At 68.3% G+C, this 109,757-nt stretch carries 108 protein-coding genes, 17 pseudogenes and 1 riboswitch (2 of these 126 only partly in view); of the genes and pseudogenes, 59 read left to right on the forward strand and 66 right to left on the reverse strand.

Annotation, left to right across the window (positions count from 1 at the left end; translation table 11 throughout):
• Together C7T91_RS15220 and C7T91_RS15225 are read left to right on the forward strand one after the other, a co-directional pair.
• Positions 1-2,910, forward strand: the 3' portion of a protein-coding gene (locus tag C7T91_RS15220) for an ExeM/NucH family extracellular endonuclease (protein WP_108259976.1). Its footprint begins 2,883 nt before the window's first position; only the last 2,910 of its 5,793 coding nucleotides appear in the window; its start codon lies off the left edge, out of view; it ends in the stop codon at positions 2,908-2,910.
• A 178-nt stretch (positions 2,911-3,088) separates the two neighbouring features.
• Positions 3,089-3,556, forward strand: a complete 468-nt coding sequence (locus C7T91_RS15225) for a MarR family winged helix-turn-helix transcriptional regulator (protein WP_236638252.1) — start codon at positions 3,089-3,091, stop codon at positions 3,554-3,556.
• Positions 3,557-3,558: 2 nt separating this feature from the next.
• Here C7T91_RS15225 and C7T91_RS15230 read toward each other — a convergent pair whose 3' ends face one another.
• Genes C7T91_RS15230 through C7T91_RS38500 form a run of 8 tightly spaced genes read right to left on the reverse strand, consistent with a single transcriptional unit; the run spans position 3,559 to position 10,194 of the window.
• Positions 3,559-4,047: a flavin reductase gene (locus C7T91_RS15230; protein ID WP_108259977.1), complete on the reverse strand. Its 489-nt coding sequence runs from the start codon at positions 4,045-4,047 to the stop codon at positions 3,559-3,561.
• The gene (locus C7T91_RS15235) at positions 4,044-4,994 is read right to left on the reverse strand and encodes a PDR/VanB family oxidoreductase (protein WP_236638253.1); all 951 of its coding nucleotides are present in this window, start codon (positions 4,992-4,994) and stop codon (positions 4,044-4,046) included. The genes C7T91_RS15230 and C7T91_RS15235 overlap by 4 nt, the downstream gene beginning before the upstream one ends.
• An 8-nt stretch (positions 4,995-5,002) precedes the next feature.
• On the reverse strand, positions 5,003-5,752 hold the full coding sequence (locus C7T91_RS15240) for an SDR family NAD(P)-dependent oxidoreductase (protein ID WP_236638254.1): 750 nt from the start codon (positions 5,750-5,752) through the stop codon (positions 5,003-5,005).
• An 11-nt stretch (positions 5,753-5,763) separates the two neighbouring features.
• A complete protein-coding gene (locus tag C7T91_RS15245) occupies positions 5,764-6,279 on the reverse strand; it encodes an aromatic-ring-hydroxylating dioxygenase subunit beta (RefSeq protein WP_108259980.1) in 516 nt (171 codons plus the stop codon).
• A complete protein-coding gene (locus C7T91_RS15250) occupies positions 6,276-7,550 on the reverse strand; it encodes an aromatic ring-hydroxylating oxygenase subunit alpha (protein ID WP_108259981.1) in 1,275 nt (424 codons plus the stop codon). Before C7T91_RS15250 ends, C7T91_RS15245 begins: the two co-directional genes overlap by 4 nt.
• Positions 7,551-7,565: 15 nt before the next feature.
• Positions 7,566-7,931 carry a hypothetical protein gene (locus C7T91_RS15255; RefSeq protein ID WP_108259982.1) on the reverse strand — a complete coding sequence of 122 codons (366 nt, stop codon included), beginning with the start codon at positions 7,929-7,931 and terminating at the stop codon, positions 7,566-7,568.
• Between the two features lie 11 nt (positions 7,932-7,942).
• Positions 7,943-9,091: an acyl-CoA dehydrogenase family protein gene (locus C7T91_RS15260; protein ID WP_108259983.1), complete on the reverse strand. Its 1,149-nt coding sequence runs from the start codon at positions 9,089-9,091 to the stop codon at positions 7,943-7,945.
• Complete coding sequence (locus C7T91_RS38500; protein WP_108259984.1) at positions 9,088-10,194, reverse strand: amidase; 1,107 nt, start codon at positions 10,192-10,194, stop codon at positions 9,088-9,090. Before C7T91_RS38500 ends, C7T91_RS15260 begins: the two co-directional genes overlap by 4 nt.
• Before the next feature lie 337 nt (positions 10,195-10,531).
• Between C7T91_RS38500 and C7T91_RS15270 the strand changes: the two genes are divergently transcribed.
• The gene (locus C7T91_RS15270) at positions 10,532-11,116 is read left to right on the forward strand and encodes a nuclear transport factor 2 family protein (protein ID WP_108259985.1); all 585 of its coding nucleotides are present in this window, start codon (positions 10,532-10,534) and stop codon (positions 11,114-11,116) included.
• 29 nt (positions 11,117-11,145) lie between these two features.
• Here the strand turns inward: C7T91_RS15270 and C7T91_RS15275 are convergent, their stop codons facing one another.
• A complete protein-coding gene (locus tag C7T91_RS15275; protein ID WP_108259986.1) occupies positions 11,146-11,751 on the reverse strand; it encodes a riboflavin synthase in 606 nt (201 codons plus the stop codon).
• 107 nt (positions 11,752-11,858) lie between these two features.
• On the opposite strand from C7T91_RS15275, the gene C7T91_RS15280 reads away from it, so the two are divergent.
• From C7T91_RS15280 to C7T91_RS39530, 5 genes are all read left to right on the forward strand, one after another.
• Positions 11,859-12,131: a hypothetical protein gene (locus tag C7T91_RS15280; RefSeq protein ID WP_145962896.1), complete on the forward strand. Its 273-nt coding sequence runs from the start codon at positions 11,859-11,861 to the stop codon at positions 12,129-12,131.
• Positions 12,103-12,828, forward strand: a complete 726-nt coding sequence (locus C7T91_RS15285; RefSeq protein ID WP_161555925.1) for a sulfotransferase family protein — start codon at positions 12,103-12,105, stop codon at positions 12,826-12,828. Before C7T91_RS15280 ends, C7T91_RS15285 begins: the two co-directional genes overlap by 29 nt.
• 311 nt (positions 12,829-13,139) lie before the next feature.
• Positions 13,140-13,400 (forward strand): hypothetical protein, encoded by a 261-nt coding sequence (locus tag C7T91_RS15290; RefSeq protein WP_108259989.1) that lies wholly within the window; start codon positions 13,140-13,142, stop codon positions 13,398-13,400.
• Between the two features lie 9 nt (positions 13,401-13,409).
• Positions 13,410-13,655, forward strand: a complete 246-nt coding sequence (locus C7T91_RS15295; RefSeq protein ID WP_108259990.1) for a hypothetical protein — start codon at positions 13,410-13,412, stop codon at positions 13,653-13,655.
• A gap of 989 nt (positions 13,656-14,644) precedes the next feature.
• Positions 14,645-14,779 (forward strand): transposase, encoded by a 135-nt coding sequence (locus C7T91_RS39530; protein ID WP_145962897.1) that lies wholly within the window; start codon positions 14,645-14,647, stop codon positions 14,777-14,779.
• 605 nt (positions 14,780-15,384) lie between these two features.
• Here C7T91_RS39530 and C7T91_RS15300 read toward each other — a convergent pair.
• On the reverse strand, positions 15,385-16,476 hold the full coding sequence (locus tag C7T91_RS15300) for an ABC transporter ATP-binding protein (protein WP_108259991.1): 1,092 nt from the start codon (positions 16,474-16,476) through the stop codon (positions 15,385-15,387).
• Positions 16,477-16,604: 128 nt separating this feature from the next.
• On the opposite strand from C7T91_RS15300, the gene C7T91_RS15305 reads away from it, so the two are divergent.
• The gene (locus tag C7T91_RS15305) at positions 16,605-16,841 is read left to right on the forward strand and encodes a hypothetical protein (protein ID WP_108259992.1); all 237 of its coding nucleotides are present in this window, start codon (positions 16,605-16,607) and stop codon (positions 16,839-16,841) included.
• Positions 16,842-17,003: 162 nt separating this feature from the next.
• Here C7T91_RS15305 and C7T91_RS39535 read toward each other — a convergent pair.
• The 5 genes and pseudogenes from C7T91_RS39535 to C7T91_RS15330 form a co-directional block, all read right to left on the reverse strand.
• Positions 17,004-17,568: pseudogene (locus tag C7T91_RS39535) on the reverse strand (hypothetical protein); the annotation flags it as partial.
• Between the two features lie 80 nt (positions 17,569-17,648).
• Positions 17,649-18,001 (reverse strand): annotated as a pseudogene (locus C7T91_RS39540) (transposase); the annotation flags it as partial.
• A gap of 151 nt (positions 18,002-18,152) precedes the next feature.
• Positions 18,153-18,389, reverse strand: a complete 237-nt coding sequence (locus tag C7T91_RS39545; protein WP_407943300.1) for a transposase — start codon at positions 18,387-18,389, stop codon at positions 18,153-18,155.
• Between the two features lie 90 nt (positions 18,390-18,479).
• Positions 18,480-18,983: an HlyD family secretion protein gene (locus C7T91_RS15325; RefSeq protein ID WP_108259994.1), complete on the reverse strand. Its 504-nt coding sequence runs from the start codon at positions 18,981-18,983 to the stop codon at positions 18,480-18,482.
• On the reverse strand, positions 18,976-19,362 hold the full coding sequence (locus C7T91_RS15330) for a hypothetical protein (RefSeq protein WP_236638255.1): 387 nt from the start codon (positions 19,360-19,362) through the stop codon (positions 18,976-18,978). The genes C7T91_RS15325 and C7T91_RS15330 overlap by 8 nt, the downstream gene beginning before the upstream one ends.
• A gap of 1,048 nt (positions 19,363-20,410) precedes the next feature.
• On the opposite strand from C7T91_RS15330, the gene C7T91_RS15335 reads away from it, so the two are divergent.
• Positions 20,411-21,061, forward strand: a complete 651-nt coding sequence (locus tag C7T91_RS15335; RefSeq protein ID WP_108259996.1) for an SdiA-regulated/phytase-like domain-containing protein — start codon at positions 20,411-20,413, stop codon at positions 21,059-21,061.
• On the opposite strand, the gene C7T91_RS15340 is transcribed toward C7T91_RS15335, so the two are convergent.
• Entirely contained in the window at positions 21,058-21,660 is a 603-nt protein-coding gene (locus C7T91_RS15340; protein WP_108259997.1) for a YdcF family protein, read from the reverse strand. The two genes, C7T91_RS15335 and C7T91_RS15340, sit on opposite strands and share 4 nt — an antisense overlap.
• A 274-nt stretch (positions 21,661-21,934) precedes the next feature.
• Here C7T91_RS15340 and C7T91_RS15345 point away from each other — a divergent pair, with 274 nt between their 5' ends.
• The 3 genes from C7T91_RS15345 to C7T91_RS15355 all read left to right on the forward strand — a co-directional run bounded on the left by C7T91_RS15345 (position 21,935) and on the right by C7T91_RS15355 (position 24,541).
• A complete protein-coding gene (locus C7T91_RS15345; RefSeq protein ID WP_108259998.1) occupies positions 21,935-23,485 on the forward strand; it encodes a 2-isopropylmalate synthase in 1,551 nt (516 codons plus the stop codon).
• A gap of 169 nt (positions 23,486-23,654) precedes the next feature.
• Positions 23,655-24,014 (forward strand): DUF6880 family protein, encoded by a 360-nt coding sequence (locus C7T91_RS15350; RefSeq protein ID WP_330848850.1) that lies wholly within the window; start codon positions 23,655-23,657, stop codon positions 24,012-24,014.
• A 119-nt stretch (positions 24,015-24,133) separates the two neighbouring features.
• The gene (locus C7T91_RS15355) at positions 24,134-24,541 is read left to right on the forward strand and encodes a DoxX family protein (RefSeq protein WP_108260000.1); all 408 of its coding nucleotides are present in this window, start codon (positions 24,134-24,136) and stop codon (positions 24,539-24,541) included.
• A gap of 42 nt (positions 24,542-24,583) precedes the next feature.
• Here C7T91_RS15355 and C7T91_RS15360 read toward each other — a convergent pair whose 3' ends face one another.
• The 7 genes and pseudogenes from C7T91_RS15360 to iolG all read right to left on the reverse strand — a co-directional run bounded on the left by C7T91_RS15360 (position 24,584) and on the right by iolG (position 31,534).
• Entirely contained in the window at positions 24,584-25,363 is a 780-nt protein-coding gene (locus tag C7T91_RS15360; protein WP_108260001.1) for a TIM barrel protein, read from the reverse strand.
• Positions 25,364-25,365: 2 nt separating this feature from the next.
• Positions 25,366-26,283, reverse strand: coding sequence for a myo-inosose-2 dehydratase (gene iolE / locus C7T91_RS15365; RefSeq protein WP_108260002.1), 918 nt, complete (start codon positions 26,281-26,283; stop codon positions 25,366-25,368).
• An 11-nt stretch (positions 26,284-26,294) separates the two neighbouring features.
• Positions 26,295-27,410 carry a Gfo/Idh/MocA family protein gene (locus tag C7T91_RS15370; protein WP_108260003.1) on the reverse strand — a complete coding sequence of 372 codons (1,116 nt, stop codon included), beginning with the start codon at positions 27,408-27,410 and terminating at the stop codon, positions 26,295-26,297.
• Positions 27,411-27,469: 59 nt separating this feature from the next.
• Positions 27,470-28,287, reverse strand: a pseudogene (locus tag C7T91_RS15375) (ATP-binding cassette domain-containing protein).
• Positions 28,287-29,396 (reverse strand): ABC transporter permease, encoded by a 1,110-nt coding sequence (locus C7T91_RS15380; protein WP_108260004.1) that lies wholly within the window; start codon positions 29,394-29,396, stop codon positions 28,287-28,289. The pseudogene C7T91_RS15375 and the gene C7T91_RS15380 overlap by 1 nt, the downstream one beginning before the upstream one ends.
• Before the next feature lie 61 nt (positions 29,397-29,457).
• Positions 29,458-30,381 (reverse strand): sugar ABC transporter substrate-binding protein, encoded by a 924-nt coding sequence (locus C7T91_RS15385; RefSeq protein WP_108260005.1) that lies wholly within the window; start codon positions 30,379-30,381, stop codon positions 29,458-29,460.
• 130 nt (positions 30,382-30,511) lie between these two features.
• Positions 30,512-31,534: an inositol 2-dehydrogenase gene (gene iolG, locus C7T91_RS15390; RefSeq protein ID WP_108260006.1), complete on the reverse strand. Its 1,023-nt coding sequence runs from the start codon at positions 31,532-31,534 to the stop codon at positions 30,512-30,514.
• 191 nt (positions 31,535-31,725) lie between these two features.
• On the opposite strand from iolG, the gene C7T91_RS15395 reads away from it, so the two are divergent.
• Positions 31,726-32,751, forward strand: coding sequence for a LacI family DNA-binding transcriptional regulator (locus tag C7T91_RS15395; protein ID WP_108260007.1), 1,026 nt, complete (start codon positions 31,726-31,728; stop codon positions 32,749-32,751).
• Between the two features lie 375 nt (positions 32,752-33,126).
• Here the strand turns inward: C7T91_RS15395 and C7T91_RS15400 are convergent, their stop codons facing one another.
• The 3 genes from C7T91_RS15400 to C7T91_RS15415 all read right to left on the reverse strand — a co-directional run bounded on the left by C7T91_RS15400 (position 33,127) and on the right by C7T91_RS15415 (position 34,927).
• Positions 33,127-33,546: a hypothetical protein gene (locus C7T91_RS15400; protein WP_108260008.1), complete on the reverse strand. Its 420-nt coding sequence runs from the start codon at positions 33,544-33,546 to the stop codon at positions 33,127-33,129.
• 1 nt (position 33,547) lies between these two features.
• Positions 33,548-34,045, reverse strand: coding sequence for a multicopper oxidase domain-containing protein (locus C7T91_RS15405; RefSeq protein WP_108260009.1), 498 nt, complete (start codon positions 34,043-34,045; stop codon positions 33,548-33,550).
• 219 nt (positions 34,046-34,264) lie between these two features.
• Complete coding sequence (locus C7T91_RS15415) at positions 34,265-34,927, reverse strand: Tim44/TimA family putative adaptor protein (RefSeq protein WP_108260010.1); 663 nt, start codon at positions 34,925-34,927, stop codon at positions 34,265-34,267.
• A gap of 94 nt (positions 34,928-35,021) precedes the next feature.
• Here C7T91_RS15415 and C7T91_RS15420 point away from each other — a divergent pair, with 94 nt between their 5' ends.
• Positions 35,022-35,537, forward strand: coding sequence for an FxsA family protein (locus C7T91_RS15420; protein ID WP_108260011.1), 516 nt, complete (start codon positions 35,022-35,024; stop codon positions 35,535-35,537).
• A gap of 158 nt (positions 35,538-35,695) precedes the next feature.
• Positions 35,696-36,190: a protein-export chaperone SecB gene (secB, locus tag C7T91_RS15425; RefSeq protein WP_108260012.1), complete on the forward strand. Its 495-nt coding sequence runs from the start codon at positions 35,696-35,698 to the stop codon at positions 36,188-36,190.
• A 56-nt stretch (positions 36,191-36,246) separates the two neighbouring features.
• Here the strand turns inward: secB and C7T91_RS15430 are convergent, their stop codons facing one another.
• From C7T91_RS15430 to C7T91_RS15450, 5 genes are all read right to left on the reverse strand, one after another.
• Positions 36,247-37,764 (reverse strand): acetyl-CoA hydrolase/transferase family protein, encoded by a 1,518-nt coding sequence (locus tag C7T91_RS15430; RefSeq protein ID WP_108260013.1) that lies wholly within the window; start codon positions 37,762-37,764, stop codon positions 36,247-36,249.
• Between the two features lie 160 nt (positions 37,765-37,924).
• Positions 37,925-38,662 carry a DNA polymerase III subunit epsilon gene (dnaQ, locus tag C7T91_RS15435; RefSeq protein ID WP_108260014.1) on the reverse strand — a complete coding sequence of 246 codons (738 nt, stop codon included), beginning with the start codon at positions 38,660-38,662 and terminating at the stop codon, positions 37,925-37,927.
• The gene (coaE, locus tag C7T91_RS15440; protein ID WP_269101633.1) at positions 38,655-39,248 is read right to left on the reverse strand and encodes a dephospho-CoA kinase; all 594 of its coding nucleotides are present in this window, start codon (positions 39,246-39,248) and stop codon (positions 38,655-38,657) included. Before coaE ends, dnaQ begins: the two co-directional genes overlap by 8 nt.
• Positions 39,245-40,702 carry a hypothetical protein gene (locus C7T91_RS33595; protein WP_201742115.1) on the reverse strand — a complete coding sequence of 486 codons (1,458 nt, stop codon included), beginning with the start codon at positions 40,700-40,702 and terminating at the stop codon, positions 39,245-39,247. The genes coaE and C7T91_RS33595 overlap by 4 nt, the downstream gene beginning before the upstream one ends.
• 47 nt (positions 40,703-40,749) lie before the next feature.
• Entirely contained in the window at positions 40,750-41,316 is a 567-nt protein-coding gene (locus C7T91_RS15450; RefSeq protein WP_108260015.1) for a peptidylprolyl isomerase, read from the reverse strand.
• On the opposite strand from C7T91_RS15450, the gene C7T91_RS37905 reads away from it, so the two are divergent.
• Positions 41,315-41,446: a hypothetical protein gene (locus tag C7T91_RS37905; RefSeq protein WP_269101636.1), complete on the forward strand. Its 132-nt coding sequence runs from the start codon at positions 41,315-41,317 to the stop codon at positions 41,444-41,446. The genes C7T91_RS15450 and C7T91_RS37905 overlap by 2 nt on opposite strands.
• Positions 41,447-41,685: 239 nt before the next feature.
• Positions 41,686-42,034 (forward strand): annotated as a pseudogene (locus tag C7T91_RS15455) (hypothetical protein); the annotation flags it as partial.
• A 577-nt stretch (positions 42,035-42,611) separates the two neighbouring features.
• On the opposite strand, the gene C7T91_RS15460 reads toward C7T91_RS15455, so the two are convergent.
• From C7T91_RS15460 to C7T91_RS15475, 4 genes are all read right to left on the reverse strand, one after another.
• Positions 42,612-42,959, reverse strand: coding sequence for a transposase (locus C7T91_RS15460; RefSeq protein WP_108260016.1), 348 nt, complete (start codon positions 42,957-42,959; stop codon positions 42,612-42,614).
• Between the two features lie 1,569 nt (positions 42,960-44,528).
• A complete protein-coding gene (locus tag C7T91_RS15465) occupies positions 44,529-44,798 on the reverse strand; it encodes a hypothetical protein (protein ID WP_108260017.1) in 270 nt (89 codons plus the stop codon).
• On the reverse strand, positions 44,789-46,684 hold the full coding sequence (locus tag C7T91_RS15470) for a Na/Pi cotransporter family protein (RefSeq protein ID WP_108260018.1): 1,896 nt from the start codon (positions 46,682-46,684) through the stop codon (positions 44,789-44,791). The genes C7T91_RS15465 and C7T91_RS15470 overlap by 10 nt, the downstream gene beginning before the upstream one ends.
• 359 nt (positions 46,685-47,043) lie before the next feature.
• Positions 47,044-47,547 carry a hypothetical protein gene (locus C7T91_RS15475; protein ID WP_145962898.1) on the reverse strand — a complete coding sequence of 168 codons (504 nt, stop codon included), beginning with the start codon at positions 47,545-47,547 and terminating at the stop codon, positions 47,044-47,046.
• 443 nt (positions 47,548-47,990) lie between these two features.
• Here C7T91_RS15475 and C7T91_RS15480 point away from each other — a divergent pair, with 443 nt between their 5' ends.
• A complete protein-coding gene (locus C7T91_RS15480) occupies positions 47,991-48,800 on the forward strand; it encodes a class I SAM-dependent methyltransferase (RefSeq protein WP_108260020.1) in 810 nt (269 codons plus the stop codon).
• Between the two features lie 589 nt (positions 48,801-49,389).
• Here C7T91_RS15480 and C7T91_RS15490 read toward each other — a convergent pair.
• From C7T91_RS15490 to C7T91_RS15505, 4 genes are all read right to left on the reverse strand, one after another.
• Positions 49,390-49,827: a cyclophilin-like fold protein gene (locus C7T91_RS15490; protein WP_108260022.1), complete on the reverse strand. Its 438-nt coding sequence runs from the start codon at positions 49,825-49,827 to the stop codon at positions 49,390-49,392.
• 3 nt (positions 49,828-49,830) lie between these two features.
• Complete coding sequence (locus C7T91_RS15495) at positions 49,831-51,027, reverse strand: MFS transporter (RefSeq protein WP_108260023.1); 1,197 nt, start codon at positions 51,025-51,027, stop codon at positions 49,831-49,833.
• A gap of 157 nt (positions 51,028-51,184) precedes the next feature.
• Complete coding sequence (locus C7T91_RS38505; protein WP_330848847.1) at positions 51,185-52,186, reverse strand: hypothetical protein; 1,002 nt, start codon at positions 52,184-52,186, stop codon at positions 51,185-51,187.
• Entirely contained in the window at positions 52,165-52,962 is a 798-nt protein-coding gene (locus tag C7T91_RS15505) for an alpha/beta hydrolase (RefSeq protein WP_236638258.1), read from the reverse strand. The genes C7T91_RS38505 and C7T91_RS15505 overlap by 22 nt, the downstream gene beginning before the upstream one ends.
• Before the next feature lie 104 nt (positions 52,963-53,066).
• Here C7T91_RS15505 and C7T91_RS15510 point away from each other — a divergent pair.
• The 6 genes and pseudogenes from C7T91_RS15510 to C7T91_RS15525 all read left to right on the forward strand — a co-directional run.
• Positions 53,067-53,408, forward strand: a pseudogene (locus tag C7T91_RS15510) (SAM-dependent methyltransferase); the annotation flags it as partial.
• The gene (locus tag C7T91_RS32630) at positions 53,401-53,565 is read left to right on the forward strand and encodes a hypothetical protein (RefSeq protein WP_161555927.1); all 165 of its coding nucleotides are present in this window, start codon (positions 53,401-53,403) and stop codon (positions 53,563-53,565) included. The pseudogene C7T91_RS15510 and the gene C7T91_RS32630, both read left to right, overlap by 8 nt.
• A gap of 23 nt (positions 53,566-53,588) precedes the next feature.
• Positions 53,589-54,842: a glycosyltransferase family 2 protein gene (locus tag C7T91_RS15515; protein WP_108260024.1), complete on the forward strand. Its 1,254-nt coding sequence runs from the start codon at positions 53,589-53,591 to the stop codon at positions 54,840-54,842.
• A 157-nt stretch (positions 54,843-54,999) separates the two neighbouring features.
• Complete coding sequence (locus C7T91_RS15520) at positions 55,000-55,509, forward strand: sigma-70 family RNA polymerase sigma factor (protein WP_201742116.1); 510 nt, start codon at positions 55,000-55,002, stop codon at positions 55,507-55,509.
• A complete protein-coding gene (locus C7T91_RS32635; protein WP_161555928.1) occupies positions 55,506-55,664 on the forward strand; it encodes a hypothetical protein in 159 nt (52 codons plus the stop codon). The genes C7T91_RS15520 and C7T91_RS32635 overlap by 4 nt, the downstream gene beginning before the upstream one ends.
• Positions 55,661-56,314 (forward strand): SDR family NAD(P)-dependent oxidoreductase, encoded by a 654-nt coding sequence (locus C7T91_RS15525; RefSeq protein ID WP_201742117.1) that lies wholly within the window; start codon positions 55,661-55,663, stop codon positions 56,312-56,314. Before C7T91_RS32635 ends, C7T91_RS15525 begins: the two co-directional genes overlap by 4 nt.
• A gap of 45 nt (positions 56,315-56,359) precedes the next feature.
• Here the strand turns inward: C7T91_RS15525 and C7T91_RS15530 are convergent, their stop codons facing one another.
• Both C7T91_RS15530 and C7T91_RS15535 read right to left on the reverse strand, forming a co-directional pair.
• Positions 56,360-56,947 carry a TetR/AcrR family transcriptional regulator gene (locus C7T91_RS15530; protein ID WP_108260026.1) on the reverse strand — a complete coding sequence of 196 codons (588 nt, stop codon included), beginning with the start codon at positions 56,945-56,947 and terminating at the stop codon, positions 56,360-56,362.
• Positions 56,944-57,465 carry a DMT family transporter gene (locus C7T91_RS15535; protein WP_236638260.1) on the reverse strand — a complete coding sequence of 174 codons (522 nt, stop codon included), beginning with the start codon at positions 57,463-57,465 and terminating at the stop codon, positions 56,944-56,946. Before C7T91_RS15535 ends, C7T91_RS15530 begins: the two co-directional genes overlap by 4 nt.
• A 250-nt stretch (positions 57,466-57,715) precedes the next feature.
• Between C7T91_RS15535 and C7T91_RS15540 the strand changes: the two genes are divergently transcribed.
• From C7T91_RS15540 to C7T91_RS15550, 3 genes are read left to right on the forward strand one after another with little or no spacing between them, the layout of a single operon-like run.
• Entirely contained in the window at positions 57,716-58,153 is a 438-nt protein-coding gene (locus tag C7T91_RS15540) for a MarR family winged helix-turn-helix transcriptional regulator (protein WP_108260028.1), read from the forward strand.
• On the forward strand, positions 58,153-59,775 hold the full coding sequence (locus tag C7T91_RS15545) for an MFS transporter (RefSeq protein WP_108260029.1): 1,623 nt from the start codon (positions 58,153-58,155) through the stop codon (positions 59,773-59,775). Before C7T91_RS15540 ends, C7T91_RS15545 begins: the two co-directional genes overlap by 1 nt.
• A 4-nt stretch (positions 59,776-59,779) precedes the next feature.
• Positions 59,780-60,820 carry an HlyD family secretion protein gene (locus C7T91_RS15550; protein WP_108260107.1) on the forward strand — a complete coding sequence of 347 codons (1,041 nt, stop codon included), beginning with the start codon at positions 59,780-59,782 and terminating at the stop codon, positions 60,818-60,820.
• A 40-nt stretch (positions 60,821-60,860) separates the two neighbouring features.
• On the opposite strand, the gene C7T91_RS15555 is transcribed toward C7T91_RS15550, so the two are convergent.
• Positions 60,861-61,370: a MarR family winged helix-turn-helix transcriptional regulator gene (locus C7T91_RS15555; RefSeq protein ID WP_108260108.1), complete on the reverse strand. Its 510-nt coding sequence runs from the start codon at positions 61,368-61,370 to the stop codon at positions 60,861-60,863.
• A 226-nt stretch (positions 61,371-61,596) separates the two neighbouring features.
• On the opposite strand from C7T91_RS15555, the gene ectA reads away from it, so the two are divergent.
• The 4 genes from ectA to C7T91_RS15575 are packed head-to-tail and all read left to right on the forward strand — an operon-like array spanning position 61,597 to position 65,341.
• The gene (ectA, locus tag C7T91_RS15560; RefSeq protein ID WP_108260030.1) at positions 61,597-62,154 is read left to right on the forward strand and encodes a diaminobutyrate acetyltransferase; all 558 of its coding nucleotides are present in this window, start codon (positions 61,597-61,599) and stop codon (positions 62,152-62,154) included.
• Positions 62,155-62,210: 56 nt separating this feature from the next.
• On the forward strand, positions 62,211-63,497 hold the full coding sequence (gene ectB, locus C7T91_RS15565; RefSeq protein WP_108260031.1) for a diaminobutyrate--2-oxoglutarate transaminase: 1,287 nt from the start codon (positions 62,211-62,213) through the stop codon (positions 63,495-63,497).
• A 12-nt stretch (positions 63,498-63,509) separates the two neighbouring features.
• Entirely contained in the window at positions 63,510-63,905 is a 396-nt protein-coding gene (locus C7T91_RS15570) for an ectoine synthase (RefSeq protein ID WP_108260032.1), read from the forward strand.
• Between the two features lie 2 nt (positions 63,906-63,907).
• On the forward strand, positions 63,908-65,341 hold the full coding sequence (locus C7T91_RS15575) for an aspartate kinase (protein WP_108260033.1): 1,434 nt from the start codon (positions 63,908-63,910) through the stop codon (positions 65,339-65,341).
• Positions 65,342-65,415: 74 nt separating this feature from the next.
• Here the strand turns inward: C7T91_RS15575 and C7T91_RS15580 are convergent, their stop codons facing one another.
• Positions 65,416-65,865 (reverse strand): NAD-dependent epimerase/dehydratase family protein, encoded by a 450-nt coding sequence (locus C7T91_RS15580; protein ID WP_108260034.1) that lies wholly within the window; start codon positions 65,863-65,865, stop codon positions 65,416-65,418.
• Here C7T91_RS15580 and C7T91_RS15585 point away from each other — a divergent pair.
• The 3 genes from C7T91_RS15585 (at position 65,807) to C7T91_RS15595 (ending at position 68,548) form a co-directional block, all read left to right on the forward strand.
• Complete coding sequence (locus C7T91_RS15585) at positions 65,807-65,989, forward strand: NAD-dependent epimerase/dehydratase family protein (protein WP_236638261.1); 183 nt, start codon at positions 65,807-65,809, stop codon at positions 65,987-65,989. The genes C7T91_RS15580 and C7T91_RS15585 overlap by 59 nt on opposite strands.
• A gap of 798 nt (positions 65,990-66,787) precedes the next feature.
• Positions 66,788-67,000, forward strand: a riboswitch (cobalamin riboswitch).
• Between the two features lie 58 nt (positions 67,001-67,058).
• On the forward strand, positions 67,059-68,093 hold the full coding sequence (locus C7T91_RS15590; protein WP_108260036.1) for an ABC transporter substrate-binding protein: 1,035 nt from the start codon (positions 67,059-67,061) through the stop codon (positions 68,091-68,093).
• A 38-nt stretch (positions 68,094-68,131) separates the two neighbouring features.
• A complete protein-coding gene (locus tag C7T91_RS15595; protein WP_236638262.1) occupies positions 68,132-68,548 on the forward strand; it encodes an iron chelate uptake ABC transporter family permease subunit in 417 nt (138 codons plus the stop codon).
• Between the two features lie 20 nt (positions 68,549-68,568).
• On the opposite strand, the pseudogene C7T91_RS15600 reads toward C7T91_RS15595, so the two are convergent.
• From C7T91_RS15600 to C7T91_RS35890, 5 genes and pseudogenes are all read right to left on the reverse strand, one after another.
• Positions 68,569-68,787: pseudogene (locus tag C7T91_RS15600) on the reverse strand (response regulator); the annotation flags it as partial.
• Positions 68,682-70,211 carry a tripartite tricarboxylate transporter permease gene (locus C7T91_RS15605; RefSeq protein ID WP_236638263.1) on the reverse strand — a complete coding sequence of 510 codons (1,530 nt, stop codon included), beginning with the start codon at positions 70,209-70,211 and terminating at the stop codon, positions 68,682-68,684. The pseudogene C7T91_RS15600 and the gene C7T91_RS15605, both read right to left, overlap by 106 nt.
• Before the next feature lie 10 nt (positions 70,212-70,221).
• Positions 70,222-70,655, reverse strand: a pseudogene (locus C7T91_RS15610) (tripartite tricarboxylate transporter TctB family protein).
• A gap of 94 nt (positions 70,656-70,749) precedes the next feature.
• A pseudogene (locus tag C7T91_RS15615) lies at positions 70,750-71,743 on the reverse strand (Bug family tripartite tricarboxylate transporter substrate binding protein).
• 223 nt (positions 71,744-71,966) lie between these two features.
• Positions 71,967-72,068 (reverse strand): annotated as a pseudogene (locus tag C7T91_RS35890) (SDR family oxidoreductase); the annotation flags it as partial.
• A gap of 1,043 nt (positions 72,069-73,111) precedes the next feature.
• On the opposite strand from C7T91_RS35890, the pseudogene C7T91_RS15625 reads away from it, so the two are divergent.
• Positions 73,112-73,501, forward strand: a pseudogene (locus C7T91_RS15625) (Holliday junction DNA helicase RuvB C-terminal domain-containing protein); the annotation flags it as partial.
• A gap of 512 nt (positions 73,502-74,013) precedes the next feature.
• Positions 74,014-74,784: an N-acetylmuramidase domain-containing protein gene (locus C7T91_RS32640; RefSeq protein ID WP_236638264.1), complete on the forward strand. Its 771-nt coding sequence runs from the start codon at positions 74,014-74,016 to the stop codon at positions 74,782-74,784.
• 46 nt (positions 74,785-74,830) lie between these two features.
• On the opposite strand, the pseudogene C7T91_RS39550 reads toward C7T91_RS32640, so the two are convergent.
• The 6 genes and pseudogenes from C7T91_RS39550 to C7T91_RS15655 all read right to left on the reverse strand — a co-directional run.
• A pseudogene (locus tag C7T91_RS39550) lies at positions 74,831-75,511 on the reverse strand (glutamine synthetase); the annotation flags it as partial.
• Positions 75,512-75,533: 22 nt separating this feature from the next.
• Positions 75,534-76,115: pseudogene (locus C7T91_RS39555) on the reverse strand (efflux RND transporter permease subunit); the annotation flags it as partial.
• 3 nt (positions 76,116-76,118) lie between these two features.
• Positions 76,119-76,241 carry a hypothetical protein gene (locus C7T91_RS37910; protein ID WP_269101666.1) on the reverse strand — a complete coding sequence of 41 codons (123 nt, stop codon included), beginning with the start codon at positions 76,239-76,241 and terminating at the stop codon, positions 76,119-76,121.
• 1,005 nt (positions 76,242-77,246) lie between these two features.
• On the reverse strand, positions 77,247-77,645 hold the full coding sequence (locus tag C7T91_RS35895; protein ID WP_236638266.1) for a hypothetical protein: 399 nt from the start codon (positions 77,643-77,645) through the stop codon (positions 77,247-77,249).
• A gap of 47 nt (positions 77,646-77,692) precedes the next feature.
• Positions 77,693-78,313, reverse strand: a complete 621-nt coding sequence (locus C7T91_RS15650) for a hypothetical protein (protein WP_108260040.1) — start codon at positions 78,311-78,313, stop codon at positions 77,693-77,695.
• A gap of 159 nt (positions 78,314-78,472) precedes the next feature.
• A complete protein-coding gene (locus C7T91_RS15655; protein ID WP_201742118.1) occupies positions 78,473-79,192 on the reverse strand; it encodes an amidohydrolase family protein in 720 nt (239 codons plus the stop codon).
• Between the two features lies 1 nt (position 79,193).
• Here C7T91_RS15655 and C7T91_RS15660 point away from each other — a divergent pair, with 1 nt between their 5' ends.
• From C7T91_RS15660 to C7T91_RS33600, 8 genes are all read left to right on the forward strand, one after another.
• On the forward strand, positions 79,194-79,448 hold the full coding sequence (locus C7T91_RS15660; RefSeq protein WP_108260042.1) for a hypothetical protein: 255 nt from the start codon (positions 79,194-79,196) through the stop codon (positions 79,446-79,448).
• A gap of 113 nt (positions 79,449-79,561) precedes the next feature.
• Positions 79,562-80,482: a manganese-dependent inorganic pyrophosphatase gene (locus C7T91_RS15665; protein WP_108260043.1), complete on the forward strand. Its 921-nt coding sequence runs from the start codon at positions 79,562-79,564 to the stop codon at positions 80,480-80,482.
• A 241-nt stretch (positions 80,483-80,723) separates the two neighbouring features.
• Positions 80,724-81,350, forward strand: coding sequence for a hypothetical protein (locus C7T91_RS15670; protein WP_108260044.1), 627 nt, complete (start codon positions 80,724-80,726; stop codon positions 81,348-81,350).
• A 94-nt stretch (positions 81,351-81,444) separates the two neighbouring features.
• A complete protein-coding gene (locus tag C7T91_RS15675; RefSeq protein ID WP_108260045.1) occupies positions 81,445-82,320 on the forward strand; it encodes a TIGR01459 family HAD-type hydrolase in 876 nt (291 codons plus the stop codon).
• Between the two features lie 51 nt (positions 82,321-82,371).
• On the forward strand, positions 82,372-82,815 hold the full coding sequence (locus C7T91_RS15680; protein ID WP_236638267.1) for a MaoC family dehydratase: 444 nt from the start codon (positions 82,372-82,374) through the stop codon (positions 82,813-82,815).
• 85 nt (positions 82,816-82,900) lie between these two features.
• Positions 82,901-83,839 (forward strand): bifunctional riboflavin kinase/FAD synthetase, encoded by a 939-nt coding sequence (locus C7T91_RS15685; protein WP_108260046.1) that lies wholly within the window; start codon positions 82,901-82,903, stop codon positions 83,837-83,839.
• Positions 83,840-83,868: 29 nt separating this feature from the next.
• Positions 83,869-84,309, forward strand: a complete 441-nt coding sequence (locus C7T91_RS15690) for a YcgN family cysteine cluster protein (RefSeq protein ID WP_108260047.1) — start codon at positions 83,869-83,871, stop codon at positions 84,307-84,309.
• A gap of 1 nt (position 84,310) precedes the next feature.
• A complete protein-coding gene (locus C7T91_RS33600; protein ID WP_201742120.1) occupies positions 84,311-85,552 on the forward strand; it encodes a beta-eliminating lyase-related protein in 1,242 nt (413 codons plus the stop codon).
• Positions 85,553-85,804: 252 nt separating this feature from the next.
• Here C7T91_RS33600 and argE read toward each other — a convergent pair whose 3' ends face one another.
• Entirely contained in the window at positions 85,805-86,950 is a 1,146-nt protein-coding gene (argE, locus tag C7T91_RS15700; RefSeq protein WP_108260048.1) for an acetylornithine deacetylase, read from the reverse strand.
• A 3-nt stretch (positions 86,951-86,953) separates the two neighbouring features.
• A pseudogene (locus C7T91_RS15705) lies at positions 86,954-87,382 on the reverse strand (M24 family metallopeptidase); the annotation flags it as partial.
• Here C7T91_RS15705 and C7T91_RS39560 point away from each other — a divergent pair.
• The 6 genes and pseudogenes from C7T91_RS39560 to C7T91_RS37920 form a co-directional block, all read left to right on the forward strand.
• Positions 87,382-88,443 (forward strand): annotated as a pseudogene (locus tag C7T91_RS39560) (GMC oxidoreductase); the annotation flags it as partial. The pseudogenes C7T91_RS15705 and C7T91_RS39560 sit on opposite strands and share 1 nt — an antisense overlap.
• Positions 88,444-88,517: 74 nt before the next feature.
• Positions 88,518-89,603 carry a substrate-binding domain-containing protein gene (locus C7T91_RS15715; RefSeq protein ID WP_108260049.1) on the forward strand — a complete coding sequence of 362 codons (1,086 nt, stop codon included), beginning with the start codon at positions 88,518-88,520 and terminating at the stop codon, positions 89,601-89,603.
• Between the two features lie 74 nt (positions 89,604-89,677).
• Positions 89,678-91,198, forward strand: a complete 1,521-nt coding sequence (locus C7T91_RS15720; RefSeq protein ID WP_108260050.1) for an aldehyde dehydrogenase family protein — start codon at positions 89,678-89,680, stop codon at positions 91,196-91,198.
• 30 nt (positions 91,199-91,228) lie between these two features.
• A complete protein-coding gene (locus C7T91_RS40405) occupies positions 91,229-92,587 on the forward strand; it encodes a sulfite exporter TauE/SafE family protein (protein WP_108260051.1) in 1,359 nt (452 codons plus the stop codon).
• A gap of 1,483 nt (positions 92,588-94,070) precedes the next feature.
• A pseudogene (locus tag C7T91_RS37915) lies at positions 94,071-94,274 on the forward strand (DJ-1/PfpI family protein); the annotation flags it as partial.
• On the forward strand, positions 94,269-94,724 hold the full coding sequence (locus C7T91_RS37920; protein ID WP_407943304.1) for a GlxA family transcriptional regulator: 456 nt from the start codon (positions 94,269-94,271) through the stop codon (positions 94,722-94,724). The pseudogene C7T91_RS37915 and the gene C7T91_RS37920, both read left to right, overlap by 6 nt.
• Positions 94,725-94,728: 4 nt before the next feature.
• Here C7T91_RS37920 and C7T91_RS15740 read toward each other — a convergent pair whose 3' ends face one another.
• From C7T91_RS15740 to C7T91_RS35905, 5 genes are read right to left on the reverse strand one after another with little or no spacing between them, the layout of a single operon-like run.
• Positions 94,729-96,168: a trehalase family glycosidase gene (locus tag C7T91_RS15740; protein ID WP_108260054.1), complete on the reverse strand. Its 1,440-nt coding sequence runs from the start codon at positions 96,166-96,168 to the stop codon at positions 94,729-94,731.
• A 35-nt stretch (positions 96,169-96,203) separates the two neighbouring features.
• Positions 96,204-97,226, reverse strand: coding sequence for an ABC transporter ATP-binding protein (locus C7T91_RS15745; RefSeq protein ID WP_108260110.1), 1,023 nt, complete (start codon positions 97,224-97,226; stop codon positions 96,204-96,206).
• Positions 97,226-98,506 carry an MGH1-like glycoside hydrolase domain-containing protein gene (locus C7T91_RS15750; RefSeq protein ID WP_108260055.1) on the reverse strand — a complete coding sequence of 427 codons (1,281 nt, stop codon included), beginning with the start codon at positions 98,504-98,506 and terminating at the stop codon, positions 97,226-97,228. Before C7T91_RS15750 ends, C7T91_RS15745 begins: the two co-directional genes overlap by 1 nt.
• Positions 98,497-98,955 carry a hypothetical protein gene (locus tag C7T91_RS15755; RefSeq protein ID WP_108260056.1) on the reverse strand — a complete coding sequence of 153 codons (459 nt, stop codon included), beginning with the start codon at positions 98,953-98,955 and terminating at the stop codon, positions 98,497-98,499. The genes C7T91_RS15750 and C7T91_RS15755 overlap by 10 nt, the downstream gene beginning before the upstream one ends.
• A gap of 38 nt (positions 98,956-98,993) precedes the next feature.
• Positions 98,994-100,514, reverse strand: a complete 1,521-nt coding sequence (locus C7T91_RS35905) for an ABC transporter permease subunit (RefSeq protein ID WP_236638268.1) — start codon at positions 100,512-100,514, stop codon at positions 98,994-98,996.
• 327 nt (positions 100,515-100,841) lie between these two features.
• On the opposite strand from C7T91_RS35905, the gene proS reads away from it, so the two are divergent.
• The 3 genes and pseudogenes from proS to C7T91_RS15775 all read left to right on the forward strand — a co-directional run bounded on the left by proS (position 100,842) and on the right by C7T91_RS15775 (position 103,459).
• Positions 100,842-102,182 carry a proline--tRNA ligase gene (gene proS / locus C7T91_RS15765; RefSeq protein WP_108260057.1) on the forward strand — a complete coding sequence of 447 codons (1,341 nt, stop codon included), beginning with the start codon at positions 100,842-100,844 and terminating at the stop codon, positions 102,180-102,182.
• A 174-nt stretch (positions 102,183-102,356) separates the two neighbouring features.
• Positions 102,357-103,019: pseudogene (gene aqpZ, locus C7T91_RS15770) on the forward strand (aquaporin Z); the annotation flags it as partial.
• 29 nt (positions 103,020-103,048) lie between these two features.
• A complete protein-coding gene (locus C7T91_RS15775) occupies positions 103,049-103,459 on the forward strand; it encodes a glycoside hydrolase family 36 N-terminal domain-containing protein (protein ID WP_236638284.1) in 411 nt (136 codons plus the stop codon).
• Between the two features lie 7 nt (positions 103,460-103,466).
• Here the strand turns inward: C7T91_RS15775 and C7T91_RS15780 are convergent, their stop codons facing one another.
• Positions 103,467-104,087, reverse strand: a complete 621-nt coding sequence (locus C7T91_RS15780; RefSeq protein WP_145962901.1) for a hypothetical protein — start codon at positions 104,085-104,087, stop codon at positions 103,467-103,469.
• Between the two features lie 245 nt (positions 104,088-104,332).
• On the opposite strand from C7T91_RS15780, the pseudogene C7T91_RS15785 reads away from it, so the two are divergent.
• Positions 104,333-104,761 (forward strand): annotated as a pseudogene (locus C7T91_RS15785) (DDE-type integrase/transposase/recombinase); the annotation flags it as partial.
• Here C7T91_RS15785 and C7T91_RS15790 read toward each other — a convergent pair.
• Complete coding sequence (locus C7T91_RS15790; RefSeq protein ID WP_330848848.1) at positions 104,692-105,102, reverse strand: chemotaxis protein CheB; 411 nt, start codon at positions 105,100-105,102, stop codon at positions 104,692-104,694. The pseudogene C7T91_RS15785 and the gene C7T91_RS15790 sit on opposite strands and share 70 nt — an antisense overlap.
• A gap of 42 nt (positions 105,103-105,144) precedes the next feature.
• Between C7T91_RS15790 and C7T91_RS15795 the strand changes: the two genes are divergently transcribed.
• Positions 105,145-105,651: a PAS domain-containing protein gene (locus C7T91_RS15795; RefSeq protein WP_161555930.1), complete on the forward strand. Its 507-nt coding sequence runs from the start codon at positions 105,145-105,147 to the stop codon at positions 105,649-105,651.
• 433 nt (positions 105,652-106,084) lie between these two features.
• On the forward strand, positions 106,085-106,300 hold the full coding sequence (locus C7T91_RS15800; RefSeq protein ID WP_201742121.1) for a DUF1127 domain-containing protein: 216 nt from the start codon (positions 106,085-106,087) through the stop codon (positions 106,298-106,300).
• A 15-nt stretch (positions 106,301-106,315) separates the two neighbouring features.
• On the opposite strand, the gene C7T91_RS15805 is transcribed toward C7T91_RS15800, so the two are convergent.
• The gene (locus tag C7T91_RS15805; RefSeq protein ID WP_108260061.1) at positions 106,316-106,969 is read right to left on the reverse strand and encodes an NAD(P)/FAD-dependent oxidoreductase; all 654 of its coding nucleotides are present in this window, start codon (positions 106,967-106,969) and stop codon (positions 106,316-106,318) included.
• 119 nt (positions 106,970-107,088) lie between these two features.
• On the opposite strand from C7T91_RS15805, the gene C7T91_RS15810 reads away from it, so the two are divergent.
• Together C7T91_RS15810 and C7T91_RS15815 are read left to right on the forward strand one after the other, a co-directional pair.
• Positions 107,089-107,415 (forward strand): trypsin-like peptidase domain-containing protein, encoded by a 327-nt coding sequence (locus C7T91_RS15810; protein WP_108260062.1) that lies wholly within the window; start codon positions 107,089-107,091, stop codon positions 107,413-107,415.
• 11 nt (positions 107,416-107,426) lie between these two features.
• On the forward strand, positions 107,427-107,654 hold the full coding sequence (locus C7T91_RS15815; protein WP_145962903.1) for a hypothetical protein: 228 nt from the start codon (positions 107,427-107,429) through the stop codon (positions 107,652-107,654).
• Positions 107,655-107,774: 120 nt separating this feature from the next.
• Here C7T91_RS15815 and C7T91_RS15820 read toward each other — a convergent pair whose 3' ends face one another.
• Entirely contained in the window at positions 107,775-108,401 is a 627-nt protein-coding gene (locus C7T91_RS15820; RefSeq protein WP_330848849.1) for a tyrosine-type recombinase/integrase, read from the reverse strand.
• Positions 108,402-109,236: 835 nt separating this feature from the next.
• Positions 109,237-109,757, reverse strand: the final stretch of a protein-coding gene (locus C7T91_RS15825) for a surface lipoprotein assembly modifier (RefSeq protein WP_161555931.1). Its footprint extends 787 nt past the window's final position; only the last 521 of its 1,308 coding nucleotides appear in the window; the start codon falls outside the window, past its right edge; it ends in the stop codon at positions 109,237-109,239.

Genomic DNA, 109,757 nt, shown 5'->3' on the forward strand with positions numbered 1-109,757 from the left:
CCGAACCCCGACGGTTCGGTCTCGATCATCGCGATCGGCCGCGATGCCGGCGGACGCCCCGACGGCAGCTTCGACATCCGCAGCTTCGACTTCTCCGACGCCTCGATCACCGCCGAGGCGCTGGCCGCCAAGGGCGTGCGGATCGATCCCTCGGCGCCCTCGGCCGCCGCCGATATCGAGCCGGAATTCATCACCGTCTCGGGCAACAGCGCCTATATCTCGCTGCAGGAAAACAACGCCGTCGCGATCATCCCCGACATCGTGTCCTTCACCGGCTTCACCATCGACAACATCGTCACCGCAGGCGAAATCGACCATTCCCAGCCGGGCTTCGGCCTCGACACCTCGGACCGCGACGCGGGCGCCGCGATCGCCACCGCGGCGGTCACCGGCCTGGCCATGCCCGACGGGCTGGCGGCCTTCGAGATCGGCGGCCGGACCTATTTCGCCGGTGCCTCCGAGGGCGACACCCGCGGCACCGACGAGGCCCGCGCCAAGGATGCCCCCATCGATCCGGACGCCTATTCCGCAACCGACCTGGCGGATGAAAATCTCGGCCGCCTGACGGCCTCGACCATCGACGGCGACACCGATGGCGACGGGCTGATCGAGGAGCTCACGGCCTTCGGCACCCGCTCCTTCGCGATCTACGACGCCGAGGGCGCCCGGCTCTATGACAGCGGCGACCTGCTGGCGCGGATCGTGCTCGCCGAACAGGGCGAAGAGCGCTATCCCGACGGCCGCTCCGACAACAAGGGCGTCGAGCCCGAATATGTCGAATTCGGCGAGATCGGCGGCACGCCCTACCTGTTCGTCGGGCTGGAGCGCGCCCAGAGCGTCGTGGTCTTCGACATCACCGATCCGGCGAACCCGGTCTATGACAGCTTCATCGACCTGCCCGAGGTCGACGAGCCCGAAGGGCTGAAATTCGTCCCCGCCGCCGACAGCCCCTCGGGCAAGCCGGTTCTGCTGGTCGCGGGCGAGGCCAACAGCACGCTGGCCATCGTCGAGCTGGACGCCAACATCCCGGCCTACACGATCGGCGAGGTCCAGGGCACGGGCGCCGAAAGCGCCATGCTCGGCCAGCAGGTCACCGTCACCGGCATCGTGGTCGGCGACTATGACGATGCGGGCGAGCTGAACGGCTTCTACCTGCAATCCGCCTATGGCGAGACCGACGGCGACGACGCGACCTCGGACGGCATCTTCGTCTATGCCGGCGATGCAGGCACCGAGATGGCCAATGTCTCCGAAGGCGACCGGGTCACCGTCACCGGCACCGTCGACGAGTATTTCGGCCAGACCCAGATCGACAGCGTCACCGCGATGGAGGTCGTCACGCCGGAACCCGGCACCGCGGTCCTGCCGGCGGCGGCGGTGATCTCGCTGCCCGGCGGCGGCTCCTATGCCGACGCAGCCAGCTACGAACAGTACGAGGGCATGCGCGTCACCTTCGAGGACACGCTTTACGTCAGCGAGTACTACCAGCTGGCGCGCTACGGCCAGATCACGCTGACCGAAGGCGGGCGTCCCTATACCTACACCCAGGTCAGCGCCCCCTCCGCCGAGGGCTATGCCGCCTGGCTGGACGAGCTGGGCAGCCGCCAGATCATCCTAGACGACACCAACAACTTCCAGAACGCCTATACCGGCGACGCGGACGTGATCCCCTTCCCCGATGGCGGCCTGTCGGTGGACAACTACTTCCGTGGCGGCGACACGGTCACCGGGCTGACCGGGGTGCTGAGCTGGACCTATGCCGGCTCTTCCGGCACCGATGCCTGGCGGCTGCGGCCGACCGAAGCCGATCCGGTCACCTTCGAGGCGGCGAATCCGCGCGAGGAGGCCCCCGAAGATGTCGGCGGCAGCCTGAAGGTCGCCAGCTTCAACGTGCTGAACTACTTCACCACGCTCGATGACGGCTCCTCCTCGGTCAATGGCGGCCCGCGCGGCGCCTCGAGCCAGGCGGAGCTGGACGCCCAGACCGAGAAGCTGGTTTCGGCGATGCTCGGGATGGATGCCGATGTCTTCGGCCTCGTCGAGATCGAGAACGAGTTCGGCGACCAGAACGGCGACGGCCGCTTCGCCGTCCAGTACCTGGCCGATGCGCTGAACGACGCCGCAGGCGCGGAAATCTACACCTGGGTCGATCCGGGCCAGGGCACGGTCGACAGCACCGACGTCATCACCGGCGCCTTCATCTACAACACCGCCACCGTCGAGGTGACGGCAGGCTCGTCGGCTGCGATCCTCAACGACAGCACCAACCCGCTGGACTTCGGCAACGCGGTCTTCGACGGCGTCTCGACCAACCGGGCCTCTCTGGCGGCAAGCTTCACCGAGCTGGCCACCGGCGAGAGCTTCACCGCGGTGATGAACCACTTCAAGTCGAAGGGCTCGGTCAACCCGGCCGAGGGCAATGCCGATGCCGGCGACGGCGCGGGCGCGAACAACGCCATCCGCCTGCAGGCGGCGCAGTCGGTCGATGCCTGGCTCGCCACCGACCCGACCGGCTCGGGCGACGCGCGGGTTCTGGTGATGGGCGATCTCAACGCCTATGCGATGGAAGACCCGATCGCCTGGCTGGAAGAGACCGGCTATGCCGATCTCGCCCGCGCCTTCGGCGGCGAGGACGCCTATAGCTACGTCTTCGACAGCCAGCTCGGCACGCTCGACTACGCGCTGGCCAATGCCGACATGTTCGATTTCGTCACCGGGGCGACCGACTGGCACATCAATGCCGACGAGGTGCCGCTCTTCGACTACAATGACGACGTGCTCGACAGCGGCGAAAGCGCCTTCGAGGAAGAGCCGGGCGGCACCGAGCTGCATGATGCGGGCCCCTGGCGGACCTCGGATCACGACCCGGTGCTGATCGGGCTCGACCTGGCGGCCGACACGCTGCTCTGATCCCGCAATGCGGCAACGGCGCCCCCCGGGGCGCCGTTGCCGCGGCTTCCGGGCCCGCCCCGGCTGCCCTTTCCCTGGCTTGCGCGGGGATGCCAGGCCCGGCATTGCCGCCATTTTCACGTTTCCCGACCCGCCGCCATCGGTTAGGACCGCATGGAAACAAGCGGGAATTCCAAGCGTGGCCAATCGCAAAAGCAGGATCTGGGATGCCGGGCTCGACCACGAGCGGCGGCGCTGGCCGTTCTTCTGGATCAGCCAGGTGAACGAGGCCTACATGCGGGCGCTGGAACGCCGCATCAAGCCGCTGGGCATCGACGTGCCGCGCTGGCGGGCGATGATGAGCCTCTACGAAGAGGACTACCTGTCGATTTCGGAAATTGCCGAACTCTCGGCGGTCAAGCTCAACACGACCACCAAGGTGGTGCAGCGGATGATCGCCGACGGGCTGGTGACGACCCGCGTGCGCCCCACCGACGGGCGCGTGACCGAGGTCTGCCTGACGCAAGAGGGCAACCGGCTGCGCGCGCTCGCGGTCAAGGAAGCGACCTTCGTCTTCGAGGCGAGCTTCGGCAAGGTGCCGGCCGAAGAGGTCGAGCGGATGAACGCCCTGCTGGCGGGCGTTCTCGAGGATCTCAGGAAGCTCTGAGCTCAGGCCGGATGGGCGAGCCGGTGATAGCCGCGCCCGAACCAGACGAGGCCATGGTCGGGCGCATCGCGCAGCCGGACCGCCTCGACCTCGCAGAACAGCACCGAATGCGTGCCCTGCACTTGGCGCGACACGATCCGGCAGTCGAAGGCGGCATTGGCGTCAGAGAGCACCGGCGCGCCGGTGGCCATGGTGATCCAGTCGCCATGGGCGAAGCGGTCGACGCCCTCGCGATGGCGGGCGAAGATGCCCGACAGCTCCTCGTGCCCGGCCCCCAGCACATTGACGCAGAGCACGCCGTTGGCGATCAGCCGGTCATGCACCCGAGAGGCGGTGTTGATGCAGGCCAAGAGCGTCGGCGGCGTGTCGGTGACCGAACAGACGGCGGAGGCGATAATGCCGTGCCGTCCTTCCGCCCCGTCGGTGGTGATCAGGTTGACGGCCGCGCCGAGGCGGCTCATCCCCTCGCGGAAGGCGCCGACTTCGGTCATATGTCGAGCACCAGCTTCGGGCCGGAGGCGCGCGAGCAGCAGGCGCAGATCATCTCGCCCTCCTCGCGTTCCTCCCCGGTCAGGAACTGGTCGCGGTGGTCGATGCCGCCCTCGATCACGTCGGTGACGCAGGTGCCGCAGACGCCTTCCTCGCATTTCACCTCGATCTTCACGCCCGCCCTGGCCAGCGCCTTGGCGATCGTGTCCTCGGGACCGACCGTGACCGTGACGCCGGAAACCGCCGCCTCGACCTCGAACGTGTCGCCGGTGACATCGACATCGGCCGAGAAATACTCGCGATGGACATTCGCCGTGGCATGGCCCGCCGCCTCGGCCGCATTGATCACCCAGTCCATGAATCCCTGCGGGCCGCAGACATAGAGATGCGTGGCCGCACCGGGTGCAGGCAGGTCGCGGGCGAGGTCGAGCTTCTGCGCCGCCGCGCCATCGTCGAAATGGAAGGCGACACGATCCGCGAAGGGCGCGTCCCGCAGCAGGTCGAGGAAGGCGGTGACGCCTTCGGAGCGGGTGCAATAGTGCAGCGTGAAATCCCGGCCCAGCGCGTGCAAGCGATGCGCCATCGCGATCATCGGCGTGATGCCGATGCCGCCGCCAAAGAGCACCGTGGTCTCGGCCGTTTCCTCCAGCGGGAAGTGGTTGCGCGGGCCTTCCACCGTGAAACTCGCCCCCGGCACGGCCAGACGGTGCACGGCTTCGGAGCCGCCGCGCGAGGCCGGGTCCTTCAGCACGCCGATTTCGTAGCAACCGCCCTGAGCCGGATCGGAGCACAGCGAATACTGCCGCCAGAGGTCCAGCTCCGGCAAGCAGAGGTCGAGATGCGCGCCGGCCGTCACGGGCGGCAGCGCCTCGCCGGTCAGGCGCAGGCGGATGATGTTGCCGCGGTCCTCGATCCTCTCGGCGACCGTCAGCGTCATGGGGTTGGTCATGTCGAAGCTCATCTGAGGTAAAGGCCTCCGTTCACGTCCCAGCAGGCGCCGGTGACGAAGCGCGCCTCGGGCGAGGCCAGCATCGCCACCATGGAGGCCACGAAGGACGGGGCGCCAAGCTGGCCGACGGGGATGTTGGCGAGCATGGCCGGCATCTTGTCGGCGGGCACGATGTCATGGACCATGGGCGTGTCCATCGGTCCGGGCGAGATGGCGTTGCAGGTCACGCCGTATTGGGCGAGGTCGCGGGCGAAGACCTTGGTCAGGGTCAGGATCGCGCCCTTCGAGGCCGCGTAATGCGCCCCGGTGGCCGCGCCGCCGTTCTGGCCCGCAAGCGAGGCCATGTTGACGATCCGGCCATAGCCGCGATCGCGGAAATGCCGCCCGAAGGTCTGGCAGCCCGCGAAGACGCCGCCGGCATTCACCGCCATGATGGCGTTGAACTCGGCCGGGTCGATCTCCAGGATCGGCTGCGCCTTGGTGCGGGCAGCATTGTTCACCAGCACCTCGACGGAACCCCAGCGCTCGGTGCACTTTTCCAGCACCGTGGCGAAGTCCTCCGGCTTGCCGACATCCAGCGTCGCCGTCACCGCGGTTTCCCCGGCCAGGTCGAGTTCGGAGGCCAGCGCCGCGGCGGGTTCCAGGTCGATATCGGCGATCACCACGCGGAAGCCCGCGCGGTGGAGCGCGCGGACCGCCTCGGCGCCGAAGCCCTTGGCGCCGCCGGTGACGACGGCGGTCTGGATTTGATCGGGCAAGGGCGCCGCCATCAGAAAAGATAGCTGATCGAGGTCAGCATCCCGTCCGAGTTCAGCAGGCGCACGACCTTGTCGCGGATCTTCAAGCCGTCCGCCGTGGAGACCAGCACATAGCCCATGTCCGCGGCGAAGAGCCTCTGGCGGCCGAACTTGTCCTCGACCACCGTCTCGGCGGCGCGGACATGGATCAGCTCGCCTTCGACTGCCTCGATCACGATGCGCGACACGGTGCGGACGGTCTGGGCGGGCGGCGCGGAGGAGATGGAGAACCCCGCCTGGAAGCGCGCGACGCGGTCCTTGCGCATCTTCGCGCCATCATAGCAGAGGTTCAGCGCCTCGGCATAGCCCGAGGCGGACTTGAGAGCCTCGCCCGGCTCGGTGATCGGCATGACATAGGTGCCCTGCCCGTCCCACAGCGCCAGCCACGGATCGTAATCCTTGCGGTCGAGCAGGTCAGCCTCGGCCCAGAGGAAGGCGGTGACCTCCATCAGCGTCGCGCCGGTCTCGATCTTCGTCATCTCGGTCATGCCGACATCATCCTCTTCCACATGGCATAGGCGGCACGCATGCCGGTTTCGGCGCTGATATGGCCGCGCGGGCCGTCGGCACCCTCGGCCTCGTCGACCATGCCGCGGTTGACGAGGATCGGCAGCGTCTCGCCGCCCTTGGTGCCGCGCTGCACGCGTTCCCAGACCTCGGCATCATCTGGGCTTCCGAAGCCCATCGGCCCCTGGAAATGCTCGTGAAGCCTGAGCCTCATGCGGTTCGCGGCGGCCGGGCCGCCCTCCATGCCGAGCGCGATATGGCGGATCTCGGTCTCTTCCACGGTCACGGGCCGCAGCACGCGGAAGAAGGAGAGCGAGAAGGACACGTTGGGGAAGAGGTTCAGGTTGAAACCTGCCCCGCCGACGGCACGGACGATCTTCTTGACCTGATCCTCGGGATAGCCCTCACCGCGCAGCTCCTCGGCCAGCTCGGAGAAGCGTTCCGGGATCGGCGCGTCGAGATTCTCGTCGAGATCCACGAGTTCCGGCATCATCACCATGACCGAATGGCCGTTGCCCAGATCCTCGACGAAGCCGCGGCCATGCTCGAGGAAGCTGAAGACCTGCTCGGTCTCGCCATCCAGCGACTGCAGGAAGGACTTGTGGACGATCGGGAAATGGTAGGCGTCGGTGGTGTTCTCCAGCTGCACCTTCCAGTTCATCGGCACCTTGAACTGGTGCTCGCCCAGCACCTTCACCGGGAAGCCGCCGCCCTGCTTCATGAACAGGTCGATCCACTTCTTCACCGGGCCGAGGAAGTCCGAAAGCGGCTCCAGCTCGTCATTGAACGTGGCGAAGACCATGCCGGCATAGCTGTCGGTGCGGAGCTTCAGCAGCCCGTGCTGCGCCTTGTCGAAATCGTCGCCGTACTGTTCCGGATAGGGCAGCGCCCGGAGCGAGCCGTCGAGCCCGTAGCCCCAGCCGTGATAGGGGCACTGGAAGGACGAGGTCTTGCCCTTCTTCACCTCGCAGACCGTCGCCGCGCGGTGACGGCAGCGGTTGACCATGCAGTGGATCGCGCCCTTGCGGTCGCGCACCAGGATCACCGGCTCCTTGCCGACATGGGAGAGCTTGAAGGACCCCTTGTCGGGGAACTCGCTCTCATGCGCGACCCAGACCCAGGTCTTGTGGAAGATCTTCTCCATTTCGGCGTCGAAAAGCGCCGGGTCCTCGTACATCGAGGTGGCGACCTTGGCCTCAGCCTCGTCGTAGAGCGCGTCGAGATCGCTGAATTTCGGCATGTCGAGAGACATCTCTGCCCTCCGGTCTCAGATGTTTTCGGGAATCTGGAGCGCGCGGCCCATCCGCGCCTCCACGGTCATGTATTTCCACAGCCGGTGGTTCTCCTCGCCCACGACGATGGTGCGCAAGAGGTTGCACGCCGCCTGCACCGCCTCGCGGTTCGGGAAATCGGCGAGGATGTACCAGGTGTAGGGGAAGCCGCGCGACGAGCCGACGAAGGTCTGGTCGTCGTCGAAGGTGCCGACGATGGTGACGCCCTCCATCTGGTCGATGGAATACATCAGCTCCTGCGTCGCCTTCCAGACCGGGCCGATGCGGTCGAAAGGCAGCTCGAAGAAGGCCGGGTGGTTGTTGAAGCACAAGAGCGTGCGGAGGGCTGGGGTCTCGGTCATGGTCGGGGTCCTCACGGGTATCCGGGGGCGGTGGGCTGGTCGAAGAACCCGGCGCCGGCAAGCGTCCAGGTTCCCTCGTTCAGGAAGGCGTGCTGCGCCACGCAGGCGGCGTCCGTCATGCAGCGGCCCAAGGGGTGGCCCGCCAGCATCGCGCCGGAGCCGCCCAGCACGAAGGCACGGCGCGCGGCCTCGGCGCCGTCGCGGGCGGCCATGGTGGCGGCCATGCGCAGGCGGATATGGGTGTCGCGGTCTGTCTCTCCATCGGCGAGCACCTGTTGCCAGCCCTCCTCGATCGTGTCGAAGAAGGCGGCGCGGGCACCGGCCAGCAGGCCTTTCGCCTTCGCGAATTCGCTCTGGACATAGGGGCGCGCGCCGGGGGCGGCTGCACCCGTGATCGAGGCACGGGACAGGGAATTCTCCTGCACCCAGTCGAGCGCCTCCCGCGCCGCGCCGAGCGCGACCACGGCCAGAACCTGCGACGCAATCGCCATGGCCGGATAGCGGAAGACCGGATCGTCGAAGGACGGGGTCGAGCCGCGCACGAAGGTCAGCTCCGGTGCGACGGTGACATCCTCGACCACCACGTCATGGCTGCCAGTGGCAGAGAGGCCGATGGAGTCCCAGGTCTCGTCCACCGTCACGGCGGATTTCGGCATGACGGCGACGCGGGGCAGCGGCGTGGCCTCACTGTCGAGCTTGATGCCGACGCCCACGAGGTCCGCGCCCATGACGCCCGAGCACCAGGGCCAGCGGCCATTGACGACATAGCCCCCGGCGGTCTCCCGCGCCGCCTGCGGCGGGAACATCGCGCCGGCAAAGACCGTGTCGGGGTCCTGCCCGTAGATCGCGGCATAGGTCTCTGCGGGCAGCGCGCCGAGATAGAGCGCCGAGACGCCGAAGCTGGCCACCCAGCCGGTGGAGGCATCAGCGGCGGAGATCTCCTCAATCAAGGCGCAGAATTCGGCCGGGGTGAGTGCATCGCCGCCGAAGCGCTCTGGCACGAAGGCGCGGTAGGCGCCCAGGGCTTTCAGATCCGCCACCGCGTCGCACGGGACATGATGAAGCGCGGTGAATTCCGCACGGCGGGCGCGGATGCGGGCCAGGATGGCGGCACGGTCGGCGACCGGCCGGGACCCTGCCAGGGTCGCTTGGGCTGTCATGCTGTCTCCGTCTGGGTCTGGAGGCTCTGGGCGAGCCGGATGGCGATGGCGCAGAGGCGGGCGTCGTCGCCCTTGCGCCCGATGATCTGGAGCCCCGCGGGCAGGCCTTCGGGGGTGGGATGCGGGATCACGATGGCCGGGTGGCCGGAAAGGTTGAAAGGCCGCTGGTACCGCGTCAGGCCAAGCACCGTCTTCGGGTCGCGCGCCTCGGCCAGCGTCGGGGGAATGCCGTCGAGCGCCGGGGTGACGATGGCGTCGCAGCGCTCCAGCACGGCATCCACCTCGGCGGTGAAGCTTGCGCGGATGCGCTCGGCCTCCGCCACTTTCTCCGCCGGGATGTCGCGGGCCGCGGCCAGCCGCGCGGCAATGTCGGGGCCGATCGGCGCATCTTTGTCGAGGAGATGCCCGAAAGCAGTTTCGGTCTCGGTGGCTATCAGCGTCATGCCTGCCGCGAAGGCGGCGTCGAGCCCAGGCAGATCCGCTTGCGCAATGCCGGGAAGATCGCTGCCGACCTGCAGGAACACCGGTTCCGCCTCCAGCATCGCCGGAACGAAGCTCGGGTCCATCGCTTCCATGGCGCGGGTCAGCATGCCGCCGTCGCGGGCGAAGGCGCCGATGCAGTCGAGCGTGCTTGCCGCGGGCGTGGCGCCCTCGCGGCTGATCCGCCCGAAGGTCGGCTTGATGCCCCAGACGCCGCAGCAGATGGCGGGCTGGCGGACCGAGCCGCCGGTATCGGTGCCGACGGCAAAGTCGCAGAGCCCGGCCGCCACGGCCACGGCCGAGCCCGAGGAGGAGCCGCCGGGAATGCGGTCGGGCCAGCGCGGATTGACCGGCGTTCCGAAGGCGGCATTGACCCCGGTCATGCCGAAGGCGAGCTCGTGCATCGCCGCCTTGCCGATGATCCGGCAGCCCGCAGCAAGCAGGCTGTCGACCACGGCGGCATTTCCGGCGGCCGGGGCGGCATCGCGGAGCACGGCTGAGCCGCAGGCGGTCACATGCCCGGCAATGTCGAGGCAGTCCTTGACCGCGACGGACAGACCGTCGCCGCCGAGGGCAAGCCGCGCGACCAGCGCGCCGTGATCCTCTGTCCTCTGGCCGTCCATAGGGTCTCCTTCCGCCATCCGATATTTACGTGAATATTACCGCATTAGGATTCCTGTCAAAGGAAATCGCCGCCGAATTTTAATTTTTTTCTTTTGTTATCTTATACTTAAAAGACGCCTTGAGGGCGCTGCCAGCTTGCTCCGGCGCCCCCGCATCTGGTTGTCCTTGCCCTGCCCGTTCCCGCGCCAGACCGGCCCGGGATCGTTGCAAGTCAGGCAATCCGCCCGCCGAAACTATACAATTCACGTGATTTTAAAAATATTACCTTGCATGGCAGGGCCGGGTTCCCTCAGGTGGAAGATGAAAATTCACGCAATTGCCCGGGAAACCGACACGATGCAAACCGCAGACCCCGCCCAGCCGGCCGCAACCGGCGCCCTTGCCGCGCTGGAGCGCAGAATCGCGCAACTGGAGGCCGAGGCCGAGATCCGCCGCCTGCAGGCGCGCTACATGTTCCTCTGCGACACGCCGCTGCCGGAATTCGGCGTGGCGGACGACGCGGAGCGGATCGAGAGGATCGTGGCGCTCTACACGCCGGATGCGGTCTGGGAAGGCGTCGGCGAGCATTACGACGGCCAGTTCGGCCGCGCCGAGGGCCGGGACGCGATCCGCGCGCATTTCGCGAGGTTCTGGGCAGGAAAGGATCCGGAGCTGATCCTGAACTGCCATTACCTGACCTCGGAACAGATCCATGTCGCCGCGGATGGCCGGACCGCCGAGGGGCAATGGGTGCACATGCAGCCCTGGCTGTTCTCGGACGGCAAGGCGCTCCTTCGCTCGTCGCGGCTGAACAACGCCTTCCGCCGGGAGCCCGAAGGCTGGCGGATCACGCGGACGCGGACCGAGAACGTGTTCATCGCGCCGCTGCCCGCGGGCTGGGCCTCGGACTATCCGTCGAAATCGGTGCTGATGGCCCCGTGAGGCCCCGGCTCGGGGCCGGGGCGGGGCTGTCAGCCCCAGTCCTGCAGCCGCGCCACGTAGCGGGCGAGCGTGTCGATCTCGAGATTGACCGCATCGCCCGCGCGGATGCCGCCCCAGGTCGTGTGCGCCTTGGTATGCGGGATGACATTGACGCCGAATTCGCAGCCCTCGACCTCGTTCACCGTCAGCGAGGTGCCATTCAGCGCGACCGAGCCCTTGGAGGCGATGAACCGCGCGAGGCTCTCGGGGGCGCGGAAGGTGACGCGGGTGCTGTCGCCCTCCGCCGCCAGCGCGACGACCTCGGCGACGCCGTCGACATGGCCCGAGACGATATGGCCGCCGAGCTCGTCGCCGACCTTGAGCGCGCGTTCGAGATTGATCCGGCTGCCCTTCTGCCAGAGCTTGCGCGCCAGCGAGCTGCGCGACACGGTCTCGGCGGAGACATCGACCTCGAACCAGGCGCCGCCGCCGAGCGGGCCGCGGTCGGTCACCGTCAGGCAGATCCCGTCGCAGGCGATCGACGCGCCGATCTCGATGCCCGAGGGATCGTAGGAAGAGGCGATGCGGACCGCGAGATCGCCCCTTTGCGCAACCTCCTCGACCCGGCCGATATCGGTGATGATGCCCGTGAACATGGCGTCTCCTGTCAAGCTGCCCCGTCCTGACTAGCTCCGCTCCCCCCGGTGTTCAAGCCGGGCGGATTCCGCTTGATCGGCAGGCGCGGATGCCGCACCAAATCCGCATGCGTTCCTGCGACCGCCGGTTCCTGATGCTGCAAGGCCCGCACGGCCCGTTCTTCGCCGAACTGGCCGCTGCGCTGCGCCGCGACGGCGCAGAGGTCTGGCGCGGCGGGGTCAATGCCGGGGACGAAGCCGAGTGGCGCGGGCCGGGATACCTCGCCATGAAGGAGGCCGGAGACGCGGCCGCCGCGATGGACCGGCTTCGGATCACCGACCTGCTGCTCTATGGCGAGGCGCGGCCCTTCCATGCCGGAGCGCTGGCCGCGCACCTATGAGCGGCAGGGCAGCAACGGCAATTCCCCGGCCGCAAGCTGGCCGGTCGGGCGCATGGCGGAGCTGCCGGGCGGCACCCTGCCCTGTCCGGCGGCAAGCTTGGCGGCCGCAATCCACATGGACGGCCTGCCGGACGGCCCGCCGGACGCCGCCCGGCTGCTGCGGGTCCGCGCGGCCTATCTCGGCGCGCTCGCAGCCTCCACCCCCGACGCAGAGGTCTTGGTCGACAAGATGCCGAGCAACTTCCTCTACATCCCCTGGATCTTCGCCGCCTTCCCCGAGGCCCGCGTGATCCACCTGCAGCGCGACCCGGTGGCGACCTGCTGGTCCAATTTCCGCAACCTCTTTCCGCTGGGCGGCCGGGGCACCGGATTCGGCCATGACCTGCGCGACCTGGCCGGATACCACCGGCTCTACCGCGGGCTTATGGCGGATTGGGACCGGCTCCATCCCGGACGCATCCACCACCTGCACTACGAACGGCTTTGCGCCGACCAGCGCGGCGAGACCGAGCGGCTGCTCGCGCATCTCGGCCTGCCCTGGCACGAGGGCTGCCTGCACTTCCACGAGACCGGGCGGACGGTCACCACCACTTCCTCCGCCCAAGTGCGCCAGCCGCTCTACCAAGGCAGCTCGGAGGGATGGAAACCCTACGCAGCCTGGCTCGCCCCGCTGACCGAAGGACTGGGGGAGCCGTGACTGAGTCCCCGATTTCCGGGCCGGCGCGATATTCGCTACGTCGCCATGGCGGTGGTCATGCAGGTGCGGCCCGGCGGCCTCGAGGCCCTCGACACCTGCTTTCCGGAGGTGCCGGAACAGGCCCGCGCCCCATGGTCCCGCGAACTCGATGCCGGCCCGCTGCAGCTCTCGACGGGTCTGCCTCCAGGCCGGGAGCTGGCGGCATCCCTGCCGCGCCGCAGGACAAGCTCCGGCCTCCGATCAGCCGATCCAGCCCACCAACCACGGCCGCCACATGGTGTTCCTCACGGACATCGTGCAGGAGGCGCGCATTGGAGCGCGATCGGTTTTCCCTCATGGCCGAGCCGCACCATCCCCCGCGCCTGCCGTCCCTGTCGCGCCAAGAACTGCCAATTGAGGCGCCATTGGTCCGAGCCCGATGGGCGGCGGGCAAGATCGCGCGGCCCTTCCGCGACATCCGTCAGGATGTTCTGCGCTGCAAACGGTCCCCCCGGACCCTTTGCCATGCGCTTGAACTCCTCGCCCGGAGCTTCCGCACCCTCGGCGACCTCAATGCCCAGTTCGGGGCCTGACGGGCCGAGATGGCGAAGCCGCGGGTTCGCGCCGCCACGCGCCGGATCGCCGACCGGGCCTTCGCCGAGAAGACGCCAGCCCTGGAACCGCTGCCCGCAATGTCCCATGACGTGCTCCGCGCCATCGGGCGGCGGGGCGGCCGCGAAGGCAGGGTCCCGGTCGGCGGCACGCTCCATTCGGTCCACGGCACGGCGCGGAAACGCATGCTGGAGGTGCAGCATCACGCCAGCGCGCTCCGCATCTCCGAGGCGTGAGGGCGTGACTGCCATTGGTCCGAAGGAATGCCCGAACGCGCTGATGGCCCGGCATCCCGTTCCCGAGGAGAAGGGCCTGCGCCGGGTCGACCCGGTCCCGGGCCTGCGGCGGCCGCTCGAAGTCCATGACGCCGCCGCCTGGCCGCGGCGCCCTGATCAGGCTCGGAATGCCACGCGCCCTGGAGGCCTTGGAGAACATCCAGGCCCGGTCCGAGCGCAGCGAGATCACCTCGGCGGAGGCGGTCGGCACGCTGCCGGGCGAGGAACGGGCCATTGTCCGCCATCGGTCCGGGGACGGCGGCGAGGGCCACCCGCCAGGGCCGCCGCATCGCGGTCGCACTGCCCAACGCCAAGCTGATGCCCCCTCTCGGCGAATGCATGCATTCGCCTGCCGGGCAACGCATCGAGACGCCGGAAAGCTTCTGCTCCGTTCACGCGGCGATCTGCCCCCCGGACAAACCGCTTTGCGCTCGAACTCTGGCCGCCGCCGGACCGGGAGCGCCGTTCGGCATGCGGCCGCCATGGTCCGAGGTCCATGCCGGACGCACTCGCCCAGCCCGGCTTCATCCGCCGGTCGGAGGGGGGGCATTTCCCCTTGGCCCGCCCGCACCGGAAGGAGCCGCCTCGCAACCACCCTGGGCGCGGCGGCTGGTCCGGGGGACCAGTTCGCGAGGGGCGGCCAAGCCGAGCGGATGAACCGCAGGATCAAGGAGACGACCGCCAAAACGGCATCGCTGCGACCCGCAGGCGGAACTGGAGGGCCGCCTGGTCGCGCTCGTCGCCGCCTGCAACTGCGCCCGGAGATTGAAGACGCTGAGGGGCCTCTCACCGTTCGGGTTCATCTGGGGAAAATGGACAACAGAGCCGGATCGCTTCAAAGCCGATCCGACCCGCCACACCCCGGGACCAAACAGCTAGGCCGTGTTGACAAAAGGGCTTCACGTCGGTCGCTTTCGGGATTCAAGATCACCGCTACGACGGAGGTGATCTTGGCCCGCAAGCTGATGTCAGACGGCGACTGGCGGCTCTTCGAGCATTTCATCACCGCTATCCGCGCTCCGAACGGGCGCAACCCAGCTGGTCATCGTCTTGTTCTTGATGGTGTATTCTGGAGTGAAGCGTGAATGCGCCGCTGGTTCGAGCACCACCACGAACGCGGACCGGTGCTCCGTGGCGGGATCGGCCAGAGGAATTCGGCAAGTGAGGGTCCGTTTGCCGCCAGTTCCGACGCTGGACCCAGGCTGAACTGCGGGAAAACATCCTGCTGTTCCTCAACGGCGGCGACCTCCTTCCCGCCCGCGTCCGGATGATCGACAGCACCGTGATCCGCGCCCATCAACAGGCAGCGGCTCAGGGGGGACTCAGAAGGAAGGTTTCGGCCGCTCACGAGGTGGCTTTTCGAACAGGATCCACCCCCGGGCGAACGGTGCCGGGGTGCCGATGCGCAGCGAGATCACCGGCCGCGAGACGGTCGATGTGAAGGGGGCCGACCTGGTGATGCCACACGATCTGCCGGAGCCCGCATATTTCTTCGCCGACAAAGGCTACGATTTTGACAAGATGCGCGAAAATTTGGATAGCGTCCGTCAACGAGGTGTAATTTCCCGGGTGCTGCCGCTGCCAAGGCCGCGGCCCGCGAGGCAGGCGCCCGGAATGTCCCGACGTGAAGTCAAGACGACGAGTCCGGGTTGCGTGGCGTCTTCCGGCATGGTCCGCCCTGTCCGCGGGATCAGATCCCCCAGCGGGGCGCAGCTGCTTGCGGAGCGCGGCGTGCGCCGGTGGCGGGGTCGAAGACATGGCATGCATCGGGCGGGACGACAATGCGGATGCGGTCGCCGGGGCGGGCCTCGAAGCTGCGCTCGGCCTTCGCCGAGACCGTTGCGCCGCCGGCGGGCACCAGCACCATCACCGCGTCGCCAAGATGCTCCAGCGCATAGAGCGGCGCGTTGATCTCGCAGCCGGTGAAGCCCATGTATCCGGACAGCACCTGCGCATCCTCGGCGCGGAACCCCAGGATCGCCTCGCCGTCTTCGGCCTCCAGCCCCTCGATCTGCATGTCCTCGCCGCGGAACACGCCCGCTCGGATATGCCCGCGCATCAGGTTCATCGCCGGGCTGCCGATGAAGCCCGCCACGAAGGCCGTCGCGGGGGCCTCGTAGACCTGCCGCGGCGTGCCGGTCTGCACGATCCGGCCGGCCCGCATCACCGCGATCCGGTCGGCCAGCGTCATCGCTTCAGCCTGGTCATGGGTGACATAGATCGTTGTCGCGCCGAGCTCGCGGGTCAGGTGGCGGATATGCGCCCGGGTCGTGAGCCGCAGCCGCGCGTCGAGATTGGAGAGCGGTTCGTCCATCAGGAAGAGCCGGGGCTGGCGGACGATGGCACGGGCGAGGGCGACGCGCTGCCTCTGGCCACCCGAGAGCGCGCCAGGCCGCTTGCCGAGCTGGTCGGCGAGACCGACCTTGTCCGCGGCCGCCCGCACCGCACTGTCCTGCGCGCCGCGCTCCATCCGGCGCATCTTCAGCGGGAAGCGGATGTTTTCATAGACCGTCAGGTTCGGATAGAGCGCGTAGCCTTGGAACACCATGGCGACATCGCGCCGGGCGGGGGGAATGCGCGCCATGTCCTGCCCGTCGAACAGCACCCGGCCGGCATCCGGTTCCTCGAGCCCGGCGATCATCCGCATGGCCGTCGTCTTGCCGCAGCCGGAGGGACCGAGCAGCACCACGAACTCGCCGTCCTCCGCGGTCAGGTCGAGCGGACCGACCGCGCGCCCGGCGCCGAAGCTCTTCGTGACTTGCTGCAGCTCTATGCGCGCCATATGGTCCTCCGATGCGCTTTCCTTGGCCGCACCTAGCCGGAAACCGCAGGCGCGTCATCCCCTTCGGCGTGCGGTGACAGGCAGTTGCGGGGCCGGGCGGGAGCTGGCGGAAGATCAGGAGGCCAGAGATGAGGCAGAGGCAGTGGATCGCGCTCGACACCGGCAGCCCGGTGCCGCGCGGCTGGAAAATGACCGAGGAGCGTGCCGCAGGACCGGCCTGCGAGGTCGCGGCAGCGGATCTGTCGGCGCTGGCCGGAGAGGGCGGGCTGGCCGTGGCCTGCGGCCCGCTGGCCGATCAAGCCGCGTCACCCAAATTCAGCCATAGCTCAGCCATCGGTCCGAGTGAACATTGCGAATGTCTTTGAATCGGCTGTCGGTTAAGGAGGGGATTTCGTGGGGCCGCTGACGAAATGGCGCGCCGAAGCACGGGCTAAGGGCAAGGCGACTGTCGGTCGTGTCGCCAATGTGGTGGAAATCCCTGGCAGCGTGCTCCGGGCATGTGAAATCGGCTCTGTTCCGGCTCATATCTCGACTCTGGTGCGCCGGTGGCAGCCGCTCCAGTTTCGCCACAGCCCCCGGCCGAGTTGCTTCGATGCCCGCAGGATTTCATCGCGCGCCCGGGCTCCGGCCGTGTCCGGCTTCCAGGGCCTGGCGTTGCGGCGGTGCGGAATGATTGCGCGCCTCGCGGCGCGCCGCGAGGCGTCATGGCAGGGGCGGGTGTCACAGGTGTCGCCAGGGGTGCTCGAACCGGTGGCGCATCCGCTGGCAACTCGGCCGTGACCGTGGCGATCTCCTGATCCTGGCCGATCTGCTTCAGGAGTTCCGGCAGCATCCCTCGCCGCTTCGCCCGGACCGGTGGCGCTCACCGGCTCGGCATCGCCGACATTGCCCGAGGTGACCTCGACGGCCGGGATCTCCAATCGTCGTCGGGGAAACGGTCTTCCGGACCGTCTCCTGACCCTCCTCCATCTCGTCAATTCCAAGGTGGAGCTTGCGCCATGAGCGGGCCGCGCCACCGGTCCGAGCGGCACCGCGAATGCGTCGCTTCGAGCCGCCATGCTTGCGCCTGTGCCGCTCGCCTTCGCCTTCGATGCCATTCGGCGCCTCCAGCGGCGCTGGAACCAATGGCGCAGCCGCTGGAAGCTCCTCGGACCGATGGCGGTCGATGCCTCATTGTCCGCGAGCAGGTGCAGTTCCCCTTTGGAGCTGCGATGCGGGATGGTCACGTCCAGCGGCCGACGGGCTTTCGCGGCGCCACTGGCGCCACTGGCGCCGCGGTCCCGTCTTGCTCTGGCGGCGCGACGAGGTGCTGAAGTCCGGTGTCGGACTGTCCAGCCCGGATAGTGCCAGCAGGGTCGCCATAAGACCGTTCGCCAGCGGGCTCGGACTGATGGCGCCTCGCTGGTTCACCCTGGCGGAGCGGCAGTCCGAGAAGGATCTTGAGGGTCAGGCAGGCCTGGGTCGCGGTGTCGCTGCATGTTTGCCGACGGCCTCGGCGAGCGGACGGTACCGCTTCCCACTGAAGAGGTCGCCATTTTCCGGACAGGTTCGCGGCGGAGCTAAGTTTGCCTGTTGGTCATGCCGCCGCTTTCGGGCCGGGGCCCTCTTGCGCCCCGATGGGTGTCTTTCCCCCGAGCGCCGAGTGGGGCGCGCGGCGGATCGGAAGCGAGCATCCGTCATTCGCAAGTGGCTTTTGGGGTCCGCAGCCCGCCGGCTTTCGCCAGCGCGCTGGCGGTGGGCAGGAGCTTTCGCATGAGCGCGGCGATGGCAACCTTTGCGGTTGTCCCGGCCTCGCGGGGCTGGGCGTGCCTGGCCTTGAGATCGGGGTTGAAGCGCATCGCGACGACGGCAGGCCTGCAGAGCGCATCCCGCAACGGCTTGCGCCCCCGCTGATGAAGGCCCTGCCTTTCCACTGGCCGGAGCCGCGGCTGGAGGGGCAAGCCCTGCGGGGCTTGCGGCCTGCGTTCCGTCGCGCCTTCCGATCCCGGGCAGAAAGGTCAGGATCAGCGCCGTCGCGACGGGGCCGGAGCCGGAGCGTTCGGACCGGTCCGCGCCAGCGGCAAATCCTCCGGCGGGGGCGAGACCTGGCCCTCGGCCGCCGCGATTTCCGAGGCGCCGACCCGGATCGCCGCCTCGACCTCGGCAAGCTGCGAACGCGCCGCCTCCAGCGCGGCGCGCTGGCGGGAATCGTCGAGCCGGAACAGCGGCTGCCCCGGCGCCACCTGGTCGAAGTTCTTCACCATGATCTCGGTCACCCGGCCCGGATTCTCCGGCAGGATGGTGACGGTCCGGTAGAAGGAGGTGATGTTGGTCGTCGCCGGGTGGTAGTAGAAGATCACCGTGATCAGCGAGATGGTCAGCACCGCGCAGGACACGATGCCGTAGCGCAGCTCGAACCACATCGAATAGAGGTTGATCTCCTTGCCGATGCGCTTGCCCTGGCCATAGCGGCGGAACAGGTAGTCCGGCAGGATCGTCAGCATCGAGCAGATGATGAACTCAAACATGGGGCGGCGCCTCCTTCGCGGGCTCCGGCTCGGGCTCGGGTTCCCTGGCCAGGCGGCGCAGCGAGCGGGCCATCGAGTTCAGCGGCGAGATGAAATCCGGCGGATTGATCGCGGCGATCACGATGGCGATCACCCAGAACAGGTTGTTGTGCGTCAGCAGCGCGATCAGCGTCAGGATGCCGATCAGCTGCAGCTGCGTGTGGTTCACCGTATGTGCCATCCGGTCGGGAATGGAATGCAGGTGCAGGTAGAACACGCCGAGCCCCAGCACCGCGAGGATGACGAAGACGGTAATGACGGTGAACAGCGTGTCGGTCTGTCCCGGTCCGGTTATGAAGAATGGCAGGTGCTCCGGCACCAGCCCGTTTGCACTCTCCACGATGCATGCCCTCCTATCGTTCCCCCGCCCCGCGCCCGCGATCCGGGCCGGGCAGCACTGCAGCCTCGTCCCTCCGGCCTAGCACAAAGCCCCGGCAGCGGGTTACCGGAAGTTGCCGCAGGACGGAGATCGACACCGGCCAATGCCGCGAAGCAGCAACACCTGCCCGGGCCCTGGACAGCCGAATCATCCGGAGCCACCCGGCCAAATGTGCCTGTTTTCCATTCAAATCATGCACGCATGTCCACAAAATGAGCAGAATTTCAACCCTGGGTGGAATTTGCGCCGCGGCGGCTCCGTTGGCGCCCGGACAGGGCGGACGAACGCTCGCCGCAACGCAGCGCAACCGCCGGTGATGCGGTTTCAAATCCATGCCGGACCGGAAAGCGCCGCCGGGCACTTCCCGTGCGGGCTGGGCAAAGGCGCGCGAGATCGAAGGAGCCCCGGCTCCGGCGGCTGCCAAAGGACGGCGGCGCCCGTCGGCCGGGCACAGTTCCGTCCGCGGCAACGCCTGCAAAGCGACGCAGGCGTTGTTCCGCAGGCCAAGCAGGAAGTGGTTGATTTTCATATTCCCGTTACACGGAACCGCCCCGCATGGCCCCAAGCACTGCGCAGATGGCCTCGGGAGCAGCCACCGACCGGCAGCCTAGACACTTCGGCACGCCGGGGCATCGGCACGCCGGGCCGGGGCAGCCCTCGCGGAAAGCTCCGAAGCCTGTGCGCAACCAGCCCCGAACCAGCGGCGCGCCCCTTGCCTTTTCGCAACGGAAACCGCCCCCGGAAGCCGTCGCTGCAGCGCAGCGTGGCAATCTGCCACGAGCCTGCGACCGATGTCGTAATTCTCCGGAAAGGGTCAGCCCTCCACCCTTATTCCATGACCAAGATCACAGCCCTTGTTGCCCCCGCCCTCGCCCTGCTGACGGCCGCGCTGCCAGCTGTATCAGCAGAACTGACCCTTTTGCGGAGCTTCTCCCATTCCGGCCCCTCCGGTCTGACCTATGACGCCCGGTATTGCGGAATTTGGGTTGCAAGCGAGTCCCGAAACGTCGTGCTCATCTCCCCCTGGGGAGACGAGATCATGAGCTTCGAGGCCGGACTGAGCCGCGTCGACGCGATCGCGATCGACGGCGAGGATCTGGTGCTGTCGGACGGAAACGGCCTCTACCAGCGGGTCGACCGCGGCGGCCGCCCTGCCGGCGAACCGTTCCGCCTGGCCAGCATCCTGATGGACACCGACGGGCTCTATGTCGACCACGAGACCGGCGAATACTGGGTCGCCGACGACAGCATCGCCCAGCTGGTGCGGGTCAGCTCCGACGGCACGGTGATGCAGCGCGTCGACGGCGCCTCCCAGGCCTCGCCGCTGATGGAACCGCAGGGCATCACCCGCGACCCGCGCTCCGGCCATTTCCTGGTGGTCGACGATGCCGATGCCTCGGACAGCCTGTTCGAGTTCAACGCCCAGGGCCAGCTGCTCGACGTGATCCCGCTGGCCGGCTGGGGCTACGATGCGGAGGGCATCACGATCCAGCCCGACACCAACACGGTCTTCATCGCCTATGACGACGGCGACCGGATCGCGGCGTTCTCCTACGAGCCGACCGGCGATGACGACATCGCGCCGGCATCGGCATCGGCCAACGATCTGGGCGGCTGCGTGCTGTCCGCGCTGCCCGCCCCGGCGGCGCCGCGCGGCTAGGGAGCGGAAGACCGCTCCAGCTCCCGGTACTGGCCGAGCAGCTCGGCCCAGACCAGAAGCGCTTCGCGGGTGTGGCGGGAGGACCGCACCCGGATCTTGGTCCAGAGCGAAGTGCCTTCGTCGCCCTCCTTCCGGATCGCGGCCACATACTGGCCGCGGACGCCCAGGCGCCGGCATTGCAGCGCGATCCGCGGCAGATGGTAGGCTTGGCTGACCAGCTGCACGCGGCGCGCCCCTGCCCGCGCTGCCTCGCTGACGCAGGTATCCGGCGTCGAAAGCGCCTCGCCATCGACCTCGACCGCCGCATCGGGCACGCCCCTTTCCAGCAGGTAGTCCTTCATGATCGCCGCCGCGCGCTGCGCGTTCGAGACCACGATCACGCCGGACTTGCCCGCATCGAGCAGCGCGATGCCGGTATCCAGGCGTTCGGCATGCAGCGGCGAGATCGAGCCGTCGCGCACCAGCGCCCCGAAGATCAACGCTGCATCGGCGGGCCGCGCGGTCTCGACGGAGGCGATCGGCACGGTCAGCCAGAGCCAGACAAGCGGCCCGTAAACCACGGTTATCCCTGCCCCGAGCATCGCCGTCACCCAGCGCATGGACTGTTCCTCACTCTCCGACTGCCCGAGACTTAGGCGATTGCCCGCCCGGCGTCCATCGCCCCGCCGGGGCAGTTTTCGCTTTTCATTCGTGGTTCACGCGCTATAACCCCGGGCATGGCACACCGCGCACAGATCCTGTCCCTGGCTCTCCTTCTCCTTACGCGCCTCTGAGCGTGCCATTCGGCGCGACCGCTCAGGGGTATCCGCCGCGCCAAACTCACCCAACGGAAAAGAGATCGCGTCCATCGAGGCGCAAGACAGGACAAGACCCATGACCGAACAGCCCCGCGTGCTGATTTTCGACACGACCCTGCGCGACGGCGAACAGAGCCCCGGCGCCACCATGACCCATGCCGAGAAGCTGGAAATCGCCGCGCTGCTCGACGAAATGGGCGTCGACATCATCGAGGCCGGCTTCCCGATCGCCTCCGAGGGCGACTTCGCCGCGGTCAGCGAGATCGCGAAGAACTCCGTCAATTCGGTGATCTGCGGCCTGGCCCGCGCCAATTTCAAGGATATCGACCGCTGCTGGGAGGCGATCCGCCACGCCGCGCGGCCGCGCATCCACACCTTCATCGGCACCTCGCCTCTGCACCGCGACATCACCCAGCTGACGCAGGACCAGATGGCGGAGCGGATCCACGAGACCGTCACCCATGCCCGCAACCTCTGCGACAACGTCCAGTGGTCGCCGATGGATGCCACCCGCACCGAGCCCGACTACCTGAAGAAGGTCGTCGAGATCGCCATCAAGGCCGGGGCCACCACGGTCAACATCCCCGACACCGTCGGCTATACCGTGCCGCGCGAATCCGCGAAGATCATCGAAATGCTGATCCGCGAGGTGCCCGGCGCCGACGAGATCGTGTTCGCCACGCATTGCCACAACGACCTGGGCATGGCGACGGCCAACTCGCTGGCCGCCGTCGAGGCCGGCGCGCGCCAGATCGAGTGCACGATCAACGGCCTGGGCGAACGCGCGGGAAACACCGCGCTGGAAGAAGTCGTGATGGCGCTGAAAGTCCGCAACGACGTGATGCCCTTCGCCACCGGCATCGACACGACCAAGATCATGAAGGCCAGCCGCCTGGTCGCGACCGTCTCGGGCTTCCCGGTGCAGTACAACAAGGCGGTGGTCGGCAAGAATGCCTTCGCGCATGAATCCGGCATCCACCAGGACGGCATGCTGAAGAATGCCGAGACCTTCGAGATCATGCGCCCGACCGATATCGGCCTGACCGAGACCAACCTGGTCATGGGCAAGCATTCCGGCCGCGCCGCGCTGCGCCAGAAGCTGAAGGACCTGGGCTACGACCTGGCCGACAACCAGCTGGCCGATGTCTTCGTGCGCTTCAAGGCGCTGGCCGACCGCAAGAAGGAAGTCTATGACGACGACCTGGTCGCGCTGATGCGCGACACCGTGGCGGGCGAGGAGCTGGACCGCATCCAGGTCAAGTTCCTGCGGGTGATCTGCGGCACCGAGGCGCCGCAATCGGCCGACCTGATCCTGACCATCGACGGCAAGGACCACCAGGTCACCGCCCAGGGCGACGGCCCGGTCGACGCCGCCTTCAACGCGGTGAAGAAGCTGGTGCCGCACAATGCGCGCCTGCAGCTCTACCAGGTCCATGCCGTCACCGAGGGCACCGACGCGCAGGCGACGGTTTCGGTCCGGATGGAGGAAGAGGGCCGCATCGTCACCGGCCAGAGCGCGGATACCGACACGGTGGTCGCCTCCTGCAAGGCCTATGTCGGCGCGCTGAACCGGCTGATGGTCAAGCGCGGCGCCGGCCGTCCGGTCAGCTACAAGGATGTCGGCTGAGGCGCCCGCCTCGCCGGCCATTCCCGATGAGCGGAACTGACACGCCCCGGGCCGGACAGGCCTGGGATGCGGCTGGCTATGCGCATCACGCAGGCTTCGTCGCCGAGCGCGGCTCGGACATCTTCGCGGCCCTCGCCCCCGCCCCGGGCGAGGCCATCCTCGACCTCGGCTGCGGCGACGGCGCGCTGACCCAGCGTGGCCCGCGCCCGAGCGCGCGGCGCGGCTGGTGCTGTCACGCGCCGCCGAGCTCGACGGCAATGCCTATGACACGCTGGGCGCGGCAGCGGAGATGCTCGACGCGAAGCACCCGCTTGCCGCCACGCTCCTGCGCCGGGCGATGATCGAGGACACGCTCGACGGCGGCAAGTCGAAGCGCTACCGCCATGCTGCGCGCCATCTGTCGGATTGCGCGTCCGCCGCCCCGCAGGTCGGGGATTTCGGCGGGTTCCCCGATCATGCCGCCTTCGCCGCGCAGCTGAAAAAGCGGCACGGCCGGAAATACGGCTTCTGGCAGCTTGCCGGGGACTGACCCGGCCTGCCGCTGAGGCATGCGCGCAACGGCGCGGCGCGAGACGAAATCGGATATGTGCACGCGATCACCGATCCGTGGCAGGATGATGAGGTGGATCAAACCAGAAAGGTCAAACCATGTCGTTCCTGTCCCGTTTGGAGCCGCACCTGCTGTCGCTCCTGCGCGCCGTCACCGGGCTCCTGTTCCTGCAGCACGGCTTCACCAAGCTGCTCGGCTGGCCGGAAACTCCGATGAGCGGCGTCGATGTCAGCTCCATGCCCGGGATTGCCGGGCTGTTCGAATTCGGCGGCGGCATCCTCCTGGTTGTCGGGCTCTTCACCCGTCCGGTCGCCTTCGTGCTGTCGGGCATGATGGCCGTGGCCTATTTCATGGTCCACGCACCGCAGGGATTCTTCCCGATCGTCAATGGCGGCGAGCTGGCGGCCACCTATTGCTTCGTCTTCCTCTATCTCTGCGTCGCGGGGCCGGGCCCCTGGTCGCTCGATGCCAAGCGCAAGTCGCTGGGCAAGTCCGCGAAGCACTGATCCCGCGGGACGGCCGGGGCAGGGCAGCCCCGGCCGGTCCGCTCAAAGCGTGAAGGCCGCACGGAAGGCCTCGAGCGCTGCCTCGGGATCGGCGGACGCGAAGGCCTCCATTCCAACCGGACCGCGATAGCCCATCTCCGAAAGCGCCCGCGCGACGCCTGCATAGTTGATCTCGCCGGTGCCCGGCTCGCAGCGGCCGGGCACGTCCGCGACCTGCACCTCGCCGATCCACGGCAGCGCCTTGCGGCAGCACTCGATCAGGTTCCCCTCGCCGATCTGCACATGGTAGAGGTCGAGATTGAGCTTGAGCCGCGGATGATCCACCGCCGCGACCAGCGCGATCGTGTCCTCCGCCCGGCCGAAGGGCACACCCGGATGGTCCACCGGCAGGTTGAGGTTCTCCAGCGTGAAGGTCACGCCTTCCTCATCGGCCATCTCGGCGATGCGGCAGAGCGTGTCGCGCGCCTTCAGCCACATCGCCCCGGTCACGGTTTCGCAGGGCACGACCGGCAGGCCGCCTTCGCCCAGCCCGGTGCCGTGCAGGTTCAGCCGCGCCACGCCCAGCCGCTTGCCGACCTGCGCAGTTTCCCGCGCCGAGCGCAGGAGCTCGTCGGCGCCCTCGCCATCGGCCAGCCGCCCGGTCAGGTAGCCGTTCATGATGCTGAACTCGGCGCCGGTGGCCTCGAGCTTCGCCAGGTCGTGATCCGGCCAGTTCCACAGGCCGACGCCGAAGCCCAGCTCCTTCAGCCGGGAACAGCGCCATTCGATCGGCCGGTCCTGCCAGAGCATCTCGGCGCAGGCGGCAAGCGGGAATGCCGTCATCGTCAGGCCGCCTTGCCGGCGCGGTTGGCCAGACCGGTCTCGGCGGCGATGCGCTTCAGCGTGTGCAGGCCCAGCGTCTGGTAGAGCAGGGGATTGCGGACCTCCGGGTCCTGCTCGGCCTCGATCACGATCCAGCCGTCATAGCCATTGTCGGCAAGGATCTGCAGCAGCGGCTTGAAGTCGATCGCGCCCTCCTGGTCGCCCGGCACGGTGAAGGCCCCCGCCAGCACGCCCTGCAGGAAGCTCAGGCCCTCGGCGCGGACCCGCCCCGTGACATCGGGACGGATGTTCTTGGCGTGGAAATGCGCGACGCGCGCGACATGGCGCTTCAGAACGTCCTCCGGATTGCCGCCGCCGAAGGTGCAGTGCCCGGCGTCGAACAGCAGATGCGTGTGCGGCCCGGTCGCTTCCATGAAGGCGTCGATCTCCTGCGGCGTCTCGACCACCGTGCCCATGTGGTGGTGATAGGCGAGGGTGATGCCCTCGGAGGCCAGATAGGCGGCGAAGGCCTCGATCTTGGCGCCGAAATCCGCCATCTCCCCGGCGCTCAGCACCGGCTTGCCGTTCACCGGCTTCTCGGGGTCGCCATGGATCGCGTTCGAGGTCTCGCAGACGATGCAGACGGCGCAGCCATTGTGCTTGAGCTTGGCCAGATGCGGCTGCACGGCGGCGATCTCGTCCTCGAGCGACCGCGTCAGCAGCTCGGTCGAGTACCAGCCGGAGATGAAGGCCATGCCATGGCTGCCGAGCAGCGCCTTCAGCTCGGCCGGGTCCTCCGGCCAGCGATGGCCGTTCTCGATCCCGTCGAAGCCGATCAGGTGGCCGGCTTCCTCTAGGATGCGCGCCGTGGGGATGTCGCGGCCGATGCTCTGGTCGTCGTCATTGGCCCAGGCGATGGGGTTGGTGCCGAAACGGATCATGGAGATGTCCTTCAGGGTAGCGCCACGGGGCGGCCTTCGGAGGCGGCCATGGCGTGGATGATGCGTTCGATGGCGAGCCCGGCGGCGAAATCCGGGCCCCGGTTCTTTCCGCCCGCGATGGCGCTGAGCAGATCGCGCGCCTCGATCACCTTCTGCTCGTTGAAGCCGAAATTGTGGCCGGGCGCCGGGCAGAAGGCAGCGAAGTCGGGCTGCTCGGGACCGGTGAGGAGCCGGGTCAGGCCCGGCTCGCCCCTGCGATGCAGCCAGAGCTCGTTCATCGTTTCCTGGTCGAAGGACAGCGTGCCCTCCGAGCCGTGGATTTCCCAGTGCAGGCGACATTTGCGCCCCGGCGCGATGCGCGAGGTGGCGAAGCTGCCGGTGGCGCCGCTCGCAAAGCGCAGGATGGCATGGGCAGTGTCGTCATTCTCGACCGCTTGCGGCCCCTCGGGCGAGGGACGCATCGCGATCGGGGTCGAGGTGATCGCGGTCACCTCGGCGACCGGCCCCATCAGCCCGACCATCTGGCTGACAAGATGGCAGCCGAGATCGCCGAGCGCGCCGAGACCGCCGCCTTCGCGGGTCATCCGCCAGGACCAGGGCAGGTCCGGATCTGCGGAATAGTCCTCGTCATAGACCCCGCGGAAGCTGTGCGGCGTGCCGATGGCGCCCGAGGCGACGAGCCGCTGCGCCTCCTGGTAGGCGGGCGAGCGCAGGTAGTTGTAGCCGAGGATCGTCACCTGGTCCGGATGCGCGGCGGCAAGCGCCGCCATGGCTTCGGCATCCGCGAGGGTCAGCGCCATCGGCTTTTCCAGCCAGACATGCTTGCCGGCCCGGAGCGCCGCCTCGGCCATCGGCCGGTGCAGGCCGTTCGGGGTGGTGATCGACACGACATCGACCGCCGGATCGGCGACGGCCGCCTGCCAGTCGTCCGTGCCGCGGGCGAAGCCGAATTGCGCGGCGAAGCTGTCGGCCCGGTCGGCGGGCATGTCGCAGAGGATCTCCAGCCGCGGATGGGCGCCGCCGAACACCGTGGCGGCATTGCGCCAGGCCATGGCGTGGCACTTGCCCATGAAGCCGGTGCCGATCAGGCAGACCCCCAGCGGGCGGTCGGGCATCGGAGTGGTCATTGCTGCACCTGGAAAGGGAAGGGTGGCGGGCCGGGAGAGAACGGCCCGCCGGGGGAGGATCAGATCGTGCCGCCGAGCGAGCCTTCGAGCTGCGCCAGTTCCTGGCCGCCGGCCATCAGGTCCTGCAGCTCCTCGGGCGTGATGTCGCCGCGGGTGGCGGTGCCGACGTCTTGCCGCGGTTGAGCACGGTGAAGCGGTCGCCGACGGCCAGCGCGTGGCGCACGTTGTGCGAGATGAACACGACGCCGACGCCCTGCTTGCGCACCCGGTCGATGGTGGCGAGCACGTTCGAGGTCTGGCGCACGCCGAGCGCCGAGGTCGGCTCGTCGAGGATCAGCACCTTGGCGCCGAAATAGACCGCGCGGGCAATGGCCACCGTCTGGCGCTCGCCGCCCGAAAGCGTGCCGACCGCCTGGTCGGGGCCGCGCAGGTTGATGCCCATCTTGCGCATTTCCTCGACGCAGATGTCATTGGCCGCGTCCATGTCCATCCGCTCGAACAGGCCCTTCCCCTTCTTCGGCTCGCGCCCCATGAAGAAGTTGCGGGTGACGCTCATCAGCGGGATCATCGCGAGGTCCTGGAACACCGTGGCGATCCCGGCCTCCATCGCGTCGCGCGGGCTGGAGAACGACATCGGCTTGCCCTCGAAGAGGATCTCGCCCTTGGTCGGCTTGTGGACGCCCGACATGGTCTTGATGAAGGTCGACTTGCCCGCGCCGTTGTCGCCCAGCAGGCAGTGGCATTCGCCGGGGCGGATGTCGAAGCTGACCCCGGCAAGCGCGATGACATTGCCGAAATGCTTCTCGATGCCCTTCATCTCGACGATCGGCGCATGGGTGACCGGATCGCCATGGTGGAACTTGGTGTCGATGGTCATCAGCGTTCCCCCGTCACGCGCTTGCGGATGGCGTTGTTGAAGAGCACGGCGATCAGCAGCATGCCGCCGAGGAAGACCTGGAACCAGTCCTGGTCGAAATTGGTGTAGGTCAGGCCGATCGTGACCATGCCGAAGATGATCGCGCCGAAGAAGGCGCCGATCGCCGAGCCGTAGCCCCCGGTCAGCAGGCAGCCGCCGATCACGGCCGTGATGATCGCCTCGAATTCCTTCATGAAGCCGCGGCGGGCATCGGTCGATCCGCTGTCGATCACGGTGATGATGGCAACCAGCGCGGCGGCGCAGGCGGTGCAGACGAAGAGCGAAATCTTGACCTTGTTGACCGGCACGCCCGAATTCGAGGCCGCGTTGCGGTCGCCGCCGGCCGCGAAGATCCAGTTGCCGCGGGCGGTGCGCAGCAGGACATAGGTGGCGGCCAGCGCGACGAGGACGAACCAGAGGATCTCGACCGGGATGCCCGGCACCTTGGGCAGGCCGGAGCGGAAGGTGTCGACCAGGCCGACCGAGGCGAGCCAGTTGAAGACGAAGCCGAAGGCATCGCCCGAGAAGACCGGGGTCAGGAAATCGCCCTCGACCGCCTCGCGCACGCCGCGCAGCTGGGTGGAACCGCCGGTGAAAAGCTTCAGCCCGACCAGCGAGGCGCCGCGCAGGATGAAGAGCCCGGCCAGCGTCACGATGAAGGACGGCAGCCCGGAGCGGATCACGATCCAGCCGTTGGCAGCGCCGACGAGGCCCGCGAAGAGGAAAGTCAGCGGGATCGACAGGACCAGCGGCAGGCCCAGGTTGACGGTCAGCGCGCCGAAGATCATCCCGGCGAAGGCCACCATCGAGCCGATCGACAGGTCGAATTCGCCGCCGATCATCAGCATGGCGGCCGCGATGCCGAGAATGCCGAGCTGGGCGGCGGGGGTCAGGAAGTTCATGATGCCCGACAGCGTGAACATCGAGCGGTCGGCGGTGATGAAGAAGAAGATCGTGACCAGGATGACGCCGCCGACGGCGCCAAGCTCGGGTCGTTTCATGAGGCGCGCGACGAAGGGCTCGGTCTTGATGCGTTCGTCTTCCATCGTCAGGGCAGCATCCGTTGGCATGGCAGGGGTCCTCTGTGTCTGGGAACCCGGCGCGGGCACGCGGCCTGCGCCGGGGCGGGGCTCAGCGGATGCCCTGGGCGGAAAGGTCGATCACCTGGGCCGCAGCCTCCTCGGTGACCAGGTTCGGGCCGGAGGGAACGTCGCCGCCCGGCATCAGGCCGTATTCGGCGTTCATCGCCAGGAAGACGACCGGCAGGTAGCCCTGCAGGAACTGCTGCTGGTCGATGGCGAAGGCAGCCTTGCCGTCGGCGACATCCTGCAGGAAGCCGGCCGAGAGATCGAAGGAGGCCACCAGCACCTCGCCGGTCAGGCCCATCGCCTCGACCGCGGCCACCGCAGGCTCGCCCACCAGCGAGGCGCCGAGGCCCAGCACGGTGTCGACCTCGTCATCGCTGTCGAGCGCGGCGCGGACCTTGGCCTGCACCTCTGCCGGATCGTTCATGGTCGGGATCACCTGCACCGGGTGGCCGAAGCCCTCGGCAAAGCCCTCGCAGCGCTGGTCGAGCGAGACGTTGCCGACTTCCTGGTTCACGCAGATGCCCTTGGTGCCGCCCATTTCGGCCAGCTTCTTCCCGGCGGCGACGCCGGCATCGAATTCCGACTGGCCGACATGCAGCTTGGCGCCCAGGTCATGGGCGACATCGCCGCCCGAGTTCATCGAGATCACCGGGATGCCGGCCGCGACGGCGCGCTCGATCGCCGGGCTCAGCGCGTCGGCGTCGGGGATCGAAACCACCAGCCCGTCGGGCTCCTGGTTCACCGCGGCGTCGATCATCTGGCTCATCTGCACCATGTCGAAGGTCTCGGGCGAGCGGAAGTCGACATTGGCGCCGGTCTGTTCGGCCGCTGCCTGGGCGCCGTTCTTGACGACCGACCAGAACGGGTCGTTTGCCTGGCCATGGGCGACGACGATGATGTCGGCGGCAAGGACCGGCATGGCGGCAAGGGTCGCGGCGGCGGCCACGGAAGCGAGAAGCGTCTTCATTGGTATCCTCCCTTTGGATATGCGGGCAGCGGAAATGCGCTGCCGTTGCGCGGCCCTTGCGGACCGGCGCATTCGTCGCCTGCGCGGGACGCCCCCTCCGGCACCCCGACAGGAAATCTCGGATGGCGGGTTACGCCACCGGCTCTGCCGCAGCGGGCAGGGCGGCCGCGGGCGCCACCGGGCGGCCGGTCTTCGCCGATTCCGTCGCCGCCTCGGCCAGGGCCAGCGCGGTGATCCCGTCCTCCAGCGTCACCGGCATCGGCGCGCCCTCGAGCACGGCGGTGACGAAGGCGTCCCATTCGCGCAGATAGGCCGGCATGTAGCGTTCGAGGAAGAAATAGGTGGGCTTCGCGCTGACCACGCCCGCCACGGTCGATTTCGAGACCGTGTTCTCCAGCATGTTCGCGGCCTGCAGCAGGCCTTCGGAACCCAGCAGCTCCACCCGCTGGTCGTAGCCGTAGACCGCGCGGCGGCTGTTCTTGATCACCGCGATGCGGCCGTCGGCATAGGTCAGCGTGACCACAGCCGTGTCGACATCCCCGGCCTCGCCGATCGCCGGATCGACCACCGCGCTGCCGACCGCCTGGACCGAGACCGGCGCCTCGCCCATCAGGAAGGTGGCCATGTCGAAATCATGGATCATCATGTCGCGGAACAGGCCGCCCGAGACCTTGATGTAGCTCACCGGCGGCGGTGCCGGATCGAAGGAGGTCAGCGACAGAAGCTCCGCCTTGCCGATCTCGCCCGCGAGGAGCGAGGCCTTGAGCGCGCCGAAATTCGGGTCGAAGCGGCGGTTGAAGCCGATCATCACCGGCTTGCCGGTTTCCGCGGCCTTCCGCTGGCAGGCCTGGGCCCGGGCCAGCGACAGGTCGACCGGCTTTTCGCAGAGCACGGCCTTGCCCGCGGCAGTGGCCTTCTCGATCAGGTCCGAATGGGTGTCGGTCGAAGTCGCCACCAGCACGGCGTCGATGCTGTCATCGGCCAGGATCTCGTCCGAACTGGCCGCCTTGGCACCGAATTGCGCCGCCAGCGACTCCGAGGCCGCCGCGAAGACATCCGACACCGCAACCAGCTCGCTTTTCGCGTGACCGGCAATGTTCACCGCGTGCACCTGGCCAATGCGGCCGGCACCGAGCAACCCAACTCTGAGCATGTATTCCTCCCGAATCGCGGCCTCCCGCCGCTTTCCCGGAGATTGGTCGCAATTTCTGCACCCGCGTGCAAGACTTTTTGCACCCGTGAGCAAATTTTCTGCACGCGCGTGCACAAAGCCGGGCGGACCTTCGGTCAGAGCTACACCCTTCACGGTTTCCCGCTTATGATGGTGACCGGAGAGGAGACCCGATGACAGAGATCGAACGGACCGCCCCGGCGGGGAGCAACATCACCGCCGACGACGTGGCCGCCGAGGCCGGCGTGTCGCGCTGGACGGTGAACCGTGCCTTCAAGAAGGACGCCTCGATCTCGGCGAAGAGCCGCGAGAAGGTGATGCGCGCGGCCGAACGGCTGGGCTATGTCCCCGACCTGCGCGCGGCGAGCCTGGCCTCGGACCGGTCGCATCTGGTGGCGCTTCTGGTCGACGATTTCGCCAACCCGCACAAGCTGGTGATGCTCGAGACCCTGACGCGCGTGCTGCGCCGGGCAGGCTGGGACACGCTTCTGGTCAACACGCTCGACAAGGAGGATGCGGGTTCGGCGCTGATCAATGCCAGCCAGCGCCGGGTCGATGCGGTGATCCTGATCGGCATCCAGTTCGATGACGAGGTGCTCAAGACCGCCGCCCATGCCCGCCGCTTCCGGAAGCTGATCATCTTCGCGCGCACGTCGCAGAGCCCCGACACGATCTCCATCGCGGTCGATGACGTGAAGGCGATGCAGGATATCGCGGGTTATGTCGCGAAGCGCGGCTACCGGCGGCCGATGTTCCTGGCCGGACCGCGGACATCCTCGGCCCATCTCAAGCGCAAGGAGACCTTCATGGCCTTCTGGCAGGAACGCTTCGGCACCGTGCCGGACTGCGCCTCGGTCGCGGCCTACGATCCGCAGCTGGCGGCCGAAGTGGTGACAGCCGAACTCGGCGGGCGCGGCCGCAGCGAGCTGCCCGACATCCTGGTCTGCGAGAACGACGCGCTGGCGATCGGCGCAATGGATGTCATCCGCCACCGGCTGGGATGGCGCATTCCCGGCGACATTGCGGTCATCGGCTTCGACGACATCCCGCCGGCCGGCGGGCTGAACTACCAGCTGTCGAGCTACCGGCAGCCGGTGGCCGAGATGGCGGAATATCTCGTCGAGGTGCTCGAGAGCCGCGAAGACCGGGATTTCACCCGGCTCTTCGAAGGCGGGATCGTCCCCCGCGACAGCGCCTGACCCGGTGGCCGACAGGGTCCGGGCGAACCCGGGCCGGGAGCGGACTTGCCCTCCGGGACCAAATTGGGTTGCTTGCACTGCTGCGGGCCCTCGGGGATGCCGAACTCGGTCCGGCAGGGCTGCAAGATTGCGCCCGGCACATCGAAGCAGAGTTTCCGGAACTGCGATCGGGCGGCGGTCATGCCGGAGCGGGCCGCGCCGCCCAACGCAGCTGCCCGGACCGGGTCCAAGCAGCGGAGGTCCCGGCAAGAGCATCGCCCGTCCGGTGGCAACGGAGGCCGGCGGCGCGCCTGTCCCGGCGCAGGACGCGCGCGGAACCGGATTACGCCCGGCCCGCGCTTGCATGGCTCCCATGAAAGACAGGCCTGCGCCCGGCTAGTCGGCCGCCACCGGGTCCAGCGTCAGCGTCAGCGGCGAAGCAAAGGCGCGACCATGGGTGCCGTCCCGCCGGTGATGGCCATGCATAACGGTTGCCGGCCGTCCCTCCGGGCGCAGCACGATCACCGCCGGGCCGGACCCGCGCAGCACGAAGTCGAAGACCTGCACCGCAAGCGACCCCGGCACCCGGCCGGGAGACGCGACGGTGCGAATGCCGGTCAGCTCGGCATTGCGGGTGACCGGGTCGAGCACCCAGGTGACCGGCCCGGCCGGCAGCTGGACCTCCACCGCAGCGCCCTCAGCAACCGGCTGGACCGTGTTGTCATGGGCCTGCGTGAAGACGAAGGGCCGGGCCTCCTGCGCCGCGGCAGGCAGCCCCGCGAGCAGCCACAGGACCGGAATCGCGAAACGTGCCATGTCAGCCTCCATGTGCGGACGGACCGAACCCCGCGGGCAGGTCGCCGTAGATCAGCAGGTTGGCCATCATGCCGTTATCCTCATGCGGCAGGATATGGCAGTGATAGACGGTCAGCCCGGTCACGTCGGGCCGGAAGTAGATGCGGATCTTCGCACTGCCCAGCGGCGGCAGCGCGAAAGTATCCCACCAGCTGTCGTCGCCGGTGGGCGCGCCGTTCAGTTCGACCACCTGGAAGGGATTGACGTGGATGTGGAACGGATGGCGGAACACGTCCTGGTTCACCAGGAGCCATTCCTCCGTGGTCCCGGCCAGCACCGCCTGGTCGATCCGCGCCGCGCTGAAGGGCTTGCCATCGAGGAAGAACTGCACCGGCACGGTGGCGATGTTGCCCTGGAAGGTCACCGTGCGGGTGTTCACCACCTCGCGGGCATGGGCGGGGATGACGGGCGGCGCGACCAGCTTGCCGGGCAGCGCCCCGTCCATCGGCTCGCCCGCCACGGCAAGCGTGGCCAGCAGCTTCTCGGGGCGCGGCCCGCCGGGATGGCCTCGCGGGCCGGGTGCGGCGCCGGGGTCTTGGGGGGCGCCGCCCGGTCTTCGGGCGGGGCCGGGGGAAGCTCGGGACCGCGGCGCGTAACGGAGGACGCCACCCGGTCCCAGATGGCGCGATCCTCCTCGCTCAGGCCGCGCCTCTTCCTTGCCATGACGTCAGGGGTCCTCTCAGGCGCCGGTGGCGACGAGCTGCCAGTTCGGATCTTCGCTGCCCATCACGCGGCCGAAGGTCCAGACGTCGCGCTGGCGCTTGATCATGTTCGGATCGCCCTCGACAGCCGTGCCGTTGACGTCGCGCACGACCGAGGTCAGCTCGCCGACGAAGCGCACCGTGACCTCGCCCTCGCGGGTGGCGTCGTTGAACTCGGCGCCGACCAGCGCAAGTTCGCGGATGCCGACGAAATTGGCATCGATGCTCAGGCCCTGGCGCTCGCGCTCCTCGATCACGTCGAGGAAGCTGTCATGCACCTCAGGGGCAAGGAAGCCGCGCACCTCGGAGAGATCGCCGCGCTCGAAGGCCATCAGGATCATCTCGTAGGCGCCGCGCGCGCCCTGGAGGAACTCGCCCACGACAAATTCCGGCTCGGCGGCCTTCATCTTGGCAAGCGCCTCGGCGGCATCGCTGCCGGCCTCGACATGGTCGATGATGTCGCGGTCGGGGCCGCCTTCGATCACCTCGAAATCCGGGCGCGGACGCTCGGCAGCCGGGCCCGGCGCCTGGACGGGCGGCTTCTCGAATCCATCTCGTGTGCCCAGGACATTTTTCAGGCGCACGATCAGAAAGATCGCGATGCCTGCAAGCACGAGAAGTTCGATTAGGGATGAGCTCATTGGCAGCCTCTGGTGGTAACGCCCGGGTGTCTCCCCTATGTAAGGGCTCGATACACCCAAGTCCACCGGACCAGAGAAAAGGGAGAGCGCCCAGATGTGGCTCTTGATCGCATTCATCGCCGTGCCGCTGATCGAGATCGGCCTGTTCATCCAGGTCGGCGGCCTGATCGGCTTGTGGCCGACGCTGGCGATCGTGCTGCTCACGGCCATGATCGGCCATGCGATGATGCGCAAGCAGGGCGGGCAGGTGCTGCAGAAGCTGCAGCGCGCCATGGCCGGCGACGGCAATCCGGCCGAGCACATGGTCCATGGCGCGATGATCCTCTTCGCTGGCGCGCTGCTGCTGACGCCCGGCTTCTTCACCGATGCGACGGGCTTCCTGCTTCTGATCCCGCAGGTACGGATGGCTGCCTTCGACTGGGCGCGCCGCAACGTGAAGATGCAGGGCGTCTACATGAACATGGGCGGCAGCGGCATGGGCGGCGGGCCGGCCGGCCATCGCCGCGGTCCGCAGCGCAGCGACACGATCGACGGCGAGTTCACCGAGATCGATCCCGACGAGCTGCCGCCGCGTCCGGGCGACACGCCCTCGGGCTGGACCCGCAAGTGACCATTGAATTGTAACGGTTTTGCGGCGCATTCCGCCGCAAACCGCTGCATGCGCGGCATTTTCCGCCCTGGCTGCGCCGAAGTTACCCGATCGCCGCCATTGAGGGGACCGGGGCTTCCTGATAACACCTTGCGGGACATTCCAACGGGAGAGACCTCATGGCCGAGAACGGCGCAGCCCCGCAGCAACCCCAGGTCAAGATGCAGATCCTGGGCCAGTTCATCCGCGACCTGTCCTTCGAGAACATCGTGGCGCAAAAGGGCGTCCAGGGCGACGTGAAGCCCGACGTCCAGGTTCAGGTCAACCTCGACGCCAAGAAGCGTCCGGCCGACAACCAGTACGAGGTCCAGACGAAATTCACCGTCACCTCGAAGAACAAGGACAGCGACGACGTCCTGTTCCGCATGGATCTGGACTATGCCGGCATCTTCCAGATCGAAGGCGTCCCGGAAGCCCAGCTGCACCCGTTCCTGATGATCGAGTGCCCGCGCATGCTGTTCCCCTTCGTCCGCCGCATCGTCTCGGACGTGACCCGCGACGGGGGCTTCCCGCCGCTGAACCTGGAAAACGTGGACTTCATGGGAATCTACCGCAACGAGATCGCCCGCCGCGCGGCTGCCCAGCAGCCGGCCGAGGCCCCGGTCGTCAACTGACGCCAACCGGCACCGCAGATAGGGAAAGGGAGCGCCGCGGCGCTCCCTTTTTTGTTTCAGAGCTTCATGCTGCCGGTATCCATGAACCGCTGGTGCCAGCTCAGCGCCTCGCGCGGGAGAGACGGCGCATGCAGGCCGTAGCTCTCCTTATCGGCGCGCGCCATGTAGTCCTCCAGCATCGGCCGGTAGGCGGGATGGGCGCATTTCTCGACGATCAGCTTGGCCTTCTGCTTCGGCGACAGGCCGCGCAGGTCCGCCAGTCCCTGTTCGGTCACGATCACCTGGACGTCCTGGTTGATGTGGTCGACATGGGCGACCTGCGGGACGATGGCGGAAATCGCGCCGCCCTTGGCGGTCGAGGGCGTCATGAAGATCGAGACATAGCCGTTGCGGGCGAAGTCTCCCGAGCCGCCGATGCCGTTCTGGATGCGCGAGCCCATCACATGGGTCGAGTTCACGTTGCCGTAGATATCGGCCTCGATCAGCCCGTTCATCGCGATGCAGCCGAGCCGGCGCACGAGCTCCGGGTTGTTCGAGATCTCCTGCGGCCGCAGGATCAGCTTGTCACGGAAGCGCGCGGCATTCTCGTTGAAATAGAGCGCCTTCTCCGGCGAGAGCGAGAACGCCGTAGCCGAGGCCATGCGCAGCGTGCCGGCCTCGATCATGTCGAGCATGCCGTCCTGGATCACCTCGGTGAAGGCGGTCATCTGCTCGAAGGGCGTGTCGATCAGACCGGCCATCACCGCGTTCGGCACGTTGCCGACGCCCGATTGGAGCGGCAGCAGCGACGGCGGCAGACCGGCCCGCTTGGCCTCCCAGACGAGGAAGTCGAGGATGTTCGCGGCAATCGCCTCGGCGGTCTCGTCCGGCGCCGAGAAGGGCGCGTTCCGGTCCGGCGCATCGGTGACCACGACCGCGACGACCTTGGACGGATCGACCTTGAAATACGGCTGCCCGATCCGGTCATCCGAATTCACCAGCGGGATCGGCTTGCGGTGCGGCGGCAATGCCGTGCCGTAATAGATGTCGTGCATGCCGTCGAGCATCGAGCTCTGCCAGGCGTTCACCTCGAGGATGATCTTGTCGGCGATGTCGATCCAGGTCTTGTTGTTGCCGACGGACGAAGACGGGACAAGTTCGCCCGCCGGCGTGATCCCCGAAATCTCGATCACGGCCGTGTCGAGCTTGCCGAGGAAACCTTCCCAGGCCATCGGAGCGACCTGGCTGAGATGCATGTCGAAATACTCCATCTGCCCGGCATTGATCTTCTGCCGCGCGATGGGATCCGAATTGTAGGGAAGACGGAATTCGATGCCGTCGGTCTTGGCCAGCGCGCCATCTAGCTCGGGGCCGGTCGATGCGCCGGTCCAGATCTTTACGCGGAAGGGATTGCCCTTGGCGTGTTCCTCTTCGATGCGCGCGGCCAGGGCCAGCGGGACGGCCTTGGGATAGCCCGAGCCGGTGAACCCGCTCATGCCGATCGTGGAGCCGTTGGAAATGAGGCGCGCGGCGTCCTCTGCGCTCATGACTTTGGATTGGAAATCAAGGTTCCGAATGCGAGCCTGCTGTAGCACGTGGTCCTCCCTTGTGCATGCAATGGTATTCCTTTGGAACAGCGAGGACGCGCAGCTTGCAAATGATAAAATTGCTCTGTCGGAAATTTTCCTTTATTTTTGGTTCACTAGCATGGCGGTATGCACTACGTGCATAACTGAAACCGGGTTTTACCCATGGTCACCCGGAAAATTTCGCCCAGACCGAGCCATCGCCCAGCTTCGCCACGAAGGCCTCGTGGGCGGCCCGCTCGTCCCCGGTCAGGCGCGGGGGCAGGGGATTCGCGCGCGGCGCCGGCTTCCAGTTCGTGTCCAAGCTCTGGTCATCGCGGCCGCGCCGGCCCGCGGCCAGCTCAAGCCCCGGCTGGCGGCCGCCGATCAGTTCCAGGTAGACCTCTGCGAGGATTTCGCTGTCGAGAAGCGCGCCGTGCAGCTCGCGGTTGGAGTTGTCGATGCCGAAGCGGCGGCAAAGCGCATCGAGCGAGGCCGGCGAGCCGGGAAAGCGCTTCTTGGCGATGGCCAGCGAGTCGACCACCCGCGGCGCCGCGATCGGCGGCAGCCCCATGCGGGTCAGCTCGAAATTCAGGAACCTGTGGTCGAAGGCGGCATTGTGCGCGACGATCCGCGCGTCATTGCCGATGAAATCCAGGAAGGCCTGGCCGATCTCCTCGAAAAGCGGCTTGTCCTTCAGCGTGACTTCCTTGCCCTCCGCCGGGCGCGGCGGGTTCAGCAGGTCGGGACCGATGCCGTGGACGCCGAAGGCTTCGGCCGGCATGCCGCGCGCCGGGTTGATGTATTGATGGTACTGGCGGCCGGTGGGCAGGTGGTTGAACAGCTCCACCGCGCCGATTTCCACCACGCGGTCGCCGGTATCCGGATCGAAGCCGGTGGTTTCGGTATCGAGAACGATTTCACGCATGGCTTGCCTCCAGATCGTCGATCACCGCCCGAACCTGCGCGCGGGCGGTGTCGATGTCCACCGTCTCGATGACGTAATCGGCCCGCCTGCGCTTCTCGTCATCGGGCATCTGGCGCGACAGGATCATGTCGAACGTCGCCTCGGTCATGCCGGGACGGGCCAGGACGCGCGCGCGCTGGACCTCCGCCGGCGCGGAGACGACGGCGACGGCATCCATCTCGCGTTCCGTGCCGTTCTCGAAGAGCAGCGGGATGTCGAAGACGACGACCTTCGCGCGGCTCTGCGCGAGAAAGCCGGCCCGGTCGGCCGCGACCAGCGGATGGACCAGCGCCTCGATCCGCTTCAGCGCGTCCGGATCGGCCGCGATCCACTGCTTCAGCCTGTCCCGCGACACGGCCCCGTCGATCACCGCCTCCGGGTGCAGCGCCTGCATCCCCGGCACGGCGGCCCCGCCCGGACCATAGAGCCGGTGCACCGCGGCATCGGCATCCCAGACATCGCAGCCAAGCTCGGCGAACATCTTCGCCGTGGTCGATTTCCCCATCCCGATCGAGCCGGTCAGGCCAAGGCGGACAGGCCGGCTCACGGTGCCAGCATCAGCGTGCGCAGGTCCGGCGTGACCTGCGCGTCGCCGCCGAACCAGCGGTTGAAGCCAGGCACCCCCTGCCAGAGCAGCATGCCCAGACCGTCGACGATACGCGCGCCGCGCCGCGCCGCCGCCTGCAGGAACGGCGTTTCGAGCGGCGTATAGACGATGTCGGTCGCCAGCATGCCGGGATGGACGCCGGACAGGTCGAGATCGAAGGGCGGCTGGCCGGCCATGCCCAGCGAGGTCGTGTTCACCACCGTCGCCGCCCCGTCCAGAGCCGGCCCGGTCTCGCCCCAGTCGAGCACCCGCACCTTGGGCCCGAAGGCCGCCGCCAGCGTTTCGGCCCGCGCCCGCGGCACGATGGTCATCTGCCCGGCCGGCACGCCGTTGGCCAGCAGGTGGCGCTGCATCTCGCGGGCGCGCGCATCGCCGAGGTCGCGGTTGCTCTGCGCGCTCTCGGCGCTGGTCTGGCCGCGGTAGCGCTGCGCGTCGGCGAAGCCCTCGATCTCGACATTCAGGTTGTGCTGCTTGATGAACAGCGCCAGGTCCATGATCCGCCGGGCGAAATCGCTGTTGCGCTCCTGCCCCTCGGCGGTGAAGGTCTCCAGATGGTGCTCGCCGGTCTTGAAATGCACCGTCTTCAGCGGATCGCCGGGCGCGTTGACGAAGGCTGCGATCCCCGCAGCATTGACCTGCGCCGCAACGTGGTCGGCATAGCTCGGCACCGAGCCCTGCGCCGTGGTCGAGACCGTGGTCGAGGGGTTGAACACGTAATCCGTCGCACTGTCGGCATCGACCTGGATCACCGCCCGGTCGAAGCCGCCGCCGAGGAAGGTCACCGTCTTGTCGGTCACCTGCACCTTTTCCGGCGCGGCATCGGTGGTGATGGCGAAGGTCCGGTCCGAGGGCCGGTAGAGCATCCGCGGCACGCCCGCCTGGGCATCCGCCGTCACCGCCCGCTGCAGCGCCCGGATCCGTTCCAGCGGATCGCCGCCCGTCAGCGGAAAGTTCTGCCCGCCGATCGTCACCGCGCCGGTCGAGGCCGACTGGATCTCCATCTGCGCCGAGCGTTCCCGCGTGACGGTGGACGACCCGCTTTCCGAGGAGCTTTCCGAAGACGAGGCATCGGTCGAATTCGTCGTCGTGTCCGAGAAATTCCCCGACAGGTTCACGCCGACGCTCAGGTCCTTCTCTACCTTCAGCGACAGCTGCATCGAGCAGCTGATATCGGCATGCTGGTAATGGTAGAAGGCCGGGCTGAGCCCCAGATCCAGGAGCGACTTGCCGTCGAGCCCCTCGCGCGGCTTGATGAACTCGCCGATCTGGTCGACCGAATTCTCGTCCAGCGCCCGCTGCGCCTCGGCGATCGACAGCCCCAGCGCCTTGATGAACTCGGCGACGCTGGCCTCGGCCAGCACCTCGCCCGGTGTCATGTCCTCGATGTCAGGCATCGCATGCTCCTCCTCGATGCGCGCGGCTCACTTGGCGTCCGGCCGGATCAGCCGAACGGGACGGTCTCCTGCTTCGCCGGATCCGGCAGGGGGCGGGCCCGCGCCGGATCGACGCGGTCCTCGCGGACGGTGAAATATCCCGACTTCTTCTGCAGCTCGGCCAGGCGGCGCGGCTCCACCCGCATCCCCCGCCTGAGCCAGCCGAGCACAGTCTCGGCCAAGGGCAGCGCCTTCGGCCCCGCCAGCGTCACGGCCTCCTCCAGCGCCTCGCGCGCCGCCTCCGTCTCGCCCGCCTTCAGCCGCACCAGCCCCAGCCGCTCCAGGATGCTGCCATGGTCGCGCCGCTGGAGGGGATTGCACGCGCCGGCCGCACGGTAATGGGCATCGGCCATCGCGCAGTATTCGATCACCTCGGCGAACTGCCCAGTCTGCTCGAGGCTTTCCATCACGCATTGGGTATAGTGCCGGAAGAACACCTCCGGCGCCTTCGCCCCGACGCAGAGCCTTATCGCCGCCCGGTAGTGGCGCAGCGCCCCGGCATGGTCGCCCTTCAGCGCGGCGAGCTTGCCGGCCTCGGCGATCCCGACATGCATCTCGTGTCCCGGCGCCGCCATGTCACGCGCCCTCCGGATCGAACAGCTCTGCCTCGATGCCCTGCCCGGCCAGCGCGTCGCGGACCAGCCGCGCCTGCAGCTCGGGCATGGCGAAGGGCAGCCGGTCTGGTCCCTCGAACCGGTGGCGTGACCCGCCCGGCTTCGCGCAGTGGGCGGCGAAGCCGTGAAGGACAAGTGCGCCTTCATCGCCGCCCGCGCTGCCGAGCGCTCCGTCATCCTCATGTGCCGGGTGCTTCCGGTCAGCACGAGCTGGTTCCATTCCTGGCGTGCCGCGGCCCCGAAACGGGCGGCGCGCCAGGCGTCCCGGGACGCCCTGTTGCCGCGGATGCGTGCAATCTTCGAGCCCAGTCCGCGATCCGGGGGCAAGCTCAGTCCGGGCGCCGCTGGCGGCGGCGGACAATGGCCCCCCGCAACGACATCCCGAAGGCCACCCGGCATCTCGGCCGCGTTCGCCGGACTTCCGCGGCGCTACTGGCGCCACGGTTCCGGCTCGCTCTGGAAGAAGTGGTCCGGCGATCACGTCCGCAGTCGGCTCAAGGCCAGGATGCGGAACCTCAAGTCCTTCGGCGAGCGGATCGCCTCGGGGGACCCCGACCGCCAGACCGCCGAGATCCACATCCGCGTCATTCGCGGCTGCGCTCGGAGCAATGGCGCTTGCCGCTCATTGATGAACCGCTTCAAGGCCCCCGGCACCTCCGGGATCGAACGCGCGGCCTGACCTCAGCTGGGAAAAGGGCCATCATGTCCTGAACCCGACTTCTGCAACAATGCCGCTCACAAGGCCCAAGGCAAGTCCGCGGGGTGGCGGCATGATGCGGGAGCCTGCCGGGGCTGGCCTTGCGGCGCCTGGGGCGTGGGCTTTGCCTGCCGGATCGGGCAAGTGTCCGGCGAGTCGGGCGGGGCAAGGTCGTTCGCGGGCATTGCCTAATTCATGTGCAAACATGCGGATTGCAAGTTGTGACATGCGGGTTAATCCGGCGGTCACCTTTGCTTTGCCATTGTAAGGCTCGCATGGACGTCCTCGCGGGGCAGTGACGGAGTTTCCGGCATGGACGTCGCGTGACCGTGATGATGTTATCAACCCTAGGGGATCTGGGGGGGCTGGGAAACTCTGTCATGGCGAGTTCTTGTGCCGGCAAACGGCCGGTTGTCGATTGGGGCCGTCGCCACGGTGCCTTCGTTGCGCTGCCGTCGGCATGGCTGGTGCGGCCGCCGCAAGATGGCGGCGCGGATGCCGAGGCTTTCGGCGTGGCGGATTGCGAGCCGGGCGCGCGGTTGAGGCCGTCGCGGTCGGGCTATGCGGTGCAGACGGCCTCCATGCGGAGGTCGCCGATCGAAATGGCGATGGGGGCTGCCTGGTCCGGGACAGGGTCCGCGGGGCGGGGCAGCGCGGGCTCCGCATCTTCGACGGAGACCTCGGCAAAACCGGCCGACGCGTGCCGGACAGAGGCGCGGCGGACGCGGTCGTCCTTCAGCCAATCGCGGAGCATGCAGTCATTGGCGCCGATTTCCCGGGCGATGTCTACCGGAGGCAGGCCGTCGTCCAGCATCCTTCGGGCAGCCTCGCGTTTCAGCTCCGGCGGCCAGATGTTGCGGCCGCTCTTGCTGCGCGTCACGGTGAATCCCCAGACTGTTCTGCTCATCGCTTGTGTCGTCCTGTTCCATGCGTGGGACCGGGCGGATCGTCACCGCCGCATGGCGACCGGCACACCGCAGCCCGGCAACGCTGGATCTTAAAGCAATGCCGAAAGGCTCCAACTTCGGATCCGGGGAACCGATGCACCGCTTACGATGCATGGAAGCAGGGTCAGGGGAACACCGGAGAACCGCTTGGAGGGGAAGGCCGTTCATGCTTGCCCCCGGCTCCCGAACCGGCCGGTCATTGCGGCGGCCTGCCGACCCTTGCCTGTTCGGCATGCGGTGTCCGGTGCCGGAATGCCGGCGGCAACGCTTGCAGTGAGTTCCGGAGCATTCGCACAGCGCCGCGCGGACCTCAGGGCGGGCCCGGACATTGGTTCGATGGGCCAGTCCGGACATCGCCGCTGCGGACAAGCCCTCCATTGGTTTGGTCTGAACCTTCGAAGGGACGTCCTTTCTGCGCATCGAGACTGCCGCTTCCAGCTCAACGGACAACCGCGGGCAGTCGCCGTCTGCATGGCGAATTCCGCGGCCGGAACGGCAAACCCGGCCGGAACGGCAAACCCGGCCGGGCGGCAGGTCTCCGACGCCAGGCGGATCGCGGTGTCCGCGGAGAAGTCCGTCATCCCCTCCGGCATCGGCCCGCTGCCCCGCGGGCAGTCTCCGCCGCAGCCTGCGCCATCGGTCCGGCCAAGGATCGGGAAGGCGGCACGATGCGACCGTCTCCGCCGGCTGCGGCACAGCTGATGTCGGCCAGGCAGATGCGCTCCGGCTCGGCCGCGCGGACATTCAGTTTCGGCAGGCTGTGCACGTTCTGCGCCTTCGGATGATGCGTTGGCGAAGACCGGCTTGCACCTCGGTTTGCAGCGGCGGTCGGTCGTCCCGAAGGCACGGCGCCTCCCGCTGCGGCGGACCAAGGCCGGCATCTTTCGAAAGCTTGGCCGCAGCCTTCTTCGCACCCCCACAGCCCTGGCCGCGCGGCGCTGCGTCGCCATTGCCGCTCCCAATGCCCGCATTCCCGGCTGGGCAGGCGGCAGCCCGCGCCGGAGGCCGCGCAATGTGCGGCTTCGCCATTGGACCGTGACGCCGGATCCCGCCCTGCGCCGGGATCGAAACCCGACCGGCCGGCCGGGGCAGGCCGGAGCGGCCATGGCAGACCCCGGTCAGATGTGGCTCCCACCGCGAACAGGCGGCAGTGCCGTCCTCTCTCTTGCTTTGGCAACTGCATCACGGCGCGGACCGGCGCCGAGCGTCCGCAGCACCCTCGAAACGGGACGGTCCGCTGTTCTCGGCGGAAGGAACGGGCAAACCCCCGGCTGCAGGCGGAAGGTCACCGGATCCGGGAGCGCCTCGCGGTCTTGCCGCTCCGGCACCATCCAAACGTCTTCCGAAGGCTTCGAGCTGCCCGGCGCAGACCGCTGGGCGGCAGCCAGTTCCGCCCAATCAGCGCCAGATAGCGCGCCTTGGCAGCGGCTCGGGGCCGGGAATGCCGATCCGCGGATGCCGCGCAGCTGCCAAGGGCCGGAGCCTGCCGCAGAGCGGCGGCGGCGTCCTGGCCCCGAGCCCGGATGGCCTCAGCCGGCGGAGGGCGGGGTCCGGCCGAGTTCCTCCATCAGCCATTCGGCACGCGCGATCTGCTCGCGCGCCACGGCGAGCTTGTGTTCGAGGCGCTCGCGCGTCCCGTCATCCGGGGCGGCGGCGATCTCCTCCGCCAGGGCGTGCTCCTTCCGGTGCAGCTTGCCGAGGATCCGCGCGACATGGTCCGGGCGGATCTCGCTCGCATTGCCGCTCTCTTGGCGGGACCGGTAATCGGCAAGCTTGGCGGCCAGCTTCTTCAGTCCCATCGCATCGGCTCCCGCGAAACGAGACCGGCAGGATGCCGGGTCTCCCGGATGGCAGTTCCCCCGCCGGCCCCGCCCGGCTCGGCGGCCGCGCCGGGCTCCCCCGGATGGGGCAGTTCGTCTTCGTCGAGCGCGAGCAGCTTCTCGACTTCGGCCATGGCCAGGTCGCGTTCCATGTAGCAGCGCCGCGCGGCATCTGTCAGCAGCCGCATTGCCGCGTAGGCATAGCGCGAGTCGTTGAGGAAGGAGGTCGCCCGCTCCGCCGACAGCAGGTCCGAGCGGATCAGCCTGTCCACCCGCTCGGAGGTGGCCCGTGCGTCATGCTCGATCTGCACCCGCTCCTGGTCGAGCCAGAGCGCGCTGCGCTCCTCGGGATCGGCCAGGGACAGCGCATGGATCTCGGCGGCAATCCGCGCCAGCTCCGCCCGCAGCCCGTCATAGAGCTCGGTGGTCACGCCGAAGGACCGCGTGGTGTAGCGCTGGACGTTCTTCCTCAGGTGCTTGACCGATTTGACCGCCTGCACGACATCCCCGGCCACGTCGCGCAGCTCGTAGACCCGGTCGGCAATCTCGGGGGCGAATTTCCGGTCGCCGATATGGCTGGAGAATTCCAGGATGGCGGCATGGAGCGACTTGACGCGCCGCTCATAGGCATCGTCGTAATCGAGCGGGATGGCGGCCCGGGCGGCGCGCACGGTGCCCTCGAGATCTGCGCTGCCGAAGACCGTCTTCTCATCGAGATTCAGCCCGTGCAGGATCAGCCCGAGGGCGTTGTCGGTGAGATGCTGCACCTCCTTGCGCAGGGCGGTCTCGAAGGTCAGCGGCAGGTCGTCCACCGCCTGGTTGAGGTAATGCGGCTGGCTGGTCTCCGGCAGCTTCTCCGGCAGCCAGCGTTCGAGCGCCGCGACCAGCCGGTCGAGCAGCGGCAGCATCAGCACGACGCCGAGCAGGTTGAAGACCGTGTGGAAGACCGCGAGCTTCAACGCGTAGTCGTCTGCCGCGATGCCGAGCCCGGCGGCGATCCGGTCGACCGCGCCGGCAAGCGGCGTGATGAAGGCAAGCGCGACGACGGCCGTGACGGCGTTGAAGACCAGATGCGCCAGCGCCAGCCGCCGCCCCTGGACGTTGGCGCCGAGCGCGGCCAGGATCGCGGTGACGGTCGTGCCGACATTCGAGCCGATCGCCAGCGCCAGCGCATTTTCGTATGTCAGCTGCCCCGAGGCCAGCGCGGTCAGGATCAGCACCATCGTGGCGTGGCTCGATTGCATGACCACCGTGGCGGCGGCGCCGATCACGGCATAGACCGCCAGCCCGGCAAGGCCGGTCAGGGCAAACCGGGTCAGGTCGATCTGCTCCTGGAAGGTGTCGAACCCGTCCTTCATGAAATGGATGCCGAGGAACAGGAAGCCGAGCCCGCCGAGCGCGAGTCCCGCGCCGCGCAGCGGCTTGGACGACTGGAAGACCAGCAGGATGCTGAGCGCCAGCATCGGCATGGCATAGGCGGCGATATCGACCTTGAGCCCCAGCCCGGCGACCAGCCAGGCTCCGGTCGTGGTGCCGATATTGGCGCCGTAGATGATGCCGACCCCGCCTGCGAGCGTGATCAGCCCGGCGCTGAGGAAAGAGATTGTGATCACCGAGACGAGCGAACTCGACTGCAGGAGCGAGGTGGTGACGAAGCCCGAGAGCAGCGCGCGCAGCTTCGATCGGGTGGCGCCGGCCAGCACCCGCTCCATGGCGCCGCTGCCGAAGAGCTTGAACCCGTCCTCGAGCATGAACATCCCGAAGAGGAAGACCGCGACCCCGGCGGCGATCTCCTGCAGGTCGGGAACGCGCCAGAAAGCCAGGATCATGCCTGCCATGGCGGCGGGAAGGACATAGCGCTTCATCGGGCCCGTGCTTTCATTGTGCCGTCTCCTTCCGGCCGTGGGGCTCCAGCTTTGCGCCTTTCCGTTCCGCTCCGTCAATGCGGACCTTCCGTCAGCGTCCGCCGCGGGCAGACATGGGGTCACGCTGTGACCGGGCCCGGATCGCCGTCGCCATATGATGTACATCGCGCCAATCCGCGGTCCGGGGGCAAGGTCAGTCGCGACCGGCACGAAAGGGCTGCCGCCAGGCGCGCGCTGCGCTTGGCACGACCGGCAGGTTCGGGCTGCCAAGGTTCCTGCCTGTGGCCAGGCGCGAGCGGCAGCCATTGCCGTCGCGAAGTCTGTCGGCGCTCGCGGACCCCGCGTCGTCCGGGTCCATGTCACGACTTCCGCTGCGGTATTCCGGTTCCTCCGGTCTTGCGCTGCAGCGCTGTGTCGTAGGTGCGGGCGAGATATTTGCCTGCGCCCCTGTTGGTGACAATAACATCCTCGTAGAGCGTGTAGCTTTTCATCTTCGCGGTGTTCTCGGGCGGATTTCGGCCGAACACCAGCGCGCTTTCCACATCTTCGAGAAGGCGCGAGGTCGCCTCGCCGGTCGTCCAGAGATGGCCGAACTTGACCGTCACTGCACTGCCAGAGGCCATCAGCCTGCCGATCCAGTCTTTCTGGTGCTCGGTCATCCGCTGGTAGAGATCACGATAGGCACTCTTGACGATGCCGATGTACATTAACTCGGCGGAAGACGACCCAGCCTCGCGTTCCAGCAACATGTAAAGGGCATAGGTGGCATCGCGCATCGTGTAGAGATGGGCGCGTTTCGAAGTGTCGAAGGGCACCGCCTTTTCCCATTCCACGGTCACCCTCAAAGGGCCATCGTTTGCCATGGCACCGGCCTCCGCACCGAAGCTCAATGTCGCCATGCCGGGCTTGAACGCCGTGCATGCCGTGGCGGAGTTGCCGAGGCCGCAGTCGCCAGCCGGCGAGTCATGCTGCTGCGAGGATAAGTCTCGCATGACGTTATTGGCAAGGCTGATCGCTTTCTGCTGCCTTCGCCAGCACGGCCGAAGACGGTGAATGACCGGACTTGGGAGCACATGCCCGACCGGCGAGGTTGAAGCTCTGACCGTTGCGACCGGCAGAAAGGGGTGAAAGGGGCCCGACGGGGACGACAGGCGAGCGGCTGGGTCCGCTCCGCGGCCCAGGATGGTGACGTTGGTTAAATCACCGGTGACGCGCCAAAGCTCCCGCGCTGTCGAAAGGCGGTGGAAAGCCCCCAATTAGGCTTTTTTCGTTTTCATGGTAGCATGGGGCGAGGAGGGTAGCCAACTTGTCCGAGAAGGCAGCCGAATTTATCGGGGACATCCCCACACACTATGACGCTGGCCTCGGTCCAGTTCTGTTTGCCGACTTCGGCGACAAGCTGGTAGCCGAAGCTTGCAAGGGTTCGGCGGCAAAGGTCCTGGAATTGGCAGCCGGCACCGGCATCGTCAGCAGAAAACTTCGGGATTGCTTGCCCGGAGAGAGTTCCATGCTGGTTACCGACCTCAACGCTCCGATGCTCGACGTGGCGCGGCAAAAATTTTCGGAGGGCGAGAACGTAGATTTCAAAGTCGCCAACGCAATGGAGCTGGATTGCCGCGATGACGCGTTCGATCTTATGGTCTGCCAGTTCGGCGTGATGTTCTTCCCTGACAAACCTGCCTCGTTTCGAGAAGCGGCACGCGTGCTCGAGCCCGGCGGGCGCTACGTGTTCAACGTGTTCAGCGCCATGCAAGAGAACCCATATTCGCTAATCGCCTACGGCGTTCCCGCGCAATTCTTCCCCGGCACCCCCCCGGGGTTCTACAAGATCCCCTTTCACTACGGGAACCCTGAAAAGGTTCGGCAAGATCTGGCAACCGCAGGTTGGCGGGATGTCAAGAACGAAACGATCCGGCTGAGCAAGAAAATCGTCGATCCCGAAGGATTTGCCAGAGGGCTCGTCTTCGGCAATCCACTGATTGATGAAATCAGGAGCCGAGGAGGCGTTGACCCGGAAACTGTCTTCACGGCGGTTCTCAGAGCCCTCAATGTGATGTTCGGCCCATCCGACATGAAGATGCCGCTGGAAGCGACGAGGTTTACCTGTACGTGTTGAATTCCGTCGAGACCTTGCCCGGGAAGCCCGGAAAATTCCGTTGAGAACCGCCCCATGTGCGGACTCGCCCCTGACTTGATCATCGGGGGCAACGGAATGATCGACATGGCATTTCCGGGCACGATCCGACGCTGGCCATTATCGGACCAGCTCCCGATCCGGAAAATATCCCTGCGTACCGGGTTATCCCGGAGCGAGGCGCGCGCCGCCACCGGTCCGAGGCTGCGCCGAGCGATCCGCAATCATCTTAGGCCGGAACGGTGGTTCCGAAGTTCCAGGGTCCCGAACGGCCGGACAAGCTGGATCCTAACGGGGGGCAAACTGGCGGCCTGGCCGAAGACCGAGGCGGTCAAGCCGCGGAAGCACCTGCACGCCGGACCCGCAAGCTCGGGCTGCGAGGGCTCCTGCAACCGGGTGGCCGCCTTCGCCCCGCTGGAAAGAGGAGCGCCAGCAACAGAGCCAGCCAAGATGACGACCACGCTCCTCGACCGTCTTCCCCACCGCTGCACGCGCCGCCGCCAGCGATGCTTGGACCGGTGGCGGTTCTGGCCAGTTTCGCGCAGATGACGGGGGGTCCCGTGCCCTTCGGTCAGATCATCTCGATCCGGACGGGATAGGTGCCCTTGTGCAGCAGGGGCGCCACGTCGCCCTCGATACGGCCCAGCCGGATCAGATCGTCGCGGAAGGTGTAGTCGTCGTGGAAGAGCGCAAGGTTCCCCCAGCCGAGGAAATAGCACAGATCCCCCGGCGTCTCGTCGTGGAATGGCTCGAACCCGCCTTCGTCGAGGCGGCGCGGCAGATGGACGATCTTTTCGTTTGTCGAAAAGTCCCGGATCTCGAGATCGGAGGGCAGCATCGAGATCAGGTCGCGCACCGTCGGATTGTCAAACAGCTGATAGATCACCTGCTGATCGTCGAAGCCGACCCGCATCCGCATGGATTGCGCGCGGGCCGCGGCGGGCACCAACAGGGCGCTTGCGCCACCGGCCAGAACGGCGCGGCGGGTCGGGAGGATGGGGCGTGTCATGGGTCAGCTCTCCGTGTTCGGTTTCAGAAGGTGGCGGCCCGTGCCGGTGATCGCAAGCGCGACGACGGCCATCAGCACACTTCCGGCAAAGGTGGCCCCGATCGAGATCAGGTCCAGCAGCAAGCCGCCGATCACGCCGCCCAGCAGGATCGACGCCTGGATCACCGCCACCATCAGCCCGCCCGCTGCCTCGGGCAGGTCGTCCACGTTGCGCGACATCCAGCTCATCCAGATCACCGACATGGCGGTGTTCATCGCGCCCCAGATCGCCAGCAGGGCCCCCGCCGCGATCACCGATCCCCCGGCAACCAGCAGCGCGGCCGTACAGCCGCCCATCACCAGCGCCGGCAGGCGCAGCATCCGCTCGACCCGGTCCCCGGCCATGCGGCCTGACAGCGACGAGCCGACGAAGCCAGCTCCCCCGAGCACCAGCAGCAGCACGGAAAGCAGGTCGACCCCAACGCCCGTGACCTGCTCCAGGAACGGCCGTAGGTAGGTGAACATGGTGAAGGCCGAGCCCCAGGTGAAGGTGATTGCCAACAGCCCGCGCCGGAAATGGCGCCGCCGCAGGAGCGTGCCGAAGGTGGCAAAGTTCTGCCGCGTCTCGACCGGCAGCGACGGCAGCGCGACGATGTGCCAGACAAGATTGAGCGCCACAGCCGGTGCCAGCGCCCAGAACACGCCGCGCCAGCCGACGATGTCGCCAAGGTAGCTTCCCAGCGGCGCAGCAAAGGCAGCCGCAATCGCCTGTCCGCCGTACATCAGCCCAAGCGCGCGGGGCACGTCGCGATCCGGCACCAGCCGCATGAGGATCGATGTCGCCAGCGACCAGAACCCGCCGACGCATACCCCGAGCAGCGCGCGCCCCGCCATCAGCACGGCGAAGGACGGCGCCAACGCCACCACGACCAGTGAGATCAGCATCAGCCCCGTCAGCACGACCAGCACCGTCTTGCGGTTGATCCGGCCGGCAACCGTGGTGATCGCTAGGCTGGTCGCCACCGCAAACAGCCCGCTGATCGAAATCGCCTGCCCGGTCTGCCCGGTGGTGGCGCCAAGCCCTTCGGCCATTGGCGTCAGCAGGCTGACCGGCATGAATTCCGACGCGATCAGCATCGCCACGCAGAGCGACATCGACAGCACCGCAGCCCAGGCGCCTCGGTCCGCCATGTCCGGCTGTTCGAAGGGGGTATCCGTCAAGATCGGCTCCGTCTGTCTGTTTCCCGCCCTTGTTATCCGTTCTGCAAGGGTTCGATTATGCGGGAATTTTGCATGCAGTGATGCGCGGCATCGATCAAAGCGCGGTTCCGGAGCTGCCCCCCCCATTCATGAGGAAGGCTCATGACGACATGCGGATTCATGCCTCTAATAGCGCAGTCCGGACGTCCCACCTTTCACTCAGCAACAGCAACCACAGGGATCGACGATGACCGAGACACCGCAAATCTCCGCCGAAGCCGACGTCACCAACGAAGGCCGCCGCAACCTGCTCAAGATGGCTGGCGTCAGCGCCGCCGCGATCGCCGCTTCGTCCTTCGGCAATCCGCTGCGCGCCCAGACCGGCGACTGGGACAAGACCTTCCCGAAAAGCGACGCGGTCGAGCATGCCAAGGTCGAGTTCGTCAACCGCTACGGCATCACGCTGGTGGGCGATCTCTACATGCCAGCCGAGCGGCCCGAGGGCCGGATGCCTGCGCTGGCCGTGGCCGGCCCTTTCGGCGCGGTCAAGGAGCAGGCCGCTGGCCTTTACGCGCAGATCATGGCGGAGCGCGGCTTCGTCACCCTCGCCTTCGATCCGTCCTATGTCGGCGAAAGCGGCGGCCAGCCGCGTTCGGTGGCCTCGCCGGACATCAACACCGAAGACTTCATGGCGGCGATCGATTGCCTCGGGCTGCATGATGCGGTGAACCGCGAACGGCTTGGCATCATCGGCATCTGCGGTTTCGGTGGCATGGCGTTGAACGCTGTGGCAGCCGACAAGCGGGTGAAAGCGGTGGCGACCACAATGCGCCTCGGAGCCTGCGATCACCAGCATCGGGCGCGGGCTGATCTCGTCGATATAGGTCAGCAGCGGCATGTTCATGAAGGACAGCGGGTTGGTCACGGTCCAGCCGTCGTTCGAGTTCACCGACCGGGGGTGGTAGCCGCGCTGCGGATCCTTGTAATAGGCATGGTACATGCGGATCACCGGATCATCGATGCCGTCGAGGCTGTCCGGCAGACCGCCGGCAAGCGCGGGTGTCCCGCTCTGCGCGTCCTCCCAGCGTTGACGGCTCATGGCGGCCAGACCTTCGGCACGCTGTTCGTCGGTGAGGCTGTCGTAATAGCCCTTCGCCATCACGCGCGACATGTCATACATGCTGCCAGCTCCTTCGGCTCGGCAGCCGCGGCATGGGCGTCTTCGCTGAAATACCGCGAATGCGCTTCGGACCCGGCGATGATCAGCGCCGGGCGCGGCGAGATCTCGTCGACATAGGTCAGCTGCGGCATGTTCATGAAGGACATCGCCGAGGTGACGTTCCAGCCGCCGTTCGAGTTCAGCGACCGCGGATGATAGCCGCGATCCGTCTTGTAATAGGCGTGGTACATCGAGATCACCGGGTCATCGATGCCGTCGAGCGTGTCGGGCAGCCCGCCCGCCAGCTTCGGGGCGTCGTCCGAAGCGGCGTCTTCCCAGCGCTGGCGGCTCATCGCGTCGAGCGCGGCACTGCGCTCCCCGGCGGTCATCGCGTCGTAATAGCCCTTCGCCATCACCCGGCTCATGTCGTACATCGAGGTGACGGCGACGGCCTTGACCCGCTTGTCCGGCGCGGCCGCGTTCAGCGCCATGCCGCCGAAGCCGCAGATGCCGATCATGCCGATCCGCTCGCGGTCGACCTCGGGCAGCAGGCCGAGGCAGTCGACGGCAGCCATGAAATCCTCGGTATTGATGTCCGGCGAGGCGACATAGCGCGGCTGGCCGCCGCTTTCGCCGATGAAGGACGGGTCGAAGGCCAGCGCGGCAAAGCCCCGCTCGGCCATTTCCTGGGCATAGAGGCCGGCGGCCTGTTCCTTCACCGCGCCGAAGGGACCGGCAACGGCGAGAGCGGCCAGCGGCGCCTCGCCGCGGTCCTTCGGCAGGTAGAGATCGCCCACCAGAGCGATGCCGTAGCGGTTGGCGAAGGCGACCTTGCGGTGGTCGACCCGGTCGCTCTTGGCGAAGGTTTTGTCCCTTCGGCCGTCTCGCCGACCGCTTCCCCACGGAAATCACCCCCGGCGTCTCGTCGCTCGGCGCCTCTGCCGCGGGCGCCGCCCGCGCGCTCTGCGCCCGCCAGGACGTGCTGACCGTGCTGCCCGCGACCCTGCCGGAGGACGTGCTGCGCGACCGGCTCGCCGCCACGGATGCCGCCGTTCTGATGAAGCTCGGCCGCCACTTCCCCAAGGCCCGCGCCGTGATCGAAGACCTCGGCCTGACCGGCCGCGCGGTGCTCGTGCAGCATGCCTCGCTGCCGGACCAGCAGGTCTGCCCGCTTGCCGAGGCGCCCGCGGCGGTGCCCTATTTCTCCATGATCCTCATTCCGGGAAAGGATGCCCATGTCTGAGCCCGTGATCCTCAGCCTCACCCAGGGCGGCGCCGAACTGGGCGACCGTCTCTCCGCCCGCCTCGGCTGGCCGCATCTCGACCGCGCCGCGCTCGGGGCCGACGTGCCCGGCGCCTTTTTTTGTGCAAATTCGTTACACGGCTTAATTTCCCCTTAGGTGTCTGCCGTTAGCCAAGATCCATGAGCAACCCGCCGCATCCCAACGATCCTGTCTCTCTTGCGGGCGATCTTGGCGAGACCATCGCCGTCATCCTGGTGAACTACAATTCCGGGCCGCAGCTGGCCCGGGCGCTGGACTCGCTGGTGGTGCAGACCCGCGCTCCGGACGAGATCCTGGTGGTCGACAACGGGTCGACCGACGGCTCTCTGGGGCTCGTCGACTGGCAGCGGCATCCAGATCTGAAGCTTCTCTGCCTCTCGGGAAATTTCGGCTTCGCCGCGGCAACGAATGCCGCAGCGCGCGCTGCGCGGTCGCGCTGGCTGGCCATGCTCAACTGCGATGCCGAGGCGGAACCGGGTTGGCTGGAGGCGCTGTTGCGGGCGGCCGGGCGGCATCCAGGCTGCGGGGTCTTTGCCTCTGCCCAGGCCCTGCTCGACCGGCCAAGCGTGCTTGACGGGGCCGGAGATGTCTATTCGGCAACCGGGCTGGCCTGGCGCGGCAGCCACGGCCGTCCGCTCGCGGAAATGCCCGGGGAGGGGCGATGCTTCGGGGCCTGCGCGGCCGGGGCATTCATGTCGCGGCGACTTTTCCTCGATCTCGGCGGCTTCGAGGAGAGTTTCTTCTGCTATCTCGAGGATGTCGATTTCGCCTGCCGGGCGCGGCTGGCAGGGCAGGAGTGCGTGTTCGTTCCCTCCGCGCGCATCCTGCACCGCAGCGGCGGCTGCTCCGGTGCCAAGAGCGACTGGACCCTGCGGATCAGCAGCCGAAACCGGCTGCGGCTCTACCTGCGCAACACGCCGCTCCTGCTGCTGCTCGCGACCTGGCCCCTTTTCCTGTTCGGCGTCTGGCTCTCGCTTCTCCAGGCCATGCGGCACCGCCGCGGCCGCGCGGTTCTGGGCGGACTGGCCGACGGGCTGCGCCAGCTGCCCGGGACCCTCCGGCAGCGCCGCCAGCCGGTCGCGGCCACTCCGCGGGGTCCTGGCCCGGACTTGCATTGCTCGCGGCCCGTCGCGCGGCCGAGTGGCACGGTGCCGATGATCCGGGCGGGTCTCCGCCGTGGCGGACTCCTTCGCGGTCTTCGGCCGATGCCGCCCGCCGCGGTTTCCGGCCACGGAAGAACCGGACCTGCCGTGGATGGAGGCAGCGGTGCCGCGGCCGTGCGGGAACCGGCTCAAGTCCTTGCAACCCAAGAATGTATCCGGTGCGTTCGGCGCCGGATACATGGCAGGGCCGCCGGGGCGGGGTTTCCGGAATCCCGGCCGAAACCGGGTTGACCTGCATCCGCTTTGCCCGTTCCTTCCGTACCGAGAGAGGAACGGCACGCTGTGGGCGCCGCCCGGGAGGTTTCCCGGCCGGGCTTCGCGAACGCGGCCGGGGAATTGGGGAAGTGGACAAGTTTTGACCTTACAAGATTGCACGGACCTTGCCGGTTTGCTGGCAGCCTGCGCCGCGCGCGACGAAGCTGCGCTGCGGCAGCTCTTCGACGCGGAATCCGGCCGCATGAAAGGCATTGCGATGCGCATCCTGCACCGTCACGACCTTGCGGAGGAAGCCGTGCAGGAGGCGTTCGTGCAGATCTGGCAGAATGCCGGCAGATATGACCGCCAGCTCGGTTCGCCGCGGGCCTGGATGAACACCATCGTCCGGTTCCGGGCCATCGACATCCTGCGCAGCCGTCCCCAGGAGGACGCCCTGCCGCCGGAAGATCTCGACCGGATGCGCGACGGTGCCGTCGAGGCGGCCTGGGACGGGCTGGACAGCGACGGGCGGCTGCATGGCTGCCTGGAGACAATCGACGAATGGTCGCGCCGCGCCCTGCTGCTGGCCTATGTCGCGGGCCTGTCCCAGGCGGAGATCGCCGGACGGTTCTCGCGGCCGCTCGGCACGGTGAAGAGCTGGATGCGCCGCGGTCTGCTTTCGCTGCGGGAGTGCCTGGCATGACCTACAGCCGCACGCTTACCGAAGACTACGTTCTGGGGCTGCTCTCGCCGGAGGCCCGCCGCGAGGTCGAGGCGCGGCTCGCCGCGCCGGACGGCCCCGAAGACGAGGCGCTGATTGCCGCGGTGCGCGCCGCGTCCGCGGCGCACGGCTGGTGATCGGCGACATGGCCGAGGCGGCCGAAGAGACCGCCGCGGCAGCGCGCGCCCTCGGCACCCAGGCCGAGTTCCTGCGCACCAACGTTGCCGAGCCCGCCGATGTGCAGGCGCTGGTCGCGCTGGCCGAGACCCGCTACGGCCGCCTCGACGTGGCCTTCAACAATGCCGGCATCCTGCCCGCGACCAAGCCGCTGGCCGAGGTCGAGATCGAGGAGTTCGACCGGATCATCGCGGTCGACCTGCGCGGCGTCTTCCTGTCGATGAAATACGAGATCCAGGCGATGCTGCGCAGCGGCGGCGGCGCGATCGTCAACACCTCCTCGGTGGCGGGCGTGGTGGCCGATCCCGACATGGCGCCCTATGCGGCCGCCAAGCACGGCGTCGCGGGGCTGACCAAGGCGGCGGCGCTGGATTACGGCACGCGGAACATCCGGGTGAACGCCGTGGCCCCGGGGCTGATCGAGACGCCGATGACAGAGCGCTGGCTGGCCGATCCGGCGATCTCGGCGGCGCTGATGGCCAACAGCCCGATGAAGCGCGCCGCGAAGCCCGGGGAAATCGCCGCGGCGGTGCTGTTCCTCGCCTCGCCGGGCGCCAGCTTCGTCAACGGCACGGTCTTCGTCGCCGATGGCGGCCAGACGGCGCACTGAAACCTGGCATTGCAAGCGATGGCGCGCCCTCCGGGGCGCGCCGGTTCATGCCAGCCGCGCGGCGATCGTGGCGGCGGCGGCGCGGACATGCGCCTCGATCTCGGCCTCGCCAAGCGGTCGGCCCATCATCATCCGCGTCACCGGATCGGTGACCACCATGTCATGGAACAGCCGCGCCAGCTCCGCCGCATCCTGCGCCCCCGCGATATGGCGCGCGATGATCTGCTGGCTGCGGCGCGGGCCGACCTCGTACCAATGCGCCATCAACTCGGGGAACTGGCCGGAACTGGCCAGAACCATGCGCTGGAAGGCGATGTGGCGCGGCTGCAGCAGCTGGCGCAGCAGGGTCCGCGCCAGGATCGCCAGTCCCGGCTCGGGCGCGGTCGGACCGAGATCCAGCATGTCGAGCGGCGACAGGAATTCGGCGCTCAGCTGCTCGACCACGGCGATGAACAGCCCCTCCTTGCCGCCGAACTGGCGGTAGACATTGGTCTTCGATCCCCCGGCCACGGCGATGATCCCGTCCACGGTGACGGCGCCGAACCCCTTCGCGAGAAAGAGCTCGGACGCTTCGCGGAGCAGGACCTGGCGCCGGGCCAGGCCCCTCGAAGTCAGGGCGGGACGTTCGCTCATGCAGACTGTCTGGCTTTTTCCTGTTTGGCCGAGGGCGCGTGGTGATGCGCCACCCGGAAAGCCTTACGGTCGACATGCTGGCCGTACAAGAGCGAGCCGATCACCACCGCGACTCCAAGCGCCTGGACCGGCGTCGGAATGATCCCCTGGACGGCCGCATCGAGCACGAACGCGGTGACCGGGGTCAGCAGCAGCAGCGGCGCCACCGCCGAGGGACCTGCGCCCTGGATGCCGGTGAACCAAAGCACGAAGGGCAGGGCGGTGATCGCCAGCGCGACGATTGCCAGCCCGGCGATGTTGGTGGCGGTCAGGCTGTCCGGGATGTCGCCGAGCAGGAGCGCGACCACGGCAAGCTCGGCGCCCGCAATGATCATCTGCCAGGCGGTCAGGCTGATGATAGAGGAGGGGCGGCCCCATTTGTGCACCAGCGTGCCGCCGAGTGCGACAGACAGCGCCGCTCCGAGCGCCGCCAGCACGCCGATCAGGTCGAGCCCGGCGCCGCCCTTGAGCACCACCATCGACACGCCCGCCGCGCCCGCGGCGACCGGCCGGACTGCGCGCTGGTGATCCGCGACCAGACGCGGTTTTCCTGGCTGGTCGATCTCGGCAGCGGCGAGGTCGCGCCCGCGCCCGCGATCGCCCCGGCGCCCTCCGGCTGAGGCGGCGGACGAAGCCCCGCCATGCAGCCGCTGCATCCCCGGCCGTCTTGAACTTTCCGGATAAGATGATACCTAGCTAACGATTAGCAGGGTAACAAAAGGCGAGATCATGACATTGCCGGTCCACAAGGCTTTCCTGCCCGAGGTGATCGGGCTCGTCCGCGGCGTCCGCCAGCGCTTCAACGCCCGCGCGGTGGCGCTCGACATGACCTATTCGCGCGCCCAGGCGCTGATGCATATCGCCCAGCACGAGGGGCTGACCCAGGCCGAGCTGGCGCTGAAGCTCGACATCAGCACGCCCTCGATGAACCGCACGCTCGACCACATGGAAGAGCAGGGGCTGATCGAGCGCCGCTCCTGCGAGGAGGACAAGCGCATCCGCCGCCTGTTCCTGACGCCGAAGGCGCAGGGCCAGGCCGGGCAGGTGGTCGGCTTCATCGAGGAGCTGCGCCGCGAGGTCTATCGCGAGGTTTCCCCCGAAGAGCTGCAGAAGGCGCTGGACACGATCCGGCGCATCCAGGCCAATCTCGACCGGATGACCGCGTGATGTCCGAACCCGCAGCTCCCCCTCAGCCGCAGAAGGCGCCGTTCTTTGCCAAGCCGCCGCTCGAAGCGCTTGGCTACATGCTGGCCGCGGTCTTCATCGCGCTGTCCCAGTCGGTGGGGCAGGGCTTCCTGATGGCCAACCTGCGGCCGCTCTCCGGCGAGCTGGGCACCGACCTGGCGGACACCACCTGGCTGCTGGTCGCCTTCGTCACGCCGCGGGCGGCGCTGCCGCTGCTGCTGATCAAGATCCGCACGCAATACGGGCTGCGCCACTTCTGCGAAGCCTCCATCGTGGTCTACATGGCCGTGGGGGTGCTCAGTCTCTGGACCACCGACCTGCATTCCGCCTTCTTCGTCGAGTTCCTCTCGGGCGTCTCCGCCGCGCCGCTGTCGACGCTGGCGGTGCTCTACATGCTGGAGCCGCTGCCGCCCGAACGCAAGCTGCAGGTCGGCATGCCGCTGGCGATGACCTTCATCATGCTGGGTATTCCCCTGTCGCAGGCGATCAGCCCCTATCTGCTGATCGACGGCAGCTGGTTCAACATCCTGATGCTGAAGCTCGGGATGGGCATGATCTCGCTCTATCTGGTCTTCCGCCTGCCGCTGGTCAGCGCGCCGCGCGAGAAGGTGATCCGCAGCATGGACATGGTCAGCTTCGCGCTGGTCTTCGCGGCCTTCGGCGGGCTGATCGCCTGTTTCACCACCGGCTACACCTATTGGTGGACCGCCTCGGCCTGGATGGGGGTGGTGCTCGCCTGCGCGATCGGCGCGGCCGTTCTGGCGCTGGTGATCGAGCTGCACCGCAAGGAGCCGATGCTCGACATCCGCTGGCTGCTCTCGCCCGAGATGCTGCACCTGACCGCCGTGCTGCTGATCTTCCGGATCATCCTGTCCGAGCAGTCGGCCGGCGCGCCGGGCCTGTTCCAGGCGCTCGGCTATGCGCCCGAGCAGATCGCGCCGCTGTTCTGGGTGATCTCCGCGGCCTCGGTCGCGGGCGGCGTGGCCTGCTGCTTCGTGCTGAAGATGCCGCGCGTCCCGCAGATCCACATGGCGGCGCTCTGCTGCGTCGTCGCCGGCTCCTGGCTGAGCGCCCAGAACGCCTTCGACGTCGCGCCGCGCCAGCTGATGCTGGGCCAGGGCATCGTCGCTTTCGGCTCGTCGCTGTTCCTGCCCCCGGCCATGGCCTCGGGGCTGGTGATCGCGCTGTCCCGCGGGCCGAAATACCTGTTGAGCTTCATCGTGCTGTTCATCTCGACGCAGGTGCTCGGCGGCACGATCGGCGCCGGGCTGTTCCGCACCTTCACCGCCGCGCGCACCACGGCGCATGCCGACCTGCTGCGCGACCAGCTGATGGCCGGCAATGCCATGGTCGGCGCGCATGTTTCGCAGCTTGCCGCCTCGCTGGGCACCGCCATCGCGGACCCGTCCGAGCGCACCGCCCAGGCGCTGGCCCAGCTGGCCAGCTCCGTGAACCGGCAGGCCACCGTGGCCGCCTATAACGACGTGTTTGCCGTGACCGCGGCGCTGGCGTTTGCCGTGCTCGTGCTGCTGGTCCTGCATGTCGCCCGCAATTCCCTGCGCGCGCGGATCGCCCCAGAGGCGCCGGCGGCAGAACGAGGTTGAGAAGATGACTGTCCTGAAACATCATATCCCCACCGTGCTGATCGTGCTGATCGGCGTTCTCGGCATCGGCGCCGTGCTCTATGCATGGCAGCTGCCGCCCTTCGCGGGCTCCGAGATCCGCACCGAGAACGCCTATGTGCGCGGCTCCGTCACCACGATCTCGCCGCAGATCGCCGGCTATGTCACCGAGGTGCCGGTGCAGGATTTCGCCACCGTCAAGGCGGGCGACGTGCTGGTGAAGATCGATGACCGGATCGCCCGCCAGACCCTGGCCCAGGCCGAGGCCGCGCTGGACAGCGCCCGGGCGTCCCTGGTTTCGAACGCCCAGGACATCCATTCGGCCGAGGCGGTCCTTGAATCGCGCAAGGCGGCGGCGCAGGCCGCGCAGGCCGCGCTCGACACCGCTCGGGCCAACTGGAACCGGCAGGACAAGCTGAAGGCCAAGGGCTTCCTGTCGCAATCGGATGCCGATGACAGCCAGCTGTCGCTGCAGCAGGCAGAGGCGGCGCTGACCGAGGCGAAGAGCAATGTCGATGTCGCCCGCGAGGATCTGGCCTCGGCCAAGGTGCGCACCGACACGCTGAAGGCCGAGCTGGCCAGCGCCGAGGCCGCAGTGGCGCTGGCCGGGATCGATCTCGAGCATACCGTGATCCGCGCGCCGCGCGACGGCCAGCTGGGCCAGATCGGCGTCAAGACCGGGCAATACGTGACGGCGGGCACCTCGCTGATGTCGCATGTCGGGCCCGAAGTCTGGGTGATCGCCAATGTGCGGGAGCGCGAGCTTGCTGACATGGCGCAGGGGCAGCCGGTCCGCTTCACCGTCGATGCGCTGCATGACCGGAGCTTCACCGGCCATGTCGCGGTGTTCTCGCCCGCCACGGCCTCGGAATACAGCGTTCTGGGGAATTCGACGGCCACCGGCAACTTCACCAAGATCGCGCAGCGCGTGCCGGTGAAGATCCTGATCGATCCGGACCAGCCCGGCGCCGGGCGGCTTGCCCCCGGCATGTCGGTGGTGCTTCACGCGCCGCGCCAGGCGTCCTGACCTGTCCCGCTCCGGCCCTGAGCCGGAGCCTCCCCGGCGCTCAGCTGCCCGTGCTGCGCCACTGTCCCTTGATCTCGCCGGTCGTCAGCACCGGCGAGGCGTCGATTTCGGCGGCATCCAGCATGTCCGCCACGCGTTCCAGAGATGCCAGGAGCTGCGCCTGCTCCCAGTCCTTCAGCTCCTCGAAGGCCCGCACATAGCGCTGCTGCAGCGCGTCCGGGGCCTCTTCGACCGCCGCCTGGCCGCGTTCGGAAATCACCACGTTGGTCTGCCGCCGGTCGGTCTCGGAGCGTTCCCGCGCCACCATGCCCCGCGCCACCAGCCGGTCGACCAGCGCGGTCACTGTCGCCTGGCTGACGCCCATCTGGGTGGCCAGCGCCTTCGGCGTGGTCGAGCCGCCCTTCATCACCGTGATCTGCAGGACCCTGAGCTGCGCGGGCGTCAGCCCGGCCGCGTGCGCGAGGTCGCGCGAATACAGCTCCGTCGCGCGGAGAATGCGGCGCAGCGCGATCAGGCTGGCATCGGTGCGGTTCAGGTCTTGTCCGGACATGGGCGGGAATCTGCCATATCCGGCCGAATGCTTCAATTGGCTAAGTATCATCGTCACTCCTTAGGCTGGCTACGGATATATCCTTAGCTTAGCTGTGCTTTCATTCCCTTATTTCATTGGATTTTTTGCATCACCGGCAAATCTTCGGGTTTTTTTTCATCGTTCTTGAAACTTTCACGCTGATCCCTTAGTTAGTCCTTCAAAGGAAACAGCGAGGGAGAGACTCATGCCCAAGGACATTGTCAGCGACACCCGCCAGATGGCCCGATCGCGGATGGTCACCATGCGGAAACCGGAAAGCACCGATGGCTCGGCCATCTGGGAGCTCGTGCGCAGCTGCAAGCCGCTCGACGAAAACTCGATGTATTGTAACCTGATCCAGGCCGATCACTTTCGCGACACCTGCGTGGTGGCGGAAGAGGACGGGCAGATCCTGGGTTGGATTTCAGGACATCTCATCCCCGCGCAGGATGCCTTCTTCGTCTGGCAGGTTGCTGTCAGCCCCAAGGCCCGCGGTCTCGGCCTCGGCAAGCAGATGCTGCGCCACCTGACCGAGCGCGAGGAGCTTGACGACGCCGAGGTCCTGAAGACGACGATTACCGAGGACAACGATGCCTCCTGGGGCCTGTTCCGCAGCTTTGCGCGCGAGATCGGCGGCGAGCTGGATGACGAGCCCCACTTCCTCGAGGACGACCATTTCGACGGCGCGCATGACACCGAGCACATGGTGACGATCACGCTGAAGAACGACGCGGAAGAGGCGGCGCTGAACGCAGCCGCCTGAGCTTCCGCTCGTCCTCGCACCTCCCCCAAGAATTCACTCCCGAAAGGAGTTCCCCCATGGCCAAGGACATGGCACAGCCGATTTCCATCTTCAAACGCCGCGAGAGCGAGGCCCGCTCCTATTGCCGCGGCTTTTCCAAGCTCTTCACCGAGGCCCGCGGCAGCGAGATGTTCGATGTCGACGGCAACCGCTACATCGACTTCCTGGCCGGCTGCTCGTCGCTGAACTACGGGCATAACGATCCGGACATGAAGGCCGCGCTGATCGAGCACATCGCCGGCGACGGCATCGCCCACGGCCTCGACCTGCATACCGACGCCAAGGGCGGCTTCCTGCGCGCCTTCGAGGACCACATCCTCGGCCCGCGCGGCATGGACCACAAGGTGATGTTCACCGGACCGACCGGCGCCAACGCCGTCGAGGCGGCGATGAAGCTCGCCCGCAAGGTCACCGGCCGCACCAACATCATCTCCTTCACCAACGGCTTCCACGGCGTGACCATGGGTGCCTTGGCTGCGACCGGCAACGGCTACCACCGCGGCGGCGCCGGCATCGACAAGCACGGCGTCACCCGCATGCCCTACGACAACTATGCCGACGGCGTGGACTCTGCGGCGCTGCTCGAGCAGATGCTGGCCGATCCCTCCGGCGGCATCGACGCCCCGGCGGCCATCATGATGGAGACCGTGCAGGGCGAGGGCGGCCTCAACGCCGCGTCGCGCGGCTTCGTCGAGCGGATCGCCAAGATCGCCCGTGACAACGGCGCGCTCTTCATCGTCGACGACATCCAGGCCGGCTGCGGCCGCACCGGCACCTTCTTCTCCTTCGAGGAGATGGACGTGCAGCCCGACATCGTCACCATGGCGAAATCGGCCTCGGGCTTCGGCCTGCCCTTCGCGATGGTGCTGATCCGCCCGGAGCACGACATCTTCGGCCCGGCCGAGCATAACGGCACCTTCCGCGGCAACACCCATGCCTTCGTGACCGCCCGCGTCGCGATCGAGAAATTCTGGGCGACCGGCGACTTCCAGCGCGAGCTGGCCGACAAGGCGGTGATGATGACCACCGCGCTGTCGGAAATCGCCGAAATGATTCCGGGCGCCTACCTGAAGGGCCGCGGCCTGATGCAGGGGATCGATGTCGGCTCGGGCGAGCTGGCCTCGGAAATCTGCGCCCGCGCCTTCGAGCTGGGCCTGGTGATCGAAACCTCCGGTCCGAACGACGAGGTCGTCAAGGTGCTCGCGCCGCTGACCACGCCGAACGCGACGTTCCGCGAAGGCTACGCGATCCTCGCCGAAGCCGTCCGCGACATCGTGAAACCGGCAACCGTCGCAGCGCAGTAAGGAGTACCGATCATGATCGTGCGTGATTTCAACGAGCTGAAAAACACCGACCGCGCCGTTTCGGACGCCCAGTGGACCTCCACCCGGATGCTGCTGGCCGATGACGGGATGGGCTTCTCCTTCCACATCACCGAGCTGGAAACGGGGTCGGAGCACACCTTCGAGTACAAGCACCATTTCGAGAGCGTGTACTGCATGGCCGGCAAGGGCTCGATCACCGATCTGGGCACCGGGGAAACCCACCAGATCCGCCCGGGCGTCATGTACGCGCTGAACCTTCACGACCGCCACATCCTGCGGGCTGAGGAAAAGCTGGTGATGGCCTGCTGCTTCAACCCGCCGGTGACCGGCAAGGAAGTCCATCGCGAGGATGGCTCCTATGCCCCGGCGGAGGAACTTGCGGACTGACCATGGCCCATACTGTCGAAAAAATCGGCGGGACCTCCATGTCCCGCGTCCACGAGCTCCGCGACACGCTGTTCATCGGCGGTCGCGAGGGCGATGCCCTCTATGGCCGGATCTTCGTCGTCTCGGCCTTCGGCGGCATCACCAACCTGCTGCTCGAGCACAAGAAATCCGGCGAGCCGGGCGTCTATGCCCAATTCGCCAACCAGGATACCGGCCATGGCTGGCATGACGCGCTGACCCGCGTCGCCGCTGCCATGCGCGAGGCCCATGCGGCCGTGCTGGAGCATCCCGGCGACATCGAGCAGGCCGACGTTTTCGTCTCCGAGCGGATCGAAAGCGCGCGCAACTGCCTGATCGACCTGCAGCGGCTCTGCACCTACGCGCATTTCTCGCTTGGCGAGCACATGATGCAGACGCGCGAGCTGCTCTCGGGGATCGGCGAGTCGCATTCCGCCTTCGTCACCGCGCTGATGCTGCGCCGCGCGGGCGTCAATGCCCGCTTCGTCGACCTTTCCGGCTGGCGCGACCCGGGCGGGCTGAGCCTCGACGACCGCATCACCGGCGCGCTCGAGGCGATCGACCCGATGGCCGAGATGCCGATCGTCACCGGCTATGCGCAATGTGCCGAAGGGCTGATGCGCGAATACGACCGCGGCTATTCCGAGGTGACCTTCTCGCGGCTTGCCGCCCTGACGGGCGCGCGCGAGGCGATCATCCACAAGGAATTCCACCTCAGTTCGGCCGACCCGAACCTCGTCGGGCAGGACGCCGTGCGCAAGCTCGGGCGGACCAATTACGACGTGGCCGACCAGCTGTCGAACATGGGGATGGAGGCGATCCATCCGAAGGCGGCGAAGACGCTGCGCCAGGCGGGTGTTCCGCTGCGCGTGACGAATGCTTTCGAGCCGGAGGATCCGGGCACGCTGATCGACGACCAGCCGGCCGAGACCCCGGCGGTGGAAATGGTCACCGGCCTCGACATCCTGTCGCTCGAAGTGTTTGAGCAGGACATGGTCGGGGTGAAGGGCTATGACGCCGCGATCCTCGAGACACTGACCCGCCACGAGGTCCGGATCATTTCGAAGGTGACCAACGCCAACACCATCACCCATTTCGTCGACGCGCCGATGAAGGTGATGAAGCGGGTGGAAAACGACCTGGTCAAGCTCTACCCGAATGCCGGCGTCTCGGTGCGCCCGCTGGCGCTGGCTTCGGCGATCGGCCGCGACCTGAACGGCCTCTCGGTGCTGACCCGCGGCCTGCTGGCCATCGCGGCTTCCGGCCACGAGGCGCTCGGCGCCGCGCAGGGCCCGCGCAATGTCGACGTGCAGTTCATTCTGGAGCGCGAGGACCTCGCCCCGGTGATCAAGGCGCTGCATGCCGAATATGTCGAAGGCGGCGCGGAGAAGGGCGGATCGCTGCGCGCGGTCGCCTGATCCCGGCCCCCTTCCAATGCAAGAGGCCCCCGGATGCCGTCCGGGGGCCTCTTGCTGTCCTTCGGTTTCCGGCGTCAGCGGACGGCCGCGGCCTGGGACTGGACCCATTTCCAGCTTTCGGCGACGCCCTCGACCAGCGGCACCTTCGGCGACCAGCCGAAATCTTCCTGCGCGCGGCGGATGTCGAGCACGATCCGCGGCACGTCATAGGCGCGCGCCACCTTGTAGGTCGGCTGGAAATCGCGACCCGTGGCATGGCGCACGGCCTCGACGATCTGGTTGACCGAGGTGCCTTCGCCGGCCCCGGCATTGTAGATGCCGCTCTTCTCCGACTCGAGCGCGGCCACGCAGATATCCGCCATGTCCTTCACGTAGATGAAGTCGCGCACCACTGTGCCGTCGCCCCAGATCTCCAGGTCCTCGCCGCGCGACAGCTTCCACAGATAGGTGCCGATGATGCCCTGGATGCCGGTATGGCCCTGGCGCGATCCGGTCCGCGAGGACCATCCCCAGAACCCGATCAGCTCCTACGGGATCGTCAAATCGGCGATCGAGAAATACATCTTCATGGAGCAGGAGCTGCACGGGCTGAACGCGGTCGTGCTGCGCGCCTCCAATCCCTATGGCCCCGGGAGGCCCCGGGCCTGACCCGGGGCGCCGCGGGCTCAGATGTCCGACAGCAGCGCATCGGCCGCGCGGGTGATCTCGTCCCTCATGGCGGCGGGCCCGGGGGAATTCGGCGCCCTGCCCAGGCTGCCCCGCCCCGGCGATCTCCGGCCGGGACGCCCGGTTCCTCCCGGATCGCCCCTTGTTCCCGAGGGCGCCCTTTGCGATCCGGACGGCGATCCGCCAAAACGCTGGCGGCGGAGGCCCCAAGCCGCGGCCCGACACCGACCGTAAATGCAGCCCCGGCGCAACGCGCATGCCGAGCGGGAAACGCGACGTTTCCGTGCCCGGAGCCGACGACGGATCCCGCGCGCTCCGCGCCTCGTCCGCAACGGTATCGGCACGGTCGGCACGTCGCCAATCGGCCCGGAGAGCGGCGCCAGCGCTTCATCGGTCCCCGATCCGATCTGTCGCGGCCGCGCGCGGCAACGTGCCGACCACCAAGCGCCCGGCTGCGTCGCGCCCCGCGCCGGTGATTGTCGGCAGCCCCCAGCACAAAGGCGCGGTCCATTCAAGCAGAAGGGCAGTGCCGGAGGGTAGAGGTGCCCTCCGGCGGCCCGCCGATGCCGCGTGTCCGGACCTGGTCGTTGCCGGAGGCAGCGACGGTCAACCTCGCCCGCACCGCGCTGAAATCTCCGTCCGGACAAGCGCAGCCGCCGCACAGCGCCTGGAGGACCTGCCCCCCCCGCCTCTTCCGCGCCCCGGATACGGCGCCCGGCCGGGACGCGCCGATGCCACGGAGATGCGGAGCGTCGGCGCTTGACAAAATCGGGGCAGAACGGGAGGTAGGCCGCGAACGGTTCCCCCGGGATGAAAAGGGAACCCGGTGGCGCGGCCAAGGGCTGCGGAATCCGGGACTGCCCCCGCAACTGTTAGCGGCCGTTCCGAGCCTCGCCGTCCGACCGGACGGAGCCACTGCGCGCCATCGCGCGGGAAGGCAGCATCGGAACCATGGCCGCAAGTCAGGAGACCTGCCGTTCCGGCTCCGCAGTTGCGCGGCGCCGCAACCCTGAAGACCCGACCGGACGGGGCGTCCGGGAAAGGATAGTGCATGAATCTCGCGACCTCTGCCCGGTCCGGCGGCCTTGCCCTGCTGGCTTCGGCCCTAATGGCAGTCCCGGCTGCCGCCCAGTCCGGCGCTCCTCCCGTCGAAATCGAAAATTGCGGCCGGACCGCCAGCTATGCCGCGCCGCCCGAACGCGCGGTCTCGATCGGCCAGGGCACCACGGAAATCCTGCTGTCGCTCGGCCTGGAAGACCGCATCGCCGCAACGGCGATCTGGCTCTCCCCCTTGCCCGAGGCCTTGGCCGGAGCCGGACGGGACCTGCCGCGGATCGCCGGAAACTCGCCCAGCTTCGAGGCCGTTCTGAAGGCGCGCCCCGACTTCGTCGCCGCCCAGTGGATCAACGACATCGCGCCGGACCGGGCCCGGGTCGGAACCTTCGCCCAATTCGCCGATTTCGGCGTGCCGGCCTATGTCTCGCCCGCCGAATGCGCGAAAAGCGACTTCAGCGCGGGCAGCGGCGACGGCGCAAGGTCGCAGGCTTGGAGCATCGGCCTGCTGAACCGCGAGATCACCGAGCTGGCCCGCATTTTCGGGGTGGCGGAGAGGGGCGAGGCACTGGTCGCCGCAACCGCCGCCCGGATCGACACAGCCGCCGCCCAAGCCGGGGCGCTGCAGGCCCGCGGCGTCTCGGTGCTCTTCTGGTTCTCCTCCCCGGAGCTCGGCGGCGAAGCCTACGTTGCGGGACGCTACGGAGCGCCTGCATGGATTTCCGGGGTCGCGGGCGTGCGCAACGTCATCGACTCGGGCGAGGAATGGCCGCTGGTGGGCTGGGAGACGATCTCGGAGCTCGACCCGGACGTGATCGTGCTCGGCACCATGGACCGGCGCAGCCTTCCCGGCGACGACGTGGCGGCGAAGCGGGCCTTCCTCGCCAGCGACCCGGTCGCCAGCCAGCTGCGGGCAGTCCGCGAAGGCCGGCTGATCGAGATGCCCGCGCATTCGATGAACCCGACGCTGCGGGCGGTCGACGGGGTCGAAACGCTGGCGGACGGCCTGAAAGATCTCGGCCTGGCCCAGTGAGCGGTCCGGTCCGCCTCCGGCGCGGACCCGGGCGGCAGATGGGACTGGGTCCCTTCCTGCTGCTCGGGACCGTCGCGCTGGCCGCCGCAGCCGGCATCGCGGTCCTCGTCGGCGAGGTCCGCGTGACCCCCGGCGAGGTCGGCGCCACGCTTGCCAACCGGCTGATGGGGTTCGATCTGCAGGTCGACCCGATCCGCGAAGGCATCGTCTGGCACTACCGGCTGAGCCGGGCAGTGGTGGCCATGTGCGCAGGCGCGTCGCTCGCGATCTGCGGCGTCGTTCTGCAGGCCCTGCTGCGCAACCCGCTTGCCGAACCTTATCTGCTGGGCATCTCCGCAGGCGCCTCGACCGGGGCGGTGCTGGTGATCGTGCTCGCCCTCGGGGCCGGCGCGCTGACGGTTCCGGCCGGCGCGGTGGCCTCCAGCTCGCGCTGGTCGAACGGCTTCACCAGGTAGTCGTCGGCGCCGAGATCGAGCGCGCCGACACGGTCCTCCACCGCCGAATTCGCCGTCAGCATCAGCACCGGCGTGCGGTCGCCGCGGCCGCGCATCGCGCGCAGGAGCGCCGTGCCGGTGCCGTCGGGCAGGTTCACGTCGAGCACCATCGCGTCATAGGACTGCACCGCCAGGAAATCCTCGGCCTCCGACACGCTGGCGGCCAGGTCGCAGGCGACGCCCGAACGCCCCAGCTGCACCGCCGCGGGCTGTCGACCAGGGTCCACCAGTTGCCGTCGTCGATGGTGATGGCGCGGCGCAGGTTGTTCTCCATCGCGTTGCCCAGAAGCGTGCCGAGGATGATCGGCACCAGCGGCACGTCGAGCTTCCTGAGGATCCAGCCGCCGACCCCGAAGGCCACCATGACATAGAGGTCGAAGGTCGAGCCCGAGATGCCGTAGATGCCGACGAAGCTGACCATGGCAACGATGGGCATCAGCACTTTCGGCGGGATCATCAGCACGCGGGTGAAGATGCCGACCATCGGGATGTTCATCGCCAGCAGCATGAAGTTGGCGATGAAGAGCGCCGCGATCAGGCCCCAGACCACGTCCGGGTTGTTGGCGAAGAGCAGCGGACCGGGGGTGATGTTCAGCGACAGCAGAACGGCCAGCAGGACGGCGGTCGTGCCCGAGCCGGGAACGCCGAGCGCCAGCATCGGCACCAGCGCGCCGCCCGCGGCCGCGTTGTTGCCCGCTTCCGGCGCCGCGACGCCGCGCGGATCGCCGGTGCCGAAGGTGCCTTCCTTGTCCACCAGCCGCTTCTCCATCGAATAGCTGATGAAGGAGCCGAGGCTTGCGCCCGCGCCCGGCAGGACGCCTGCGATGAAGCCGAGGACGGAGGTGCGCAGCATGGTGGGTGTGCAGGCCTTCAGCACCGATTTCGGCGGAGTCAGGCGCCCGATCTCCAGCTTCTTGCCGGCCGCGTCCGAGCTGCCGTGGCGCTCTTCGAGGAAGATGAAGACTTCCGACAGGGCGAAGAGGCCGACGATGGCGACGAGGAAGTCGAGACCGTCATAGAGATGGACTTCGCCGAAGGTGAAGCGCGGCACGCCGGTCTGGGTGTCGACGCCGATCATCGCGAGGCCGAGGCCCAGCATCGCGGCGAAGGCCGATTTCGCCTGGTTGGTCGAGCTCACGCCGCCCAGCGTCATGAAGGCCAGCGCGAAAAGCGCGAAATATTCCGCCGGGCCGAACAGCAGGGCGATCTTGACGAGCTGCGGCGCGAGGAAGATCAGCCCCCAGGTGGCGATGAAGGCGCCGACGAAGGAGGCAATGCCCGAGAGGCTCAGCGCCTGGCCTGCCATGCCCTTCTTGGCCATCGGATGGCCGTCGAGCACGGTCATCATCGCCGGTTCGTCGCCGGGAATGCCGAGCAGGATTGACGAGATCCGGCCGCCGTACATGGCGCCGTAATAGACCGAGGTCAGCAGGATCAGCGAGGGCGTCGGCCCGAGGCCGAGGGTGAAGGCCAGCGGGATCAGGATGGCGACGCCGTTCGAGGGGCCGAGGCCCGGCAGCGCGCCCATGATGGTGCCGAGGAAGCAGCCCAGGAGCGCCAGGCCGATGTTCTGGAAGGTCAGCGCGACGCCGAAGCCGTCCGCGAGGTTCGCAAAAATGTCCATCTGGGTCTCCTCAGAAGCCGAGCGGGCCGCGCGCGAGCGACAGGCCGAGCACGAGATGGAAGATCACGTAGATGCCGACCGAGGTGCCGATGCCGGTGGCAAGCGACATCAGGATCGTGTTGCCCAGCCGCCAGGACAGGTAGGCGGCGGCAATCGCGGTGGCGAAGACGAAGCCGAGCTCGGGCAGGAAATGCGCGTAGAGCAGCATGACCACGGTGGCGGCCAGAAGCTCGGCCAGGCGCGGCAGGCCGGGCCAGTGCGGTTCGGCATCGGGCTTCAGCGCGATCACNGGCCGAGCTGNAGGCCGAGGATGGCGGCGATGATGAGCGGGAAGGCCTTCGGGCCGACGGCATCGGAGAGGAAGCTTTCCTCGATCTGCAGCGCAGCGAAGGCGAAGCCGATGGCCAGAAGGACGCCGAACACGCCGAAGATGCGATCACTCATGGGAGATCTCCTGTGCGACGGTTGGATGGAAAGCGGGGGACGGCCGGGATGAAGCCGTCCCCCGGGGGATCAAGCAAGCCAGGAGGGAGGGCGCTTACTTGATGATGCCGATTTCGCGGGAGATCGACTGGATCTGGGCCACGCTGTCGGCGACGAAGGTCTCGAAATCAGCTCCCTGCAGGTCGAGGGGCGCCAGGCCGTTGGCAGCCATGATGTCCTTCCATTCCTGCGAGGCATAGAGATCGCCGATCATCTTCACCCAGCCGTCATAGGCCGCGTCGGACATGCCTTCGGGCGCATAGAAGCCGCGCCAGTTGGCGCCGATCGCGTCCACGCCCTGCTCCTTGGCGGTCGGGAAATCGGCGAATTCGCCGTCCAGCCGTTCGGGCGCCAGCACGGCGATCACGCGGATGTCGCCGGAGTCGACGAAGCCCTTGGCTTCGCTCAGGTCGCCTGTGAAGGCCTGGACAGACCCGGCGAGCAGCTGGGTCACCGCCTCGCCGCCGCCGTCGAAGGCCACGTATTTCACCTGGCGCACGTCTTCCACGCCATGGGCGTTGGCGGCGATCAGAACCTTCAGATGGTCCCAGCCGCCCACGGCCGAACCGCCGGCCACGGAGACCGAGCGCGGGTCTTCCTTGATCATGTCCAGCAGCTCGGGCAGCGTTTGCACCTCGCTGTCGGCCGCCACGGCGATCACGCCGTAATCGGCGCCGATCGAGGCGAGCCAGCGCACCTGGTCGATGGTGTTGCCCGGATAGGCGCCCTGCGCCAGCCGGGTCGCGGTGGCCGAGGAGGCTGCCACGATCAGGTCGTTGTCGTCGCTGCGCTTGTTGACGACCTCGGCGAAGGCGACGCCGCCGCCGCCGCCGGCGAGGTTGACCACCTGCATGGTTTTCGAGATCAGCCCGAGATCCTGCAGCTCCTTGCCGACCTGGCGGCAGGTGAAGTCCCAGCCGCCGCCGGGGTTGGCGGGCGCGATGCATTCGGGGTTCTCGGGCGNCGAAATCATCCGCGATGGCGGGCAGGGCCGCGACGGTGCCGATCAGCAGGGCGGTCGCCGACAGGCGCAGTTTTTCGAGAGTCATGGTGTCCTCCTCCGAACTCTTTGTCCCGGGAGCGGGTCCTCGGCCCGCGCCGGTCCCGGCTGCCGCGCTTTGCATTTGCGACGCTCCGGGGTATGCGGTGACTAGGGCATGAACCTGTCGTGAACCTGTCACGTGTGAAAAACNCTGTTCAGCATTGGAAGGGAAGGCGGGCCGNCGATGCGCGTTCTGATGGTCGAGGATGCCGCCGATCTGGCCGAGGCGGTAGCTCGCAGCCAGCCTCGGCCAGCGCCTCGGCGCAGCCCTTGCCCAGACCTTTCGACGAGGCGCAGACGAGGGCACGCTTGCCTGAAATTCCAAGTTCCACCGGAAACTCCTAAACATTGGGTCAGCCGCCATCATTGCGCGCGCCGTCCGGGCTTACAAGCCATGCATCGGCCCGGCCGGACCGGAAGCCTCCCTGCCCTCTTCTTCCGCGCGCCCGGCAGAGGGCAGCCACTGTCCGGGCGGTCTCCGCAGGAGCCAGCCCGTCTGCGGGCGCAACGGAAACAAGGTCCGCCGCAAGGCACTGGCCAGCCTTGCGGGCAAAGCCGGAACAGGCTGCCGTCGCTGCCGGGCCCTTGCCCGGCCTGCCGGCCACGGGGGATGCCCTTCCCGCAAGTGCCGCCCGTTTTTCCCTGGCAGAAACCGTGCAGGCCCCCGCCATCAGGCCGATCCCTCGAGCGCGGAACGGAGGCAGCCAACAGCTTTGCAGGGGCGTGCCCGGCAACCCCGGCGGACAGCCGAATTGCCTCCACCTTCCCGAACGGATCTCGGCCGGAAGCGGCGCTAGCCCGGCCAGTCCGATGATGGAGGGCAGCCGTCCTCGCATGCTCCGGCGCGGCAGCGGCGACAGCGCGCGCAGGTAATGGCGGAGCCGCAGCGCAGACAGGCGGGAGCGCCTTGTCCTGACGCTCCCCCGGTCGACCGCTTGGCAGGAAGATCCGCGGAAAGCTTCGGACGGGTGGCGGTGCTGGCTGTCTTCATGGCGGCTCCCGTTGCGCCCCGGAGGCCGACCCGAAGGGACGCGCTCGCAGCGCGTCCTGCGCCTCCGGGCATCCTTGGCCTTGCCGCATTGCCGTCCTCCCGATCCACAGCCGGACCGGACGCGCTTGCCCGACGATGCGGACCCTTCCCCGTCAGTGCCTGCACGTATCTCCCGGAGCAGGGTTCGAGAGCGGGACGCCATCCTGCGGGCGACTTGACCCGAAGCCATCCCGGGATGGCTTCGAGTTTCGCGCCGGTCGCCAAGCCCGAACGGGACAGCCTGGCCTTGTGGCGCCGCCGGAACGGCCCGCAAGGATGGGGAGGCTGGGCGCCCGGACTCTGCGGCGGCGGATTGCGCGCGGCGCAACGGTCCCGCACCGATGCCGAATGCGGCCAACGGCGCGGATCGCCGGGCGGCTCTTGCGCCGGGTGGTGGATTTCGCGCTGGTCGAAGGCGACGGGCGGATCACCCGCGACCTCGCCGACGGCGCGCTGACCCGGCTCGGGGTCGACAACCTCGGGCTCGACACGGCGGACCGCCGCTACCTGCTGCTCCTGGCCGAGGCCTATGGAGGCGGACCTGTGGGGATCGACACGATCGCCGCGGCGCTGAGCGAAAGCCGCGACGCGCTGGAAGAGGTGATCGAGCCCTTCCTGCTGCAGCAGGGCATGATCCAGCGCACCCCGCGCGGCCGGATGCTGGCCCGCGCCGCCTGGGACCATCTGGGCCTGATCGCGCCGCGCGGCGACAGCCAGGGCATGCTCGACATCTAGGACCCGGATCTCCGCCGGGCCTGCGGCGGCTTGCTGCTTCGGATCGCGGGGGCGGGACGGGACCGGTTGCGGCAGCCGCGCTGCGGGGGCGGATGGCAGCGGCCGTCCGGCCTGCAGACTGCCTGCTGCTCCCGGCTCGTTGCGGGCTCCGGGTCCATGGGCCTTCGGCTGCGCCGCATTCGGCGACCTGCCCGCGATGCGGCTGCGCACGGGCCGGGTTTCTCCGAAGGCAGGAGGCGCCGATTTCCCGGGGNAGGGTACGGTCGTCCTGTGGAGCCGGTGGACCGGAAACAGGTCTGATCCTGCATGGCGCCGACGTCCTTGATAGCGTTGTGCCGCGGCGAGGCCGGGCGGCCCGCGCCGTTGGCATCAGGCTCCGGAGCGGCCATGGGCCGACGCGGCAGCCGGAGCGGGCGGCATGCGCAGCCCGGCGCTCCGCCGCCGCCGCATGCTTTCCGCTAGGTCAGTACGGTGGTAGTCTGGAGCGGCAGCGATCATGGGAGGACAGGATCATGCAGTTTTCCGGCAAGGGGCATCCGTTGAGCGGTGACGGAATGGATGCGGTCTGCGAGATGCTGGGTACCGGCGAGCCCGAGATATGGGCGGTGCTGAAGGTCGAGACCCGCGGCTTCGGCTATCTTGCCGACCGGCGGCCGCTGATCCTGTTCGAACGCCACATCTTCCACCGGCTCACCGGCGGCAAGTTCAGCGCCGCGCATCCCGACATCTCCAACCGCAAGCCCGGCGGCTACAAGGGGCTGGCGGCGGAATATCCGCGGCTGGAGAAGGCCATGGAACTCGACCGCGAGGCCGCGCTGAAAAGCGCCTCCTGGGGGCTGGGGCAGATCATGGGCTTCAACCACGAGGTCGCGGGCTACGGCTCGGCGGAGGAGATGGTCGCGGCCTTCGTCGGCAGCGAGGATGCGCAGCTGGCCGGGGTCGGCAAGTTTATCTCGAAGAACGCGAAATGCCTCAACGGCATCAAGCGGCGCGACTGGGGCTCCTTCGCGGCCTGCTACAACGGGCCGGACTTCCGCAAGAACCACTACGACACGCGGCTGGCTGCGGCTTTCGCGACGTACAGGCAGATGCTGCCCGATATCGGCTTGCGGGCGGCGCAGGCTGCGCTGACATATGTCGGCATCGATCCGGGGCCGGTGGACGGGCTGCCGGGGCGCCGCACCACCGGGGCGCTGACCGATTTCCAGGAAAAGGCGGGGCTGCCCGAACATGGCATTCTTGACGAGGACACATGGGACAAGCTGAAGGCCGCGGCTTTCTGAGGCCGGGACGGCGGCTGCGGGCGGTGGCGGCGCTGGCGGCGATGGCTGCCTGCGCGGGCTGCGCGGCGCGGAGCCGCCGCGCCGAATTGCGGTGCGGCGCGAAGATCAGCGCCGTGTCGTGCAACGCCTCGAGCAGCCCGGCCACTGCATGGCGCAGGCGCGGCGTGCCGCCCGGCCCGCCATCGTCGAAGACATTGCGCCCGGCGCCGTCGAGCAGGCTGAAATGCATGTGCATCCCGTTCCCGGCATGCTCCATGTAGGGCTTGGCCATGAAGGTCGCGGCCATGCCGAGGCGGCGCGCGGCATTGCGGATGATCTGCTTGAGCAGCACCGCGTCATCAGCCATCCGCAGCGCATCGGCCGAATGCACGAGGTTGAACTCGTACTGGCCCGGGCCGCTTTCCGAGGTCACCGCTTCCAGCGCGATGCCGCAGGCCTCCGCACCTTCGTAGACCGCATCGAGGAAAGGCGCGGCCCGGCCCAGCTCGTCGAGGCTGTAGATCCGGTCCGCGGCCCCGGTATGCGCCGCAGGCAGCGGTTCGACCGGCTGCGGCGCCGCCTCGCTGCCGGAGCGGATCAGGTGGAATTCCAGCTCCAGCGCGACCACCGGCACCAGTCCGGCGGCGGCGAAACGGCCGAGCACCTCGGCCAGCACCCGGCGCGGATCGCCGAAGAAGGCGGAGCCGTCCTCGCGCCGCGTCGGCGGCGCGGATCGCGGCCGAGACATCGGCGGCGGTCAGGCCGAGCGCGGCGGTGGCGGCCGGATCGAGCTGGACCAGCACCTCTTCCTCGGGCAGGCCGAACAGCTCGACATCCTTTGTGCCGGGCACGGCGCGCATCAGGTCGGCCAGCTCTTCGGCATAGCGGCCCTGGACCGCCGGGGACACGCTCTCGCGGAGCGGCACCAGCGCGGCGATGGCGGCGAAGGCGCCATAGGTGTCGTCGAAGACCGGCGTGCCGGCATCGGCCGGGAAGCTCCGCGCAGCATCCTCCATCGCGTCGCGCACATCGGTCCAGACCGACTCGATGATGGCCGGATCGACGGTTTCGGCCAGTTCGATCTGCACCACCGACAGCCCGGTGGAGGAGGTCGAGGTCAGGATCTCGATCTCGGCGATCTCGCGCAGTTCGTCCTCCAGCTTGCGGGTGACCAGCGCCTCGACCCGCGCCGGATCGGCGCCCGGATAGGGCGTCGTGACCACGGCGTTGATATTGGTGATCGTCGGGTCCTCCTGCCGCCCGAGCGACAGCAGCGCCGAGAGGCCGGCGGAGATGATGACCAGCAGGATCAACGCGACCAGCCGGGGGTTGCGGAAGGTTGCCGTGTCCATGGCTCAGCTCTCCGGCAGGGTGACGGGCTGGCCGGGCGCGGCCCGGTGGGTGCCGTCGGACACGACCAGCGTGCCGTCCTCCAGCGCGCCGCGGACATAGGCGCGGGCGCCGTCGGCATGGATCACCTCGACCGCTTCGCGGGCAAGCCGCGGCGTGCCTCACCGCGGCATCCGCCCCGGCCCGGCGCAGCCAGGCCGCCAGCCAGCCGGAAACCCGGCCACGCGAATAGGGCCGGGCAACGCGGTCCCGGAGGCGGCGCAGCGACAGGTCCGCCATGCCCGGCGCGAGTCCCAGAAGGGTGCCCGGTGCAAAACCGGCCGGACAGCCAAGACGGAAGCGCTCCGTCCCGTCGGAAGCCAAGCCGAGATCCGCAGCCTCCTGCGCGCCGATCTTGAAAGGCGGCAGATGGACCGCGGCCTCCAGCACGACTGTCTCGTCCACCTTCACCCATTCCCCGCTCTCCTCCGGTCCGGCGACGCAATCGTCATCGCTGTCCCCGTCCTCGATGACGAGGCCCTCGCCCGCGCTGCCGAAAGCCGACAGCAGCCGGTCAACGCTCCGGCCGTAGATCAGCGACAGCGCGGCGGCCTGCAGGCCGGGGTCCCCGGGACTTCCCCGCGCCGCGCCGAGAAGGACCCGGGCCTCGTGACCGGTCAGGACATCGTGCTCGGCAGGCAGGGCCAGGCCCCGCGTTGCCGTCACCGCAGCTGCCGTCGCAGTCCAGACCCGGTCCTGCGCCAGGGCATCGAAGGACTTTCCCGGCCGGGTGACATGGCGCGTGTCGCGGGGCGCGTCCGCGGCCGCTGTCGCCCCGGGCGTCCCCAGCCCGTCCTCGGCTTCCGGCCCGAGGTCGTCTCCCCATTCGAAGACATCCTCCGGTCCTCCGGCCGATGTCCGCCGGAGCACGACTCTGCGCGGACCGCCTTCGAACCGGCGGTGGATTGCGGCGCGGTCATGGACCACGCCGTCGAACAGGGTGCAGAGCGCCCCGATCCAGCGGCGCGGCGATCCTGCCGGGCCTTCCGCCGAGGGCATGCCCTCCCTGGCCGCGACGAGCGTTTCGAGCACTGCAGGGAAGTCCCGTGCCGCGCCCGCGCCGATCCCGTCCAGGACCTCCGGCCTTTTCGTCCTCAGGCGGCGGTACCCGTCCGCAGCGGCAAAGATGCGGTTCTCTGCCGGGTCTCCCTCCAGCCGCTGCAGCATCGCGGCCAGCACCCAGGAGCCGAGACGGTCCGGCCCGGCCTCCGCGCCCCGGCCCGGGGCCCTGGCGGCCCGACGCGGGCGCAGGCGCCGGTGCCGCGGTTGAACCAGTAGGCGGTCAGCCCCTCGGTGCGGATCAGCTCGTAGCCGAGCGCCCGGATGCCGCCTTCGGCCTGGCCGGCCCGGGCGCCCTCGAAGGAGCTCAGGTCGCTCGGCGAGCCGGCGGCGGGCATGCCGCTTGCCGCGGAAGAAGAGCTGCCGGCGGTTTCGTTGCATCCGGCAAGGGCGGCGAGCGCGATCAGCGCGGCGGGGGCAATGGCAAGTTTCATGGCAAGGTCCTTTCTGGTCCGATGTCTTGGGCAATCGCGGGAAACGGTCAGTCGATGGCTACATGGAGCGTGTAGGAGGTGTTGGCGCTGCCTTCGTTGATCACCTCGACCACATGCTCGCCGCTCTGCCAGAGCTGGCCGCGGTAGCTCTGGGCGGCGGCCACCGGATCGAGCAGAAGCGAGCCGTCGGGATTGTAGATGCGGTAGACGATGCCGCTGCCCTGTGGCGAGACCGTGACATCGAGGAACTGGCCTTCGCGGGCACCGAGCACGAAGCGGGTGGAGCTGCCCGGGGTCAGCCCGTCATCGATCATGGCCGAGCTGGCGCCCGCGGCAAACCGGACCTGCTCGGTCGAGGTGGTGCCCTGCGGCGCCGCCCCGGCCACGGCGCCGCCGCCGTCATCGGCCATCGACTCGGGCGTCAGCTCGGCCCAGCTGCCGTCATTGGAGACGAGGCAGCGCCAGGTGGAATTGCCCCGGTCCTGCAGGTAGACGAAGGAATTGGCCTCCGAGAACTCGGTGCCGGTCACGGTGCCGCCCTGGGCATCGGGCAGGCCGGTGGCGCGCAATTCGTCGATGCAGCGGTCGATGGCGTCCTGGCTGACATCTGCGGCGGCAAGCGGGCCCGCCGCGCAGAGGGCGGCGAGGAAGAGTGCAGGGTGGCGCATGGCAGCGGTCTCCGTTCCGGCCGGGCCCGGCGCCCGGACTTGGCGTCGTCATCTTGCCCGCGACGCTAGCGCCTTGGATCGGATGACGGAATAGACATTCGGCATGCGTGGTCGATCGCCGCAGGAGGGCCGGCGGGCAAGCCTGCGCGCCCTGCCGGATCAGCCGCCGAGCGCCGCATAGGAGGGCGGGCGGGCGGTGCTGTGCCGGCCCCGCTTGACCAGCAGGCGGTCGGATTGCGGCCGGGCGATCACCTGGTCGAGGCTCCAGGCCTCGAACACCGTCAGGTCGGCATCGCGCCCCGGCCCGATCAGCCCGGCCCTGATCCCCATTGCCCTTGCCGGGACCGGTCCGGCCAGCGCGGGCGCGTCGCCATAGGGGTGGTCGAGATGCAGGATCCGGAGCGCCTGCCGCCAGGTGTCCAGCATGTCGTGGTCGCCATAGGCGTGGAAGGGATCGCGGCAATTGTCGCCGGCCACCGCCACGGGAACGCCCGCCGCGCGCAGCTCCGCCACCGGCATCACGCCGCGCCAGCGGGGGCTGCGGCCGGGCTGGCGGTCCTGCAGATACATGTTCACCGTCGGCAGCGTCACCATGTTGATCCCCGCTTCGGCAACCAGCGCGATGGTTTCCGCCATCTCCGCCTCGGGCAGCAGCGCCAGCGAGCAGCAATGGCCGCAGGTCACCCTTCCCTCGTAGCCGTGGCGGATCGCGGCGCGGGCGACATGGGGCAGGGCGCCGGCCGTCATCGCCTCGTCGACATGCAGGTCGATGCCGAGATCGCGCGCCTTCGCCAGCCCGAAGAGCCGGTCGAGCAGGTCGCCGATATCGTCGAGCCCGTCGCCATGCGCGCCGCCCGCCGCCCGGGTGACCCCGCCCATCATGGACATCCGGGCCGAGCTTTCCGGCCGCCAGTCGGAGCAGCGCGGCCGCACGGTGCGCGTCGCCTGCCGGGCGGAACTCGACTATCTCGAGGAGGACGGCCGCAGCGGCAGCGCGCACCGCGACGTCTCCGCCGATCTGCCCGTCGAGCGCGGCAGGGCAAAGGGCTGGGTGACGGTCCGCTTCGACCTGCCCTTCCTGCAGGGTCCGCTGCGCACCGCCGAGGTCCGCAGACTCGACTGCCGTCTCTGGTAGGGCCTGCCGCCGCCCGTCCCGCTTAGCGGTCACTGCGGCGACGCGTCCCTCTTCAAGCCCCTCCGCCCCACTTATAAGCGCGGGCGGAACCCATCCAAAGGACGGAGGTCGCCTTGACCATCAAAGTTTTCGGCCATCTGGCCCCCGATACCGACTCCACCGGCTCCCCGCTGATCTGGGCCTGGTACCTGTCCGAGGTGAAGGGCACCCCGGCAGAAGCCAAGCTGCTCGGCGAGCCGAACACCGAAGCCGCCTTCGTGCTGGAGAAATGGGGCTTCGAGAAGCCCGAGATCATCGCGGGCATCGCCGCGGGCGAGCCGGTCGTGATCGTCGACACCAACAACCCCGCCGAGCTGCCCGAGGGCATCAACGGCGCCGACATCCAGGCGATCATCGACCACCACAAGCTGGTCGGCGGCCTGGAAACCAAGGGGCCGATCGACATCACCATCCGCCCGCTGGCCTGCACCGCCACCATCATGCACGACCTGATGGGCGATGACGCGGCGAAGATGCCCGACAACATCAAGGGCGCGATGCTCAGCTGCATCCTGTCGGACACGATGGAATTCCGCAGCCCGACCACAACCGACGCCGACAAGGTGCTCGCCGAGAAGCTGGCCGCCGAGCTGAACATCGCCATCGCGACCTACGCCTCCGAGATGTTCGCGGCGAAATCCGACATCTCGGAATTCTCCGATGCCGAGCTGATCCGCATGGACTCGAAGAAATACGAGGTCGGCGGCACCAATTTCCGCGTCTCGGTGCTGGAAACCACCTCGCCGGAGATCCCGCTGAACCGCAAGGCATCGCTGATGGAGTCGATGAAGGCGGTCGCGGCCGAGGACGGCGTCGACGAGGTGCTGCTGTTCATCATCGACATCCTGAAGGAAGAGGCGACGCTGCTGGTGCCGAACGACACCGTCAAGACCGTCGCCGAGAAGAGCTTCGGCGCGGCAGTCGAGGGCGACACAGTGGTCCTGCCGGGCATCATGTCCCGCAAGAAGCAGATCATCCCGGCGCTGGCACTCTGAGCGGCAGCCGCGCGCAGGGCGCCGATGCCGCAAGGCCGAGGGACGGAGCATTCCGTCCCTCGGCCATTTCATCAAATTTCATGGCTTGGAAACCATATCAGGAAACGCTTCGCGGATAACCTTTCTGGGATGCGGCCATGAAAACCGGTACATTCACTGAAACTCTATATCTGAACAATCCCGACGTGCTGGCGGCCCGCATCGGGAACCAGACCTCGCGGCCTGCGGCACGGCACGCGGCATGACGTCGGTCGTCGCGTACACGCTGATCCGGGCCGGATATTTCCTCGGCAACGACATCGGCCCCCATAATTGGGAAAACAAAGACCTTCACAAGATCATGCTGCGGCGCAAGCTTTTCATTCCCGCGCCCGAAGGCATGGGATTGCGCCGCCGCACGGTCAACTTGGCCTGTTCGATGCCCGGAATGATGCGCCGCAAGCTGCTGGCCCGCGGGCTCGGCCGCTTCCTCGGCGACCGGAATGCGAGCCATGCGCGCCGGGGGTTCAAGATTCGCCATGCATCGGAATACACGGCCGAGCTTTGCGCCTTGTTGCGGAACCCGGTGCCGGTGATTTGCATCCGCAACCCGATCGCAACCTGCCAAAGCATCAGGAGACGCAATCCGGAATTTCCGGACCCCATGCGCCGCCTCGAAGCCACGATGATCGCCGTCGACGCAATGAGAAAGCTGCACGCCCTGAACCTCCCCTTCATCGCAGTGGAGATGGACGCAGTCCGGCGCAATCCAGATAAGTTCGTCGGCGAATCTTGCGATTTGCTCAAGCTCGAGGCGGACCGCGAGGACATTGTCCGGAAGATATCGCGCCCAGGATACAAGACGGTACCGGCCGGGATGGTCGCCTGAGCACCGGAAAGCCCGTTGCCGCCCGATTGCGCATGTCCTTCCCTGCCGATTTCGAATAGGCACTCGTCGGGAGAAACAACGCCGGGAAGCCAACATGAGCCAGATCATCCGCACCCTGTCCGAGGTCTCCGCAAGCTACGACGCCGTGCTCTGCGACCTCTGGGGATGCCTGCACAACGGCGTGGTCGCCTTTCCCGAGGCCGTCGCCGCATTGCAGGGCTACCGCGCGCAGGGCGGCAAGGTGCTGCTGCTGACCAACTCGCCGCGCCCGAAGAGCCAGGTCATCCTGCAACTCGACCAGCTCGGCGTGCCGCGCGATGCCTGGGACGAGATCGCCACCTCGGGCGATGCCGCGCAGGCCGCAATGACCGCGGGCCAGTTCGGCACCAAGGTCCACCATATCGGCCCCGAGCGCGACCTGCCCTTCTTCACCGACATGGAGGACGACATCCGTGCCGGGAAGGACATCCGGCGCGTGCCGCTGAAGGAGGCCGAGGGCATCGTCTGCACCGGGCTCGACAATGACGACACCGAGACGCCGGACGACTACCGCGCGCGGCTGCTCGCCGCCAAGCAGGACGACCTGCCGCTCCTTTGCGCCAATCCGGACGTGGTGGTCGACCGCGGCGAGAAGCGGATCTTCTGCGCCGGGGCCATCGCCGAACTCTACACCGAGATGGGCGGGCGCTCCTTCTACTTCGGCAAGCCGCATCCGCCGATCTACGACCTGGCGCGGCGGCGCCTGGCCGGGCTGGGCCGCATCTCCGACGACCGCGTTCTGGTGATCGGCGACGGCCCCGCCACCGACGTGCAGGGCGGCATCTCCGAGGATTACGACACGCTCTTCGTCACCGGCGGGCTCGCCGCGGAGCAGACCGGCACCCGGGCCGATCCCGATCCGGCGAAGCTGGAGAGCTATCTGGCCGAGACCGCGCTGAGCCCGACCTACTCCATTGGCCGGCTGCGCTGACGCGCCGGGTTGCGCGCCCCGGCGCGCTGCCCTAGCTCACCGGAGAAAGCAGTGGAGGACGAGAACGCCATGACCCCCGGCACCGTGTATCTGGAAGACCTCGAGATCGGCGACAGCCGCAGCCTGACCAAGCTCATCACCCCCGAACTGGTCGGGAAATTCGCGGATGTCAGCGAGGACCACAACCCGATCCATCTGGACGACGCGGCGGGCAAGGCCTCGATCTTCGGCCAGTGCATCGCCCATGGCATGCTGTCGGCCGTGCTGTTTTCCGGCCTGCTCGGCGAGCACCTCCCGGGCCACGGCACGATCTATACCGGCCAGACGCTGAAATTCCTCGCCCCGGTCAAGATCGGCGCCGAAGTCACCGCCAAGGTCACGGTCAAGGAGGTCAACCGCGAGAAGAAGCGCGCGGTGCTGACCTGCGAGGCCTTCGTCGGCGAGCAGAAAGTGATTGCCGGGGAGGCAACCGTCATTCCGCCGTCGCGTGGCTGACGCGTTCAGGTCACAACCGCGGCCCCGGACCGGCCGGAGCGGCCTGCCGCTTGAAACGGCCGGAGACCGGGAGTAAGCGACCGCCATGCGGATCCTGCAGCACTTCAATGACCTGAGCGGCACCGACCGCGGCGCCAGCGCCGCGATCGGCAATTTCGACGGCATCCATCTGGGCCACCAGAAGGTGATCGGCCTGGCCCGCGAGGCTGCCGGGCAGATGGGCGCCCCCTTGGGCGTCGTCACCTTCGAGCCGCATCCCCGCGAGGTCTTCGCCCCCGACGCCCCGCCCTTCCGGCTGATGAATGCCGAGGCCAAGGCCAACCGGCTGGCCAAGCTCGGGGTGGAGCGGCTCTACCAGATCCCGTTCTCGAAGGATCTGGCCGCGCTCTCGGCCGAGGAATTCGCCCGCGACGTGCTGGCCGGCGGGCTCGGCCTGCGCCATGTCGTGGTCGGCGCCGATTTCCGCTTCGGCAAGGGCCGCGAGGGCGATGTCGCCATGCTCGAGGAGCTTGGCCGCCGGCATGGCTACGGCACCACGATCGCGCCGCTTCTGGCCGCCGACACCCAGGCCGTGTCCTCCACCGCGATCCGCATCGCGCTGGCCGAGGGCAAGACCGTCGAGGCCCGCGAGATGCTGGGCCACTGGCACCGCATCGAGGGGCCGGTGATCCATGGCGAGAAGCGCGGCCGCGAACTGGGCTACCGCACGGCGAACCAGTCGCTCGACGGGCTGCACCTGCCGCGCTTCGGCGTCTATGCGGTGCTTGTCGACGTGCTCTCCGGTCCCGGCAAGGGCAGCTATCACGGCGTGGCCAGCCTTGGCGTCCGGCCGATGTTCGGCGAGAACAAGGCCAACCTGGAAACCCATATCTTCGACTTCTCGGGCGACCTCTACGGGCACCACATCTCGGTGGCGCTGGTCGACTGGCTCCGCCCCGAGCAGAAATTCGACGGGCTCGCGTCGCTGATCGCGCAGATGGACCGCGACAGCGACCGCGCCCGAGGCCTGCTGGCGGCCCTCTGACATACATATCCGCAACCTGGAGGCACGGGATGCGACCGAACTTCTGGAAGACCGTCCCCCCCGCGAAGATGACCCGCGAGGAATGGGAAGCGCTCTGCGACGGCTGCGGCAAATGCTGCCTGAACAAGCTCGAAGATGCCGATACCGGCGAGGTGGCCTTCACCCGCGTCGCCTGCCGGCTGCTGGACGACCAGACCTGCCTGTGCTCGAAATACGAGATCCGCAAGCAGATCGTGCCGGAATGCGTGGTGCTGTCGCCCGGCTCGCTGGAGGAGGTCGCCTACTGGCTGCCTTCGACCTGCGCCTACCGGCTGGTGCATCTCGGCCGCCCGCTGCCGAAATGGCACTACCTGATCTCGGGATCGCGCGACACGGTGCATGAGGAAGGCATGTCGGTGCAGGGCTGGACCGTCCCCGAATACGAGGTCGACGAGGAAGACTGGGAAGACCACATCATCGAGGATCTCTGAGATGCAGTTCGCCTCCGACAATGCCGGCCCCGTCCATCCGAAGGTGATGGAGGCGCTGGTCCGCGCCAATGACGGCTACGCGCCCGGCTATGGCGCGGACGAGGTCACGGCCCGGGCCGTGTCTGCGCTCCGCGGGGCCTTCGAGGCGCCGGAGGCGGAAGTGTTCCTCGCCGGCACCGGCACGGCGGCGAATGCGCTGATCCTCGCGGCGATGGCGCAGCCCTGGGAAACCGTGTTCTGCGCCCGCACCGCCCATATCGAGGAGGACGAATGCGGCGCGCCGGAATTCTTCTCGGCCGGCGCCAAGCTGACCCTGCTCGACGGGCCGGACGGCAAGATCGCGCCGGAGGCGCTGGAGGCCGCCCTGGCCGAGGCCGCCCCGGGCGCCGCTCTCCAAGCTGCGCTCGCGGGACGAAGACGAAGGCGCGGGCCTCGGGCTCGCCATCCTGGACCGGCTGGCCGTGCTCCATGGCGGGACGCTCTCGCTGGAAACGCCGGGATGCGGCCGGGGGCTTCTGGTCCGCCTCGCCCTGCCCTCCTTGCCCCGCGCCGGACCTGCGGCACCGGCCGCTTGAGCCCCGCTTCCATGACGCACGGCACCGGCAGAAAAACCCCGCAAACAGCCATTGGCCGCTCTTTGGCGAAACGGCGTTCCGGAAACGGCGGCGACCGGACCGGTGACGGGGCTCTGCCAGCGCGGACCCCGCAGATCACCGCGCTTGCGGGCCTCTTCCCCGGACGCCCGGGCGCCAGAGGCGGGGCAAAGTCCAGGAGCGGCGCCGGTTCGAGGCAATGCAGCGAGCAGCGTTGCGTGCAGGACGGACGGACTGTTTCCGGCACGAGCCGGCGGACGCACAGGGCTGGCTGCGCCAGGCCCCGGAACGGCTGGCGGAGACTCGAAGGCCACCGCCCGAACCGCAAGCCGAGCGGCAACCGCCGAAAGCGGGCTGTTCCGGCATACAGGAGGGCCCCCCCGATGCAGCTCCCGCCGGACGCGCGAAGGCGGCCATCTCCCTTACATGCGGACCGGCGGCGGGGCCGGAAGCGGCGCTTGGCAAGGACCGCCGTTCGGGTCCCGCAGCCGAGGGGCGATCCGGAGAAGATCGCTGCAGCCGGCCCCGATGGCCGGCGGCACGGACCCGCTGCAGAACATGCAAGAAGCCAAGGGGGTCGTGCCCCGTCCCTGTGCAGGGACAGGCGAACTCGCCCGCACTCCTGCACTCCGCCAGCAACGCCTGCCTGATTTCCCGGCCGTGGTTTGACCCGCATGCCCCATGCGCTCCTGCGGCCAAGATCACGTTCTCCGGCACCGCCTGCGCCGGGACATGCGGGCCGCGCCTCCGGCCCATCCGCGAAGCGGCGGCCAGTCTCCGCGCCGCCCGTTGGCCCCTGCGCCATGCGCGGAGATGCTCGGGCACCGCGTCGGGAGACCATGATCCCTCGCCGGACACGGCTGCAGGGGCCGGGCGCGGAATGACCGCGGCCGGGCGGCGTCTCAGGCCTCGCCCGACAGCCGCCCGAGCAGGTCGAGGCAGAGCTGCAGCTGCTCGAGGCTGACGTATTCGTCGGCCTTGTGCGCCTGGTCGATCGAGCCCGGGCCGCAGATCACCGCGTCGATGCCGAGGCCCTGGAACAGGCCCGCCTCGGTGCCGAAGGGAACCACCCCCGCGCCGTTGCCGCCGGTGAGCTTCAGAACCAGATCGCGCGCCGCGTTCTGCGGCATCGGCGTCAGCCCGGGGACCTCGCCGATCGTCTCGGTCACGATGTCGGCCTCGGGCGCGACCTTGCGCATCTCGGGCAGCAGGTGCTCGCGGGCGTATTCCTCGATGCCGCGCTTGACGAAGTCCAGATCCTCGGGGACCACCGGCCGGGTCTCCCACTCCAGCACCGCGCGGCTGGCGATCACGTTATGCGCCACCCCGCCATGCAGACCGCCGACATTGATCGTGCTCCAGGGCGGATCGAAGCGCGAATTCTCAGGCGCCCGCGCCATCAGCGCCCGGCGCAGGTCCAGGAGCCGCGCCACGTAGCGCGCCGCGTATTCCACCGCGTTCACGCCGCGTTCGGGCGCCGAACCGTGCCCGGCCGTGCCCTCGAAGGTCACCGTGTATTCGCAGCAGCCCTTGTGGCCCTCGATCACCTGCATCATCGTCGGCTCGCCGATGATCGCCACCGCGGGCAGCACCTCGCGGGTCTTCAGCACCTCGACCAGCGCCTGCGCGCCGAGGCAGCCGACCTCCTCGTCATGGGTGAAGGCGAAATGCACCGGCCGCCCGGCCGCCTTGAGCCGGTCGAGCGAGGCGAGGCAGGCGGCGATGAACCCCTTCATGTCGCAGGTGCCGCGGCCGTAGAGCCTGCCGCCGCGCTCGTCCATTTCGAACGGGTCCGACGACCAGTCCTGGTCAGTGACCGGCACCACGTCGGTATGGCCCGACAGCAGGATGCCGCCCGGACCGTTGCCGCCCAGCACCGCATAGAGATTGGCCTTGGTGCCGCCCGGGTCGCGCATCACCTCGACCTCGGCGCCCGCGGCCTCGAGATGCCCGGCGATCCAGTCGATCGCATCCAGGTTCGGATCCGCCGAGACGGTGGGAAAGGCGATCAGCTCGCCGAGATAGCGGCGGCAGAGATCGAGGGACATGGATCACTCCTTGACGAAAAGCTTGCGCGGCACGGTGCCGAGCGCCTCCGCCGGACCGTCCTCTCGGATCAGGATCGTCTCGGTGGTCTCCATCCCCCAGCCGTCCATCCGCAGGCCCGGCTTGAAATGGAAGGTCATGCCGGGCTGCAGCACGGTCTCGTCATAGGCGCGCAGCGATACGGTATGTTCACTCCAATCCGGCGGATAGCTCAACCCCACCGCATAGCCGCAGCGCACCGGATGGGCGAGACCGGCGCGAGCCAGCTCGTCCTCGAGCGCCCGGGCGATGTCGCAGGCGCGGTTTCCCGGCCGCGCCACCTCGATCCCGGCCTCGAGCCCGGCGGTCAGCGCCTCCGCTGCCTCGGTCATCGATTTCGGCGGCTTGCCGAGGAACACCGTCCGGCAGAGCGGCGCGTGATAGCGCCGGTGGCATGCTGCGGCTCGATGCCGAGACCGGCGACCTGTTCGACGCGCTGCATGGCCGCCTGACCCGGCTGCTCGGCGCGGAATTCACCGCCAACGCGATCCCGATCGAGGCCGAGCGCGAGGGCGTGCGGCTGACCGGCTATGCCGCGCTGCCGACCTATGCGCGCGGTTCGTCCCAGGCGCAGTACCTCTTCGTCAACGGCCGCCCGGTGCGCGACAAGCTGCTGACCGGGGCGCTGCGCGCGGCCTACATGGATGTGCTGCCCTCGGGCCGCTACCCGGCCGCGGTACTCTTCGTCGATCTCGACCCGACCGAGGTCGACGTGAACGTCCATCCGGCGAAGGCCGAGGTGCGGTTCCGCGATTCCGGCACGGTGCGCGGGCTGATCGTCTCGGGTCTGCGCCATGCGCTGGCGGGCGAGGGGCACCGCGCCTCCTCCACCGTTTCGGGCGCGATGCTGGGCGCTTTCCGCCCCGAGGAGCCGACTGCCACGGGCGCGCCGCGCATCTACCAGATGGACCGTCCCTCGCAGGGCAGCCTGCGCGCCTCCTATGCCGCCCAGGCGCCCGCGCCGCAAGGCTGCATGCCCTATTTCAACGTCTCGCGGCCGCAGAGCCGCGGCACGGTGATGGCGACCTCGGACGATCCCTTCGCGCTGCCCGCGCTCGACCCGAACTTCCTGTCGGTGCCGGACGACCTGCGCATCCTGCGCGACGCGCTGCGCATGTCGCGCGATATCATCGCGCAGCCGGCCTTCGACGCGATCCGCGGCGAGGAATATGCGCCGGGCGCGGCAAGGCAGAGCGATGCCGAGCTCGACGAGTACATCAAGAGCGACTGCAACAGCGTCTACCACCCGGTCGGCACCTGCAAGATGGGCTCCGACGGCATGGCCGTGGTCAATGACCGGCTGCAGGTGCACGGCATTGACGGGCTTCGCGTGGTCGATGCCTCGGTGATGCCGACCATCACAAGCGGCAACACCAATGCGCCGACCATCATGATCGGCGAGAAGGCCGCCGACATGATCATGCAGGACGCGATGCAGCTGGCCATCCCGGCCTGACCCATCCGCGCCGCGCGCGAGGAGGCGCGCGGCCACCGCACACCATTCCGACAGGAACCCCAAGGGAGGGGACAATGACTGCACTTTACAGGACCGCCGCGCCCATCTTCGGCGCCGCGCTGATCGCGGCTGCCGGGGCGGCCGCCGCCCAGGACGTCGCCCGCGTCGACCAGGGCGCCGACATCGCGCCCTTCTGCGGCAGCGAGCCGATCCGCATCGCCCATCTCGACGGCTACGGCTCCGACAGCTGGCGCATCACCGCCCATGCCGAGCTGATCGACGAAGCCGCGAAATGCGCCAACATCACCGAGATCCGCTATGCCGACGCGAATGGCGATCCGTCCAAGTATTCCAGCGACATCAACGGTTTCGTTGCGCAGGGCTTCGACATCATCATCGCCTTCACCGATTTCGGCAATGCCCAGCTGCGCACCTACCGTTCGGCCACCCAGGCCGGCGTGACCATGGCGCCCTATTTCACCGATCTCGAGGGCGAACCGGGGCGGAACTTCTCCTCGAACATCTACGAGGATGCCTTCTACACCGGCCGCGAATTCGGCCTCTGGACCGGCCGCGCGCTCGGCGGCGAGGGCACCACCGTCATGCTCGGCGGCCCGGCCGGCGCGGCATCTTCCGCGACCTTCATGGACGGCTTCAAGGCCGGGCTCGCCGAGCATCCGGGCGTCGAGCTGCTGGATGACACCTATATCGCGACGAACTGGAACCCTGCCGATGCCCAGAAGGCGGTGGCTGGGCTGATCGCCAAATACGACAGCATCGACGCGATCGTCACCGATTACGGCGGCACCTCGATGGCGGCGGTCAAGGCGTTCCGCAATGCCGGGCTGCCGGTCCCGGCGATGGCGACGATCGCGACGACCAACGAATACGACTGCATGTACATGGAGGCCAAGGAGGCCGGCGATCCCTGGCAGTACCTGGCCTATGGCGGCACCACGGCGGATATCCGCTTCGCGCTGCGCCATGCGCTGGCGGCGCATAACGGCATCGACACCGACGAGCCGGTGGGCGTGGTGCCTTACGTCTATGCCGACAGCCTGCAGGACATCGACCCGAAATGCGAGCCGGACCTGCCGCCCGATGCGCAGCTGTCGTCGCTGCTCGGCCCGGAAAAGCTGCTCGAGCTCTTCCCCAACTGATCCCGGACCCTCCCCCGGCCGGACCCCGCGCGGGTCCGGCCACAGGAGCCTCAACAGACAGGACGAGGACCCAAATGAACAAGATGTTCTCCTTCGACAATCCGATGGCCAGCGTCTCGGCGCCGACCCGCGATTTCCTGGCCCGCCAGCACGGGCTCTTCATCGGCGGCGACTGGGTCGCGGGCCGCTCGGGCGAGCGCCGCGCCGTCGTCGATCCGGCGACCGGGCTGGAACATGCCTCGGTGACCGAGGGCACCTCCGAAGACATCGACCGCGCCGTCGCCGCTGCGCGGGATGCCTTCGAGAACGGCCCCTGGCCGAAGATGAAGCCGAAGGAGCGCGCCGCCATCGTCCACCGCATCGGCGAGCTGATCGATGCCCATGGCGACGAATTCGCCGAACTCGACGTGCTCGACGAGGGCTCGCCCTGGGGCGTGGTGCGCAATTTCTACGTCGCGCTCTCGGCGGATCATTTCCGCTATTTCGCCGGCTGGGCGACCAAGCTCGACGGCGCCACCATGCCGGTCAACATGGGCGGCGAATGGCTGGCCTATTCGCAGCGCGAGCCGGTGGGCGTCGTGGGCCAGATCCTGCCCTGGAACGTGCCGATGCTGATGGCCGCCTGGAAGATCGCCCCGGCGCTGGCGGCGGGCTGCACGCTGGTGGTCAAGCCCGCCGAGGACACGCCGATGTCGGCGCTGCGCCTTGCCGAGCTCTGCCGCGAGGCCGGGCTGCCCGACGGCGTGCTGAACGTGGTGACCGGGGCAGGGGCCGTCGGTGCCGCGCTGGCGGAACACCCGGATGTCGACAAGGTCAGCTTCACCGGCTCCACCGCGACCGGCAAGGCGATCGTCCGCGCCGCGGCGGGCAACCTGAAGCGCGTCAGCCTCGAGCTCGGCGGCAAGAGCCCGGTCTTCGTCTTCCCCGATGCCGATCTCGACCTTGCCATCCCCGGCGTTGCCGAAGCGGTGTTCCTCAATTCCGGGCAGGCCTGCACCGCCGGGTCGCGGCTCTATATCCACGAGGATGTCTATGACCGCGTGCTCGAAGGCGTTGCCGCCTATGCCGAGGGGCTGAAGCTCGGCCATGGCTTCGACCCGGCGACCAATCTGGGTCCGCTGATCAACCGCAAGCAGTTCGACCGCGTGAACCGCCTGATGGAAACCGGCGTTTCCGAAGGCGCCAGCATCGTCACCGGAGGCAGCCCGGCCGATGGCGACGGCCTGTTCTACCGCCCGACCCTGCTGGCAGGCGTGACGCCGTCGCACACGGTCTACCGCGAGGAAATCTTCGGACCGGTGATCAGCGCGATGAAGATCACCGACGAGACCGTGACCGCGCTGGCCCGCGAGGCGAACAACACCGAATACGGGCTGGGCGCCAGCGTCTGGACCAAGGACCTGGCAAGGGCGCACAAGCTGGCGGCGCGGATCCGCGCGGGCATCGTCTGGGTGAACAACCACAACCAGAGCGACGCGAACTTCCCCTGGGGCGGCTACAAGCAGTCCGGCTGGGGCCGCGAGATGGGGAAATCCGCCATCGAGCTCTACACCGAGACCAAGTCGGTCGCCGTCTATCTCGGCGATCAGGACTGAACGGAACGGGCGCCGCGGGGCGAGACGGACATGTTCGACCTGACCTTCTTCCTCGTGGCGCTTCCGGCCGTCGCCTTCGCGGGGCTCTCGAAAGGGGGCTTCGCCGGGGTGGGGATGATCTCCACCCCCCTGCTGGCCACCGTTTTGCCGCCGGTGCAGGCGGCCTCGGTGATCCTGCCGATCCTGATCCTGCAGGACGGGATCGGGCTGATGAAGTTCCGCGCTCATGTCGACCGGCGCAACATTGCGATGCTGCTGCCCGGCGCGGTGGCGGGGATCGTGCTCGGATATCTCCTGGCGGCGCAGATGCCGGACCGGGTGGTGGCGCTGATCGTCGGCGCGATCGCCGCCGGCTACGCCTTCCGCAGCCTCGTGCTGCGCCCGGCCGCGTCCGAGGCGCCGCGCGGCGGGGGCTGCCGCTGCAGGCGCGGGCGTCTCCTCGGCCGTCTCTTCCGTCTTGGGGCCGGCAGTCTCTTCTGCCGCGATCTGGTCTTCCGCCGGAACCGGGTCCGCCGCGGCGGCGGTGCCGCCGGGCATTGCAGCGCCGACCGCGCTGTCCGCGTCTTCCCTGGTCATCCCGGGATCGGCCTGCGCGACCGATGCGCCGGTCTCTGCGGCCTCGCCCTCGGGCTTCGCCTCGGAGACGATCTCGGCATCCTCGACTTCGGGGGGCGCCGCTGCGACGTCCTTTTCGGTTGCCGTGCCGTCGGCGGCCTTGTCCTGCCGCCCGCGCTTGTCATCCGTACTCAAAACTGCGTCCTCTCCCTGGAGCTGTCCGCCGGGGTCTGTCCCGAATTTCAACTTAGACTGGCGGCGTTCGATTTCTCAAGCACGCATGCTGGCGTCTTGCTTGGCAAGCAGGTCCAGCACGGCCCCGGAATCCGGACGCCTGGCCACGTCGAGTCTCGCGGCACTCTGCACAGGCAGGGCTGCCGCGACAGCAGGGCTGATTGCCGCAACAATGAGTTCGGCGCGCGAACCTTCCAGATGCGGCGCCAGAAGACGTGCCGAGCGTGCCGAGAAAAGCGGCAGCAGCACCGGCCCCGGCGACGCCAGCAGCTCCGCGGCCTCCGGAACCGGCGGACATGGCACCTGGTCATAGGTCACCGCCTCCCCGACAGCGAGACCGGCAGCCCTGAGCGGCGCGGCCAGCGGAGCGGAGACATGCGCCCCGCGCAGATGCAGGAGCCGGCCCGCGGGCGCTGGGGCTGTCCATCGTCAGGGCGGTGGCCGGGGCCTTCGGCGGCCGGGTCGAGATGGCGCGCGGGGCGGAGGGCTTCCGCGTCGCGCTGGTCCTGCNCTCTCGCGGCGGAGGAGGNGGCCATGANTCCGGCNTGGCGCTGCTCCTCCTCTGCCTGGCGCTGCCCTTGCGTGCGCAGGAGGCGGTGATGACGCTCGGAGCGGGCAGCACCCGGCTGGTGATGCGTTCGACCACCGATGCGCGGATCCTCGCGCCGGTGCTGGAGGCATTCCTGGCCGCGCGGNCCGGACCTGTCGCTGCGCTACGAGCAATGGGGATCGAACGCCCTCTACCGGCAGTCCCGCGAGGATTGCGAGGCGGGCGCCGGGGCGGCGGATGCGGTGTTTTCCTCGGCGGTTCAGCAGATGATCGACTTGGTGAACCGGGCCTGCGCGGCCACCTGGCGCTCGGCGCGCACCGCCGCCCTGCCGCCCACGCTGCGCTGGCGCGACCAGCTCTGGGGGCTGACGCGGGAACCTGCCGTCACGATCTACAACCGAGACCTGGTGCCGCCCGGAGACNGTGCCGCGCGACCGTTTCGCGCTGCTCGACCTGATGCGGCAGAAGCCGCGCGCCTATCGCGGCCGCATCGCCACCTATGANCATCGAGGCCTCGGGGCTCGGCTATCTCTTCGCCTTCACCGACAGCCTGCAGGCCACGACCTACGGCGCGCTGCTCGAAGCCTTCGCGCGGACCGGCGGCGTGGCGACCTGCTGTTCGGCCGAGCTGATCCGCGACGTGTCTTCGGGGCGCTTCCTGATCGCCTACAATGTGCTTGGCTCCTATGTGGCGGCGNGCCGCGCCGCGCAATGTCGGCGTGGTGCTGCCCGAGGACTACACGCTTTTCCTGTCCGCTGGCCGAGCGCTTGCCCGAGGCCGCCCAGGCATTCGAGGCCCCGGCCGCGCCCGGCGCTGGCATCGGCGACAGGAAGGCCTCGGCCGTGTCGAGTTCGAGCGGCTCGTGCCGATCGAGATCGAGCGCCTCGACGACAGGCCGTTCGCCGGCAAGATGGAGGTCGCCAGCGTCGGCTCCCTCAACATGAGCCGCGTCACGCAGGGCGCCCTGCGCAGCGAGGCGACGCCCNCGACCTGCCTTCAGGACGGCCGGGATTCGGTGCAGAAGCCCGGCGACATCGTCGTGCTCGATCACCGGCCGGCCGTGGTGACGACGAGCGCGGGCAGCCAGTCCGTGTTCCTGGATCCAACTCTCCAAATCCAGTCTCTCTTCGGTGAGGCCTGTGATTCTGCAGCCGTTAAAAAAAACCTAGCTCGATTCCATGACCGGAAGGCAAAGTTATCAAGGTTTTAATTTGCACAGAATTCTCCATCTGCATTCCTTTGTCGCGCCCGCCAGCCTACCTTAATGGCGCGGTTAGTCGACGCGCTTGACACCGACATCGTCTAAGCTATCCACCCTAACGTCCTATGTGCCATCCCTATACTAACCACCTCGTTGAAAACCAGTTGTGGACCCTCAGATATTCGACGTTTCGTCGAAACAACCGCTGCTTCGTGGCCTATGGTAAGTAATTTCTAGGAAAATCTCTGGGGGTCCAACTCTCCAAATCCAGTCTCTCTAGGGTGAGGCCCGTGATTCTGCAGCCGTCAAAAAAAAGCCGCAGGCCCGGCGCTTCGCCGCGCTCTGCACCGGCAGCTTCTTCCTGGCGGCGGCCGGGCTGCTCGACGGGCGGCGGGCGGCGACGCACTGGAACTATGCCGGCCGGCTGGCGGCGCTCTTTCCCGAAGTGGAGGTCGATGCCGATGCGATCTTCCTGCAGGACGGCCCCTATTGGAGCTCGGCCGGGGTGACGGCGGCGATCGACCTGGCGCTGGCCTTCGTCGAGCAGGATTTCGGCCGCGACCTGGCGCTGCGGGTGGCGCGGGACATGGTGATCTATCTCAAGCGGCCGGGCGGCCAGTCGCAGTTCAGCGTGGCGCTGACCAGCCAGATGGCGGGCACGAAAGGCATCCGCGACGTGCAGACCTGGCTGGCGGCGCAGCCGGGCACGCAGGTGCGGCTCGAGGACATGGCCGAGGTCGCGGGGATGAGCCTGCGCAGCTTCACCCGCGCCTTCGCCGCCGAGGTCGGCCAGTCGCCGATGGCCTGGCTCGAGACCTTGCGCTGCGAACAGGCCAAGACGCTGCTTCTGGACACGCACATGCCGCTGAAGACGGTGGCCTGGCGGGCCGGGTTCCGCTCGGACGAGCAGATGCGCAAGGTCTTCGCCCGCCGCTTCTCGGTCTCGCCGCGCGACTACCGCCGCCGCTTCGGCAGCGCCGCCTGAGTGCTCAGTCCCCGGCGGTGAAGTCGAGATAGACGCCGTTGGTCCAGCCGAACCCGTCCTGCAGCGCGTATTCGCCGCCGCCGCCCGGGGCGAGCGGGTCGAGGACGTTGTATTTCTCGACGAACTTGCCGGTGGCGCGGAACACCGCGTCGCAGGTCGCCAGCCAGCGCTGCCGCAGCTCTGCGGCGAGCTTGCCATGGCCGTAGCGTTCGAGCCCGCGCACCGCGATCCATTGCAAGGGCGCCCAGCCGTTCGGGCTGTCCCATTGCTGGCCGCTTTCGATATCCGTGGCCAGCAGCCCGCCGGGGCGCAGCAGCCGCTCCTCGGCCCAGCTTGCCGCCCGCACGGCTTGCTCCGGCGTCGCCGCCCCGGCCCAGAGCGGGAACAGTCCCGCCGCGCTGGTCACCGGAATCTGCGACCCGTCATCGGCCAGAAGATCGAAGAAATAGCCGCGCTCCGGGTCGAAGAACCTGTCGGAGATCGCGCGGCGTCTTGCGTCGGCGGCGGCACGCCAGTTTTCGGCGCGGGCAGTCCCGGCGGCGGCTTCGGCCAGCAGCTCCTCCATCCGCAGGATCAGGCAGTTGAGGTCGACCGGCCAGATCTGCGTGGTGCGGATCGTGCCCAGATCCTGCGGGTCGGCCAGCCAGCGCGAGGAAAAGTCCCAGCCGCTTTCGCAGGCGGCGCGCAGATCGCGGAAAAAGCCGGGATGCGCCGCCGCATGGTCCTGCCAGCCGAGGTCGGTGGCATACATCTCGATCCGCGGGCCGTCGCCGTCGTCCCAGTAGCGCGCCAGCCCGCCGAGAAGGCGCGGCCCGCCGGCGAAGAAGCGGTGCTCGGCCTCCATCTGCGGCAGGTAGCGCGCCAGCGCCCCGGCCCGGTCGCCGGTGGCATCGCCGTATGCGGCAACCATCGGCGCGAAGAAGGGCGGCTGCGAGCGGGTCAGGAAATAGGAGCGGAAGCCGTTCGGGACGAAGCCGAAGCGGTCGATCGCATCGGCGAAATTGTCGAGCATGGCGCGCGCCAGCCCGTGCCGCCCGGAGCGCAGGAGCCCGAGCCCGGTAAAGAAGCTGTCCCAGTAATAGGCCTCCTGGAACCGGCCGCCCGCGATCACGTAGGGATGCGCCAGCGGGATGCGGGCCGAGCGCTCGGCGGGGTCGTCGGCAGGTCGGGCCAGATGCGGCCAGACGGCTTCGAGATGTTCGAGCGGGCCATGCGCCGGATCGGTGCGATAGCCGCCGCCGGGCGGCTCGGCGGGGCGGAACCAGCGGGCGTGGAAGGCGCGCAGATCGACCGGACCGGCGGCCCTTGCGGCGGCATAGGCGGCGCGGATCTCCTCCGCCGGAGCCAGCAACATGGCATCCGAGATCGCCTTTTCGTCCTCCCAGAGGCCCGAGCAATGCAGGTCGATGAAAAGCGCCTCGAGGCTCCGGTCGAGATGTTCCAAGCTGTCTCCTCCGCCTTCCGTCCGCGCGGCCGCGCCTAGCGGATCGCCTGTCCCTGCGCGTCGAAGCGGTGGATCCGCTCCGGCGGGGCGGCCAGTCCGATGCGGGTGCCTTCGGCGATCGCGTCATCGCCGCCGGTGCGCAGGGTGATCCGCCCGAGCGGCCCGCAATCGGCGATCACATAGGCATCGGCGCCGAGATACTCGGTCACGTCCACCGTGCCGTCGAACAGGCCCTCGCCCGGCGCGACGATCTGCAGATGCTCGGGACGCACGCCGATGCTGGCGGCGCCGTCCGCATCGAGCCGGAGCGCGTCTCCGGCCGCCGCCACCTCGGCGACGTTCATCCGCGGCGAGCCGATGAACTGGGCGACGAAGAGGTTGGCGGGCCGCTCGTAGAGCTCGCGCGGCGTGCCGACCTGGGCGATCCGGCCGAAATCGAGCACGACGATGCGGTCGGCCAGCGTCATCGCCTCGACCTGGTCATGGGTGACGTAGATCATCGTGCGCCTGAGCGCCTTGTGCAGCTTGGCGATCTCGTAGCGCATCTCGACGCGCAGCGCCGCATCGAGGTTCGACAGCGGCTCGTCGAAGAGGAAGGCGGTCGGGTCGCGCACGATCGAGCGGCCGATGGCGACGCGCTGGCGCTGCCCGCCCGAGAGCGCCTTGGGACGGCGGTCGAGATAGGGTTCGAGCTTCAGGACGCGGGCGGCCTCGGCGACCTTGGCGTCGATCTCGGCCTTCGGCGCGCCTGCGGTCTTCAGCGAGAACCCCATGTTGTCGCCCACCGACATGTGCGGGTAGAGCGCATAGGACTGGAAGACCATGGTCAGACCGCGCTTCGAGGGCGGGTCGGCGGTCATGTCCCGCCCGCCGATCAGCAGGCGGCCATAGCTGATCTCCTCCAGCCCGCCGATCATCCGCAGCAGCGTGGACTTGCCGCAGCCCGAGGGGCCGACGAAGACGACGAATTCCTCCTCCTCGATGGCCAGGTCGATGCCCTTGATGACCTGCAGGTCGCCATACCATTTCTCGACGCCCTCGAGCGTGATCGCGCCCATCATTGTCCCCTTGCCGTTTCGGATGCCCAGGCCAGCCAGACCGCGGCCGTCCAGGTGAAGTTGCGTCCCCCCGCGGGCGAGCCGTCGCGCGGGTCGAAATATTCCGCGAAACCGCCGGCGGCGATCATCTCGCGGCTGTTCGCGGCCAGGGCCTCCGCCCGGTCCGCATGGCCGGCCTCCTCCAGTCCGCGGGCGATCAGCATGTTCAGCATCGCCCAGACCGGCCCCCGCCAGTAGCGCCGCGGCTCGTGCGCCGGATGCGCCGGATCGGTCGAGGGCACGCCGAAGCGCGCCAGCCCGGCGATCCGGTCCCAGTGCGGCAGCATCCGGTCGCAGCCGAGCCCGGCATACCAGCACAGGAAGGAGGCGTTCGAGACCACCCCGCTATGGGCGCCGCTCTTCAGGTCGAGGCAGTCATAGGCTGCGATGTCCGGGTTCCAGAGCCGCCCGGCGCCCGCCTCCAGCTGCGCGATCCAGCCGTCCAGCTCGTCCGTCGGCATGTCGAAGCGGCGGGCCAGCACGGCGAGGTCGCGGGTGGCGCGCAGCAGGATGAAGGTCATGGTCGGATCCGCGACGCGGAAGGGCGAGACGCGGGAGAGATGCTCCTCGTCCCAGCCGCTGTCGGCGCCGAGCTTCACCAGATGCAGGTAGCGGTCGTAATCCCAGCGGCGCGGGCGCTCGGCCTCGTCGACATGGGTCGTGTCCCGGCGCCAATAGGCCTCGATGCCCTCGGGTTCGATGGCGGCGAAGGGCGCGTCCCAGTCGGGGCAGTTGTCGCGCCCGGTCTCCCAGGGATGGGTGACGAAGATCGCGCCGCCGTCGCTGCGCCGCTCCATGAACCAGCGGTGCCAGGCGGCGAGCTTCGGCACCATCGCGCGGGCACGGTCCCCGCCTGCGGGATGGGCGTCCACGAGCCAGCGCAGCACGGTCGCGGCGACGGGCGGCTGCGAAATGCCGGAGGAGGGCAGCGGCCCGGTGCTCTGCCAGACATCGGGGCCGGGGAAATAGCCGGGGCTGACCTCATGGAACAGGATATGCGGCACCATGCCGTTCTGCCATTGCCCCGAAAGCAGCGTCTCCAGCTCGGCCAGCGCGCGGTCCGGGTCGAATTCGGCGAAGCCGAGCGCGGCGAAGGCGCTGTCCCAGTTCCATTGATACGGATAGAGCCCGTGGGTCGGCACGGTATATCCGCCGCGGTCATTGCCGCGCAGGATGGCGCGGGCTTCCGCGTCGCGCTCGCGCGAGCGGCCTTCGGAGCTGTGCGGACAGGCTAGGTCCATGTCGCCCCGGTCCAGTGCTTGGCGGCGAAACCGGCATATTTGGCATAGCGCCCGCTATCCGGCTCGGGGCCGGTGGGCACGTCGTCGAAATGTCGCTTGGTCTGGGCGATGTAGTATTCATGGACCGCCATGTCCATTCCCAGCGCCGCGCTGATATAGCCCGAGCCGTTGAACTTGTAGCAGACCTTGATCGTCGTCCCGGCCGAGATGCCCGATTTGCTGGTCTTCTGGAAATTCACGTGCGGGCCCTTGTCGGTGTCGTAGTCGATCCGGAAATAGGTGGTCCGGTCCGGCGTACTGTAGCCGATGACATAGCCCAGGTTCTTGATGTGCTTTGTATTTTTCTCGCCCCAGACCGGCAGCGAATAGCTCCCCGGATGGTCCTCCTTCATCTGCGTGATGGCGGCGCTGACATTGCCGAAGGTGGTCTTGTGGATGGTCTCGACCATGGTCCGATCTCCCGGTTTGGACTGCTGCGATGCATGGCTCAGCCCTTCACGCTTCCGGCGGTCAGGCCGCGGGTCATGAAGCGTTCGAGCCCGAGGAACAGCGCCATGATCGGCACTGTGGCGATGACGGCCCCGGCCATCAGGTGCTGGCGCGGCACCTCCGAGGAATTCAGCGAGGCAATGCCGCGGGTGAGGGTGAATTTCGACGGGTCGTCGAGCAGCATGAAGGCCAGCAGGAATTCGTTCCAGGCGATCATGAAGACATAGAGCGACACGCTGGCGAGCGCGGGCAGCGACAGCGGCAGGGTGATCTTGGCGATGACGGCGAGCCGCGACAGCCCGTCCATCAGCCCGGCCTCCTCGACCTCGACGGGCAGGCCGCGGAAATAGCCCTGCAGCATGTAGAGCGCGACCGGGATCGTGGTGACCGGATAGATCAGCACCAGCCCGAAGATGGTGTTGCGCAGCCCGGTCATGGAAAAGGCGATGTAGATCGGCAGGGCGAGCACGATCATCGGCACCATGTAGATCAGGAGGATCGACCGCGAGAAGGCCGCGCGTCCGCGGAATTTCAGCCGCGCCACCGCATAGGCCCCCGGCACGCTGAACAGCAGCGTCAGCAGGACGGTGAGGACCGAGACGTAGAAGGAGGTCCAGAGGTAGCTGCCGAAATGGAACTGGGTGAAAAGCTCGCCGTAGCTGCGGAAGAGGTCCCAGCCCTGCGACAGGTCGAGCGAGAAATCGAGCGGGTTGCGGATCAGCTCGGACTGGTTCTTCAGGCTGGTCATCACCATTACGTAGAACGGGATGGCGACGATGGCGGTGAAGAAGATGTAGCCGAAGCCGGTGAGGAAGCGGATCACCGCCGCCTCGAATTCATGCCGGGTCAGCGCGCCCATGGAACAGCCCGCCAGCATCCGCCTCAGCCCCGCGAGGCATCCCGCCGCCAGCGCGGCCGAGGCGGCCAGGCGGGCAACGGTGCCGGTGGCCTCGCCGAAGAGGACAGGGCCGGGCAGGCTGGCCTGGAAGGGGATGCCCTCGTCCTTCAGGAACGCCATCCATTCCTGCCCGATGAACTCGCGGTCAGCGAGCAGCATGCGCACGGTCGATGCGTCGAAGCGGGCCAGGTCGCGCAGCATCGGCGCGATCCGCCGGGCCGTGACGGAATTGCCCGAATGGGACAGCAGCACCCACATCGGCGGAACGCGGAACGTCTCCCTGACCACGGCCGGCACGGGGCCATGGACGTCGGTCCGGCCGAGCTTCCAATTGGTCCGGCCGAGGCAGAAATACCAACTAGGGCGGCCGATCAGGGCAGCCACCAGGCCGACAGACCAGTCTTCCGGCAGGACGACATGCTGGAAGAAACGCTGCAGCCGGCGGCAGGTCGATGCAGCCCTGGCGCGACCGGGCCGCTCGGTGGCGACATGCGTGAGGTTCACCGTGCGGGCGCCGATCATGCCCAGCAGGAGCAGGCAGAGCGTTTCGAGGTGCGACTTGCCCAGCGGGACATGCTGGGCTGGCGTCTTCTGCAGATCGGCGAGAGCGCGGATATTCAACGGGCCGCTCCTCTGGCGAGATCGAGTCCGTCAGGAGACTCCCTTTCGCCGGTCCCCGCCACCCCAAATCAAACTGTGTCGTATAGTCCGGTGAACTCAATAGTCGATCCCGAACACCTGCATCAGTCGGCGGCCCCGGCCCGCTCCGGGGCCTGTCACCCAGTCATGAACACCATGATGGCGGCGATGATGCCGGCCCAAACGCGCCGGAGGCGGGCGGGGACCTNCAGCTTGCCGCGCGGATCAAGCCCGGCGGGGCCTGCCCTCCCTTGCCAAGCGGCCCGCAATCGCCGAAAACCCGCGCGACCGTTTTCAAGGGGAACCTCCATGCGTCTGAGCCGCTACTTCCTGCCCGTCCTGAAGGAGACGCCCGCCGAGGCGCAGATCGTCAGCCATCGCCTGATGCTGCGCGCGGGCATGATCAAGCAGGCCTCCGCGGGCATCTATTCCTGGCTGCCGCTGGGCTACCGGGTGCTGAACCGCATCCAGGAGATCATCCACCAGGAGCAGGAGCGCGCGGGCCATATTCCGCTGCTGATGCCGACCATCCAGGGCGCCGACCTGTGGCGCGAGTCCGGCCGCTACGACGCCTATGGCGAAGAGATGCTGCGCATCAAGGACCGCCAGGGCCGCGACATGCTGTTCAGCCCGACCGCCGAAGAGCTGATCACCGACATTTTCCGCAGCTATGTGCGCTCCTACAAGGACGTGCCGCTGACGCTCTACCAGATCCAATGGAAGTTCCGCGACGAGATCCGCCCGCGTTTCGGCGTGATGCGCGGCCGCGAATTCCTGATGAAGGACGGCTACAACTTCGACCTGACCAAGGAAGACGCGCTGCACGCCTATAACCGCCACCTGGTCAGCTACCTGCGCACCTATGAGCGCATGGGGCTGAAGGCGATCCCGATGCGCGCCGATGGCGGCCCGATCGGCGGCGACTACACGCATGAATTCCTGGTGCTGGCCGAGACCGGCGAATCCGAGGTGTTCTACGATTCCGCCGTCACCGACCTGACCTTCGGCGACCGCGTGATCAACTATGACAGCGTCGAGGAATGCCAGGGCGTGCTGGAGGAATTCACCTCGCGCTATGCCCGCACCGACGAGACCCATGACGAGGCGGTCTTCGACGGCATCCCCGAGGAGCGCCGCCGCGTCGCCCGCGGCATCGAGGTCGGCCAGATCTTCTATTTCGGCACCAAGTACTCGGACGCGCTCGGCGCGACCGTGCAGGATGCCGAGGGCAACAAGGTGCCGGTCCACATGGGCAGCCACGGCATCGGCGTGTCGCGCCTCCTGGGCGCGCTGATCGAGGCCAACCACGACGACAAGGGCATCATCTGGCCCGAGGGCGTCACGCCGTTCCATTGCGGCATCGTCAACCTCAAGCAGGGCGATGCGGCGGCGGATGCGGCCTGCGAGAACCTCTATGACCAGCTGAAGACCGCCGGGCTGGAGCCGCTCTATGACGACCGCGACGAGCGGGCAGGCGCCAAGTTCGCCACCATGGACCTGATCGGCCTGCCCTGGCGGATCACCGTCGGCCCGCGCGGGCTGAAGAACGGCGTGGTGGAGCTGACTTCGCGCCGCACCGGCGAGAGCGTCGAGCTGGCGCCCGAGGCGGCCGTGCAGCAGATCACCGAGATCTACCGCAAGCATCCCTGATCCCGTCCCGCCGGGCGGCCGCGCGCCTTCCGGCAGGAGGCCCGGACCGGAAACTGTCTTTCCGGCCCGGGCAAAACTTTTCCCGAAATGGAATTAACCACAGGGCAGTTTCCGGCTCTCCCTGTACGAATGACCCATTGCAGCAGATTTGCTGCGGGTTGAGGAGATTCGGAGATGTTCAATCGTGCCCTGGCAGAGTTCCTGGGAACTTTCTGGCTTGTATTTGCGGGCTGCGGCAGCGCCATCCTGGCGGCCGGCGTGGCCGATGTCGGGATCGGCTGGCTCGGCGTCAGCCTCGCCTTCGGGCTGTCGGTCACCACCATGGCCTATGCGGTCGGCCATGTCTCGGGGGGCCATTTCAACCCGGCGGTGACGCTGGGGTTTGCCCTGGCGGGGCGGTTCGATCCCAAGGATGTCGCGCCCTACTGGATCTCGCAGGTCGCGGGCGCCGTCGCCGCCGCGGCCATGCTCTACTTCATCGTTTCGGGGCAGGAGGGCTTTGCCGGGACCGGCGGCTTCGCCACCAACGGCTTTGCCGAAGCCTCGCCGGAAAAATACGGCATGGCTGCCGCCATCCTGGTCGAGGTGCTGCTGACCGCGGTCTTCCTGATCGTGATCCTCGGCGCCACCGCGGCGCGGGCGCCCGCGGGCTTCGCGCCGCTGGCGATCGGGCTGACGCTGACGCTGATCCACATGATCTCGATCCCGATCGACAACACCTCGGTGAACCCGGCGCGCTCGACCGGGGTGGCGCTGTTCGCCGAAGGGCCTGCGCTGCTGCAGCTCTGGGTGTTCTGGGTGGCGCCGCTGGCCGGCGCGGCGCTCGGCGCGCTGGTCCCTCGGCCTCCTTCCCCGGCCAGCCCGGCCTGTCGCTCTCGGATGCCGCCGGACCGCTCGCGCCGCGCTTCCGCCTTGTCGCCGCCGAGACCGGCGACGGGCTGGTGCTGCGCTATGCCGACGAGGCGGCGGGCCTCACCTATGCCGCCCGCTTCCGGAGCGAGGGCGATGTCATCCTCGCCGAAGCCGAACTGGACAGCCTGCTCGACATACACTGCCACTGGCTTGCCGCGCCTGTCCTGCCGGCGCCGCAGATGTCGGACGAGATCCTCGACTGGCACGGCACCTGGCTGCGCGAATTCCACCGCCAGGCCACGCCATGGTCGCACGGCATCCGCATGCGCGAGTCCCGCTCCGGCCGCTCCGGGCACGAACATCCGCCGGTCGCCGCGATCCCCTCGCGCGGCGCGACCCGCAGCGGGATGGTGCGGCACCTCTAGCGCGGCGTCAGCCGCGCCGGCGGCGCAGGCCCCAGATCCCGGCGATCCCGGCGGCCAGCAGCGGCAGCGGGGCCGGCAGCGGCACGGTGGTCATGTGGTCGGTGATTTCGTAGGTCAGCGAGCCGACATAGCCGCGCGGATCGAAGGTCATGGCGAAGGGGTAGGACTTTCCGACCCCGGAATAGATCGCCAGATTGCTGTCGGCGGCGATCACGCTGCTGGGGGCAACCTGGTCGTTGTAGTTGATGCCGCCCCCGAAGGTGTTGGTGATGTAGATGCCGTAGACCGAGTTTGCCGCCAGAGAAAGATCGGCAATGTCCCAGCTCTGCAACCCGGCGGTGCCGGCCAGGTCGAGGATCTGGTCGTGCAGCGTCCAGTTCGTGGCCGCGTTCTGGTTGCCCGCGATGCCGCCGGCCACGTAGTAGAATTCGTAATCTGCCGTGGTGGCGACATAGAAATCCGCGGCAAGCGACGTCAGGGTCAGGGCGTCGCTGCCGGTCTCGATGTTGAACATGATGCCGCGCTGGCCGTTATTCCCGGCCAAGCCGGTCGAAAGCGTCGCCGCATGGGCTGTGGCTGCGGAAAGGGCGACGGCCAGTGCGGAAATGGCGGTTCTTGCGTGTCTCATGAGACTCCAATGCATTGGTTCAATGCCGATTCTGGTATCGCAACGCCACCAGCTTAACGCAGCGGAAGATTTTATCAATGTTTTGAGATTCCCTGCCCTCCGGGCCGGCCGCCGTGCCGCAGGGGCCGGGGACCGCAGCGGTGCCGCCAGTCCTGCCGGCGCATCCCGGCGATGGGCCTTGGAGATGGACCCGCCGAACCGCCGGCCCTCCCGGTGATTGCATGCAATCACCTGCCGGGTGACAGGTGAGCGACTTCGCCTATGTCGCCGCTTGGAAGGGATTTGCCTGCGTGGCCGGTCGCCATTGGGCTCGAACCAATGGCGCCGCAATGGCTCGCTGATCGATGCCTGCGCCAGGAAGATCGTCGGCTGGCGGGTCAGCACAACCGCCCATGCCGGGCCCTCGCCATGGTCGCTCGGACCAGTGGCGCAACCATGGCTCGATCCCCGATGCCCTGGAGCAGGCGGTCCACGATCGCCGTCCGGCAAAAGGGATGGGGCTGGTCCATCACAGCGACCGCGGCTCCCAGTACCTGCCCATCAAGTACACGGAGCGGCTGGCGGAAGCGGGTATCCAGCCGTCGGTCGGGAGCGTCGGTGACAGCTATGAGTTCAAGCTGGTCCGCGCCAGCGGATCGGATGCGAAGAACACGTCGATCGGACGGCGCTGGCCGCGCGGGCTCTCGAAGCTCGCCAGCTTCAGAACGCCGTCCTCAATGGTCAGCTCGCGCCCCGGCGGGATCAGGTAGATGTTGCCCGGCTCCACAGCCATGTCCTGGGTGATGGTGTGGACCGGCGTCTCGGTGCGCTTGCGCAAAAGGTCCTGCAGCAGGCTCTCGTGGTCCGGGTCGAGATGCTGGACCAGCACCATGGCGATCCGGTGGTTGACCTGCAGCCGCGAGAACAGGTCCTGGAACGCCTCGAGCCCGCCGGCCGAGGCGCCCACGCCGACGATCACGCTGTCGCCGTTCCGGCCGTCCGCTTGCCCCGCCGTGCTGCCGTCCATATCTTCCATCCGAGCCTGTCCACACTGTCCGCTAGAGGCCTATCTAAAGCAATGTCGATCCCCAGCAAGACACGCCAGTTCATTCTGGCCGCCAAGGTTCCCCTGACCCTCGCCGACATGGGCCGGGACGACACCCCGCTGGTCCTCGCGAACAGCGCCTTCGAGGCGCTGACCGGCTATGCGCTGGACGAGGTCGAGGGCCGCAACTGCCGCTTCCTGCAGGGCGGCATCGCCCAGCCCGAAGCCCGCGCCGAGATCCGCGACGCGCTGGCCGAGGGCCGCGAGTTGCAGGTGATGCTGAAGAACCGGCGCAAGGACGGGCGCGCCTTCGACAACCTGCTGTTCATGTATCCCGTGGGCCAGGGACTGTTTCTCGGCTCGCAATTCGAAATGCCGCCGGTGGCGCGGATCGACAGCTCGGTCGCGCGCCACAAGGAGATCGTCGGCGTCGCGAATGCCATCGCCGAGGAGATGGCCGGGCAGCGGCTGAAGCTGAACCGCAACTCCTCGGACGCCGTGGCCCAGACCGTCCGCACCTGGATCCGCTTCGGCGGCTGAGCACCGCCCCCCTCGCCGCCCCTTCCGCGCTGGTCCGGGACGTCCATTCCGCGCGAGAGGGGCCCGCCATGATCCCGGCCTGGCTGACGCTCCTCGCCCTCCAGCCGCTTGCAACCGGGCTGGCCCCGGCCGTGCGGATGGTCCGCCGCATCCGCCCCACATGAAGATCATGGCCGCCGCCTGGCCGCTCCGCCGGCCCGGCCGTTCTGAGGGTCCATGCCCGCCACGGGCACGGCCATGCGCTGCGGTCACCGCCCCGGCGGCACGGCAGGGCCGGCCCCCGCGGGCGGCGGCGGATGCATTTGCTGCATGGCGGCATTGCCCGAGCGGACGTTGCGAAAAGCCGCCGGATCCATCATGTGAGCGGTAACGAACGCAACCCGATACAGCGCCGCACGGCCCCGACAGAGCCCGGCGCGCCAAGGAGACCGACATGGCCGATTTCGCCGCTATCCGCCCCGCAGCCGCCCCCTCCATCTTCCAGCACGTCTCCCGTCTCTTCGCAGGGATGGCCGAAGGCCTGCGCAGCTACCAGACCTACCGCCTGGTGCGCGCCGAGCTGGAAATGCTGAACGACCGCGAGCTGGCCGATCTGGGCATCGCGCGCAGCAACATCGGCAGCATCGCCGCCGAGGCCGCTCAGCGCTGACGCCTGCCGGGCGCCTCAGCCCGCAGGCAGCGCGTGGACCAGCGTGGCGCCGGTTTCCAGCCAGGCGCTCCTGATCCCGCGGAACCGCTCGCCATGCTGCCCGGTGACGGGCAGCGGCAGTCTCTCCGGCGCTTCCTCCAGCAGGGCCCGCGCCGCTGCGGTGCCGAAGACGGTGCCGGGCGCGATCCCCCGCCCGGAATAGCCGAAGACCGCCAGCCCTCCGGGGCCGGGTGCCAAGACTTTCGGGATGTGGTCGCCGGTCATGGCGATGCGGCCGCTCCAGCGGTGCTCGAAGGGGAGGTGGCCGAGCCGCGGATAGAGGCGGCGCAGCTTGCGCCTTGCCCAGCCGGCATGGACAGGCCCGCTTGGGCCGCCCTCGTTGCCCATGCCGCCGACGATCAGCCGCCCTGCCTTGTCGGTTCGGATCGACGACATCACCAGCGCCGTGTCCCAGCAGCCTTCGCCGCCCGGCAGGATCTCGCCCCGCAGCTCCGGCGGCAGCGGCGCGGTCGCGAACTGGCTGTAATGCACCGTCACATGCTGGGGGCGGCCGAGGCCCGGGGCGGCCAGATGATAGGCATTCGTCGCCAGGAGCAGCGCGCCTGCCCGGACGTGGTGCCCGTTCGCCTCCGCCACCCAGGCGCCGCCCTCGCGGAAGAGCCGCGTCACCGGCGCATCCTCGTGGAATTGCGGCCGGACAGCTGGCGCTCGTTGCCGCCAGCATTGCGCCGGGCCGGGCGCCGGAGGTTGTGCTTCCGCCAGGCGGGCTGGAGCGGAGCGTGGCGCAGATGTTCGCCTTGTCGGGACTGCCCGCAACGGCGGACGGATACGCGGCCGCGGCGCAGCCGCCGATGCAGAGCCGTGGCCTCTCCGGCAGCGGCTTCCAGGTCTCGGCCGAAGGGGCGGTGCTGACCAATGCGCATGTGGTGGAAGGCTGCCGCCGCATCGAGGTGCACGGCCATGCCGCGGTGGTCCGGGTGGTGGATGCCCTGGCTGACCTCGCGGTTCTGGATGTCCCGGAACTCGCAGGACAGGGCGTCGCGGTTTTCGCGAATGGCCCTGCCAAGCTCAATGCTGACATACGGTATCTGGATACCTGTTCGCCGGAATTCTAGGAGGACTGAACGTGACCCGGGGCGCCGTGACTTCGATGACCGGCCTGCGCGGCGACCGGCGGGAAATGCAGATTTCGGCCCCGGCGCAATCGGGAAATTCCGGCGGCCCGGCGCTTGGCGCGCGCGGCGAGGTGCTGGGGGTGGTTGTCGCCAAGCTCGACGCGGCGGCGGTCGCTGCCGACACTGGCGACCTGCCGCAGAACGTCAATTTTGAGATCCGGGGCGAGGTCGCCAGGTAGTTTCTGCCGCAGTCGGGGATTGCGCCTGTCAGAGCGCCGGATCGCGCGCCGCTCGGCAGCGAGGCGCTGGGGCAGGAGGCGGAGCGGATCACCCGCTTCGTCGCCTGCCGTTGATGGGAGTCAGAGCCCGGCGGCGCGGGTCAGGTTGACCCGGAAGCGGTCGCGCTTGCGCTGGTAGCGGCGGGTCATCTCGATGCTGGCATGGCCGAGCTGGCGCTGGATGTCGCGGTCGGCGGCCTCGGCATGGCTGGCAAGGCCCGCGCGCAGCGAATGCCCCGAGAACAGTGCCGCACGTTCGGCTTCGGACAGTTCCGGCCGCAGCCCCGCCGCGAGCGCCGAGGCTTTCACCAGACGCGCGACATGGCGGTCGTTCAGGCGGCCGTCCATGGCCCTCCGCCCGTCGCGCGAGACCCGGCGGAACAGCGCCCCATGGCTGATCCGGGACAGCTCCAGCCAGCGCTCCAGCGCCACTACGGGGCAGCTGCGCTCGGTGGTGCCTCGGCCGATCTCGACCTCGCGCCAGCCGGTCTTGCCGCGCAGCACGAGGAGCGCGCCTTGCTCCTCGGTCTCGACCCAGCCTGTGCCGTCCTCGGTATCGTCGCGGTTCAGGTCGAGCCCGGTCAGCTCGGAGCGGCGCAGCGCGCCCGCGAAGCCGAGGAGCAGCATCGCCCGGTCGCGGAAGCCGCGCAGGTCGGCTGCCGGACCCGGCAGGCGGATCGGCCATGCAATCTGCTGGGCCCGGCGCATTGCCGCGATGGGCCGGGCATCCCTTGGGCCGCCGAAGGCTGGGAGGCAGCGCCTTGCCCCGCGGTCCCGCCCCCGCCCCGCAATCCGCGGGGAAACCCCGCCCCCCGGAGACCATCCCGGCAAATCCATCCGCACGTGCACCGACCTCTCCGTCCGGCGGAGGTCCGTTGGCGATCCGGGCAGATGTCGGTCCGACTGTCCCTGCCGAATGGAGGGCGCGCTGCACGGCTGGCTTCCGGTCCCTGCGCAATCCCGGCTCAGGCGCGGGGCACGCGGCCCCGACAAAGCAGCGGGCGTGACGTTTCCGCTCCCGGGCCTTCTCCGGCAGCCGGATTGCGCCCGCACTGCTTGAGGCCGCGTTCCGGGACCTGTCCGGGCAGTCACGACCGGCAGGCCAGTCTGGGCGGCCGAGGGTTTGCGGTTCGGCACGCTTGCCTTCCAGTCTGCCGGATGGCGTGCGATGCAGGAGCTTTCGCGGGGAGCACAGGGACATGGGGGCGCCGCGGCACCGCAATGGCCCGATGGCGGCAGGATAGCTCCGGCCCATGGCGGTCCGGCCGCCGTCGATTCCGGTCCGGTGCCGAAGGCGCCCCGCAACAGGGCTTTGCCGCCCCGGACCTCGGGCCGGAGGGCGGCTCCGCCCGGCGCGACGAGCACGGAGGTGCCGTCGCGGAACAGGAGATCCAGGGTCCGCGATTCCGCCACGTAGCTCCGGGCCGGTCCCTCCGCGGCGATCGCGTGCCGGGGCTCTGCCGCGGCGACGCCCGGGGCGGACGTTCCGGCCAGCAGCCAGAGGCCTGCGACGATCGTTGCGCTGCGCATGGGAGTTCTCCCTTCAGAAACGGTGTTCCACCCTGAGCTCCGCCGTCCCGTCCTCGTAGTCCCGGATGGCGAAGTTGGAATTGTTGTCGTACCAGCCGAGCCCGGCGGTCAGGTCCAGCCGCTCCCCGACCGGAATGGAAAGCTCCGCCCGGATCTGGGTGCGCTTGTCCTTCTGCGAGGTATCGAGGTCGATCGCGGTGTCCAGATCGTCATAGTCGACAACCGAATAGGCAGCGAAAAGCCGGGCTTCCCAAGGGCCGTGCGCGCTCATCCTCCCGGCGTCGAACAGCCGGCGGATCTGCAGCCAGGCGCCGCGCTCGCGATAGGCCTCGTACTCCTCGGCGGCTCCCTTGCGCCTCCCGAAGACTTCTGCCGAGACCTGCAGGCGGGTGCCGATGTCGCGGACGACGCCCAGATAGAGCCCGGAGAGCAGCCCGTCACGGTTGTCATTCGACGGCGCGTCCGGGGTGTCGCGGAAGTCCTGCCGCTTTGCCGTGAGCCCGGCGCGCAGCAGCGTCCTGCGGCCGCTGCGCC

Source organism: Mangrovicoccus ximenensis (assembly GCF_003056725.1).
GTDB classification, from domain to species: domain Bacteria; phylum Pseudomonadota; class Alphaproteobacteria; order Rhodobacterales; family Rhodobacteraceae; genus Mangrovicoccus; species Mangrovicoccus ximenensis.

Excerpts from the sequence above, each read along its gene's own strand:
- C7T91_RS15755 (WP_108260056.1), bottom strand. The coding sequence starts at position 98,955 with ATGGTCGAGACCATCCACAAGACCACCTTCGGCAATGTCAGCGCCGCC.
- C7T91_RS15345 (WP_108259998.1), top strand. The coding sequence starts at position 21,935 with ATGACCGAACAGCCCCGCGTGCTGATTTTCGACACGACCCTGCGCGAC.
- C7T91_RS15395 (WP_108260007.1), top strand. The coding sequence starts at position 31,726 with ATGACAGAGATCGAACGGACCGCCCCGGCGGGGAGCAACATCACCGCC.
- C7T91_RS15820 (WP_330848849.1), bottom strand. The coding sequence starts at position 108,401 with ATGCGCCGGGCCCAGCAGATTGCATGGCCGATCCGCCTGCCGGGTCCG.
- C7T91_RS38505 (WP_330848847.1), bottom strand. The coding sequence starts at position 52,186 with ATGTATGACATGTCGCGCGTGATGGCGAAGGGCTATTACGACAGCCTC.
- C7T91_RS15360 (WP_108260001.1), bottom strand. The coding sequence starts at position 25,363 with ATGACGGCATTCCCGCTTGCCGCCTGCGCCGAGATGCTCTGGCAGGAC.
- C7T91_RS33600 (WP_201742120.1), top strand. The coding sequence starts at position 84,311 with ATGCAGTTCGCCTCCGACAATGCCGGCCCCGTCCATCCGAAGGTGATG.
- C7T91_RS15275 (WP_108259986.1), bottom strand. The coding sequence starts at position 11,751 with ATGTTCACGGGCATCATCACCGATATCGGCCGGGTCGAGGAGGTTGCG.
- C7T91_RS15790 (WP_330848848.1), bottom strand. The coding sequence starts at position 105,102 with ATGGAAGATATGGACGGCAGCACGGCGGGGCAAGCGGACGGCCGGAAC.
- C7T91_RS15300 (WP_108259991.1), bottom strand. The coding sequence starts at position 16,476 with ATGGCGCGCATAGAGCTGCAGCAAGTCACGAAGAGCTTCGGCGCCGGG.
- C7T91_RS15545 (WP_108260029.1), top strand. The coding sequence starts at position 58,153 with ATGTCCGAACCCGCAGCTCCCCCTCAGCCGCAGAAGGCGCCGTTCTTT.
- C7T91_RS15245 (WP_108259980.1), bottom strand. The coding sequence starts at position 6,279 with ATGACCGAGATGACGAAGATCGAGACCGGCGCGACGCTGATGGAGGTC.
- C7T91_RS15655 (WP_201742118.1), bottom strand. The coding sequence starts at position 79,192 with ATGGGCGGGGTCACCCGGGCGGCGGGCGGCGCGCATGGCGACGGGCTC.
- C7T91_RS15260 (WP_108259983.1), bottom strand. The coding sequence starts at position 9,091 with ATGACAGCCCAAGCGACCCTGGCAGGGTCCCGGCCGGTCGCCGACCGT.
- C7T91_RS15670 (WP_108260044.1), top strand. The coding sequence starts at position 80,724 with ATGACGTCGGTCGTCGCGTACACGCTGATCCGGGCCGGATATTTCCTC.
- ectA (WP_108260030.1), top strand. The coding sequence starts at position 61,597 with ATGCCCAAGGACATTGTCAGCGACACCCGCCAGATGGCCCGATCGCGG.
- C7T91_RS15530 (WP_108260026.1), bottom strand. The coding sequence starts at position 56,947 with ATGAGCGAACGTCCCGCCCTGACTTCGAGGGGCCTGGCCCGGCGCCAG.
- C7T91_RS15235 (WP_236638253.1), bottom strand. The coding sequence starts at position 4,994 with ATGACCAACCCCATGACGCTGACGGTCGCCGAGAGGATCGAGGACCGC.
- argE (WP_108260048.1), bottom strand. The coding sequence starts at position 86,950 with ATGTCCCTCGATCTCTGCCGCCGCTATCTCGGCGAGCTGATCGCCTTT.
- C7T91_RS15280 (WP_145962896.1), top strand. The coding sequence starts at position 11,859 with ATGCGTTCCTGCGACCGCCGGTTCCTGATGCTGCAAGGCCCGCACGGC.
- C7T91_RS15590 (WP_108260036.1), top strand. The coding sequence starts at position 67,059 with ATGAATCTCGCGACCTCTGCCCGGTCCGGCGGCCTTGCCCTGCTGGCT.
- C7T91_RS15720 (WP_108260050.1), top strand. The coding sequence starts at position 89,678 with ATGAACAAGATGTTCTCCTTCGACAATCCGATGGCCAGCGTCTCGGCG.
- C7T91_RS15285 (WP_161555925.1), top strand. The coding sequence starts at position 12,103 with ATGCCGGAGCGCTGGCCGCGCACCTATGAGCGGCAGGGCAGCAACGGC.
- C7T91_RS15515 (WP_108260024.1), top strand. The coding sequence starts at position 53,589 with ATGAGCAACCCGCCGCATCCCAACGATCCTGTCTCTCTTGCGGGCGAT.
- C7T91_RS32635 (WP_161555928.1), top strand. The coding sequence starts at position 55,506 with ATGACCTACAGCCGCACGCTTACCGAAGACTACGTTCTGGGGCTGCTC.
- C7T91_RS15400 (WP_108260008.1), bottom strand. The coding sequence starts at position 33,546 with ATGGCACGTTTCGCGATTCCGGTCCTGTGGCTGCTCGCGGGGCTGCCT.
- C7T91_RS38500 (WP_108259984.1), bottom strand. The coding sequence starts at position 10,194 with ATGGACGGCCAGAGGACAGAGGATCACGGCGCGCTGGTCGCGCGGCTT.
- C7T91_RS15810 (WP_108260062.1), top strand. The coding sequence starts at position 107,089 with ATGTTCGCCTTGTCGGGACTGCCCGCAACGGCGGACGGATACGCGGCC.
- C7T91_RS15690 (WP_108260047.1), top strand. The coding sequence starts at position 83,869 with ATGCGACCGAACTTCTGGAAGACCGTCCCCCCCGCGAAGATGACCCGC.
- proS (WP_108260057.1), top strand. The coding sequence starts at position 100,842 with ATGCGTCTGAGCCGCTACTTCCTGCCCGTCCTGAAGGAGACGCCCGCC.
- C7T91_RS15780 (WP_145962901.1), bottom strand. The coding sequence starts at position 104,087 with ATGAGACACGCAAGAACCGCCATTTCCGCACTGGCCGTCGCCCTTTCC.
- C7T91_RS15370 (WP_108260003.1), bottom strand. The coding sequence starts at position 27,410 with ATGACCACTCCGATGCCCGACCGCCCGCTGGGGGTCTGCCTGATCGGC.
- C7T91_RS15270 (WP_108259985.1), top strand. The coding sequence starts at position 10,532 with ATGCAAACCGCAGACCCCGCCCAGCCGGCCGCAACCGGCGCCCTTGCC.
- dnaQ (WP_108260014.1), bottom strand. The coding sequence starts at position 38,662 with ATGCGTGAAATCGTTCTCGATACCGAAACCACCGGCTTCGATCCGGAT.
- C7T91_RS15535 (WP_236638260.1), bottom strand. The coding sequence starts at position 57,465 with ATGGTGGTGCTCAAGGGCGGCGCCGGGCTCGACCTGATCGGCGTGCTG.
- C7T91_RS15550 (WP_108260107.1), top strand. The coding sequence starts at position 59,780 with ATGACTGTCCTGAAACATCATATCCCCACCGTGCTGATCGTGCTGATC.
- C7T91_RS37905 (WP_269101636.1), top strand. The coding sequence starts at position 41,315 with ATGTCACGCGCCCTCCGGATCGAACAGCTCTGCCTCGATGCCCTGCCC.
- C7T91_RS15585 (WP_236638261.1), top strand. The coding sequence starts at position 65,807 with ATGCCGGTATGGCCCTGGCGCGATCCGGTCCGCGAGGACCATCCCCAG.
- iolG (WP_108260006.1), bottom strand. The coding sequence starts at position 31,534 with ATGCTCAGAGTTGGGTTGCTCGGTGCCGGCCGCATTGGCCAGGTGCAC.
- C7T91_RS15685 (WP_108260046.1), top strand. The coding sequence starts at position 82,901 with ATGCGGATCCTGCAGCACTTCAATGACCTGAGCGGCACCGACCGCGGC.
- C7T91_RS15650 (WP_108260040.1), bottom strand. The coding sequence starts at position 78,313 with ATGCGCCACCCTGCACTCTTCCTCGCCGCCCTCTGCGCGGCGGGCCCG.
- C7T91_RS15385 (WP_108260005.1), bottom strand. The coding sequence starts at position 30,381 with ATGAAGACGCTTCTCGCTTCCGTGGCCGCCGCCGCGACCCTTGCCGCC.
- C7T91_RS15660 (WP_108260042.1), top strand. The coding sequence starts at position 79,194 with ATGGACATCCGGGCCGAGCTTTCCGGCCGCCAGTCGGAGCAGCGCGGC.
- C7T91_RS15555 (WP_108260108.1), bottom strand. The coding sequence starts at position 61,370 with ATGTCCGGACAAGACCTGAACCGCACCGATGCCAGCCTGATCGCGCTG.
- C7T91_RS15745 (WP_108260110.1), bottom strand. The coding sequence starts at position 97,226 with ATGGGCGCGATCACGCTCGAGGGCGTCGAGAAATGGTATGGCGACCTG.
- C7T91_RS15420 (WP_108260011.1), top strand. The coding sequence starts at position 35,022 with ATGTGGCTCTTGATCGCATTCATCGCCGTGCCGCTGATCGAGATCGGC.
- C7T91_RS15800 (WP_201742121.1), top strand. The coding sequence starts at position 106,085 with ATGGCCGATTTCGCCGCTATCCGCCCCGCAGCCGCCCCCTCCATCTTC.
- iolE (WP_108260002.1), bottom strand. The coding sequence starts at position 26,283 with ATGATCCGTTTCGGCACCAACCCCATCGCCTGGGCCAATGACGACGAC.
- C7T91_RS15715 (WP_108260049.1), top strand. The coding sequence starts at position 88,518 with ATGACTGCACTTTACAGGACCGCCGCGCCCATCTTCGGCGCCGCGCTG.
- C7T91_RS15750 (WP_108260055.1), bottom strand. The coding sequence starts at position 98,506 with ATGGACCTAGCCTGTCCGCACAGCTCCGAAGGCCGCTCGCGCGAGCGC.
- C7T91_RS33595 (WP_201742115.1), bottom strand. The coding sequence starts at position 40,702 with ATGCCTGACATCGAGGACATGACACCGGGCGAGGTGCTGGCCGAGGCC.
- C7T91_RS15250 (WP_108259981.1), bottom strand. The coding sequence starts at position 7,550 with ATGTCTCTCGACATGCCGAAATTCAGCGATCTCGACGCGCTCTACGAC.
- C7T91_RS15490 (WP_108260022.1), bottom strand. The coding sequence starts at position 49,827 with ATGACACGCCCCATCCTCCCGACCCGCCGCGCCGTTCTGGCCGGTGGC.
- secB (WP_108260012.1), top strand. The coding sequence starts at position 35,696 with ATGGCCGAGAACGGCGCAGCCCCGCAGCAACCCCAGGTCAAGATGCAG.
- C7T91_RS15325 (WP_108259994.1), bottom strand. The coding sequence starts at position 18,983 with ATGTTTGAGTTCATCATCTGCTCGATGCTGACGATCCTGCCGGACTAC.
- C7T91_RS15295 (WP_108259990.1), top strand. The coding sequence starts at position 13,410 with ATGGCGAAGCCGCGGGTTCGCGCCGCCACGCGCCGGATCGCCGACCGG.
- C7T91_RS32630 (WP_161555927.1), top strand. The coding sequence starts at position 53,401 with ATGTCTGAGCCCGTGATCCTCAGCCTCACCCAGGGCGGCGCCGAACTG.
- C7T91_RS15450 (WP_108260015.1), bottom strand. The coding sequence starts at position 41,316 with ATGGCGGCGCCGGGACACGAGATGCATGTCGGGATCGCCGAGGCCGGC.
- C7T91_RS15470 (WP_108260018.1), bottom strand. The coding sequence starts at position 46,684 with ATGAAGCGCTATGTCCTTCCCGCCGCCATGGCAGGCATGATCCTGGCT.
- C7T91_RS15415 (WP_108260010.1), bottom strand. The coding sequence starts at position 34,927 with ATGAGCTCATCCCTAATCGAACTTCTCGTGCTTGCAGGCATCGCGATC.
- ectB (WP_108260031.1), top strand. The coding sequence starts at position 62,211 with ATGGCCAAGGACATGGCACAGCCGATTTCCATCTTCAAACGCCGCGAG.
- C7T91_RS15465 (WP_108260017.1), bottom strand. The coding sequence starts at position 44,798 with ATGGGACTGAAGAAGCTGGCCGCCAAGCTTGCCGATTACCGGTCCCGC.
- C7T91_RS15230 (WP_108259977.1), bottom strand. The coding sequence starts at position 4,047 with ATGACCGAAGTCGGCGCCTTCCGCGAGGGGATGAGCCGCCTCGGCGCG.
- C7T91_RS15255 (WP_108259982.1), bottom strand. The coding sequence starts at position 7,931 with ATGACCGAGACCCCAGCCCTCCGCACGCTCTTGTGCTTCAACAACCAC.
- C7T91_RS15460 (WP_108260016.1), bottom strand. The coding sequence starts at position 42,959 with ATGAGCAGAACAGTCTGGGGATTCACCGTGACGCGCAGCAAGAGCGGC.
- C7T91_RS15570 (WP_108260032.1), top strand. The coding sequence starts at position 63,510 with ATGATCGTGCGTGATTTCAACGAGCTGAAAAACACCGACCGCGCCGTT.
- C7T91_RS35895 (WP_236638266.1), bottom strand. The coding sequence starts at position 77,645 with ATGAAACTTGCCATTGCCCCCGCCGCGCTGATCGCGCTCGCCGCCCTT.
- C7T91_RS15795 (WP_161555930.1), top strand. The coding sequence starts at position 105,145 with ATGTCGATCCCCAGCAAGACACGCCAGTTCATTCTGGCCGCCAAGGTT.
- C7T91_RS15305 (WP_108259992.1), top strand. The coding sequence starts at position 16,605 with ATGAGGCAGAGGCAGTGGATCGCGCTCGACACCGGCAGCCCGGTGCCG.
- C7T91_RS15380 (WP_108260004.1), bottom strand. The coding sequence starts at position 29,396 with ATGCCAACGGATGCTGCCCTGACGATGGAAGACGAACGCATCAAGACC.
- C7T91_RS15595 (WP_236638262.1), top strand. The coding sequence starts at position 68,132 with ATGGGACTGGGTCCCTTCCTGCTGCTCGGGACCGTCGCGCTGGCCGCC.
- C7T91_RS15355 (WP_108260000.1), top strand. The coding sequence starts at position 24,134 with ATGTCGTTCCTGTCCCGTTTGGAGCCGCACCTGCTGTCGCTCCTGCGC.
- C7T91_RS15475 (WP_145962898.1), bottom strand. The coding sequence starts at position 47,547 with ATGGCAAACGATGGCCCTTTGAGGGTGACCGTGGAATGGGAAAAGGCG.
- C7T91_RS15605 (WP_236638263.1), bottom strand. The coding sequence starts at position 70,211 with ATGGACATTTTTGCGAACCTCGCGGACGGCTTCGGCGTCGCGCTGACC.
- C7T91_RS32640 (WP_236638264.1), top strand. The coding sequence starts at position 74,014 with ATGCAGTTTTCCGGCAAGGGGCATCCGTTGAGCGGTGACGGAATGGAT.
- C7T91_RS15675 (WP_108260045.1), top strand. The coding sequence starts at position 81,445 with ATGAGCCAGATCATCCGCACCCTGTCCGAGGTCTCCGCAAGCTACGAC.
- C7T91_RS15340 (WP_108259997.1), bottom strand. The coding sequence starts at position 21,660 with ATGCGCTGGGTGACGGCGATGCTCGGGGCAGGGATAACCGTGGTTTAC.
- C7T91_RS15575 (WP_108260033.1), top strand. The coding sequence starts at position 63,908 with ATGGCCCATACTGTCGAAAAAATCGGCGGGACCTCCATGTCCCGCGTC.
- C7T91_RS15540 (WP_108260028.1), top strand. The coding sequence starts at position 57,716 with ATGACATTGCCGGTCCACAAGGCTTTCCTGCCCGAGGTGATCGGGCTC.